This window comes from Streptomyces sp. NPDC045778 (assembly GCF_056431945.1).
Window position 1 is genome coordinate 1 of the sequence record NZ_JBWKJZ010000031.1, and the last position, 106,998, is coordinate 106,998.

Sequence of the window (106,998 nt, forward strand, 5' to 3'; positions counted from 1 at the left end):
GGGACCAGCCCCCCCCCCCCCTTTTTTTTTTTTTTTTTTTTTTTTTTTTTGTTTTCCCCCCCCCCCCCCCCCCCCCCCCACAAACCCCACCAGGACCGAGCGGCATCCAGCAGGGTCAAGTACGACGCAAATGTCCGACTGGTCGGCAAAACCGCAGGTGAGAAGGTTCATAGAATTGGGTTCCCATCCTCCGATACCTACGCGCGTCGTCCTGCTCACCGGCCCGTCAGGCTCCGGTAAGTCGTCGTTCGCCACCCGCAGCGGCCTGCCCGTCCTGTGCCTCGACGACTTCTACAAGGAGGGCACCGACCCCTCGCTGCCGCTCGTCGAGGGCAGCACGGACATCGATTGGGACTCGCCCCGGTCCTGGGACGCGGACGTCGCGGTCGCCGCGATCGAGGAGCTGTGCCGCACGGGCCGTACCCGCGTGCCGGTGTACGACATCGCGACGAGCGCGCGCGTCGGCGAGGAGGCGCTCGACATCGAGCGCACGCCGCTGTTCATCGCCGAGGGCATCTTCGCCGCGGACATCGTGGACCGCTGCCGGGACCTCGGCGTCCTCGCGGACGCGATCTGTCTGCGCGGCCGGCCGTCGACGACGTTCCGGCGCCGGCTCCTCCGCGATCTGCGCGAGGGCCGCAAGTCCGTGCCGTTCCTGCTGCGCCGCGGCTGGCGCCTGATGCGCGCCGAACGTGCCATCGTGGCCCGCCAGACCGCGCTCGGCGCCCACGCCTGCGGCAAGGAGGAGGCGCTGGGCCGCGTGGCCGCCGCCGCCGCTGGGCGGCATGTCAAGGCGAAGAAGACCGCGACCATCAATTGAGCAACCCCCGCGGCGAGCAATTTGGTCCGCGAGAGCGGCGTCGGCTCAGGCGCAAAAAGCGCGGGACCGGAAAGACCCCCCGGCCTTCCGGTCCCGCAGTGTTTCCCCCGTGGATCCCCCGTGATCCCCGCTCCGCCGCTTCCCCCCTAGGAGCGGCGGCCCCCCGTGCTCTCCCCCGATTCCCCCCTGCAATCCTTCAGGCGACCAACTCGCCGAAGGACTCCTCCTGGTCACGGCCGAAGCTGAGGACCTCGTCCTCGCGCAGCCGGCGCAGGGAGCGCCAGATGCTGGACTTCACCGTGCCGACACTGATGTCGAGGATGTCCGCGATCTCCGGGTCCGTGCGGCCCTCGTAGTAGCGCAGGACCAGCATGGTGCGCTGAAGCTCGGGGAGCCGGGCGAGCGCCTGCCACAGGACGGCGCGCAGCTCGGTGCCGCGCATCGCGTCCGTGTCGCCGACGGTCTCCGGCAGTTCCTCGGTCGGGTACTCGTTGAGCTTGCGGCGGCGCCAGGCACTGATGTGCAGGTTCGTCATGGTGCGCCGCAGATAACCGCCGACGGCGGCCTTGTCGCTGATCCTGTCCCAGGCGCGGTACGTCGAGAACAAGGCGCTCTGCAACAGGTCCTCGGCCTCGAAGCGGTCACCGGTCAGGTGGTAGGCGGTGGCGTACAGGGAGGCGCGGCGCTCCTGGACGTAAGCGGTGAATTCGACTTCCGACCGGGACGCCTGCTCCCCCGATTCCTCCCTGTACGCGGCTCCCCCGTGGGCTCCGCCGTCGGCGGCGCCCTTGAGCGCGTCAACCACCGTCATGTAGGCCTGGCGGCCCGGCTTCGCAGCTCCGGTGTGCTGACGCCCGGTGCCGCGAGCGCACCCCCGCCCGCTCACGGCACCGGACTTCTCGTGCTTCTCAGAACTCCGCCCCAGGTCGTGCAGACGCGTGACAACTGCGCTCGAGCTGGTGCTGTGCAGCGTGTTCATCTCGCGCCCCCCGTCGTGGAGTCTGGGATTTCCGTGTGCCAAAACTCTGCCGGAGCGACTTCATGGCGGTGTCCCCCGACTGTCACAGGCCTGTCACAGGGGTCCACCTGGCCCTGTTCAAGATCAGCTGCGGCGTTCGCTCGTGTGGGTGCGGTGTGAGACGCCCGCCAACAGTCGAACTGGGCCCGCGCCATGGGACAGAATGACGTTCGTGCCTTCCCTGTTGCTGATCGAGGACGACGACGCCATCCGGACGGCCCTGGAGCTCTCACTGACGCGCCAGGGCCACCGGGTGGCCACTGCTGCCACCGGCGAGGACGGCCTGAAGCTCCTGAGCGAGCAGCGGCCGGACCTGATCGTGCTGGACGTGATGCTGCCCGGCATCGACGGCTTCGAGGTGTGCCGTCGCATCCGGCGCACCGACCAGCTGCCGATCATCCTGCTTACCGCGCGCAGCGACGACATCGACGTGGTCGTGGGTCTTGAGTCGGGCGCCGATGACTACGTGGTCAAGCCCGTGCAGGGGCGCGTGCTCGACGCCCGGATCCGGGCGGTGCTCCGCCGCGGCGAGCGCGAGGCGAACGACGCGGCGACGTTCGGTTCCCTCGTGATCGACCGCGCGGCGATGACGGTGACGAAGAACGGCGAGGACCTCCAGCTGACGCCCACCGAGCTGCGCCTGCTCCTGGAGCTGAGCCGCCGCCCCGGCCAGGCCCTCTCCCGCCAGCAGCTCCTGCGCCTGGTGTGGGAGCACGACTACCTGGGCGACTCCCGGCTCGTGGACGCCTGCGTGCAGCGGCTGCGCGCCAAGGTCGAGGACGTGCCGTCCTCGCCGACGCTGATCCGTACGGTGCGGGGCGTGGGCTACCGGCTGGACACGCCTCAGTGACTCCACCGCACGACAAGCTCCGCGGTCTGCCCGCGGCCCGCAAGGCGATCTGGTCCGGCCTGCGCTTCACGAGTCTGCGCCTGCGGCTCGTCGTCGTCTTCGCCCTGGTGGCCCTGACGGCGGCGGTGTCCGCGTCCGGCATCGCGTACTGGCTGAACCGCGAGGCCGTCCTGACCCGGGCACAGGACGCCGCCCTGAAGGACTTCCGGCAGCAGATGCAGACCCGCGCGGGCGCGCTGCCGCCGAACCCGACGCAGGACGCGCTCCAGGCCGCGGCCGGGCAGATGGCCAAGAGCAGCCAGCGCTACAGCGTGCTTCTGGTCGGCAAGAACGACCGGGGCGAGATGGTCTACGGCTACTCCGACCTGGACGCGTTCACGCTCGCCAAGGTGCCGAAGGCCCTGCGCGACGCCGTCAAGAGGGAGCAGCGGCTCACCGACGGCAACAAGAGCCCGTACCACCTGTACTGGCAGCGGACCGTCGAGCACGGCACCCCGTACCTCGTCGGCGGCACGAAGATCGTCGGGGGCGGGCCGACCGGCTACATGCTCAAGTCCCTCGAACCGGAGGCGAAGGACCTCAGCTCGCTCGGCTGGTCCCTCGCGATCGCCACGGCGCTCGCGCTCGTCGGCTCCGCGCTGCTCGCGCAGGCGGCCGCGACGACCGTCCTGAAGCCGGTGCACCGCCTCGGCGTCGCCGCGCGCCGCCTGGGCGAGGGCAAGCTGGACACGCGGCTCAGGGTCTCGGGCACGGACGAACTCGCGGATCTGTCGCGTACGTTCAACCGCACGGCGGAGAACCTGGAGAAGAAGGTCGCGGACATGAGCGCCCGCGACGAGGCGAGCCGGCGGTTCGTGGCGGACATGTCGCACGAGCTGCGTACGCCGCTGACCGCGATCACGGCGGTGACGGAGGTCCTGGAGGAGGAGCTGGACGCCGAGACGGGCAGCGTCGATCCCATGATCGAGCCCGCGGTCCGGCTCGTGGTCAGCGAGACCCGGCGCCTGAACGACCTGGTGGAGAACCTGATGGAGGTGACCCGCTTCGACGCGGGCACCGCGCGGCTGGTCCTCGACGACGTCGACATCGCCGACCAGATCACGGCGTGCATCGACGCCCGCGCCTGGCTGGACGCCGTGGACCTGGACGCCGAGCGCGGCACCATGGCCCGCCTGGACCCGCGCCGCCTGGACGTGATCCTGGCGAATCTCATCGGCAACGCGCTCAAGCACGGCGGCTCCCCGGTGAAGGTGTCGGTGCGCCTCGACGGCGACAGCCTGGTCATCTCCGTGAAGGACGGCGGCCCGGGCATCCCCGAGGACGTGCTGCCGCACGTCTTCGACCGCTTCTACAAGGCCAGCGCGTCCCGGCCGCGCTCGGAGGGCAGCGGCCTCGGCCTGTCCATCGCCCTTGAGAACGCGCACATCCACGGCGGCGAGATCACGGCCGCGAACTCGCCCGCGGGGGGCGCGGTGTTCACGCTGCGCCTGCCGCGCGACGCCTCGCCGCTGACGGCGGAGCCGGAGCCGGAGCGGGCGGCGCAGGACGGGGCCGGGCAGGCCGCGGACCGCTGCGAGGAAGGCAAGGAAGAGACATGACCAGGCGACGGCTGCGCGCCGCGCTCGCCACCGCCGCGCTCGCCACCGTGCTCACCGGCTGCGGCATCCGCTCCACCGAGGTGCCCACCGACTTCGGCGCCGCGCCCTCGCGGGTGCCGTGCGGCGCGGCGGCCTCCGGGATCTCGGCACGGGACGAGGCGACCGGCGTGCCCGTGCAGATCTTCCTGCTCTGCGCGGGCCGGCTCGTCGCCGTCGACCGTACGGTGCGCATCCCGACGGACCGGACGGGCACGGACCGCGCGCGCATCGCGCAGGCCCTCCTGAACGAGCTGTCCACTCCGCCCTCCGAGGACGAGCGGCAGGCCGGGTACGCGACGGAGCTGCGCCGGGGCATCACGGTCACCGGCCCGCGGCCCGCGGACCCGAACGAGTCCCTGCGGCTCAGCAGGCAGCCCCAGGAGCTGCCGACGGCCGCGCTCGCGCAGCTGGTGTGCACGTACGCCGACAGCGCCGCGTCCGACGGCGGCTCCGTCATCCTGGGCGGCCCCGCGGGCACGCAGCTGCGGCGCTACGAATGCACGCCGGAGGCCCGTGACCGGCCCGGCACGGTGCCGCCGCCGTCGCGTCCGCTGGAGTCCTGAGCGGCCTTCGTACGGGCCCGATGTGCCGTGCGCCCGCCCGTTATTACTCGCGCGGAACCGATCCCGCCGCCCGGCGCGTCTTGGGGAGCGTGCGTCAAGGCTCGGGCGGGCGCTGTGCCGCCATTCGCTTGCGCGCGGCGGGAGGGGTCCTCCTCGTCGCGCATCTCCTGGTCGTCGCGTGGATCACGCTGCGGCCACTGGACGTGCCCTGGGTGAGCGCGGCGAATCTGGAGCCGCTGGCCGGTATCAGAGCGGACCTGGAGCGCGGCCCCGAACAGGCGGCGCGGCAGATCGGCGGCGCGCTGCTGCTGCTGGCGCCGCTGGGGGTGCTGCTGCCGCTGGTGGGTGGCCGGCTCGTCGTGTCGCCGCTGGCCTCGCTCGCCCGGACGGTCGCGGTGGGCGCCCTGCTCTCGCTCGGCATCGAGCTGTTGCAGACCGGTGTGCCGGGGCAGGTCGTGGACGTGGACTCGCTGCTGCTGAACACCGTGGGCGTGGCGCTCGCCCACCTCGCCGTGGTGCCCGCGGCCCGGGCCCGGCTGCGCCGGCGCTCCGCGCGGCCCCGGGCGCGCCGGGCGCGCGAGGAGGCCCCTCAGGGGGCGACCCCGAAGATTCCCAGGGTCGGGATCGCTCCGTAGCCCGATGCCGCGCCCGGTCCGCCGCCCCTACGGTGGAGTCATCGAGGCCACGGAGAGCCGGGGCCCGAGCGACGACCCGACCACGGTCCCTGAAGGAGCCACCATGACCGCCCTTGCCCGCCCCACCGACGGCCGCATGATCGGCGGAGTGTGCGCTGCCCTCGCCCGCCGCTTCGGAATGTCGGCGACGACGATGCGCGTGATCTTCGTCCTGTCCTGTCTGCTGCCCGGCCCCCAGTTCCTGCTGTACATCGCCCTGTGGATCCTGCTGCCGAAGGAGGGCAGCAAGGCCAAGACGGCCTGGTGATCCCCCGCGCCCGCGCACGACGACGGGGCGCACCCCCGGAGGTGCGCCCCGTCAGTCGTGTACGGCGGCCGTCAGAGCGGCAGGCCCAGGCCCTGCGTCGGCAGTCCCTGGGTCTGCATCTCGCCGGTGGGCAGTCCGCCGAGGAGCCCGCCCACGGCGTCGCCGGACTTGCCCTTGTCGTCGGAGCCGTCGGACTTCGGCGCGGCCTTGCGCGGCGTGGCGGCCTTGCCGCCGTCCTCGCCCTCGTCGTCACCGGGCTCGGTGGCGGCGCTCGCGGCGCTCTCCAGGGTCTTCGTGGAGAGGCTGGCGAGGAGGGGGTCCACGGCGGTCTCGGTGGTGCCGAGGCCGGTGGCGAGAGCGGTCTGCCCGGCGGCGAGGGACTCGGGCGCGCCGGCGGGCAGCGTGCTCGCGGCCTGGTCGAGCGGCAGCGTCGAGGTGACGGTCTCCAGGGCGGCGGAGGGGTTGGGGACGGCGGCCGCGTCCGCGTGCGCGGCGCCCGCGCCGACGGCGGCGAAGGCGGCACCGAGCGCGGCGACACCGAGGGTCTTGACGGCAGACTGCTTCATGTTCAATGCGTCCTTGCTACGGGGGCGTTGAGCGGTCCTCGACGTTAAACACCCTCAAGCTGGGGCCGCAAACAGCCGAAAGCGGCCGGGAGTGGGTAATCCCGGCCGCTTCGTTGACGTACAAAATCCGCTTAGCTGTCGACGGATCCGCTGGTGGAAGCGGTCTGACGGAACAGCCATTCGGACTTCAGCTCCGCATAGCCGGGCTTGATGACGTCATTGATCATCGCGAGGCGTTCGTCGAAAGGAATGAACGCCGACTTCATGGCATTGACGGTGAACCACTGCATGTCGTCGAGCGTGTAGCCGAAGGTGCCGACCAGGTGCTCGAACTCGCGGCTCATGCTGGTGCCGGACATCAGGCGGTTGTCGGTGTTGACGGTCGCCCGGAAGTGCAGCCTGCGCAGCAGCCCGATCGGGTGCTCGGCGTACGAGCTGGCGGCGCCGGTCTGGAGGTTCGAGCTGGGGCACAGCTCCAGCGGGATGCGCTTGTCGCGCACGTACGAGGCGAGGCGGCCGAGCTGCACGGTGCCGTCGTCGGCGACCTTGATGTCGTCGATGATGCGGACGCCGTGGCCGAGGCGGTCGGCGCCGCACCACTGGAGGGCCTGCCAGATGGAGGGCAGGCCGAAGGCCTCACCGGCGTGGATGGTGAAGTGGTTGTTCTCGCGCTTCAGGTATTCGAAGGCGTCGAGGTGGCGGGTGGGAGGGAAGCCCGCCTCCGCGCCCGCGATGTCGAAGCCGGCCACGCCCGAGTCGCGGTAGCGGTTGGCGAGTTCGGCGATCTCCAGGGCGCGGGCCGCGTGCCGCATGGCGGTGAGCAGGGCGCCCACGCGGATGCGGTGGCCGTTCGCCCGGGCGCGGCGCTCGCCCTCGCGGAAGCCCTCGTTGACGGCCTCGACGACCTCTTCGAGGGTGAGCCCGGCCTCCAGGTGCTGCTCGGGGGCGTAGCGCACCTCGGCGTAGACGACGCCGTCCTCGGCCAGGTCCTCGGCGCACTCGGCGGCGACGCGCTTGAGGGCGTCCTTGGTCTGCATGACGGCGCAGGTGTGCGCGAACGTCTCCAGGTACCGCTCGAGGGAGCCGGAGTCGGCGGCCTCGCGGAACCAGACGCCGAGCTTGTCGGGGTCGGTCTCGGGGAGGCCCTCGTAGCCGCTCTCGCGGGCGAGGTCGACGATGGTGCCGGGGCGCAGGCCGCCGTCGAGGTGGTCGTGGAGCAGGACCTTGGGGGCGCGGCGGATCTGCTCGGAGTCCGGGACTCCCGGGGCGGTGCCACGGCCCGTGTGACCGCTTCCTTCAGTGATCTTCCTGATCTGGCTCGTCATTTCCGCACTCTAACGCCTACGCGCGTAGATCTCACTGGTCGATACGTAACAGTGACCAGGCGGACGGGTGGCATCCACACGGACTTCTGACACTGTTCTGCCATGGCTCAGCAAGAGACATCGCGACCGGAGCGTACGGCCGGGCTCGGTCGGGTGATCGGCCGGCGCCCCTCGACGGTGACCGCGGTGGTGCTGCTCCTGCCGGGCGGCCACGCGGCGTCGGCCCGCAAGCCGTCGTTCCTGGCCGCGTCGGCCGTGCGGCCTCTGGGGCGGCGGCTCGCTCGCGCCGGGCGCGGCGACGGGCTCGCGGCGCACGTCGTGCACTACCGCGTGAGCGGGTGGAACGGCGCCGAGGCGCAGCTCGCCCGGGACGCCGAGTGGGCGGCCGACGAGGTGGTGCGCCGCTACGGCGACGTGCCCGTGTGCCTCGCCGGGGTCGACATGGGCGGCCGCGCGGCGCTGCGCACGGCCGGTCACAGCGCCGTGCAGTCCGTGCTCGCGCTCGCCCCGTGGCTGCCGGAGGACGACGTGGCGGCGCCGCCCGAACCGGTGAAGCAGCTGGCGGGGCGGCAGGTGCTGATCGTGCACGGCACGAACGACGAGCGGACCGACCCCGAGCTGTCGTTCCGGCTCGCGGAGCGGGCGAAGAAGGCGAACCGGGACGTGTGCCGGTTCGAGGTCCACTCGGACGGGCACCGGCTCGGCCAGCACCGGAGTGAGGTGCTGGCGCTCGCCTCCAACTTCGTCCAGGGGTCGTTGTACGGGTACCCGTACGCCCGGCCCCTTGAGGACGCGCTCGCGGCTCCGCCGCCCATCGGGTTACGGATGCCTCTCGCCTCCGGCTTCGGGGCGTCGCGGGGCTGAGCCGTTCCTTGTCGGCTGCGGATGCTCTGTGGCTGGCCGCGCAGTTCCCCGCGCCCCTTCGGGGCGCTCCCTTGGAGGCGCGGGGAATTGCGGCCTTACGGCAGGCGGACCGACTGGGCGTGGCGGAAGATGTCCTTCGGGTCCCAGGCCGCCTTCGCCTTCTGGAGGCGGGCGTAGTTGTCCTTGTAGTACAGGCTGTTCCACGCGGTCGACGAGGTGTTCCAGGCGGAGTCGCCGAGGTCCTTGTCGGGGTAGTTGACGTAGCAGCCGTCGTTGATGTCGCCGGGCACCGGGACGCCGCCGGTCTCCGCGTACACGTCCTTGTAGAACTCGCGGATCCAGGCCACGTGCTTGGCCTCGTCGGCCGGGTTCGTCCAGTAGGTCTGGTACTGGAGCTTGAGGACCGAGTCGCGCTGCGGCACGGCGGTGTCGCCGGGCTTGACGGCGTTGATGCGGCCGCCGTACGAGTCGATCTGGACCAGCGCGTCACCGTTGCTGTAGTCGGTGCGCGTCAGGTGCTTGTACATCGCCTTGATCTGCGTGGTGGAGAAGCCCTTGCGGGCGTACGCCGACTTGTACTTGCCGTACAGCGTGGGGTTGCCGCCGCTGAGGTAGTCGGTGGCGATGTACCAGGGCAGCGTGCGCGGCTTGGCGAACTGCGGCATGGCCGCGTGCTCGCCCGCGCGCTGGGTCATGGCCCGGCGGGTGGCGCCCACGCCGGCGAAGACCGCGGCCAGGTAGTCGTCCAGGAGGGCCTGGGCGTCGGGGACCGTGGCGTCCATCTGCGTGAGCAGGGCGATCTCGGAGTTGGCGCCGGCCTTCTGGTTCAGCTTCAGGAGGCCGAAGAGCGAGTTGTACTTGGAGTCGGGCGCGCTGTTCTGCTCGTGCCAGGTGCCCCAGTTCTGGAGCAGGCGGGTGAAGGACGCCTCGGTCAGGTCCGCCCACTTGACGGCGGTGGCGTGCACGAAGACCTCGGACGGGGGCTTCGGCAGGAGCTTGGAGGGGTCCGTGCCGGTGGCGCCGGGTGAGCGCAGCCAGTAGCGGGTGATCAGGCCGAAGTTGCCGCCGCCACCTCCGGTGTGGGCCCACCAGAGGTCCTTGAGATTGGCGTCGGTGGAGTCGCGGGTGGCGACGACGGCCTTGGCGGTGCCGTTCTTGTCCACCGTGACGACCTCGACGCCGTAGAGGTGGTCGACGGTCAGGCCGTGCAGGCGGGAGAGCAGGCCGTAGCCACCGCCGGATATGTGGCCGCCCGCGCCGACGGAGGCACAGGAGCCGGCCGGGATCGAGACGCCGTACAGCTTGTAGAGCGTCTCGTAGATCTGGAGGTTGGAGGCGCCGCCCTCGACGGCGAAGGCGTTCTTGGCGCTGTCGTAGTAGACCTGGGACATCCCCGACATGTCGATGACGACCTGGACGTCCTTGTTGAAGACGAAGTCCTCGTAGCAGTGGCCGCCGCTGCGGACGGTCAGCCGCTTGCCGGCGGTGACGGCGTCCTGCACGGCGCGCACGGCCTGGGCGGTGGTGGTGACCAGGCGGACGTAGTCGGGCTTGGCGACCCAGCGCTGGTTGGTGCCGCGGATCAGGTCGGGGAAGCGCGGGTCGCTGGGGCCGACGGTGATGTAGTCGGGCGTCGCGGCGGCGGCCTCCGCCGCCGTGGCGGTGGCCGCGCGCGGCGCGGCCTGGGCGGTCGCGGGCAGGGCCGAGCTGACGGCCGCCCCGCCGGCGACGGCGGCGGCACCGGTCAGGAGGGATCTACGACCCAGGGATCTGTCGTTCTTTGCCATGTATGCCTCGCTTGTCTCACGCCTGGCCACACTCCCCCAACGGGCATGGCCGCAAAGGAAGTTGAAGACCCATCGAACGATGATCGATCAAAGCCTAGACCAGTGTGACTGGTGTGAAGCAATACCTGGATCGATAAAACTGTCCGAACTGCCAGTGAAACCACGTTTGGTTGCAGCATGTGCAACTCGTCCTACTGGCAAGTCCTATCCATATCCTGGCGATCGGGGAATTCCGCCCGGCGCGTACGCGCGCCCCGTCACCTGGGGAGCAGTTGGCCCCTCCTGCTGAGCAGGAACCGCTTGAACGCCGCCACCGGCGCGGTGTCGGGGTGCCCGTCCAGCCACGCCACGCCGATCTCGCGGACCGCCCGCTGCCCGGTGACGCTCAGCTCCACCACCCCCGGCCTGGCCACGGCGGGCGGCGGGAGCAGCGCCACGCCGAGCCCGGCGGCCACCAGGCCCCGCAGGGTCTCCGCCTCCTCCCCCTCGAAGGCGATCCGGGGCTTGAACCCGGCATCGGCGCACAGCGCGTCGGTGATCCGCCTGAGGCCGTACCCCGGCTCCAGGGTCACGAAGGCCTCGTCGGCGGCCTCCGCGAGGCGCACCCGCTTGCGCCCGGCGAGCCGGTGGTCGTCGGGGACCACGAGCCGCAGGCGCTGTTCGTCCAGGCGGCGGGCGACCAGGTCGGGGGCGTCGGGCACCGGCGAGGTCAGGCACAGGTCCAGCTCCCCGGCGCGCAGCCGCTCGATCATGGCCTCGCCGTAGTTCTGGACGAGGCTGAACCGCACGCGCGGGTGGTCGGCCCGGAAGGCCCGGATGAGCCCGGGCACCGTCTCCGAGCCCATGGTGTGCAGGAAGCCGAACGCGACCTTGCCCGAGGCCGGGTCCGCGTCGGCGCGCACGGACTCGGCGGCCCTGCCGACCTCGGCGAGCGCCCGCTCGACCGAGCCGAGGAAGGTGCGGCCCGCGGGGGTCAGCGACACCGTGCGCCCGTGGCGCGCGAACAGGTCGACGCCGAGGTCCCGTTCGAGCCGCACGAGCGCGCGCGACAGCGTGGACTGCGGGACCTGGAGTTCCTGCGCGGCGCGCGTGACGTGCTCGGTGCGGGCGACCCCGGCGAAGTACGCGAGACGAGGGGCGAGCAGCCGCACGATGTGATCTGTGTCCTCTGTGTCACTGTTCTGCGACAGTCGAGCCTGTGAGCTGTGCTGATGCTGCATGGGATGGATTATGGCCGGTTCATGCATTGGACGCATGAACCGCCACGGTCCTACGTTCGTGACATGCCTCCTGCCAGTAGCGGGGCGTCCGCCACCCACGCGGTCGCCCTCACCCCGTCGTCCCCCGCTCCCGACTCCACCACCGCGCGCGACTCCCGCATGGCACCCGGAGGCCCTGGTTACCGCCGCATGAGCTTCGCGCTCTTCCTCGCGGGCGTCGCCACTTTCGCCCTGCTGTACTCCACGCAGGCGCTTCTCCCCCTGATCTCGGCCGACTTGGGCGTGAGCGCGTCCACCGCGAGCTGGACGGTGTCCGCCGCGACCGGCGCGCTCGCCCTGTTCGTCCTGCCGCTGAGCGCCCTGTCGGAGCGGTACGGCCGCCGCACCCTGATGACGGCCTCGCTGGCCGTCGCCGTCGTGGTCGGCCTGCTCGTGCCGCTCGCCCCTTCGGTGGGCGCGCTGATCGCGCTGCGCGCGGTGCAGGGCGCGGCGCTCGCCGGTCTGCCCGCCTCCGCGATGGCCTACCTCGCCGAGGAGGTGCGGCCCAAGGCCCTGGTCGCCGCGATCGGCATGTTCGTGGCGGGCAACTCCATCGGCGGCATGAGCGGCCGCATCGTCACCGGCTGGGTCGCGCAGGCCTGGGGCTGGCGCTGGGCGCTCGCCGTGGTCGGCGCCGTCGCGGTCCTGTGCGCGCTCGCCTTCCGGGCGCTGCTGCCCGCGCCGCGCCACTTCACGCCGGGCACGCTCAGCCCGAAGGCCCTGGGGCGCACGGTGCGTTCGCATCTGTCGAACCCGCTGCTGTGCCGTCTGTACGCGATCGGCGCGCTGTTCATGACGGTGTTCGGCGCGGTCTACACGGTGATCGGCTACCGCCTCACCGAGGCGCCGTTCTCGCTGCCGCAGGGCGTCATCGGCTCGATCTTCCTCGTCTACCTCGTCGGTACGGTCTCGTCGGCGGCGGCCGGGAAGCTGGTCGCGCGGCTCGGCCGGCGCGGCGCGCTGTACCTGGCCGCGAGCACGACGGCCGCGGGCCTGCTGCTCTCCCTCGCCTCCAACCTCCTCCTCGTGCTGCTCGGCCTCGTCCTGATCACGGCGGGCTTCTTCGCGGGCCACGCCGTGGCGTCCTCGTCGGTGAGCCGCACGGCCACGCGGGGCCGGGCGCAGGCGTCCGCGCTCTACCAGTCCGCGTACTACGTGGGCAGCAGCGCGGGCGGCACGCTCGGCGCGATCGCCTTCCACTCCGGCGGCTGGGCCGGGACCGTGGCGCTCGGCGTGCTCGCGGTGGTCGGCGTCGTGGGGATCACGCTGTTCGGGACGCGGGCGGCGCGGCGTGTGGCACCGGTGGCGCGCGCCTGCTGACGACGCCGGGGGCGGGGCGCGGGCGGGTGCCGAAAGGCGTGCGCCCATAGCGCGGACAACCCCGTGATCTGCCGTTTTCGCCGCTCCGGAGGCCGTTGTCAGTGGGCTGCGGTAGCTTCCGATGTGCTGGGGCGTCCGCGCCGGCGAGGCAGAGGCACAGGGGTGGGTTGGGATGAGCCGGACCGTTGGAGCGACCACCGAGCTGGACGCGAGCCTGGAGAAGCACCGCGTCGAGCTGACGGGGTACTGCTATCGCATGCTGGGCTCGGCCTTCGAGGCCGAGGACGCCGTGCAGGACACGATGGTCCGCGCCTGGCGCAGCTATGAGAAGTTCGAGGGCCGCTCGAGCCTGCGCTCCTGGCTGTACCGCATCGCGACGAACGTCTGCCTGGACATGCTGAACGCGGGCAACCGCCGCGCCCGCCCCATGGACCTGACCGCGTCCACACCGCTGGCCCAGGCCGCCCTCACCCCCCGCGCGGACAACGTCTGGCTGGAGCCGATACCGGACGCCCGCGTGCTGCCCGCCGTCAGCGGCCCCGAGGAGGCCGCCGTCGCCAAGGAGTCCGTGCGGCTCGCCTTCATCGCCGCCCTCCAGCAACTGCCCGCCAAGCAGCGGGCGGTGCTCATCCTGCGCGAGGTGCTCGCCTGGAAGGCCGGCGAGGTCGCCGAGCTGCTCGGCACGACGGTCGCCTCGGTGAACAGCGCGTTGCAGCGGGCCCGCGCCACCCTCGCCGAGCGCCCCGCCGACGACACCGCGACCTCCGACCCGCTGGACGAGGAGCAGCAGAGGCTCCTCGACCGCTATGTGAAGGCCTTCGAGGGCTATGACATGGCGGCGCTCACCGCCCTGCTGCACGAGGACGCCGTCATGACGATGCCGCCGTTCGACCTGTGGCTGCGCGGGCCGCAGGACATCACCGGCTTCATGTCGACGATGGGCGCGGCGTGCGCGAACTCCCGGCTGATCCCGGTGGAGGCGAACGGCACCCCCGCGTTCGCGCAGTACAAGCCCGACCCGGAGAACGGCGGGTTCATGCCCTGGGCGATCCAGGTCATCGAGCTGTCAGCGGGCCGGGTCGCCGGATTCCACTGCTTCCTCGACACCGAGCGGTGGTTCCCGCTGTTCGGGGTGCCCCTCCACCTCGACGCATAGCTCCGCGAGGCCGACGAGGCGCAGCAGCGCCCACAGGGCCGGGGTGGGACCGCGCAGGCGCAGCCCCACGCCCGCCCTGCGGGCGGCGAGCCGCAGCCTGGCCACGGCCTCGACGGTGGCCAGGTCCGCGGTGGTGACGCCGCGCAGGTCGCACACCACTTCGGTGTGCCCGTCCCCCGCGCGCTGGTGCAACTCGGCGCACAGCGCCGGAACGTCGTCCTGGCGGACGGGGCCGGTGATGACGATGAGGTTCGCAGAGGTTGCCACGTAGGAGGGACCGGCGGGGTGGGGCGAACTCATCGGTGCGCTTCTCTCCCCCACCCCGCCCCTTCCCGAAACCGGGGCTCCGCCCCGGACCCCGTATCGGCGCTCCGCGCCTCAGCGCGACAAGGGGGCGGGCCCGGGGCGCCCCGCGAGGGGTCAGCCCACGCGTTCCAGGACGATCGGCTTCGCCGTGAACGCCGTGCCCTCGGGGGCGATGTCGTACGCGCCCTCCAGGGACTTCAGCGCGTACGCGAAGCGCTCGGGGGTGTCCGTGTGGAGGGTGAGCAGGGGCTGGCCCGCGGTCACCGTGGTGCCCGGCTTGGCGTGGAGTTCGACGCCGGCCCCGGCCTGCACCGGGTCCTCCTTGCGGGCCCGGCCCGCGCCGAGGCGCCAGGCCGCGACGCCGACGTCGTACGCGTCGAGGCGGGTCAGGACGCCGGAGGACGGCGCGGTCACGACATGGGTCTCGCGCGCCACCGGCAACTGCGCGTCGGGGTCGCCGCCCTGCGCGGCGATCATGCGGCGCCAGACGTCCATGGCGGAGCCGTCGGCGAGGGCCTTCGCCGGGTCGGCGTCCGGCAGGCCCGCCGCGTCGAGCATCTCACGGGCGAGCGCGAGGGTCAGCTCCACGACGTCGGCCGGGCCGCCGCCCGCCAGGACCTCGACGGACTCGCGGACTTCGAGCGCGTTGCCCGCCGTGAGGCCGAGGGGCGTGGACATGTCCGTCAGGAGCGCGACCGTGCGCACGCCGTGGTCGGTGCCCAGGCCGACCATCGTGGAGGCCAGTTCACGCGCGTCCTCGATCGTCTTCATGAACGCGCCGGTGCCGACCTTCACGTCCAGGACGAGCGAGCCCGTCCCCTCCGCGATCTTCTTCGACATGATGGAGGAGGCGATCAGCGGGATCGCCTCGACCGTGCCCGTCACGTCGCGGAGCGCGTACAGCTTCTTGTCGGCGGGGGCAAGCCCGTCGCCCGCCGCGCAGATCACCGAGCCGACGCCGTCGAGGACGTTCAGCATCTCCTCGTTGGAGAGCAGGGCGCGCCAGCCGGGGATCGCCTCCAGCTTGTCCAGGGTGCCGCCGGTGTGGCCGAGGCCGCGCCCGGACAGCTGCGGCACGGCCGCGCCGCACGCGGCGACCAGCGGGGCGAGCGGCAGCGTGATCTTGTCGCCGACGCCGCCGGTGGAGTGCTTGTCGGCGGTGGGGCGCGACAGCGAGGAGAAGTCCATGCGCTCGCCGGAGGCGATCATCGCCGCCGTCCAGCGGGCGATCTCGGCGCGGTTCATGCCGTTGAGCAGGATGGCCATGGCCAGGGCCGACATCTGCTCGTCGGCGACGGCACCGCGCGTGTACGCGTCGATGACCCAGTCGATCTGCTCGTCGCTCAGCTCGCCCCGGTCCCGCTTCGTACGGATGACGGAGATGACGTCCATGGCATTCCTTCCGGCAGTGACAGTCGTGCGTAGACGGGACTCTACGCGCATAGAGAAAGGAGTTGAGGAAAGGCCCCCGCCGACGGCGGGGGCCTTGCTCAGTTCAGGTTCTCGGGTCCGAAGGCGTCCGGCAGCATCTCGCCGAGGGTGCGGATGCCCGACGCCGTCTCCAGCAGCAGCCCAGGGCCGCCGAACTCGTACAGGAGCTGGCGGCAGCGGCCGCACGGCATGAGGATGTCGCCCTTGCCGTCCACGCACGTGAAGTGGGTCAGACGGCCGCCGCCGGTGAGCTGGAGCTGCGAGACCAGGCCGCACTCGGCGCACAGGCCGAGGCCGTACGAGGCGTTCTCCACGTTGCAGCCGGTGACCGTGCGGCCGTCGTCGGCCAGGGCCGCCGCGCCGACGGGGAAGCCCGAGTAGGGCGCGTACGCGCGGGACATGGCCTCCCGCGCGGCGTCCCGCAGGGCCTCCCAGTCGGCAGCGGTGGTCACTTCCCTTGTCCCTTCCGGTACGGCAGGCCGTTCGCCTTCGGCATCCGCAGGCGCTGGGCCGAGAGCGACAGGACCAGCAGCGTCACGACGTACGGCGTGGCCGTCACGACCTGGTTCGGCACCTCGTCGGTGAGGCCGTACCAGGCGAACATCAGCGCCGAGATCACCGCGGTGATCGCCGCGGGGACGTAGCGCTTGCGCCACACCAGGTAGATCGCACCGATGACCAGAAGGATGGCGATCAGCAGGAGCAGCGCGTGGACATTCGTGCCGCCGCCCCGCAGCTTCAGGCTGTCGGTGTAACCGAACAGGCCCGCGCCGATGGCCAGTCCGCCCGGCATCCAGTTGCCGAAGATCATCGCGGCGAGGCCGATGTAGCCGCGGCCGCCGGTCTGGCCCTCCAGATAGATGTTGGAGGCCACCAGGGACAGGAAGGCGCCGCCGAGCCCGGCGAGGCCGCCGGAGATCATGACCGCCAGGTACTTGTACTTGTAGACGTTGACGCCGAGGGACTCCGCGGCGACCGGGTTCTCACCGCAGGAGCGCAGGCGCAGGCCGAACGCGGTCCGCCACAGGATGAACCAGCTCAGCGGCACCATCGCGACGGCGATGAGCGTCAGCGGCGAGACGTCGGTGAGCAGCCCGCCGAGCAGGCCCGCGAGGTCGGAGACCAGGAACCAGTGCTTCTGGTTGAGGTCCACCAGCCAGTCCGACAGGCCCGGCACGGAGAACTTGCCGAGCGAGTCCACGCCCGGCGACTGCTTGGAGGTGCCGCCGTCCGTGCCCTCGAAGGCGTACGTCGACAGGTAGCGGGTGGTGCCGAGGGCGAGGATGTTGATCGCCACGCCGGACACGATGTGGTTGACGTTGAACGTGACCGTGACGATCGCGTGCAGCAGGCCGCCGATCGCCCCGCCGAGGACGCCGAAGACGATGCCGACCCACGGGCCCCACTGGTAACCCGCCCAGGCGCCGAACCAGGTGCCGAGGATCAGCATGCCTTCGAGGCCGATGTTGACCACGCCCGCGCGCTCGGCCCACAGGCCGCCGAGGCCCGCGAGTCCGATCGGCACGGCCAGGCGCAGGGCGCCGGACATCTGCCCGGTGGAGGTGATGCCGTGGGCGTCCGTGACCATCCGCACGACCGAGGTCAGGACGAGCACGCCCGCGATGATGAGCAGCAGGACGGGGAGCGAGATGCGGCGGCGGCCAGGCGCTGCCTTCGCGGGCGCGGCCTTGGTGACGGTGGCGGTGCTCATCGCGCGGCCACCTCCTTCACGGAGTCGTTGGAGCGTGCCGCGCGAGCGGCCGCGGCGAGTTCCTCACCGACGCGCTGCTGCTGGCGGCGCAGCCCCCAGCGGCGCACGGCCTCGTACGAGACCACGACGGCGATCACGATCAGGCCCTGCATGATGACCGCGATCTCCTTGTCGTACCCCTTGTAGTCAAGCGCCGGGGACGCCTTGTCGAGGAACGCGATGAGCAGTGCGGCGAAGGCGATGCCGACCGGGTTGTTGCGGCCGAGCAGCGCGATGGTGATGCCGGTGAAGCCGAGTCCGGTGGGGAAGCTCAGGCTGTAGGTGTGCACGTCGCCGAGGAGGATCGGCATGCCCGCGAGGCCCGCGACCGCGCCGGAGATCAGCATGGCGGTGAGCATCATGCGCTTGGCGTTGACGCCGGACGCGGCGGCGGCCGACTCGGAGGCGCCGGTAGCGCGCAGGTCGAAGCCGAAGCGGGTGCGGTTGAGGACGAGCCAGTACAGGACGCCCGCGAGGACGGCGACGACCACGAAGCCGTAGATCTCGCCGGAGGAGCCCATGTCGATGCCGGGGAACCAGCCGGAGGAGTGCATGACGCCGGTGGTCTGGTTGTTGCCGACCGGGACGCCGAAGTTCTCCTCGAGCGTGAGGTAGCCGATGACGCTCGTCGCGATCGCGTTGAGCATGATCGTCGCGACGACCTCGCTGACGCCCCGCGTGGTCTTCAGGACACCCGCGATGCCCGCCCAGAAGGCGCCGGTGAGCATCGCCACCAGGATCAGGAGCGGGATCTGGAGTCCGGAGGGCAGCGACACGTGCGCGCCGACGACCGCGGTGACCATCGCGGCGAGGCGGTACTGGCCGTCCACGCCGATGTTGAACAGGTTCATGCGGAAGCCGACGGCCACCGCGAGCGCGGCCAGGTAGTACATCCCGGCCTGGTTGATGATCAGGACCTGGATGTCCGAGTAGGTGCCCTGCTCGAACATCAGGCTGTACGGCTCGATCGGGCTCTTGCCAGAGGCGACCAGCACGACCGAGGTCAGCACCATGGCCGCGACGAGCGCGATGACCGGGCCCGCGAGGGCGAGGAGCACGCGCTCCTTGTCGAACTTCTTCATCGGGCCTCGTCCTCCGGACCGGCGTCTTCCGTTACGTCCGCCGCCGGCGCGGCGTCCGTGGTGTTCTCGGGCTCCTCCACGTGCTCCAGGTGGCCGGAGGCCGCGCCGGTCATGGCCGAGCCCAGCTCCTCCGGCGTGACCGAGGCCGGGTCGGCGTCCGCGACGAGCCGCCCGCGGTAGATCACCCGGAGCGTGTCGGACAGGCCGATCAGCTCGTCCAGGTCGGCGGAGATGAGGAGCACGGCGAGGCCTTCGCGGCGGGCCTCGCGGATCTGGTCCCAGATCTGCGCCTGCGCGCCGACGTCCACGCCGCGCGTGGGGTGCGCGGCGATGAGGAAGCGCGGCTTGTGGCTCATCTCGCGGCCGACGATCAGCTTCTGCTGGTTGCCGCCGGACAGCGAGGCCGCGGTGACGTCGATGCCGGGCGTACGGACGTCGTACTCCTCGACGATGCGACGGGTGTCGGCCCTGGCGCCCTTGGGGTCGAGCCAGAAGCCCCCGCGACCGCGCGTGTTGGGCCGCTCGGTGACGTGGCCGAGGATGCGGTTCTCCCACAGCGGGGACTCCAGGAGGAGCCCGTGGCGGTGGCGGTCCTCGGGGATGTAGCCGACGCCCTCCTCGCGGCGCTTGCGCGTCGCCCAGGCGGTGATGTCCTCGCCCGCGAGCCGCACGGCTCCGGAGTCGGCGTGCTTGAGGCCGATGAGGGCGTCGATCAGCTCGGTCTGGCCGTTGCCCTCGACCCCGGCGATGCCGAGGACCTCGCCCTCGTGGATGGTGAAGGAGATGTCGTCGAGCAGCGCCCGGTCGGAGCCGTCGGCGAGCAGCTTGAGCCCGTCGACCTCCAGCATCGGCCGGTCGGTGACCGTCGACTCGGCGGTCTCCGGCGTCGGCAGCTCGCTGCCCACCATCAGCTCGGCGAGCTGGCGCGGGGTGGTCTCGGACGGGATCGCGGTACCCACCGTCGTACCGCGCCGGATGACGGTGATGTCGTCCGCCACGGAGAGCACCTCGCCCAGCTTGTGCGAGATGAAGATGACGGACAGGCCCTCGGACTTCAGCTCGCGCAGGTTGTCGAAGAGCGCGTCGACCTCCTGCGGCACGAGCACGGCGGTCGGCTCGTCGAGGATCAGCGTGGTGGCGCCCCGGTAGAGGACCTTGAGGATCTCCACGCGCTGCCGGTCGGCGACGCCGAGGTCCTCGACGTAGGTGTCCGGGCGTACGCCGAGGCCGTAGCGCTCGGAGATCTCCAGGACCTTGCGGCGGGCCCCGGCACCGATGCCGTACAGCTTCTCGCTGCCGAGGACGATGTTCTCCAGGACGGTGAGCTGGTCGGCGAGCATGAAGTGCTGGTGCACCATGCCGATGCCGCGCGCGATGGCGTCGGCCGGGCTGCCGAAGGCGACCTGCTCGCCGTCGACGGCGATGGTGCCCTCGTCCGGCTTCTGCATGCCGTAGAGGATCTTCATCAGGGTCGACTTGCCGGCGCCGTTCTCGCCGACGAGGGCGTGGACGGTGCCCTTGCGGACGCTGAGGTGGATGTCGTGGTTGGCGACGACGCCGGGGAACCGCTTGGTGATGCCGGACAGCTCCACCGCGCACGTGGGAGCGGTGGGCGGAGGGGTGGTGGACGCGTCGATGGCGCACTCTCCTCGGGGACTTAAAGGAAAGGGGCCTGCGCCGCGCACGCGGTGTGCCCCTGCTTCACGCCTCAGACGGCACCGCGCCCCGCCGACGGCGGTACGTTTCCCGGTGGTTGAGGCCTGGCCGCGCGAACGGGGCGCGGGCGGACGCTCGGTCCATGGTGCCCACACCCCGTTCCGCGGCCGTGACGCCGCTCGGTCAGAGCTTCGTGTTGACCTTGATCTTGCCGCTGGTGATGCCCTGCTCGGCCTTCTTCAGCTCGGCCTGGAGGTCCTTCATCTTCATGAACTCCGGGTTGGAGTCGGCGAGTCCGACACCGCCGGACTTCAGGTCGGCGCGGACGACGCCGCCCTCGGCCTTGTCATCCTGAACCGACTTCACCAGGTTGTACACCGCGCCGGCGACGTCCTTGGTGGCCGACGTCAGGATGTACTTCTTGTACTTGTCGAGGGCCTTCTGCTTGTACTGGTCGGAGTCGACGCCGATCGCCCAGACCTTCTTGGCGGCGGCGGCCTCGATGACGCCCTGGCCGGAGAGGCCCGCGGCGTGGTAGACCACGTCGGCGCCGCCCTCGATCTGGCCGCTGGCCGCCTCCTTGCCCTTGTCCGGGCTGGAGAAGCCGCCGTCCTCGGCCTTCTCGGTGAGGAACTGGCGCTTGACCTTGACCGACTTGTCGGTGGCCTGGACGCCCTGGACGAAGCCCGCCTCGAACTTGCGGATCAGCGGGTTGTCCACGCCGCCGATGAAGCCGACGGTCTTGGACTTGGTGGCCTTGGCGGCGGCGACGCCCGCCAGGTAGGAGGACTGCTCCTCGTTGAAGACCAGGTCGGCGACGTTCTTGGCGTTGATGGTGGCGTCGTCGACGATGCCGAAGGTGACGTCCGGGTTCTTGGCCGCGACCTCCTTGATGGCCGGCGCGTACGCGTAGCCGACGCCGATGACCGGGTTGTAGCCCTGCTTGGCCAGCTCGGTGAGGCGCTGGATCTTGTCGGCGTCGGACTCGCCGTCGGTGGGCTCCACGGCCTTCTTGCCGACCTTGAAGTCCGCGGCGGCCTTGTCCATGCCCGCCGTGGCGGCGTCGTTGAAGGACTGGTCGCCGGCGCCGCCGACGTCGTAGGCGATGGCGACGCCCTTCTTCTTGCCGCCGTCCTCGCTCTTGGCGGCGTCGCTGGAGGTGCCGCCACAGGCGGAGACGGTGACGGCGAAGGCAGCGGTCGCGGCGGACGCGAGCGCGAGTCGGGACACCCGGCGCATAGGGACGAACTCCTTTGGACAACGACCTGACGTATACGCGGGTACGACCGCCACGCGTGCGGGGGTGCGCTGCTGCGCGTGCACACGCTGCGGAAACGTACGGAGGCGTACGCGAGGACGTACGTGAGGCGCGCCTCACCCGGCGCGATTTCGCCGCAGCGTAACGCGCGTAGACCTGACATAAGAACCCTTCTGTCCGGTCCGTTATCGACCTGTGGCCACCGGGCGTCGGGCGGGTGACACCTGGGCGACAGCGCGGATGCGCCGGGGCGCAACGGGTTATACGTACGACGTGCCTACGGGGGTTATACGTACGACGTGAACCTGCACACGCGGCTGGTCCCAGCGCCCCGAAGGAGCGCGGGGAACTGCGCGACCAGCCACCCACAGCCCGCAGAGGGGACACCCACTTCCGGCCACGTACTCAAGGGGCTCAGGGACGGGTCCTGACCTTCACCTTGCCGCTGACGATGTCCCTCTTCGCCTGCTCGACCGCGGCGACGACGTCCTTCATCCGCCGGTACGCCGGGTTGGAGTCGGAGAACCCGACCCGGCCCGACTTGAGGTCGTACCGCTGCGTGCCGGTCAGCGGCTTGCCGCGGACGACCGATTTCGTCAGGTCGTACACCGCCCCGCCCACGTCCTTGAGGGCCGAACCGAGGACATACTTCTTGTACTTGGCGAGGGCCTTCTGCCGGTACTGGTCGGAGTCGACGCCGATCGCCCACTTCTTCTGCGACCCGGCCTCCTGGATCACGCCCTGGCCGGAGAGCCCGGCCGCGTGGTAGAGCACGTCGGCGCCCGCTTCGAGCTGGCCGCTCGCGGCGTCCTGGCCCTTGTCGGGGCTGGCGAACCCGCCCTCCTCCGGCTTCTCGGTCAGATACCGCCGCTCGATTTTGATCTTCGGGTCCACCGATTTCACGCCTTGCACGAAACCGGCTTCGAATTTGTGAATGATCGGAATGTCGACGCCGCCGATGAATCCGACGTGGTCGGCCTTGGTCGTCTTCGCGGCGGCGACTCCCGCGAGATAGGAGCCCTGTTCCTCGTGGAAGACGAGATCGGCGACGTTGCCGGCCTTGACGGTGTTGTCGTCGACGATCCCGAAGGTGGTGTCCGGGAACTTCTTCGCGACCTCCTGGATGGCGGGCGCGTAGATGAAGCCGACGCCGATCACCGGGTCGTAGCCCTGGCGGGCGAGCTGTTCGATGCGCTGGGTCTTGTCGGCGCTGGACTCGCCGTCGCCAGGCTCCATGTCGACGCCGCCGATCTTGAAGTCCTTGCGGGCCCGCGCGTAGCCGCTGTGGGCCGCGTCGTTGAAGGACTGGTCGCCCTGCCCGCCGATGTCGTACGCGAGTCCGATGCCCTTGCCCTGGTACGCGCCGCTCTTCTTGTCACCGCCGTCGTCGTCCTTGGCGGCGTCGCTGCTGGTCTCCCCGCACGCGGTGGCCACGAGGGCGAGGGCGGCGACCGTCACGGCCGCGCGGGAAATAGTTGCTCGACGGGTGGTGCGAAACTGACGACGTCGACGCATAGGACGTACCCCTTACGTTCCGAACGTTCCCCGACGCACCTGGAACGGCGCGGATTTCGGCGCACACTAACGCGCGTAGAAAGGGAGGGGTACGGTTTCGGCGGGGGCCGTTATCGATTCGTGGCGGGATGGCCGCGGGGGTTGTGGCGGGACGGCCGCAGGGGTTGTGGCGGGACGGCCGCGGAGTTCACGGCGGGACGGCCGCAGGGGTCCGGGACGGCCGCAGAGGTCGTGGCGGGTCGCCAGCAGAGTGGGCGGCGGAATGGCCGCAGGGGTCGTGGCAGAACGGCCGCGGAGTTCGGGGCGGGACGGCCGTAGGGGTCGTGGCAGGACGCCCGCGGAGTTCGCGGCGGGACGGCCGCAGAGTGGACGGCAGAACGCCCGCAGTAGTCGTAGCGGGACGGCCGCAGTAGTCGTGGCGGGACGGCCGCAGAGTGGATCCCGGGTGCGGGCCGTGGCGCCTTGTGGGTGCCGACGGCGACGCTTCGCGGGATCCCGGCCGGATGCTTCTGGCGGTGCGGCCGTGGTGCGTACGGAACTTCCTGGGGGCGCGCGGGACTCCTGGGGGCGCGCGGCCCTCAGGCCGTGCGCTCGGCGGCGTCGAGGATCGCCGCCGCGGTGAACAGCTCCACGCCCACGGTGATGGCGTGCTCGTCGGCGTCGAAGTCGCCCTGGTGCAGGTCGCGTACGCCGCGCTCGCCGGGCGTACGGACGCCGAGTCGCGCCATGGCTCCTGGCACATGCTCCAGGTACCAGGAGAAGTCCTCGCCGCCGAGGCTCTGCTCGGTGTCCTCGACCGCCTCGGAGCCGCGCCGCGCGGCCATCGAGTCGCGCAACAGGTCCGTGACGACCGGGTCGTTGACGACCGGCGGCACTCCGCGCACGTAGTTGATCGAGGACTTGGCGCGGTGCAGGTCGGCGACCTCCTGGACGGCGGCGTGGACGATGTCGGGGGCCTGCCGCCACGCGTTCAGATCGAGGCAGCGGATGGTCCCCGACAGTTCGGCGTGCTGCGGGATCACGTTGCACGCGTGGCCCGCGTCGATGCGGCCCCAGGTCACGGAGACGCCCGAGCGGGCGTCCATGCGCCGGCCGACCAGGGCCGGGACCTCGCTGACGACCTTCGCGGCGGCCGTGACGAGGTCGGTCGTCAGATGCGGCCGGGCGGTGTGGCCGCCGGGCCCGCCCAGGGCGACCTCGATGCGGTCGCAGGCGGAGGTGATCGGGCCCTGGCGCAGGCCGATGCGGCCCGCGTCGACGCGGGGGTCGCAGTGGACGGCGATGATACGGCCGACGCCGTCGAGCGCGCCGCAGGCGACGGCGTCCGTGGCGCCGCCGGGGAGCACCTCCTCGGCGGGCTGGAAGATCAGCCGCACCGGGTGCGGAAGGCGGCCCGCGCGGGCCAGCTCGGCGAGGACGAGGCCGGCGCCGAGCACGACGGTGGTGTGGACGTCGTGCCCGCAGGCGTGGGCGCGGTCCGGGACGGTGGAGCGGTACGTGGCGCTGGTCTTGGTGTCCGGGATGGGCAGGGCGTCGATGTCCGCGCGCAGCGCGAGCACGGGGCGTCCCGCGAGGTCCGGGGTGCCCCCGACGTCGCAGACGAGCCCGGTCCCGACGGGGAGCACGCGGGGGGCGAGCCCCGCTTTCTCCAGGCGCGCCTTGATCGCCGCGGTCGTGCGGAACTCCTGATTGCCTAGCTCCGGATGCATGTGCAAGTCACGCCGGAAGGCGATGAGTTCGGCGCGCAGCGCTTCTGGCAGCGCGCCGGGCAGATTTCCGGGCGGCGCGGACTCGGCTCCTTCGGGCGCGTCCGTGGACGCGCGGGACATCAATTGGTTCACCCTGTGAAGGGTAAGGCGCTGCACCCGTCAACTAAGCCTCGATCAACAAAAGTTCAGCCAGATTGAGGTAAGTTCACTGGCCGCGAGCGCATGCGCGGCTGGTACGGGGGGTAGGAAGGTAGGTTACCTTCCGCACACGCAGAGAGATCACCGCAGGTCAGGGGGCTCCACCTTTGGGGTGGGCCGTCATCCTCAGGTCGGATACGACGGACTTCACCGCGTTTGGGCGATCCTGCGAGTGTCGGGGTGGCGGTCGAACGTGCGGGCGGGCGGGAGGGAGGCTTGTCCTGTGCCGGGACAGGCCCGACTGTCGCCTTGGGGTGTGCGGAATAGATCATTCCGAGAGGACGGCGCAGCTCTGCCGGCGCCCGCCCGGGCACGGGTGTGCGCGTCCGCTGCCGTCACGCCACGACCTCCAGGGCCAGCCCCGGGGCCACCACCTCGAACCAGAGCAGCTTGCCGCCCCGGCCGAACAGGTCGTCACCGAGCGGGAAGCCACCCCACGCGTCGGCGCACAGCCGGACGAGATGCAGGCCACGGCCGTGGTCTGCGCCCGGCGGGGCGGGACGGAGGGGCGGGCGGTGCGCGGGGGTCGCGTCGAACGGGGGCGGGATGCGCGGGTCGGTGTCCCACACGCCCACCCGGATCCCATGGCGCGCTCCGTCAAGACCGCGTACGCGCAGGGCGGCGGGCCCGGACGTGTGCCGGTAGGCGTTGGTGACGAGCTCGGAGGTCAACAGCTCGGCGGCGTCGCTGAGTTCGACGGGTCCGTGCGCGGCGAGGGCTGCGCGGAGGGTCATGCGGGCGACGCGTGGGGCTCTGGGGTCGTGCGGGAGGTGGAGAACATATGACCAGGCCGGGGCGGGGGCTACGGTGGGCATGGGTGGCTCCTGGGACGGTGGGGGTTGGGCAACGGGGCGGTCGGGGCCAGCGACGGCATGCCGCGATTCGCTACGGTGCGTTGCGCTTCCAGCTTCTGGAACACGGCAGTTGAGGCCGAACACGACAGCCGTAGGCGTAGTTTGCGCAGCTCAACGCCGAGCCGCCGCTGCCGCAGCGTGGGTTGCTTGCCGGGCGGCATATCCGTCCCCCTCGGGTGCGCAGGGAAGGGCCCGTCACTCACACGAGTGACGATTGATCGCGCCGGACTGTCCACCAACCAGGCCGCGTCCCGACTCGGCGTCAACCAGTCACGCGTCAGCAACATCGAGGCAGGCCGCTACGCCGTCGGGCCTGACCGCGTACGCACCATCGCCCGCAACTACGCCTGCGCCGACGACAGCCTCATCGAAGGCCTGGTCGGCATGACGGGCGGCCGGACGCGCGGGCGGTGGGAGGAGTACCGCGGTCTGCTCCCCCACGGCCTGCTGGACCTGGCCGAAGTCGAACATCACGCCACCGCACTACGGGTGGCGCAAGCACTGCACATTCCCGGGCTGTTGCAGACCGCCCAGCATGCCCGCGCCCTCTTCGGCGACGCGGTCCCGCCCCTGCTCCCGCATGAGATCGAACACCGGCAGTCGTTCCGGATCAAACGGCAAGCCGTTCTGTACGGCGATGCGCCACTCCGCTACACGGCTGTCATCCACGAGGCAGCTCTGCGCATGCAGGTCGGCGGCCCCACTGTGGCTGCGGATCAGCTGGCCCACCTGGCCGAGATGAGCCAGCTCGACAACGTCACGGTGCTGGTGATTCCGTTCGGCCGAGGAGCCTTCCCCGGCTCAGGGCAAGGGCTCGACTACGCGAGTGGCCCCGTCGCGCAGCTCGACACCGTCCAGATCGATACCGAACATGGGAGTGAATTCATCGACGCCGCAGCCCAGTTGGAGCGGTACAGAACAGTCCTGGACCGCCTGGAAACGCTCGCGCTGTCCGCCGAAGAATCCAGCGCACTGATCCACCAAGCAGCAGCCCGAGCCTGAAGGAACCCGTTACCCCATGCTGACCTGGCAGAAGTCCTCCTACAGCTCAGAGGCATCGTCTTGCGTCTACGTGGCCGCAGGCCCCGACGGCACCGTCCTCCTCCGGGAAAGCGACGACCCACAAACGATCCTCACCACCCACCCCGCCCAACTCGGCACCCTCATAACCGCCCTCAAGACCGGCGCCGTACCCGCCCGAGGGCGCACTGCACAGCCGTAGCCCTCTCCCGGCAAACTTGCGGCCGCGTCGCCGCTGTCCGGGTGATCCCCTTCGGCGGCACCTCGTTCCCCACGGCGGGGCACGGTCTCGACTACGCGTACGGTCCGGTCCCGACCCTCGACACCGCGCAACTCGACACGGCCCACGGCAGTGAACTCATCGACGCACCCGGCCAGCTGGAGATGTAACGACTGGTCCTGGACCGCATGGAAAAGGTCACCCTCAAGCAGGATGCTTCCCGTGACGTCATCCACCGCCTGGCACGGAATACCTGAGGATCAGTACCCCATGGACGCACTCAACTGGCAGAAGTCCACCTACAGCGAGAACGCATCTTCCTGCGTCTACGTGGCCGCAGGCCCCGACGGCACCGTCCTCCTCCGGGAAAGCGACGACCCACAAACGATCCTCACCACCCACCCCGCCCAACTGGGCACCCTCATAACCGCCCTCAAGACCGGCGCCGTACCCACCCAAGGGCGCGCTTCCCAGCCGTAGCCCTACCCCGGCAGGTCTGCGGCCGCGTTGATTCAGTGCGCCGCCTTCGCCGCCTTCCCCAACTGGGCCTTGACCAGCGCGCGGTCAGGCTTCGTGACCTCCCAGGGCGCCTCCAGGTTGGTGGCGTTGAAGGTGACGACGGTCGAGCCGCTGCGCACCACGGTGAACATGGCGCCGGCGTCCTCTCCGTGTGCGCCGCCGTACAGCGCGTACGAGACAGACTCGTCACCGAGCCGTTCACCGGACCAGTTCCGCACCTCGTTGTACGAACCGTCGGCACTGGCGAAGCCGCCGCTGCACTCCGTCACCGCCGTGCGCAGTTTCGCGAGCACCTGCTTGGCGCCGGCCTCGTCGTGCGCAGCGAGGCCCACGACGAGTCGTGTGCCCTTCGGTTTGTCGTACGTGGTGCCCTTCTCCACGACGGAGGAGGGCAAGAACGCCTTCGGCCTGGGCTCGGACCCGTAGCCCGTCATGTCGTCCAGCGGCTTGCACCGCGCCGGGTCGGCGATGGAGTTCCCGCACTTGCCCCATGCGGCGGACAGCCCGTTGTCCATGGCCCGGATGCGGCGTCCGGCACCCACGTCCGAGTTGCTGAGCGCCATACCCTTCAAGGTCGCCAGCCGGCCTGCGCCCCGGCCCCTCGTGTCACCGCTCTTGCCGGCGCCCGACGTGTCTCGCGCTTTGGCGTCGTCGGCTCGTCCACCCTCGTCCCCGGAGCTCGAACCACAGGCAACTGCGCCGAGCAGGAGGGGCGCTGCGAGAGTTCCCAGAATCCACAAGCGTCGCCCCGAAGCAACTGACGCAGACACACTCGTCACTTAACCCATTCCCCACAAATATCATTTGGTTAATTTACCAGAATCAGGGTCAGCATCCACCCCTTGTCACTGCCCATAAGAATGCACCTCCAAGCGAGACCTTTGATGGCGCAGAATCAGGCCGCACCCTCACGGGGCATTTGTCAGGCGGCTGGGATTGTAGACGGCCGAAGCGTCAGAGTGGGGTTCTTCAACTACGGCCGGTCGAATGTCTCGACCTTGGTTCGGTATTTCAGCTCACCATGGAGATCCATGAAGATCTCCACAATGAAGTCCGGAAGAGCACTCGCAGACGGACTTCCATCAGCCCCGCGACTGCCAGGCTCCACTTGCCAATCCACCAGGTGGACGACCACAGCATACCTACCGTTGTCGAGTGGAATCTCCACCTTCTCCGCACCGGCGTAACTTCCGACGGCTTCGAGCCCGCCGACTTCCAATACTCCATCTGAGACCAAAAGATAGGGCTCGGAGGAGACGAGGAGATGAGACCGCTCTCGTTCGCTCAGATTTCCTGGAGCTTCCACGCCACGCATGGCAACCTGGAATGCCCCATTGCCTCCGATGTTGATCGGCACGAAGGCGCCGACTGAGATCTGGCGTTCCAGGGCAGAGTCTTCCGCTACCTCGTCCTCCCACTGATCCAGCTCGCTGACGTGGTCGAAGGCGCTCGCACGCCAGATACCGAACAGGCCGGCACTGGTCGCCACAGCGTGAGAGATGTCCAAATCACGCAATTGCATGGCTCTGCCCCACCTAACAAGTTCTGACTGTGATCGAGATGCTACACACCAAGTTGCCTGGTTGCAGCCCTTGCTTCTTCAGTTGTCCTGATATTTGAGAGCCGAGACTTCGATTCACCGAACTATCGAGTGGCCACATGTTACTGACATCGTCAAGCCCGCCGAGCTGTAGGTCGACCTTGTGGTCGATGTCGGTTCCGGGAACTGTCTGATTCCCAGCTCGACGCCATACATCAGCAGCGCTTCCCGAACGCTGAACCTTCGTCACAATGAGCTGAGGAGCAGCATTCAGAGCGGCGATTTTTTCATCAGCCGCTGCAATCTGATCCGGCGACCAGTCGGGCTTGTAAGTCAGTTCGAGTTTCGCCCCGTTACAATTGTGCGCCAGGACCGGCGCAGCCCCCGCCAGCACATAGTACGTATGCAGATCCGCAACCGTAAGGTTGTGCACCGTCGCCGACTGGGTCCAGCGGGCGACCGCCGTGATCTGTACGTGCGTTCCCGCGCTCGTGCGGAGCCACTGGCCCGGGTGGAGGTCCGTCGCGTCGATCCACTCGCGGAGTTCGGGGACCCAGAAGGGGTGGCCGTCCGTGGCGGTGACGGAGGCGGTCCTGGGGCCCTTCTTGCCGTCCGTGTCGATCGTGATCTTGACCAGGCGCTTGGCGCCCTTGCCCTTGATCTCGGCGGTGACCGTCTCGACCTTCGTCTTGCCGGTCTTCGGGTCGGTGGCCAGGACCTTGTCACCTACGTCGACGTCTCTGATGGCCTTGGTACTGCCGTCCGCCATCAGGACCTTGGTCGTGGGTGTGAAACTGTTGGAGGTCGGGCAGCTCGACTTGGCCGCCGCGTCCTCCAGTTTGTCGGCCCGTTTGTCCAGGGCGCGCCACTTGCCCACGCTGTCCTTGAGCTGGCTGAGCAGGCCCCAGATGCGTTTGCCGAGGGCGACCCCCTTGCGCCAGTTCAAGATGTACTTCTTGGCCAACTGGCCGACCTTGGCGCCGATCGCGCTCGTGACGACGTTGAGGATCGTCGCCCCGCAGGAGCCGAGGCTCCCCGTGCTGAAGCAGTCGAGCGCGTCCGTGATGCCCAGCTCGTCCTGGACGATCTTGCCGAGTTCCTTGGCGGCCAGGACGGCGCGGCTCTGCTGGATGTCGGCCTGGCTGCGGGCGACGATGGCCTTCCGCTGCGCCGGGGTCTTGTGGAGGTTGTAGTACCGGACGTAGGTGTTGGTGGGCTTGACCTCCCAGCCGCCGTTGTCCTTCAGCCGGCACGCGATGCCTATGTACATGCAGTCGTCGGGCTTCTCGCCGGTCGGGTCCGACAGCGTCACCGGGCTGTTGTTGGCGTACGCGTAGCCGTTGATCTGCTGGGGATCGGTGAAGTCGATCAGCGGGTCGGCCGAGACGAAGCGGCCGTTCTCCGGCTCGTACTCCCGCGCGCCGATGTGCGTCAGGCCCGTCGTCGCGTCGACCGGCTTGCCCAGGAACCCCTTGTCGTCCACCCACGGCTCGACCGTGCCGGTGTCCCGGGAATTGCCGAACGGATCCATGCGGCGCCGCGTGACCTCGCCCGACTTCGCGTCGACGGCCGCCAGTGAGGTCCCGTGGTGGTCGCCCGCCAGGAACCGCACGCCCTTCGGCGTGCGCATCGCCACTGTCCGCCCGCCGAAGCTGTAGTAGCGGGTCGCCTGGACCTCGCGCGTGGCGGTGTTCAGGCTCAGCTCCATGCCCGGCAGGTACAGCGTCTGCTCACCGGGTTCCTTGCGCAGCAGGCGGTTGCCACCGGCGTCGTACGAGAAGGTCGTGGCCTCCGTGTCCGGCTTCGCCGACTTGGTCAGCTTGCCTTCGGTGTTCCAGGTCTGTGACTGACCGTGCCCGTGCGCGGCGAGTCCCAGCCAACCGCGTCTCGCCCTGTAGGGGCCGTGGGGGAGGCGGTCCACACCGTGGATTTGCTGTTGAACTTGCCGTGGATTTCCATGCGCAAGCGCCGAGGAGGTCCGCTCGCGTGTCAAGGGAAGGGGCGAATCCCGGCCACCCGGGTGCGGAGGGGGTGCGTCCGTATCACCCAGCGCAGCCGGAAGTTTTTGCCGGGCGTTCCAGGACCCGCGCCCGCCCCGCCGCCGTCCGGTTTGGGACACAACGGTTGTGTAGGGACAAACGCAGTGACCGGACGGGGGCGGGGTCGGGCGTGGCCGCGGTTCGCGTCTGGGGACGGAGGCGCGGTTGCGGGTCCATGGTGCGCCGAGGTGTTCAACGGGCTGTCAACAGGCGTTGAACAGGGGGCCGGCTCCGCCCCGGCGGGAGTCCCGGCGGGAGTCCGGGCGGGTCAGGCCGGGGCCGGGGTCTGGCGGGTGGGCTGGGCGGGCACGCCGGGGGTCGGATGGGGGACGGAGGCCAGGCGGTGGACGTCGCGGGCCGTGTCGGTGACGTCGGAGAGGAAGCCCTCGGCCCGGGGGGACGCCTTGTCCGTGAGCCAGGCGGGGTCGATGTCCATGACCGCGACCTTGACCTGCGTACCGGCGAGGGCGAGGGGCAGGGTGTGGACGACCGTGGAGGGGAAGCTGAGGATCGTGCGGCCGATGGGGCCCCGGCGGGCGATCAGTTCCAGGGGGAGGTCGGGGCGGATCACCTGGAGGCCCGTCTCCACGGCCAGGCGGTGGAGCTTCTCGGCGCTCTCGCGGCGGTGCGCGAAGTAGCGGGCCGCCCCGTGGGTGCGGGCGAGCGCGCCCACCGCGTCGAGGTAGCGGTCGAGGTCGACCACGCCGGTCTCCACCAGGGACGTGCCGACCAGGTCCGCGCCCTTGGTGATGCGCGGCGGGCCGAAGCGGGCCCGCGTCCACGCGAAGGCGTTCACGGTGACGTGGACCCCTTCGGGCGCCGCGGCGATGGGCATGGAGGAGAAGACCTCCACCCGGCGGCCGCCCTCGGGGTCCGGCGTCAGGCGGCGCCGGGCCGATGAGGAGACGGGCAGGAAGACCATGTCCCTGGGGCCCGGCCGGCCGCCCCTGCGGTGCCAGCGCACCAGGCGCTCGCCGTTCGCCAGCTGGGAGATGAACTCCATGGTGGCCGTGCCGTCGTCCACCACGACGAGGTCCTGGGCCCGGGTGATGGTGAGCAGGAGCTGTACGTAGCGCGAGAAGGGGTCGCCGATCACTATCCGGGCGGCCCTGCGCAGCGGCCCCGCGAGGCCGCCGATCGTGTGGAACGGCGCGGTCGTGCCGCCGCGCGCCTCCTCCCAGCGCACCGTGTGCCCCTCCGCGCGCGCCAGCTCGGCCATGCGGCGCAGCTGGCCCCGGGTCATGGGGTCGGTGGGGGCGAGGACCACCAGGGTCAGGTCCCCCGGCGCGGGCCCTGTGCCGGGCTCCGTGCCGGGCGCGGTGCCGGGCGCGGTGCCGGGCTCCGTGCCGGGCGCGGTGCCGGGCGCGGTGGGCGGTGTGGACAGGTGCGCCCACTCCAGCACGTTGAGCAGCTGCACCGGCGACTCCACGAACGCCAGCGTGCCGTGCGGTGCCCTCGCGGCGCGCCGTGCGCTCCGTGCTGACATGGGTCGGTCCTCCCGTGCGGGGTGGGGCGGGTCGGTCCGGACCCGGTCCTCCCCTGGGGGAGGGCCGGTGGGGGGTGGCTTGCGCACCACCCCGGTGCTGCGCAGGCCACCCGGGAGCGCGTGGCGCGGGAGCGGCACCTGCGCGCTCCCGGGGGCGCCGGGGGCCGACGGGCGGAGCTGCGCCCGCCCGTCGGCGTACGGCGGCCGGGTGCTCAGACCGCGACGGGCTCGCGGTCCGCGGCCTCGGCGACGACGCCCGCCACGCGGCGGAGCTTCTTCATCGGGCCCAGCTCGGACTCGTAGACCTTCTTGACGCCGTCACCGAGGGAGGCCTCGATGGTGCGGATGTCGCGGACGAGGCGCGTGAGGCCCTGCGGCTCCACGGACGCGGCCTGGTCGGAGCCCCACATCGCGCGGTCCAGGGTGATGTGGCGCTCGACGAAGGTGGCGCCGAGGGCGACGGCGGCGAGCGTCGTCTGGAGGCCCGTCTCGTGGCCGGAGTAGCCGATCGGGACGTTCGGGTACTCGGCCTGGAGGGTGTTGATGACGCGCAGGTTCAGCTCCTCGGCCTTCGCCGGGTACGTCGACGTGGCGTGGCAGAGGAGGATGTTGTCCGAGCCCAGGACCTCCACGGCGTGGCGGATCTGGCGAGGGGTGGACATGCCCGTCGAGAGGATGATCGTGCGGCCCGTGGCGCGCAGGGCGCGCAGCAGCTCGTCGTCCGTCAGGGACGCGGAGGCGACCTTGTGCGCGGGCACGTCGAACTTCTCCAGGAAGGCGACGGCCTCGGTGTCCCACGGGGAAGCGAACCAGTCGATGCCGCGCTTGGCGCAGTGCTCGGTGATGGCCCGGTACTCGGACTCGCCGAACTCCACGCGGTGGCGGTAGTCGATGTACGTCATCCGGCCCCAGGGCGTGTCGCGCTCGATGTCCCACTGGTCGCGCGGGGTGCAGATCTCGGGCGTGCGCTTCTGGAACTTCACCGCGTCGCAGCCCGCGTCGGCGGCCACGTCGATGAGCGCGAGGGCGTTCTCCAGGTCGCCGTTGTGGTTGATGCCGATCTCACCGGTGATGTACACGGGCTGACCGGGGCCCGCGGTCTTCGAACCGAGGGTGCGCAGGCGGTTGGCGGAGGCCGTAGTGCTCATGGCAGGAACTTTCCTTAACTGTTGAGGGAGGGGCCGAGGATCCAGGCGGCGATCTCTCGGATCGCGCCGTCACCGCCGGGGACGGAGGTGACCGCGCGTGCGGCGCCGCGTACGACGTCGTGGGCGCTCGCGACCGCCACGGGCCAGCCGACGAGGCCGAAGCACGGGAGGTCATTGACGTCGTTACCGACGTAGAGCACGCGCTCGGGAGCGATGCCCTGCTCCTCGCACCACTGCTTCAGTGCGAGGTCTTTGCGGTCGATGCCGTGCAGCACGGGGATCTGGAGCTTTCGTGCGCGCGCGGCGACGACCGGGTTCTGTTCCGTGGACAGGATCAGCATCTTCAGGCCCGACCTGCGCAGGGCCGCGATGCCGAGGCCGTCACCGCGGTGCACGGTGACGAACTCCCGTCCGTCGGAGTCGATCAGCACCCGGTCGTCCGTCTGGGTGCCGTCGAAGTCGAGTACGACCGCGTCGATGTCGTCGCGGGTCGGAAGGGCCGCCTCGTCGCCGGAGCGCACCGCGTCGAAGAGCGGGGCGAGGGCGCGGGCGCGGGCCAGGTCGTGCGGGTCGTCGATCTCCAGGACGCGCGCGGGGTCGGTGCGCACGAGTTCGGTGTGGCCGAAGAAGCGGTGCTTGTGCTGCCGGAAGCCGGCCGCGTCCATGCCGTAGGCGGCGCCGGTCTCCAGGAGGTCCTGGGGGCGGTCCTGGCGGCGGGGGCGGAAGGACTTGTCGTGGTTGACGCCGTAGCCGCCGGAGGTGACGGTGTCGGTGACGACCTTGGTCGAGCCGCCCTCCTCGGCGGTGCGCTCGCTCTCGATGGCGGGCGGTTCGTCGCCCGCGTCGCGCCAGACGAAGCCGTGGAAGGGCGCCACGGTGTGGGCCGTGTCCGCGCCGCCCGCGACGATCGCCTCGACGATGCCGTCGACGTCCTCGCGGGTGATGAAGGGGCTGGTGCACTGCACCAGGAGGACCACGTCCACCGGCGCGCCGTGCAGCGCCTCGTGCGCGTCCATGGCGTGCAGGACGGCCGCCTCGCTGGTCGCGGTGTCGCCCGCGATGGCGGCGGGGCGCAGGACCACCTCGGCGCCCGCGGCGCGCGCGGTCTCGGCGATCACCGTGTCGTCGGTGGACACGACGACGTGGGTGACCAGGCGGGACGCGGTGCACGCGCGGACCGCGCGGGCCACCAGCGGGACCCCGCCGACCGGTGCGAGGTTTTTCGCCGGCACCCCCTTGGAGCCGCCCCGCGCGGGGATGACGGCGAGGACGCGGCGTACCGCTGCGCCCTGCGGGTGGGCCTTGGACATGGAGGCTCCTTCAGTGGTGCCAGGTGCTTCAGGGGTGCCTGGTGGGGGGTACTGGCCTTGCTGCGGGATCACGGCCCCGCCGTCCCGGTGCGGCCCGCTCACAGCTCGCCCATCCGCCGGATCACCGGTGCGACGCGCTGCACTCCGTGCCGGTAGGCGCCGCGCGCCGCGCTGCGGACGGCCTGCCGGACGGGGCCCGGCTCACGCTCGGCGGTGGGGGCGCCGGGCAGCGGCGCGCCGTCCGGGCCGAGGTGGTGGCGGGCGAGGATGCCGGGCAGATAGCCGGGGGCCGTGACCTGGTCGTAGTACGGCTTCAGCGGCGGCAGGCCGCCCTCGGCCGCGCGGCCGGCCAGCTCGGCGACCCGCTCGCGGGCCTCGTCGAAGGCCGTCTCGTACGTGCCGTCGGCGGCGACGCCCTGGCGCGCGACCCAGGCCGGGTCGGGCTCCGGGGTGTGGCCGGTGTCGAGCTGGTCCCAGGAGGCGAGGCAGCCCGAGCCGATGAAGTGGTGGTTGCCGTGCGCCTCGCGGATGCCGAAGTCGGTGAGGACGGCCGTGGGGATGCGCCGGTGCAGGGCTTCGAGCGCGGCCGTGGAGCTGACCGTGACGAGCAGGTCGGCGCGGTCGAGCACCTCGCCCATGTGCCCGTAGACGAGGCGGAAGTTGGGCGGCGCGTCGAGGCCCTTGACGAGCTTCTGGTACGGGAGTTCCTCGATGTGCGTGGTGTGCTCGCCGGGCTTGCTGCGCAGCTTGAGCAGGACTTCGCGCTCGGGGTGGAGGCGTGCGTGCCGGACGAGCCGCTCCAGCAGGTACGCGCGCTCGGCCCGCTTCTCCGGTACGGAGGGCTGGGCGGCGAAGACGACCGTGTAGGGGTCGCGGGGCGCGTAGGGCGCGCCGCCGAGGAAGGGGAGGGCGGCCTCGGTGACGCTGCTCGCGTCGGCGCCCACGCCTTCGTACACCGCGCGGAAACGCTCGGCGTCCTGGCGGGAGTTGGCGAGGACGACGTCCGCGCCGTGGCGCAGGAGCAGGCCGTCGGCGAGCTTCTCGTAGACGACGCCGACGTAGCCGGTGACGACGACGGGCCGCCGCCGGACGTCCGCCCAGTCGTGGGCGAGGCCGTGCAGGACGGCCTGGACGCCGCCGCCGACGAGGGCGAGCACGAGGACGTCGTACTCGGCGGCCCGGCCGCGCATGGCGCTCAGGAACTCGATCGCGGTGACCTCGCGCAGGCTGTCCGCCCGGACGCCGACCTCTTCGAGCTGGCGGGGTGTCGGGGTGGCCCGGCCGCGCAGCAGGTATCCGTCGAGGTGCAGGTCCCGGGGTGCGTCGCGAAGTGCGTCGCGGGGTGCGTCCTGGGGGGCGGCCTGGGCTCCGGTGGCTCCGACGAGGCGCCGCGCGGTGAGCGCGCCCCACTTCCACCGGGTGTCGGAGTCCGCGAGCACGGCGACCCGCGTCGTCTTGTTGCTTACTGGCACAGCGAAGACGCTAGGAAGGCATTTCGATTCGCGGCCCAACTCAGGTGCAACAAACGGTTAACAGCGTGCCGACGAATGGCGAAGCGGCATGGCAAAGGTGTGACGGGAGGCCCGGTTAACCATTCCGCCACGCTTCGTTCACCTGACATCCCACCACGGGTCAAGACGAATGCCGGGCCGACACCTAACGTCTCGCACGTGGTTAAGCTCTCCGTCATCGTGCCGTTCTACAACGTGCAGCAATACGCGCCCGACACCTTGAAGTCTTTGCGTGCGAACGCGCGTGACGACTTCGAATTCATTCTCGTCGACGACTGCTCGGCGGACGAGACGCCGGACATCCTGGAGCGGGCCGCGCGCGAGCTGCCCGGTGCCGTGCACCTCAGACACGAGCAGAACGGGGGCCTGGCCACCGCCCGCAACACGGGTCTGGACGCGGCGCGCGGCGAATACCTCACGTTCCTCGACGGCGACGACTGGCTCGCGCCCGGGTACTTCGGTCAACTCGTGTCCGCCATCGAGGAGTTGGGCTGCGACTTCCTGCGCACCGACCATGTGCAGTGCACGGCGCGCGCCCGCAGCGTGCACCGCGTCCCGCACGGCAGGCGCGGCGTGGTGATGAGCCCGCGCGACGTGATACTGCCCGCGGACCGCTCCACGTCCGTGGACTACGCGTTCGCCTGGGCGGGCATCTACCACCGCCGCCTGCTCGACCGTGGCCTGCTGCATTTCACCCACGGCCTGCGCACGGCCGAGGACCGCCCGTGGATCTGGCGGCTGCACCGCGAGGCGGAAACGTTCGCCGCGGTCGGCCTCTTGGGAGTCTTTTACCGGCGCGGTGTCTCGTCGTCGCTCACGCAGATCGGCGATGTGCGCCAGCTCGATTTCATCAAGGCCTTCGACCAGGTGGTGAAGGAGACGGCGGAGGACCGGGACGCGGACAAACTGCTCCCGAAGGCCGTCCGTACATATTGCGCGATCATCTCCCATCACTTGGGATCAATCGAAAGGTTCGAGCCGGCGGTGGCGCGAAAGTTGAAGACGCTGAGCGCGGCCGCGCTCAAGCGGATGCCGCAGGGCGTCCTCGACGAGGCGCTCGACTCCATGGACCTCCAGCGGGCCACCCGGCTGCGGCGCCTGCGCCGCCGCCCGGTCGGCGCCGGGGAGGTGGCCGCGTGAGCGCCGCCGGACTGCCGGGCGCCGGGGCCGGGTTGCGCGATCCGCACACCGCCGCCCTGGTCGCCGCGACCCCCGACCACCGCAGGGGCACCACGCAGATCTTCCTGGCGTCCACGCTGTACGGCATCGCCACGCTGGCCGCTGCCCTGGACGCCGACCGCTTCGGCCCGGCCGACCGGCGCGTCCTGCTGATCGCCAACAACGCGGCGACGCCCGAGACCACGCCGTCCGTCGCCGCGATGCCCGGCTTCGAGAAGCTGCGGACCCGGTTCGACGACGTGGTGTCCTGGAACGAGACCATCTCCCCGTTCCACCCGGGCGGCTGGTCGCCGCGCGGCGACGACCTGCCGCTGTGGGAGCGGTACGTGCGCCTCGCCTGGGGCCTCGGCGACGACCGCGTCGAGCTGGCCGTCGAGTCGATCCAGGTCAACCCGGCCCTCGCGGTCACGCGCATCTTCGAGGGCGCGCCCGTCGACGTGTACGCCGACGGCCTGATGAGCTACGGCCCGACCCGCAGCAAGCTCGACCCGCTGGTCGGCACCCGGGTGCGCCGCCTGCTCCACCTCGACCTGGTGCCGGGCCTGAAGCCCCTGCTGCTCACGGAGTTCGGCGTGGAGCAGGAGGTCGTACCGACCGAGACCTTCGTGAAGGTCCTCGCCGAACTCGCCGACGACGAGAGCCAGGCCGGCCTCGTCGACGCGCTCCCCCGGATCAGCGAGCCGGCGCTGCTCCTCGGCCAGTACCTGTCCGCGCTCGGCATCCTCACGGCCGAGGAAGAGGAGGAGCTGCACGCCGCGATGCTGCGCGGCGCCGCCGGACTCGGCCACACCCGCGTGGTGTTCAAGCCGCACCCGACGGCCCCCGCGCGCTGGTCGCGGCAGCTGGAGAAGGAGGCCGAGCGGCTCGGCGTCGAGCTGACGGTCCTGGACACGCCGGTGCTCGCCGAGGTCCTCTACCAGCGGATGCGCCCCGCGCTCGTCGTCGGCTGCTTCTCCACCGCGCTGCTCACCGCGTCCGCCTTCTACGACCTGCCGGTGGCCCGCGTCGGCACGGAGCTGCTCCTGGAGCGCCTGAAGCCGTACGAGAACAGCAACCGCGTCCCGGTCACCCTCGTCGACGCCCTGCTGCCGGACCTGGCCGACCGGGACGCCGTCGCCCGCCAGGACGCGCGGCCCGACCCGCGCGCCCTGACCGGCCTGGTGCGCGCCGTGGGCTTCGCCATGCAGCCCAAGATCTACCCGAGCCTGCGCCCGGCCACCGAGGCGTATCTGGCGGCGCACCTGGACGACCGGACCTGGCGGTACTTCAAGAAGCGCCGCCTGACGGCACTCGCGCTGCCCGGCGGGATCCCGGTGCAGCTGGCGTTCATCCCGCGCAACGCCGCCGTACGGAAGGTCGCGCGACGGGCACGGTCCCTGAAGCGGGCCGCCCTGGGCTGAGCCCGGGGCTGGTCCCGGGTGAGCCCCGGCCGAATATGCGGGGCCCCCGGGGGCTGACTAGGTAGGTCGCCCGCTCGGCCGCAGGGTCGCCCCGATGCCTGCCACCACCGCGGCCAGGCCCGTCTCGAAGCCGGTCTCGTAGTCGCGGAACATCTCCTCGCCCGCCGCCACGGCCAGAGGGTGGTCCTTCAGGCGCTCGGCCCGGGCGGTCAGGTCGTAGCCGGTCGTGCCCGCAGCCGGGTCCGGGGCCGATGCCTGCTCCTCGATGACGTAGCCGATCGTGTAGCTGTACACGGTCAGCCAGGCGCGGGCCGCCGTGCCCGGGGTGAAGCCCGCGCGGATCAGGCGGTGCAGCTGGGCCTCCAGCGGGGCCGCGTGCGAGATGTCCGTGAAGTGCGTGCCGCTGTAGACCTTCGCCCCGTCGCGGTAGCGCAGGAGGTGACGGCGCAGGGCGCGCATGGCTCCGGTGAGGGCGGCGTCCCAGTCCTCCCCGTCCGGGTCCTGGCCGCCCGCCAGGTCGGCCGTCATGCGGCGCAGCATCTCCGTCGCCATCTCGTCGAGCAGCGCCTGCTTGTCCTTGAAGTGCCAGTACAGGGCGGGGGCCTTGACGTCGAGACGCTGGGCGATCGCGCGCAGGGTCAGGCCGTCGAGGCCGGTCTCGTTCAGCAGGTCCAGGGCGACGCGCGCCACGCGGGCGCGGTCCAGTCGTGTCGTAGCCACCTTGACAATTTAACAGCGTTAAGCGCATGCTCCGGCGCATGGCACTTAACAACGTTAAGGAAACCGGTGTCCTCATCGTGGGCGCGGGCCCCACCGGCCTCGCCCTGGCCGTGGACCTCGCCCGGCGCGGCGTGCCCGCGCTCGTCGCCGAGCGCGCCCCGCGCCTGTTCCCCGGCTCGCGCGGCAAGGGGATCCAGCCGCGCACCCTGGAGGTCCTCGACGACCTCGGCGTCATCGGAGCGGTCCTGGCGGCGGGCGGCCCGGCCCCGGTGGGCATGGTGTGGGCCGACGGCGTACGCCGGGGCGAGCACCGCATGTTCGACGAGCCGCGGGCCACGGAGGACGCGCCCTACGCCGGGCCCTGGCTGCTGCCGCAGTGGCGCACGCAGGAGATCCTGTACGCGCGCCTGACGGAACTCGGCGGCGCGGTGGCCTTCGGTACGGAGGTGACCGGCGTCGAACAGGACGCGGCCGGGGTCACCGCGCGCCTCGCGGACGGCTCCGCGGTCCGGGCCGCCTACGCCGTCGCCGCCGACGGCGGCCGCTCCGCGCTGCGCCGCGCGCTGGGCATCGGCATGACGGGCGAGACCGTCGACCCCAAGCCGATCCTCGTGGCCGACATACGCGTCCGCGAGGCCGCGCTCGACCGCGACAACTGGCACATCTTCCGGCCGTCCGCCGGGGCGGGCTTCACCGCGCTCTGCCCGCTACCGGGCACGCCCGACTTCCAGCTCACCGCGCAGTTCGCGGACGACGGCGCGCCCGACACCTCGCCCGACGCCGTCCGCGAGGCCGTGGCCGCGCGCACCCATCTGGCGGCCGACGACGTCACCGAGGTGCGCTGGGCCTCCGAATTCCGCCCGCGCGCCGCGCTCGCGGACCGCTTCCGGGCGGGGCGGGTGTTCCTCGCGGGCGACGCGGCCCACGTGCACTCGCCCGCGGGCGGCCAGGGTCTCAACACGAGCGTGCAGGACGCGTACAACCTGGGCTGGAAGCTCGGCCTCGTCCTGCGGCACGGGGCGCCCGACGCGCTGCTCGACACGTACGAGGAGGAACGTCTCCCCAACGCCGCGCGGATGCTGGACCTGTCCACCCGCATCCACCGCGGCCAGGCCCGCAGGGGCGCGGCCACCCGCCAGCTCGGCCTGGGGTACCAGGACTCGCCCCTGTCCCTGGACACCCGGACCCCGGACCCGGACCCGGAGGACGGCGTGCGCGCGGGCGACCGCGCCCCGGACGGCCGCCTCGGCACCGGACGCGTCTTCGACGCCTTCAGGGGGCCGCACTTCACCCTCCTGACCGTGGGGCCGGCGGCCGAACTCCCGCCCCTGGATCCCGAGTTGGTGCACACGCACCGAACAGCGACCCTCGCCGGATACGGCGAAGGGCTGTTCCTCATCCGTCCTGACGGTTACGTCGGCTGGGCGGGCCGGAGCGGAGAAGATCTCCAGAAGTATTTGACCTCAACCAAGCTTGAGGTCCTAGGTTCATGGTCATGACGAACGACACGAACGCCACGAAGCCCGCTTTCACCCCGTCCCACAGCGACGCCGAGCTGGTCAACCAGCCCGTCGGTTACTGGAGCAACGCGGCCGGGCAGGCCGTCGTGCACCACATCCGCACGATGCTCGCCGAGGAGGGCCTCACCCAGCCGCAGTGGTGGGTCCTCAACCAGGTCCCGGCCGACGGCCCCCGCGAGCGCTCGGCCGTCGTCGAAGTCCTGCGCGGCTACCTGGAGTTCGGCGAGGGCGGCATCGAGCACAACATCGACGCCCTGCTCCGCCGGGAGCTGCTCACCGAGGAGTCCGAGGGCGGGGTGCGGAAGCTCGCCCGCACGAAGGCCGGTCACGACCTTCAGCAGCGGGTCGCCGCGCGGCAGAAGCAGACCCGGGAAGAGATCCACGAGGGCATCGACGACGCCGAGTACGTACGGGCCCTGAAGGTCTTGCAGCGGATGATCCACAACGTCAACGGCACGGCCTGGCACCACTGAGCCCTCCAACAGGCCCTCTCCAAGGCGTGGTTCACAATCCTTCGCGGGTGGGAAACACTGCGGAGGGTTGGCCATCGCAGTGACACGAAGTGACGTGGGGGATCCATGGGCAGGGTCGCGAAAGCCAGGGTCCGTGCGACGGCGGGGGCCGTCGTCGCGCTGACCCTGGCCTGCGGGTGCACGGCGCAGGCCGTGGGCACGGCGGGGAAGGGCAGGGAGGACGGGAAGCACGGCGCCGAGGCGGGCCCGCCGAGGCGCGCCGCCCCAACAGCCCCCGAGCCGACCCCCACCCGCTCCCCCACGCCGAAGATCAAGTCACCTGTCTCGCGTGCGGAGTTGCCGGCGTCCCAGCTGCCGAAGCCGACGCCACCGCCACCGCCGTCGTCGTCCGCCCCGCCCCGGCCGACGGCGACACCGCCGCCCCCGCCAGGCCCGGTGATCATGGACCAGGGCAAGCGGGGCGAGCGGGTGCGCGAACTCCAGGCGCGGCTGCGGCGGCTCAGCTGGTTCCACCAGTACCCGACCGGTCTGTACGGGCCGGCGACCGCGGCCGCGGTCAAGGGCTTCCAGGCCAAGCGGGGCCTCGCCCCGACCGGCGCCACGGACACCCGCACCTGGGCGCGGCTGCTGAGCATGACGGACGAGCCGACGCGGTACGAGCTGTATCCGGACGGCGGCATGCCGCCCGCGAAGCCCGACCGGCGCTGTCTGACCGGGCGCGTGCTGTGCATCAGCAAGGAGAGCCGCACGCTGACGTGGATGGTCGACGGCAAGGTCATGTCGACGATGGACGTCCGCTTCGGCTCGGAGTACACACCGACGCGTGAGGGCGCCTTCGAGGTCTTCTGGAAGTCCCGCCACCACGTCTCGACGCTGTACGACACGCCGATGCCGTACGCCATGTTCTTCAGCGGCGGCCAGGCCGTGCACTACTCGTCCGACTTCGCGGCGCGCGGGTACGGCGGGGCGTCGCACGGGTGCGTGAACGTCCGGGACAAGGGGCGGATCGCCGACCTCTTCAAGAAGGTCAGGAACGGGGACCGGGTGGTCATCTACCGGTGAGCCGGTGTGCCGGTGAGCCGGTGTTTCGCTGAGGTGAGTGAGGGCGCGGGCGGAATCGGGGGAACGAATTCCGCCCGCGCCAATGGCACGGAGCCGTAGGTACGGGGGGAACCCCGGCTCGTGCTCGGGCCGATGACCAGTCGGCTCACTCTCTACTGCGCCGCGGGGCCGGAAAGTGTCACAGGGGGGTGGTGCGGCTTGCGTCACACCCTGGCGGGGGGCGTCAGAAGACCGGGGCCGCCGTGTACGAGGGCACGGGGCGCGGGTGGTGCGGCAGCGTGATGGGCGGGACGTGGCTGCCGCCCCCGGGGCGGCCTCCGTGGTGGTGGCCGCCGCCGGGCTGGTGGCCGCCGCCGTGGTCGTCGTCCTCGTCGTCGCCCTTGCCGCCGCCGGTCCCGCCGCCGTTGCCGTTCCCGCTGCCGTTGCCGTTCCCGTTGCCGGGCTTGGCGTCGTCCTGGTCCTTGCCCTTGCCGTTCAGCACGCGCTCGCAGAAGGCGCGTACGCGCTCGGAGCCGCGCGCGGCCTCCTCCAGGCGTCGGCGCTTGTCGTCGGCGAGCGCGCCGCTGCGGTAGTCGTGGCAGGCGGAGACCACGTGCTTGTACCACTTGCGGCTGTTCCGCTTGCCGTCGTCGCCCGGGTCGGTATCGTCCGTGCCGGGCGAGCCCGTGGCTCCCCGGTCGCGGCCGGCGTCCGGGGCATCGGAGCGCTCGGGGCCCTCCGGCGTCGCGGAGGCGTCCGGCTCGGTGGACTCCTCGTCGTCGAGGGGGGTGCCCTTCGCGTCCGGCACCTCGTCGGGCTTGGCGGGTGCGTCGGTGGACGGGCTGCGCAGCGGCCGGTCGGGCGTCTCCACCGGGGAGGCGCTGGTGGCGGGCTCCCGGTCGGCCCGGTGGAACGGCGAGGGGATCACGCCGGTCCCCGCCGCGACCGCGACACCGCCGGCCATGCAGGCCGCGAGCGCCGCCGCGACCCCGAGCCGCAGGGGCCGCCCCCAGCGCACCGGCCGGGGAGCGGGGGCGGAGCCGCCGATCCGCACGGGTTCGCCGGCGGGGTCGGGGGTGCCGCCGACGACACCGGACAGGCTGCCCGGGGCCGGGCCGGAAGCACCATCGGCCGCGTCGGTGACGACCGGCCCGGCAGGCGCGGCGGCACCGGCTCCCTCGGGGGCCCCAGCGTCCCCAGCAACCCCGGCCGCACCCGCGGCCCCTGTGGTCTCCGTGGTCTCCGTGGTCTCCGTGGTCCCCGTGGTCTCCGAGGCGAACGTCCGCCCCTCGCGCGCCGCCCGGAACGCGGCCAACGCGCCGCACTCCCCCGGAAGCTCCCCGTCCGCGCCGGTCTTCGCGGGTTTGCCCGCGGACAGCGCGGCGAGGGTGTTCGCGAGCCGCTCGGCCCGTTCGCGGTCGTGATCGCCGATGCCGTCGAGCCGCTCGCCGCGCAGCAAACGCTCCGCCGCGACACGGTCCAGCCACTTGTCCTGCTCGTCGGCCATCACATGTCCTTCTGCGTCCGCGTACGCGAATGCGTCACACAGGGGGACGGGGGCACCGCGCGTCCGTGCGGGTCCGGCTGCGGGGGTACGGCGCCGAGTCCGCGCGTGCGCGCGGCGTCGTCGGCACCCATCAGTTCGGCGAGCCGCTTGAGCCCGCGGTGGGCGGCGGTACGCACCGCTCCGGGGCGTTTGCCGAGCGTCTCGGCCGCGCTCTTCGCGTCCAGGCCGACGACGACCCGGAGCACCACGGCCTCGGCCTGGTCCTGCGGGAGCTGGGCTATGAGCGCGAGCGCCGCGTCGGTGCCGAGCGACTCCATGGCCTCGCCCGCGGTGTCCGCGTCGGCGGGCTTGCCGGTCAGCTCGGTCTCATCGCCGCCGATCGCGGGGCGGCGGCCGCGCATGCGGATGTGGTCGAGGGCGCGGTTGCGGGCGATGCGCGCCGCCCAGCCGCGGAAGCGGTCCGCGTCGCCGCTGAACCGGTCGAGGTCGCGGGCGATCTGCAACCACGCCTCGGACGCCACGTCCTCGGCGTCGAGATCACCGACGAGCGTCCGTACGTAGCCGAGCAGCCGCGGGTGCACGGCGCGGTACACAGTCCGGAACGCGGTCTCGTCCCCGGCCTGCGCCGCGAGCACGGCGGCGGTCAGCTCGGCGTCGTCCTCCCCCTGCACTGCCGGCCCCTCTGCGCCTGGCCAGGCGCGGCTCTCACGGGTCTCATGGCGCGCCGTCCGCCGCTCGCGGTCCGCCCGGCGGCGGCCCACGGTGATGGCTCGCGACACGGCGCGAAACTGCACGCTACGGCGTGAAAGCCGTGCACGTCCATGTTTGTACAACGCGCAACTAGCGGGTGACAGGGCGAGGTGTGACAGAAAACGCACCCCGGACGCTGTAGGGAGTACGGACCGCCACGCGGTTCGTGCCGTGTGACGGCCGGGGCCTCTCCTGTGGGGGGTGGCGGCCCCGGCCGTTCCCGCGCTGCCAGACTTGGCGTATGGACTCAGAGCGCCAGACCAGCCCTCCCGGCGGCCCTGCTCTGCGTGACGGCACCCGCGTCATACACGCGGGCATCCGCGCCGTCGTGGCAGGCGGACACGGAGGCCGCGTACGCATCCGGCTCGACGCCGAGGACTACATGTACCGCCGGGACCTGCTGGTGGACCCCGGCGAGCTGGAACCGGTCGACCCGTGCGAACTCGACCCGTCCGAGCTGGGGGTGATCCCGCCGCCCCGCTGCCCCTCGTGCGGCGGCAGCGGGACGATCCAGTGGACGGACGACGACGGGTGGGGGCACGAAGCGCTCTGCGAGACGTGTGACGGTGGCGGAGAGGTGAGTGGTTGACGCCGCTCCGGGCTTCGGTGCCCGGCGCCCTGTGCCCGGCGCCCAGCCGAACGGCCCCGGCCCCTGCACCCTGCCTCGGCCCCTGCCGCTCCCCCGCCCCCGCACGGGCCCCTCAGACCTCGAACAGGCCCGTGCTGCCGCCGAGGCCGTCGAGTTCGCTCGCGTCCACGATCCGGGCCGCGGGCGGAGCCTTCGCCTCGACCGGCTTGTCGTAGTCGGAGACCTGCATGCTCATGCTGTCCCCGCCGCTCTCCTCCAGCTCCATCGCGACGAGGTACGGCTTGCCCTCCGCGGCGACGTACACGGTGGTGTCGGTGCCGTCCTGCCGCTCCACCAGCGGTATGACGCGCCGGCCGTAGCGCCACGTCGCGTCCTTGGCGCGGATGGTCGTGGTGCCCGTCACGCCGTCGAAGTTGTCGAGCACCTCGTCCAGGTCACACTGCGCGGACGGCATCACGCGCTTTCCCGAACTCCCGTCGCCCGTGGGGAACTTCACGTACTTCCCGCGCAGCAGCGCGATGCGCCGCTCCATCTGCGCGGCGACCTCGGGACCGCGCGCCCGCGCCAGCGAGCCCAGGGCGTCGAGGGACGCGTCCTGGAAGCGCACATACGTCTCGCGCCCCTCGATCATGATCATCTCTCCGCGTACGGGGCCCTGCTCGACCGTGCCGGTGCAGTTGCTCTCCCGGTCGACGTGCAGCGTCACCTCCTGGTGCCCCGCGGTGCCGGCCGGCGCGGACCCCTTGGTCTGGGTGAGGTTGATCCGCATCGAGTGCGTCGCCTTCATCAGGTCCAGGGCCTGCCGCGTGAGCTGCTGCCCGCGCGCCTCGTCCCGCGGCAGTTCCTTCACGAACGTGCCCCCGGTCAGCCGCACCGGCTCGCGCTCGCCGCCGCAGGCCGTCATGGCCGACGCGAGCGAACCGGCCACGAGCGCGACGGCCACGGCCCGCGCCCACCGGCGGCGCGCCCCGGCCCGCGTCCCGCGCTCCACCTTCAGCCCCACAGTTCCCACCGTCTCCGCCCCGCCCTGCCCGCGCGTCCGCGCGCCCGTCGGACTTCTCATACGTTTCTCATGAACCCTGCGCGCAGGAGCGCTCCGATGTCACATCCCGGGCGTGCGGGATAGATCACGCGCTGTTTCGCGCCACCCCGTACAACCCTCCGCCCCTCATATGGGTCTTACGAACTCGTTGATTCACCGGGAGTTCGCTCAGGAGCTCAGGATTCTCAAGGGGTGAGGTACGTGACCCTCAAGCACAAGGCCTGGCTCGCCGTGGGCAGTTTCGTCCTCGGCGGCGCCGCCGTCAGCGGCACGGGAGCGGTGGCCCACGCGGCCACCGGAACCGCAGACAGCACCGCGGACCTGGTGGCGGGCATGCCCAGAGCGGGCGCGGGCGCCCTGAGCGTCCTGCCGGGCGCGGCGGGCGGCCCCGACGCGGCCGCGCGCAAGAACCTCACGCAGTCCAGCCCCGGCGTCCCCGGCCTTGACGAGCCCGGCGACGAGTGGGCCGCCGCCACGGCCCAGGGCGACCTGAACGGCGACGGCCACGCGGACCTCGTCATCGGCGCGCCCGGCGAGGACGACACCGCGGGCCACAAGGACCGGGGCGCGGTCACGATGCTGTACGGCCCCGGCTTCACCTCCGGCACGGACATGCAGCTGTCGGAGGACTTCGCGTACGGCGGCGCGCGGTTCGGCTCGGCCGTGGCCGTCGGCGACTTCAACAAGGACGGCAAGGCGGACGTGTTCGCGGCGTCCACCGGCACGGGCGGCAGCTGGGCCGCGCGGCTCTCGGCGGACCAGGAGGCGGCGGGCACGATCACCTCCGCCGAGCGGGCCATCTCCTTCCCGGCTGCGGCCTCCGGCGACTTCAACCACGACGGGTACGCGGACGTGGCCCTCACCTACCGGGACACGGCGGGCCAGGCCAAGGCCCTCTGGTTCCGGGGCACCCGCTCGGGCCTCAGCAAGGCCGGCCACCTCTCCACCCGGGGCGGCCGCTCCGTGGCGGCGGCCGACGTGAACGGCGACGGCTACGACGACCTGGTCATCGGCCAGCCGTACACCGCCGAGTCGGGCGCGCACGCGGGCGGCCAGGTCACCGTCGTGAACGGCGGCTCCGGCGGGCTCACGAGCACGGGCGCGCGGACCGTCCACCAGGCCACGGCAGGCGTGCCCGGCGCGGCCGAGGCGGGCGACGCGATGGGCTGGTCGGTCGCGGCGGCCGACGTGGACGGCGACGGCTGCGCGGACGTGCTCACGGGCGCGCCGGGCGAGGACATCACGCGCGCGGGCAAGGCCCGTACGGACGCGGGTACGTCGCTGCTCCTCAAGGGCTCGCGCGCGGGTCTGACCGGCGCGGGTGCGCTGGCTGTCAGCCAGGACGAGCCGGACATCCCCGGCGTCACGGAGACCGGTGACCGGCTCGGCTCCTCGGTCACGCTCGCCGACTTCGACGGGAACGGGCGTCCCGACCTCGCGGTCGGCGCCGAGGGCGAGGACAAGGGGGACGGGACGGTGCTTCAGCTGGATACCGGGGCCGACGGTACTGTCCTGCGGACCAGCGGGGTGTACTACGCGCGGGCTCAGCTCGGGACTCCTGCGGGGGCGCGCCTTGGGCAGGTGCTCGCGCCGTAGGTCCAACCGCCGTGGCCGTCCGCGGGTTCGTCGTGGCTGGTCGCGCAGTTCCCCGCGCCCCTTAAGGGCGCTCCCCTCAGCGGCGCTCCCCCTCAAGGGCGCTCCCCTCAAGGGCGCTCCCCCTTACGGCGCGGTCCTCGCGCGGCGTGAGACCACCGCGCGCAGCACCCTGCGGCCCTCCGTCGACACGTCGAGCACCTGGCGCAGGCCGCCGCCGGGGGCGCTCGCGCCGAGGAGTTCCAGGACGCGTATCTGGCGGCGCAGCTCGGCGGCGACCAGCGGTGCCACGCCCTCGCCCGTGGCGTCGAGGAGGCGGTGGATCTGGAGCGCGGCGGCGGAGCAGCCGTCGGCCCAGGTCCGCAGCGCGCCCGCGGTGCGCTCGGCGGGGGCGGCGGCGAGCATCCGCCGGGCGAGCACCGCCGCCGGATCCGCGGCGAACGCGGCGTCTGCGGCGTCTGCGGCCTCTGCGGGTTCGAGGGCCTGCCGCACCCCGGCGAGCGCCCCGCCCCACGCCGTGCCCTCCGCGAGGCTCGCCCACAGCGGCCTGAGGACCTGTTCGTCGACGCCGGAGCCGAACAGCGGCACGCACCGGTCGAGGCAGGCGAGCCCGCTCGCGGCGAGGCCCGCCTCGTCGGCCTGGGCGATCAGCTCCACCAAGCTCGCAGGTGTCTCTTCTGGCTTCACATGCCCTTACAGCGTCCGACGGCCCGTTTCCGTCACTGCGGCCGAAATCAGCTGGTGGGCGGAGCGCTACTGCGGCAGCACCCCGAGCCGGTCGAGGAACCGGAAGAACAGCTCCTCCGCGGACGGCTCGGGGTCGGCGCGGAGCACGTGGAGCAGCGCCGCGGAGCGCGCGGAGCGGCCCGCCTCGGCCGCCCAGGCGACGGCGCGCTCGGCGGCGTCGCGCGGTTCGAGGAAGTAGTCCTCGACGGTCAGCTCGTCGGCGGCCAGATAGCGGGCCATCGCGGTGCGCGCCAGGCACGTCGTCCACGCGCCGCTGTCAGGGGCGGCCGCCTCGACGACCACGCAGTCGCTGTCCAGCACGTAGCCGAAGAGGGCGGGCGCGCCGGTCTCCGCGGCCAGCGCGTTCATGTTCCCGACGTCCTTGGCCTCCTCGGTGGCCTTGCTCGGGCACTCCCACACCTGCCAGCCGTCGGGCCGCCGCTCCAGGAGTGCGAGTTCGTCCCGCGCTCCCGCGAGCGCAGCGCACTCCCCCAGTGGACGCGTGCTCCTTCCCACGACGTAATAGCCCCAGTACCCCATGTCCCCGCCCCCGTCGTACTCGCACCGTGCCTGTGCCGCCGTGGCCGCACCCTAGACGGCCCGCGCCCCTTTTCCCCCTAGTTGGCCCGCCCGGCCGTGTCCTCAAACTCCGGACGGGGTTTTCACCGCCCGCCGTCCTCCACCCGCCCCGCGAGGTCCACGAAGTCGCGCCACGGCCTCGACGGCTGCCGGGCGTCCCACAGCTTCTGCGCTGTCGCCCGCAGCGGCATGCGGATGCCCCGGGCCACCTGCTCCTGCGTCTGGGCCCCGGCGAGGTCGCACCAGACGGCGAAGGCGCCGCCGAGGATCTGGTCGTCGTACGCGGCGTCGACCGGCCGGGTGCCGCGCAGGACGCGCGGGGTCCACTGCTCGTAGACGCGCTGCCCGGTGGGGTAGGCGAAGTCGTTCGGCTCGCCGAGGACGTAGTAGAGGTACTCGTCGTTGTAGTTGAGGACGTCACGGCCGTCGCGCAGATACTCGACGGGGTCGCGGGCGCCGAGTTCCTTGCCGGTCCAGTACGCCACCTCGACGCGCTCGTCGGCGGCCGTGACGCCGCCGCGGAAGAAGCCGTCGTTCCAGGCCCGGACATCCCGCGCGGGGCCGACCGTCCGCGCCCGGTCGTTCAGCCACCGCGTCGCCAGGTCCTGGATCCGGGCGCCGGGCCCGAGCCGCTCGCGCGCCGCCGCGGCCAGGCGCGGATAGGAGGCCTCCGGATCGCGGACCACCAGGGCCTGGTACTCGTCCGCGCCGATGTGCCACTGCTCGCCGGGGAACAGGTCGCCGTACTCGCGCAGCAGGTCGTCGACGATCCGCGCCGCCTTCGGATTCGCTATGTCCACGGCCCCCCGCGTCGCCGCGCCCCGGACGTCGCGCAGCTGGAGATCCGGGTGCGCCTTCAGAACGGCGCCGAGGTGCCCCGGCGAGTCGATCTCCGGTACGACGGTGATGTGGCGGCTCGCCGCGAGGTCGACGATGCGGCGCACCTGCTCCTTGCTGAGGTGCTCGGCCGAGACCACCTCCGGATGGGACTCCGATGCGACCCGGAACGCCTGGTCGTCGGAGAAGTGCAGACCCAGCTCGTTGTACTTGAGGTCGCCCAGCTCCACCACGCGCCGCTCGATCCACTCGGCCGAGAAGTGCTTGCGGGCGATGTCGACCATGAAACCGCGCCGCGGCTTCGCGGGCGCGTCCCGCACGACGCCCTCGGGCGCGGCGCCGTCGGCGCGCACGGCCTGCTTCAGGGTGCGGGTGCCGTAGAAGACGCCCGCCTCCGCGGGGCCTGTGACGCGGACGATCCGGTCCTTCACGGTGAGCGTGTACGACTCCGGGTTCCGGCCCTTCGCGGCGCCGTCCAGGTCGAGCCGTACGTCGCCCCGGCGCGGCGCCGCCTCGCCCCCGTACCGAAGGCGCAGCTCACCGGCGAGCAGCCGGGCCTCGTCCCTGAGGCCCGGGTCGCCCACCACCACGCGCCCCCCGGGCCCGGGGCGCCAGCCCGGCCCGCGGGCGGGGGTGTGCTGGCGCACGGCCGGGATGGTGCGGGGGGCCTTCGACAGGGCGTAGGACCGCGAGGGCGTGGGCTCGGCGGAGGTGGGGGCACGGCCGACCCGCCGGCCGCTCCCGCCGTCGTCGCCACCGGGCCAGGCCACCAGGGCGACGACCACGGCGCCCGCCGCGACGACGCCTCCGCCCACGAGGGCCGCGCGCCGCCTCACCGCGGGTCACCCCCGGTGCCGCCGGGCGGCACGGCACCCGCACCGGCGGCCTCCAGTGCCCCCACGGCCCGTACGGCCCCGCATGTCAAGGCGTCCACACCTCCACGCTAAGCCCCCTCTCCCCGACCCCGCCCGTCCACTCGGAGCCTCCAAACTCTCCTATCCGGGTGAATTCGCCACGCCGATTCCGCAGAGCGGACGGACACTTCTTCCGTCACCCCGATAGCGTGGCGCACCGTCACTCACCCGTCTGCCCTCCGCCGAGGAGCCCCCCTGCCGTCGCACCGCGCCATACCGGCCCCCTCGGGATCCCCGGCATCTGCGGGCCCGCTGGAGCCCCTGAACGCCGCGCCCGCCGACGAGGTCCAGCGCACCCTCCTGACCGCTTACGGAAGCAGCCACTGGGCCCGCAGGCTCACCGCCCACCGGCCCTACCCCGACCTCGGCGCGCTGCTCGCCGCCGCCGACGAGGCCGCGTACGACCTGACGCCCGCCGACCTCGCCGAGGCCCTGGCCGCCGAGCCGCGCGAACCGGCCCCGCCGCCGGCCGGCGCCCACGCCGTCGCCACCGCCCTGCGCGCCGCCCACGCCGCGTACGAGAGCCGCTTCGGCCACCCCTTCGTGATCTTCCTGGAGGCCACCGCTCCCGGCGAGGCCCTCGACCACCTGCTCGCCTCGCTGCGCGACCGGCTCGGCAACGCCCCGGAGGAGGAGCTGGCCGTGGCCGGGGACGAGCTACGGCGCACCGCCCGCGCCCGACTCACCCGGCTTGTCCACAACTGGCCTGGAATCTCCGTACCGTCCCCGGCCCCGCCGCCGGGGCAGGCCCCCGCAGCACGCAGCGATAGCCCGTACGTACCAGTTTGATTGCCTGTTTGATCACACCCGAGGACCCCGGGCAAGCCCACCGACAACTCGTCGATACGATGACGAGCGGCCGGTGGACCGTACCCGGCCGGGCTCGTCCGACCAAGAAGCCGGCCGGCCCCAATCCCCGCTCCCGGAGGGTTCTTCCGTGCCGGCTGGAACGCTGTACCGCGGCCGGGAAGGAATGTGGTCCTGGGTGGCTCATCGAGTCACCGGCGTCCTCATCTTCTTCTTCCTGTTCGTACATGTGCTGGACACCGCTCTCGTCCGCGTCTCGCCCGAGGCGTACGACGAGGTCGTGGCTACCTACAAGACGCCGATCGTCGCGCTCCTCGAGTACGGTCTGGTCGCCGCCATCCTCTTCCACGCGCTCAACGGCCTGCGCGTCATCGCCGTCGACTTCTGGTCGAAGGGCCCGCGCTTCCAGAAGCAGATGCTCTGGACCGTCGTGGGCATCTGGGTCGTCCTGATGGTGGGCGCGCTGTACCCGGTCCTCGGCCACGCCGTCCGTGAACTGTTCGGGAGCTGAGGCCAGACATGTCCGACACCACGCTCGAGAAGTCCGGAGTGGGCCCCGTGGAGGGTGACTCCCTCTACGACGCCGACAACCCCGCGCCCGTCATCGAGGCCCCCCGCAAGCGCACGTCGAAGACGCCTCGCGCCACCCGCGGCAACTTCGAGATGGCCGCCTGGCTGTTCATGCGCCTGTCCGGCGTCGTCCTCGTCGTCCTCGTCATCACGCACCTGCTGATCCAGCTGGTGCTCGACGGCGGTGTCTCGAAGATCGGCTTCGCGTTCGTCGCGGGTCGCTGGGCGTCCCCGTTCTGGCAGGTCTGGGACCTGCTGATGCTGTGGCTCGCCATGCTGCACGGCGCGAACGGCCTGCGCACGGTCATCAACGACTACGCGGAGCGCCCGAACACGCGCCTGTGGCTCAAGGGCCTGCTGTACACCGCCACGGTGTTCACCATCCTCCTGGGCACGCTGGTGATCTTCACCTTCGACCCGAACATCCGCTAAAGCCGAGGCGACCCCAGTGAAGATTCACAAGTACGACACCGTCATCGTCGGCGCCGGCGGCGCCGGTATGCGCGCCGCCATCGAGGCGACGAAGCGCAGCCGCACCGCCGTGCTCACCAAGCTCTACCCCACGCGCTCCCACACCGGCGCGGCGCAGGGCGGCATGGCCGCCGCGCTCGCCAACGTGGAGGAGGACAACTGGGAGTGGCACACCTTCGACACGATCAAGGGCGGTGACTACCTGGTCGACCAGGACGCCGCCGAGATCCTCGCGAAGGAGGCCATCGACGCGGTCCTCGACCTGGAGAAGATGGGCCTGCCGTTCGGCCGGACGCCCGAGGGCCAGATCGACCAGCGCCGGTTCGGCGGTCACTCCCGCAACCACGGCGAGGCCCCGGTCCGCCGGTCCTGCTACTCGGGCGACCGCACCGGCCACATGATCCTCCAGACCCTCTACCAGAACTGCATCAAGGAGGGTGTGGAGTTCTTCAACGAGTTCTACGTCCTCGATCAGCTCATCGTGGAGGAGGACGGCGTCAGGAAGTCGGCGGGCGTCGTCGCGTACGAGCTGGCCACCGGCGAGATCCACGTCTTCCAGGCGAAGGCCGTCATCTACGCCTCGGGCGGCACCGGCAAGTTCTTCAAGGTGACCTCCAACGCGCACACCCTGACCGGTGACGGCCAGGCGGCCTGCTACCGGCGCGGTCTGCCCCTTGAGGACATGGAGTTCTTCCAGTTCCACCCGACCGGCATCTGGCGCATGGGCATCCTGCTGACGGAGGGCGCCCGCGGTGAGGGCGGCATCCTCCGCAACAAGGACGGCGAGCGCTTCATGGAGAAGTACGCGCCGGTCATGAAGGACCTCGCGTCCCGTGACGTCGTCTCGCGCTCCATCTACACGGAGATCCGCGAGGGCCGCGGCTGCGGTCCCGAGGGCGACCACGTCTACCTGGACCTGACGCACCTCCCGCCGGAGCAGCTCGACGCCAAGCTCCCGGACATCACGGAGTTCGCGCGTACGTACCTCGGCATCGAGCCCTACACGGACCCGATCCCGATCCAGCCGACCGCGCACTACGCCATGGGCGGCATCCCGACGAACGTCGAGGGTGAGGTCCTGGCGGACAACACCACCGTCGTCCCGGGCCTGTACGCGGCCGGCGAGGTCGCCTGCGTGTCGGTGCACGGCGCCAACCGCCTGGGCACCAACTCGCTGCTCGACATCAACGTCTTCGGGCGCCGCGCGGGCATCGCCGCCGCGGAGTACGCCGCGAAGGCCGACTTCGTGGAGCTGCCGGAGAACCCGGCGGGCCTTGTGGTCGACCTGGTCGAGCAGCTGCGCGACTCCCGGGGCACCGAGCGGGTCGCGGAGATCCGCAAGGAACTCCAGGAGACGATGGACGCCAACGTGATGGTGTTCCGCACGGAGCAGACCATCAAGACGGCCGTCGAGAAGATCGCCGAGCTGCGCGAGCGCTACAAGAACGTCTCGGTCCAGGACAAGGGCAAGCGCTTCAACACCGACCTCCTGGAGGCGATCGAGCTGGGCAACCTGCTCGACCTCGCCGAGGTCATGGCGGTCTCGGCCCTCGCCCGCAAGGAGTCCCGCGGTGGTCACTACCGCGAGGACTACCCCAACCGCGACGACGTCAACTTCATGCGCCACACCATGGCGTACCGCGAGGTCGCCGACGACGGCAAGGACTCGATCCGCCTCGACTACAAGCCGGTCGTCCAGACCCGCTACCAGCCGATGGAGCGTAAGTACTGATGGCAACCCCGACGATGGACAAGGTCGAGGCGGACGCCGCGGCCTCGTCCCACCTCATCACCGTCACCTTCCGGATCCGCCGCTTCAACCCGGAGGTCTCGGCGGAGGCGACCTGGGAAGACTTCCAGCTGGAGATCGACCCCAAGGAACGCGTCCTCGACGGTCTGCACAAGATCAAGTGGGACCTGGACGGCACGCTGACGTTCCGCCGCTCCTGCGCGCACGGCATCTGCGGCTCGGACGCCATGCGGATCAACGGCAAGAACCGCCTGGCCTGCAAGACCCTGATCAAGGACATCAACCCGGCCAAGCCGATCACGGTCGAGCCCATCAAGGGCCTGACGGTCCTGAAGGACCTCGTCGTGGACATGGAGCCGTTCTTCCAGGCCTACCGCGACGTGATGCCCTTCCTGGTCACCACGGGCAACGAGCCGACGCGCGAGCGCCTCCAGTCCCCGGAGGACCGCGAGCGCTTCGACGACACCACGAAGTGCATCCTGTGCGCCGCGTGCACGTCGTCCTGCCCGGTCTTCTGGAACGACGGCCAGTACTTCGGCCCGGCCGCGATCGTGAACGCGCACCGCTTCATCTTCGACAGCCGTGACGAGGCGGGCGAGCAGCGCCTGGAGATCCTGAACGACAAGGACGGCGTGTGGCGCTGCCGCACCACGTTCAACTGCACGGACGCCTGCCCGCGTGGCATCGAGGTCACGAAGGCGATCCAGGAAGTGAAGCGCGCCCTGATCACGCGCCGCTTCTGAGCCTCCGGCTCGGCTTGCGGTGAGGGCCCCGCCCCCGGTTTCGCACCGGGGGCGGGGCCCTCACTCGTTCGCGTGAACGCATCCGGCGTGAGGCATTCGGGCGAAGCCGGACCTCCGAGGATGCTCTCGACACCCGTGCGTGGGAGGTCCAGGGATGCCACCGATGACGTTGCTCGACGAGGCCGAGTTCATCATGAAGCGGTTACCCGGCTGCCGCGTCGAAGTCATCGGGGGCGTCATCACCGTGACCATGCTGCCGGACGGCGCACACGCCTCAACGCTGACCGATCTCATGCGCGCGTTCTTCGCGGCGGGGCTGCACGAGGGGGAGACCGAGGTGCTCCAACGCGTCGGCCTGTGGCTGCCCGGTGGGCCGGAGGACTATGCCGTCCCCGACCTCTCCATCATCGACGCGGACAGCGACGACCGCGTGATCGAGTACAACTGCTACGACCCCGCTGTCTTCCGCATGGTGCTCGAAGTCACTTCGAACAACTACCAGAACGACCTGCGTGTCAAAGTCGCCGCCTACGCCATCGCCAAGATCCCTGTGTACGTCATCCTCGATCGCAAGCACCAGCGCCTGCATGTGCTCAGCGCCCCCGCAGGAGGCGAGTACGCGAACCACCAGGTGCACGCCCCCGGCCAGGTGATCGCCCTCCCCGACTCGATCGGCGCCAAGGTGTCGCTGGACGTGACGGCGATCCTCGAAGCGTCCCAGCCCAAGCGGCGCGCCGACTGACCCCGACGAATCCACCCGCTCCCATCCCCGCTCCTTCCGCGCGCCGGGGCCGGGGCCTGGTGTGGGTGGGCTTCGCCGGGCCCCGGGACACCGCGCCGGGACCGCCCCGCGTCAGGGCGTCGCCGTCACCGCGGTGAGGAGGACCACGGCGTCCGCGAGGGCGACGAGGCCATGCCGCTCGTGCGGCAGCGCGGCGAACTGACCGGCGTCGAGCACGCTCTCGCCGCCCCGCTCGGTGGTCAGCCGCACCCGCCCTCGCAGCACGCACAGGCTCGCGGCGGGCGGCGTGTTGTGCTCGTCGAGCGCCGATCCCGAGGCCAGCGCGATGACGCTCTGCCGCAGCGCCCCGTCGTGGACGACGAGCCGCGCGCTGCGGCCGTGGGCGTCGCCGCGGGCGCGGTTCAGGTGCTCTTCGGCGAGAGTCGTGAGGTCATGGACTTCCGTCATACTCTTCATGTCCGTATTCTGACGCTATGTCAGACAATCGTCCACCGTGCGTTCCGGACCTCCTCGGATACGACAACGTGCTGCTGCCCGTCGGCGACCTCGCCGAGGCCGTCGGCTTCTACGAACGGGCCGGGTTCCCGGTCGCGTACCGGCTCGACGAGGCCGGGCTCGCCGTCCTGAAGGCAGGGGCCGAGACGCCCGGCCTGCTCCTGCGCGTTGAGGAGGGCCTCGGGCGCCGGCCGCCGCTGGGGCCCGCGCCGCGCGTCTGGCTGGAGGTGCGGGACGCGCGGGCCACGGCCGCGGGCCTCGCCGCGGCCGGGGTCCCGGTCCTCGCCGAGCCGTTCGCCGGGGCCACGGGCTGGACGGTGGAGATCACGGACCCGTGGGGCAACGTGCTCGGCTTCACCGACTACTCCAAGCGGCCGGAGCTGGCCCGCGGCTGAGGCCTCACTGCGCGGGCCCGATGCCCACCGCCTCCACCAGCTCCAGGTCGTACGTCAGCGGGCCGCTGCCGAGCATGATGTGGCGGGCCTTCGAGGCGTACCCGGGAGCCGTCGCCGCGAGCAGGTACACGCCGGGGGCGGGCGCCGAGAGGACGTACGAGCCGTCGGCGAGGGACGAGACGCGGTCGAGCTGGCGGCCGCTCTTGGACAGCAGGGTCATGGTCACGGTGTGGATGGGCTCGCCGTCGGGCGTGATGATGAAGCCGTGCACGACGTGGGCACCGCGCTCGTCCCCGCCGGGGAGGCCCGGGTACTTGGGGAGCCCGGGCAGCCCGGGGACGCAGTGCTCGTCGCCGGCCGCGTACGCCGGGTCGTACGGGTCGTACGGGTCGTACGGCGCGAAGTCGCCGCGGGCGGTCAGCGGGTCCGTCGCCCCGCACGCCCCGTCGACCGCGCACACGCCGGGCCCCCGCCGGCCCGGCGCGGGCATCGCCGGGCCGAGGGCCGCCGCCACCAGCGCCTCAAGGTCCTCGGGCGCCGGGGGCACGGCGTCCTCGGGCTCGACGGCGAGGTGCGGCAGACGGCGGTCGAGCCAGGGCGGCAGCCACCAGTTGGCGCGGCCGAGCAGCTGCATGACGGCGGGTACGAGCGCGGTGCGCAGCACGAACGCGTCGAGCGCGACGGCCGCCGCGAGGCCGATGCCCGCCATCGCGCCCTCCATGTCGCCGCTGAGGACGAAGGCGGAGAACACGCAGATCATGATGAGCGCCGCGCAGTTGATGACCCGGCTGGTCTCCGCGAGGCCGACGCGCACCGCGCGGGCGTTGTCCCGGGTGTGCACCCACTCCTCGTGCATGCGGCTGACCAGGAACACCTGGTAGTCCATCGACAGGCCGAAGAGCAGCGAGAGCATGACGACCGGCAGGAACGCCGTGATCGGGCCCTCCTTGGCGATGCCGAGCGTCTCCGCGCCCCAGCCCCACTGGAACACCGCCACCAGGAGGCCGAAGGAGGCCGCGGCCGCGAGCAGGTTCATCACGGCCGCCGTCAGCGGGACGACCAGGGAGCGGAAGGCGACCAGGAGCAGCAGGAAGCCGAGCACGACGATGGCGCCCACGAAGTACGGCAGTCGCTCCGCCGTGACCGTGGCGAAGTCCTTGAACACCGCCGTCACGCCGCCGACGTGCGCGTCCACGCCCGCCCGCGGCAGCACGTCGGCGCGCAGCCGGTCGATCAGGCGGTCCGTCCCCTCGGACTGCGGCGATGTGGTGGGGACGACCTGGATGACGGCGGTGCCGCCGTCGGCAGGGGGCGGCGCGGCGGCGACGTGCGCCACGCCCTGCGTCTCGCGGATGCGCTCCACCAGGCCCTCGGTGGCGGCCGGGTCCGCCTTCTCCACGACGACTTGGAGGGGCCCGTTGAAGCCGGGTCCGAAGCCCTCGGCCAGCAGGTCGTAGGCCTGTCGGGTGGTGCTGGACTCCTGGTGGTTGCCCTGGTCGGTAGCGCCGAGGCGCAGCGAGAGGAGCGGCAGCGACAGGGCCGCCATGACCGCGACGGCCAGCAGCGCGACCGTCCGCGGGCGCCGCTCCACGGCCCCGGCCCAGCGCGCCGCGAGGCCGGTCGGCTCCTCCGGCTCGGGTCCCGTGGCCGCGAGGCGGCGGCGCTGGCGGCGGCTGAGCACGCGGGGCCCGAGCACGCCGAGCATCGCGGGCAGCAGGGTGAGGGCGGCGAGCACGCTCAGGACGACGGTGAGGGAGGCGGCGATGACCACGCCGTCCAGGAAGCGCATGTTCATCACGAGCATCCCGGCGAGCGCGGCGCACACGGTGCCGCCCGCGAACAGCACGGCACGTCCTGAGGTGTCGAGCGCACGCGCGGCCGACTCCTCGGGGTCGAGGCCGCGCAGGATGCCCCGGCGGTGCCGGGTGACGATGAACAGCGCGTAGTCGATGCCGACGCCGAGCCCGATCAACGTGCCGAGCAGCGGGGCCACTTCGGGCACGGCCGTGACGTGGCTGAGCAGCATCGTGGCGAGCAGCCCGGCGCCGACGGCGAACACGGCCGTCAGGATCGGCAGGAGCATCGCGAACAGCGAGCCGAAGGCGAGGAAGAGCACCACGGCGGCGGCCGCGATGCCGACGGCCTCCGCGGTGCCCGCGGGCGGCTCCTGGACGCGGGCCACGGCCTGGCCCCCGAGCGCGACGCGAAGCCCGGGGCGCTCGGCGTCGAGCGCGGTGTCCACGACGTCCTGGACGAGGCGCTTGGAGACGTCGTCGGCCTGCTCGGTGAAGGTGACCCGCGCGTAGGCGACGCGCCCGTCGCGGCTGATCCGCGCGGCGGCCTCGGGGCCCTGCCCGTACGGGCCCGCCACCTCGCCGATGCCCTTCATCCCGGCGATCCCGGCGAGCGCGGGCTCGATCCGCTCGCGCACGGCGGCGTCCCGCACCGACCCACGCGCGGTCTTCCACACCACGGTGTCGGTGTCGCCGCTGCGCTCCGGGAAGGCCTTCTCCATCAGGTCGCCGGCGCGCTTGGAGTCCGTGTCGGAGGCGGAGAAGACGTTCGCGTAGTCGGTGCCCGCGGGGCCGGCGACGGCCCCCAGGCCGACCAGTGCCACCGCCCACAGCACCAGGACCACCAGCCGGTGCCGGTAGCACCAGCGCGCCCATGCCACCACGTCGTACGCCCCTTCGTCCGATGGTTCGGTCTCTTCGCCGAGCCGAGCCGGGGCCCGGCGGCCCCCGCGGCGCGGAGGACCCCCAGCATCAGCGGCACGGCGGCCGGTCGCGCGGCGAAGGCCGTGATTCTCAAGCAACTCCAAACCACGGTCCGGCCCCCCGGTACAACGAGCGCCCCGATACTGGGGACATGAGCCACGCCGAGGGATCCCGGGGAACACCTGTCGCAGAGGCCGCTCCCGAGGCGGGCGGCGCCACCGTGCTCGTGGTGGAGGACGAGCCGAGCATCGCCGACGTCCTCAGCCTGACCCTGCGCTTCCACCGTTTCGACGTGATGACGGCGGGCTCCGTGCGCGAGGCCCGCGCGCTCGCCGGGCGCACCCGGCCCGACTGCGCGCTCCTCGACGTGATGCTGCCGGACGGCGACGGGCGGCAGCTCGGCCGTGAACTGCGGGCGCGCAGGCCCGACCTCGCGCTGGTGTTCCTCACCGCGCGCGACGCGCCGGCCGAGGTCATCGGCGCCCTCGGCTTCGCCGACGACTACATCACCAAGCCGTTCCACATCGACGAGGTCGTGGCCCGCGTCGGCGCGGTGCTGCGCCGCACCCGGCCCGGTGACGTGCTGCCGCAGCGCCCGCCGCTGCGCTACGGCGACCTGGAGCTGGACGAGACGACGTATCTGGTGCGCAGGGGCGGCCGCGAGGTGCAGCTCACGCCCACCGAGTACGCCCTGCTGCGCTTCCTCGTCCGCAACGGCGGCCGGGTGGTGCCCAAGGAGCAACTCCTGCGCCACGTCTGGCACATCGAGCACGCGGCGGAGTCGACGGTCGTGGAGACGTACATCAGCTATCTGCGGCGCAAGCTCGACCAGGTGGGGCCCCCGCTGATCACGACCCGGCGCGGCGTGGGGTACGGACTGGCATGAGGAAGCGGGCCTGCCCCGGCCCGCGGCGGCTCTTCGGGAACTCGCTGCGCGCCAAGCTCACGCTGGTGAACGTCGTCCTGCTCGCCCTCGGCATAGCGGCCGCGACCGCCGTGAGCATCATGGGCATGAAGCACTACCTGCTCAACAGCGTCGACTCCGAGCTGAAGAGTTCACGTACCGCGTTCGCCGGCATGCCGTTCACCCTCGACCATCTGAAGGAGATCAACAACTTCAAGGACTCGCTCGTCGCGCTGCCGCCGAAGGTCGGGGACGCGGACGAACTGCCCCCCTCCACCTCGCTGTTCGTGGCCGTCGACCCCCGCGGCAAGCCCGTCCACTTCGGGTTCGTCGGCTCCCGGCGGCTCCAGCTCCAGCTCGCCCGCGCCGTCGGCGACGCGCAGCGGTTCGCGGACCGCCCGGGACCGGGTGACGTACGGCTCGACGGCGACTCGTACCGCGCCCTCGGCGTGCGGATCGCCGACGGCTCGGTCCTCGTCCTCGCCACCTCCACGGAGGACGTGCACGCGAGCGTGCGCAAGGCGCTCCGGCTCGATCTGGCCTTCGGCGTGCTGCTGCTCGCGCTGCTCGCCGTCCTGACGATGATCTCCGCGAGCCGGCGCCTGCGGCCCCTGGAGGACATGGTCGAGACGGCCTCCGCGATCGCCGAGGGCGACCTGAAGCGGCGCGTGCCGACGCGGCGGACCGAGGTGCGGGAGACCGAGCAGCTGCGGCTCGCGCTCAACTCCATGCTCCAGCAGGTCGAGACGGCCTTCGCGACCCGCGAGCGCAGCGAGGCCCAGCTGCGGCAGTTCGTCGCGGACGCCTCGCACGAGCTGCGCACCCCGCTGTCGGCGATCCGCGGCTACCTCCAGCTGTACGACAACGGCATGCTGACCACGCCGGAGGACCGCTCCCGCGCGTGGTGCCGCGTCAACGCCGAGACCGACCGCATGAACCACCTCGTGGAGGAGCTGCTCACCCTGGCCCGCCTGGACCAGCAGCCCGAACTCCGCCTCCGCGCGGTCGACCTGAGCCGCCTGGTGCGGGACGCGGCCGACGACCTGCGCGCGCAGGACCCGGGCCGCCCGCTCACGGTGTGCGCGGACGGCGCGATCCTGGTGCGGGCGGACGAGCAGGGCCTGCGCAAGGTCCTCGCCAACCTGCTCGCCAACGTACGCGCCCACACCCCCGCCAGGACCCCGGTGCGGCTCGGCCTTGAGCGGCGGGGCCACGTGGTGTGCCTGACCGTGGCGGACGAGGGGCCGGGCCTCGGCGACGACGACGCGGCCCGGGTCTTCGACCGCTTCTTCCGGGCGGGCCGCAGCGCGGGCAGCGGGCTCGGCATGGCGATCGTGCAGGGCGTGGTGGCGGCCCACGGCGGGCGCGTCCAGCTCCGCACGGCGCCGGGCGAGGGCCTGACGGTCCTGGTCAGCCTCCCGCGCGTGCCGTCGCCTCCGTCCGCGCCGCCGCACCCTCAGCCGCTGTCCGAGCCGGCCGCCCTGCTCACGCCCGGCGCGAAGCCAGCTCCACCACCGTGATGTCGGACGGCGCCCCCACCCGCACGGGCGGGCCCCACGCCCCGGCGCCGCGCGTCACGTACAGCTGCGTGTCGCCGTAGCGTTCCAGGCCCGCGAGGGTGGGGTTGGCGAGGTCGGCGACGAAGTTGTTGGGCCAGAGCTGGCCGCCGTGGGTGTGGCCGGAGAGCTGGAGGTCGACGCCGTGCTCGACGGCGTCGTGGATGACCACCGGCTGGTGGGCGAGCAGCACCGAGGCGCGCGTGCGGTCCCGGTCGCCGAGCGCCTTGGCGAAGTCGGGGCCCTGGCCCTCGTCCTCGCCCTGCACGTCGTTGACCCCGGCGAGGTCGAAGTACGGCAGTTCGGTGCGGGCGTTCTCCAGGGGGCGCAGGCCGAGCGAGCGGACGTGCTCCACCCACTGCTCGGCGCCGGAGAAGTATTCGTGATTGCCTGTGACGAAGAACGCGCCGTGGCGTGCGCGCAGGTCGGCGAGGGGGCGGGCGGCGCCCGCGAGGTCCTCGACATCCCCGTCCACCAGGTCGCCGACGATCGCGATGAGGTCGGCCTGGGTGGAGTTGACGGTGTCCACGACCCGTCGGGCGAAGCCTTCGCCGAGCACCGGGCCGAGGTGGATGTCGCTCACCACGGCGATGCGGAAGCCGTGCGCCGCGCGGGGCAGCTTGGCCAGCGGGACGGTGACGCGTTTCACGCGGGGGCCGCGGAGCACCTCGTACGTGCCGTAGCCCACGGTCGCCGCCGCCACCGTGGCCGCGCCCGCGGCTACTGTTCTGGCCACGAAGAGGCGCCGGGGCAGGTCCCCGCCCGGGCCGGTCGGCTGGGGCTGCGCCCCTTTCCCCGCCTCGTCGGCGCTTCGCGCCTCGTCATCGAGCGCCGGACGGGCTGTCCATCGTTTCAGCAGTGGGCGTACCAGCTCGCCGACCAGCAGCGCCAGAAGCAGATACAGCGCGAACGCCATCCACAAAAAGCCCGGCCACGCCAGGATCTGCTGGAGCGGGAACGGGGCCCCGGCCCGCTCCGCCACCAGGGCCGCGAACATCAGCACGGGGCCCGCGAGGTACGCCACCGTGCCCAGGCGTCTGCCCCAGGAGCCCTTGACCGTGGTGTCGCGCACCGTCCGCCGCCACACGTACCAGAGCAGCCCGCCGAGGACGGCGGCCACGCCGAGCGCGATGAGGACGGCTCCGAGGACGTTCACGGCTATGAGGTTCGGCGCAGTGCGCGCACCCCACGCAACCCGATGGTCCCGACCACCGTCCCCAAGACAAAGGAGACAACGGCGAGCGTCAGGTGCACCCAGAAGTACGCCGTGGGACGGCCGTCGTCGAAGGCGAGCCCGCTGCCGTCCTTCCACAGGTTCTTGACGAAAGTGATCCAGATGACCCAGCTCCACGCGCCGAAGGCGAGCAGGAACCAGGAGACGGGGCGGCTGAGCTTCATACGCTCAGTATCACCAGGCGCCCTCACGGACCGCCTTCGGGGTGGGGGCCACCGGGCTGCGCGGACCTCGGCGGATACGGGTGCCGCCACGCCCTGTACGTTCTCGTCCGTGCCTGCTGTGAAGAAGACCGCCCTGCTCATCGCCTCCACGACGCTGCTGTCCCTGTCGGCGGCCGCGCCCGCGTTCGCCGACGACAAGCCGGGCGGCGACAAGGACAAACAGCCGAAGCCGCCCGCGCAGATGTCCACGGTCGGCGGCGCCCGTCTCGGCAAGCCGGGCACCCAGGTGGAGCTGCGGACGGGCGCGCCGGTGCTGCCCAAGGACCTGTCGGCCCGCTCCTGGATCGTCTCGGACGCGGAGTCCGGCGAGGTGCTCGCCGCGCACAACGCGCACTGGCGCCTCGCCCCGGCGAGCACCCTGAAGATGCTGTTCGCGGACACGGTCCTGCCGAAGTTCCCGAAGACCCAGAAGCACAAGGTCGCCCTGTCGGAGCTGCAGGGCGTCGGCGTGGGCAGCAGCCTGGTCGGCATCAAGGAGAACGAGACGTACTCGGTCCACGACCTGTGGCTGGGTGTCTTCCTGCGCTCCGGCAACGACGCCGTGCACGTCCTGTCCGAGATGAACGGCGGCGTCCCGCAGACCGTGAAGGACATGCAGAAGCACGCCGAGGAGCTCCAGGCCCTCGACACGAACGTCGTCACGCCCGACGGCTACGACGAGAAGGGCCAGGTGTCGTCCGCGTACGACCTGAGCCTGTTCGCCCGCTCCGGACTCCAGAAGAAGGACTTCCGCGAGTACTGCGCGACGGCCACCGCGGAGTTCCCCGGCAAGACGGAGAAGATCAAGAAGGGCAAGGACAAGGGCAAGACGAAGCGCGAGCCCTTCGGCATCCAGAACACCAACCGCCTGCTGACCGGCGCCGACGGCGTCGAGGCGTACAAGGGCATCGCGGGCGTCAAGAACGGCTCGACGACCAACGCGGGCAACACCTTCACGGGCGTCGCCGAGCGCGACGGCAAGGTGCTGCTCGTCACCGTCATGAACCCCTCGTCGGGCGAGCCGCACGCCGTCTACAAGGAGACGGCCCGGCTGCTCGACTGGGGCTTCGCGGCCCACGACAAGGTGAAGCCGGTCGGTGACCTGGTCCCGCCGAAGGGTGCCCACACCGGCGCGGGCAAGGGCGCCCCGGGCGACGGCGGCTCGAACGCGAAGAACGTGGCGCACGCCTCGGGCGGCGGGTCCAACGGCATGGGTGTCGCGCTCGGCATCGCGGCCGGGGTACTGGCCGTGGTCGCGGGCGGGCTGTTCCTGCTCAACCGTCGCTGGCCGCTGCGCCGGGGCTGACGGCCCGCTCGTCCTGCCGGGCCGTACGCTCCTCCGGCTGCTCCTCGCCGGCCTCCGTCTTCGGCGTCGCCGTCCAGGCGGCGCAGAAGAGGAGCAGCTTCGCGGTGAAGTTGATCCACAGCAGCAGCGCGACGGGCACACCGAAGGCGCCGTACATGCTCTTCGCGGCGACGCCCTTCATATAGCCGCCGAGCAGGACCTTCAGGAGTTCGAACCCGGCCGCGCCGAGCAGCGCGGCGACGATCAGCGCGCGCCGGTGCGGCTGGACGCCGGGCAGCAGCGTGAGGACGTACAGCAGGAGCAGGAAGTCGGCGAGGACGGCGATGGCGAACGCGGCCAGCTGGAGCAGCACGCCGCCGGGGCCGTCCCTGTCGACGCCGAGCTGGTCGGCACTCCAGCCCACGGCCGTGGAGGCGACGCCGGAGGCGATGAGCGAGGCGAGCCCGGCGCCGCCGAGCCCGGCGAGCACGCCCAGGTCCTTGAGCTTGCGCAGGAACGGGTTCTCGTCGGTGTCCTCGAGCAGCCAGACCGTGCGCAGGCACTCCCGCATCGAGCCGACCCAGCCGACGCCGGTGAACAGCAGCAGGACGCCCGCGACGAGGCCGACGGTGCCTGCGTTGGCGACGAGGGCGTCCAGGTCGAGCTGGTCGGAGATGCCCGGGACCTGCTCGGAGATCTTGTCCTCGATCTTCTGCGTCTGCTTCGCGGAGAGGGTGGCAGCCGCGATGGCCGCCGCGACCGTGATCAGCGGGAAGAGCGCGATGAAGCTGATGAAGGTCATGGCGGCGGCGAGCCGGGTCCAGTGGACCTCGTCGAGCCGTTCGTACGAGCGCCACGCGTGCGTACGCATCAAGCGTTCGACGTACGGCCCGATGCCAGGCAGCTTCTTCAGCCAGTCCATGTCCCCTGCCCCGTTCCTGGTGCGGTCTGTGCGGTCGGCGTGGCCCGCGGGGTCCCCGTGTCCTGCGGGGTCCGTGTGGCTTGTGTGACCCGTGTGTCCCGCGCGCCCTGTGAGCGGAATACCAACGTCCGTGTACCCCAAAACCGCAGGACAGTGGCCAGTGCCATGCCGATTCCCGCGCCCGATACCGTGTCCGCCCGCCGCGAGGTGAACCCCAGGCCGTAGTGGGAGACGGCGATGCACAGGAGCTGGACGAGGGCGCCCGCGACGTTGACGGCGCAGAAGACGGCGTACTGGCGCAGCCGTGAGGCCCCTCCTCCTCCGGTCCCGCGGTAGGTGCCGAGCGCGTTGCCCGCGTACGCGACCGTGCACCCGGCGACGAACGACAGGGCCTTCGCGGTCAGCGGGTCGAGCCCGACGGGCCCGCGCAGCCACAGGAAGAGGCCGAGGTCGACGGCGTACGCGCAGATCCCGGCGGCGGCGAAGCCGAGCAGCTCGCGCGCGGCGGGGCGCACGCGCCTCACCAGTCCGCGACCGCGAGCCCGTACATGGCGAGCCAGCCGAGCCCGATCAGGGCGAGCGCGCGGTCGCGCAGGACGACGTCCTCGGGCTCGCCCGCCGTGCCCCGGTCGGCGAACACCGCGTACCGCAGGATCGCGAGGATGAAGGCGACCATCGACAGCTGGCGCCAGGGCAGCACGCCGGTGCCCGCGGTGCCGCTCTCCATGGCCCACAGGCAGTACGCGAGCACGGCCACGCCCGCCGCGAGCTGCCAGACGAACCGCAGGTAGCCGGTTGTGTACTCGGTGAGGAGCGCCCGCGTCGCGCCTGCGCGCCCGGCCATCTGCACGGCTTCGGAGTACCGCTTGGCGGAGACCATGAAGAGCGCGCCGAAGCCGGTCGTGATCAGGAACCAGCGCGACAGCGGGATCCCGAGCGCGAGCCCGCCGATCATCGCCCGCATCAGGAAACCGGTGGTGACGACGGCGAGGTCGACGACGAGCACGTGCTTGAGGCTGACGCAGTACGCGAGTTGCATCACCACGTACGCGGCGAGCAGGCAGGCCGTGAGCGGTGTGCACAGCACGGCGGCCGCCAGCGGCGCGAGCAGCGCGAGCACCGCGCCCGCGGCGTACGCGACGGGCACCGGGACCACCCCGGCCGCCACGGGTCTGCGGCACTTGGTGGGGTGGGCGCGGTCGGCGTCGGCGTCGCGGGCGTCGTTGATCAGGTAGACGGCGGCCGCGGCGGCCGTGAACAGGGTGAAGACCAGCGCGAGTTGGCCGAGCGCGTGCCGCGAGAACAGCTCGCCCGCGGCCGCGGGGGCGGCGACGACCAGGACGTTCTTGACCCACTGGCGGGGCCGCGCGGTCTTCAGGAGCCCGAGCGGCAGCGAGCCGGGCCCCGGCTTCGGGGGCTGCGGGGAGCGGGGCGGGGCGAGCAGGGCGGTGGTGCGGTCAGCCATCGCGACGGCCTCCGATCGGGCGCGGGGCGCGGGTCCCGCGCATCCAGGTGCCGCCCGCGTAGGCGGTGGCCGCGCCGAGGGCCGCGCCCACCGCCACGTCCGAGGGGTAGTGCACGCCGACGACGAGCCGGGAGACGCACATCGCGGCGGCGAGCGGCGGGAGCAGCCGCGCCCCCGCGGGCCGCAGGGCGCCGTACGCCACGGCGGCAGCCGCCGCCGACGTGGCGTGCGAGCTGGGGAAGGAGTGCCGCCCCACCGTCCGTACGAGCGGGGTGACGTGCGCGGGCCGCGGCCGGCGGACGAGCCGCTTCACGCCCATGCTGGCCAGGTGGGCGGCGGCGGTGAGGGCGGTGCCGCGCAGCCAGGCGGCGCGCCGCTCGCGGTCGAGCGCGGCGCCGGTGAGGCCCACGGCGAGCCACAGCGCGCCGTGCTCACCGCTGTGGGACAAGGCGCGGGCGGCGGCGGCCACGCGCGGATCGCTCCCGCGGGCACGCAGGGCCGAGAGCAGCCGGTGGTCCATGTCGTCCATACGGACAGGCAACACCCGTCGAATTGCAGGATTGTTGGGTGACACTCTTTTAATCGCCCATTCCGGTGAGACTAAGGACGATTTAGCGAGAACAGTCCCTCATAGGGAGCAAGCAGAACACATGCGGGCGATACGGTCACGCCATGTCTGCTGTGCCCGTGCCTGCCGTGCCCGCCGCGTCCGCCCCGTCCGCAGGGTCCGCAGTGTCCGCAGAGTCCGACACGCCCGTGCCCCTGTCCGGCTGGGGCCGTACCGCTCCCACCGCCGCCCGCCTTGTGCGCCCCCGGTCCCGCGAGGAGGCCGTGGACGCGCTGCGCGCCTGCGCCGAGCGGGGCGGCATCGCGCGCGGGCTCGGCCGCGCCTACGGGGACGCCGCGCAGAACGCGGGCGGTGCCGTGCTCGACATGACGGGCCTCGACCGGGTGCACACCATCGACGCCGACACGGGCACCGTCGTGTGCGACGCGGGCGTCTCGCTGCACCACCTGATGGAAGTCCTGCTGCCGCTCGGCTGGTTCGTGCCGGTGACGCCCGGCACCCGCTACGTCACGGTCGGCGGGGCGATCGGCGCCGACATCCACGGCAAGAACCACCACGTCTCGGGCTCGTTCTCCCGCCACGTACGCTCCTTCGACCTGCTCACGGCCGACGGCACGGTCCGCGCGGTGAAGTCCGGCAGCAAGCTCTTCAACGCCACGGCGGGCGGCATGGGCCTGACCGGCGTCATCCTCAAGGCGAAGCTGCGCTGCCTGCCGGTGGAGACCTCCCTCATGTCCGTGGACACCGAAAGGGCCACGGACCTGGACGACTTGATGGCCCGCCTCACCGCGACCGACCACCGCTACCGGTACTCCGTGGCGTGGATCGACCTCCTCGCGCGCGGCGCCGCCACGGGCCGCGCCGTCCTCACGCGCGGCGACCACGCCCCCCTGGACGCCCTGGACGCCCGCGCCCGCAGGGCCCCGCTCGCCTTCCGCCCCCGGCAGCTGCCGCCCGCCCCCGCCTTCCTGCCCGACGGCCTGCTGCACCGCACGACCGTCGGCCTCTTCAACGAGCTGTGGTACCGCAAGGCGCCGCGCTCCCGCACGGGCGAACTCCAGCGCGTCTCGTCCTTCTTCCACCCCCTGGACGGCGTCCCCCACTGGAACCGCGTGTACGGCAAGGGCGGCTTCGTCCAGTACCAGTTCGTGGTCGGCCACGGCCAGGAGGAGGCCCTGCGGCGCATCGTGCAGCGCATCACCCGGCACCGCTGCCCGTCCTTCCTCGCCGTCCTCAAGCGCTTCGGCGAAGCCGACCCCGGCTGGCTCTCCTTCCCCCTGCCGGGCTGGACCCTGGCCCTGGACATCCCGGCACGCCTGCCCGGCCTGGCGCGGCTCCTGGACGGCCTCGACGAGGAGGTCGCAGCCGCCGACGGCCGCGTCTACCTGGCCAAGGACTCCCGCATGCGCCCCGAGGTGCTGGACGCCATGTACCCCCAGCTGCCCGCCTTCCGCGCGCTGCGCTCGGAGCTCGACCCCGGCTCCGTCTTCCGCTCGGACCTCTCGCGCCGGCTGCGCCTCTGACCGCGCGCGGCCTCCCCCACCCGCCTACGGAGACCCCCATGAAAGACGCCTTCGGCACCCCCCAGTCCCTGCTGGTCCTCGGCGGCACCTCGGAGATCGCCCAGGCCACGGCCCACCGCCTGGTGACCCGCCGCACCCGCGACATCTGGCTGGCGGGCCGCCCGTCCCCCACCCTGGAGCGCGCCGCGGAGGCGCTGCGCGACCGGGGCGCCGACACCAGGACCGTGCCCTTCGACGCCCTGGACCCCGAGTCCCACGAGACCGCCCTCGGCAAGGTCTTCGCCGAGGGCGACATCGACATGGTGCTGCTCGCCTTCGGCATGCTCGGCAACCAGGCCCGCGACGAGGCCGACCCCGTCGCCGCGACCCGGGTGGCCCAGACGAACTACACCGGCGCGGTCTCCGCGGGCCTGGTCTGCGCCCGCGCCCTCCAGGCCCAGGGCCACGGCTCGCTCGTCGTGCTCTCCTCCGTCGCGGCCGAGCGCGCCCGCCGCTCGAACTTCATCTACGGCTCCAGCAAGGCGGGCCTCGACGCCTTCGCCCAGGGCCTGGGGGACGCGCTGCACGGCACCGGCGTACACGTCATGGTCGTACGCCCCGGCTTCGTGCGGTCGAGGATGACGGCGGGCCTGGAGGAGGCCCCCCTCGCGACGACGCCGCGGGCCGTGGCCGAGGCCATCGAGACGGGCCTGCGCCGCCGCGCGGAGACGGTGTGGGTGCCCGGGAGGCTCCGCCTGGTGATGTCGGCCCTGCGCCACGTGCCGCGGCCGGTCTTCCGCCGCCTGCCGGTGTGAGCGCGGCGGACCGCGCCGCGGCTCAGCGCGCGGGCAGGGTGTCCCGGGCGGCGGCCTGCGGCGGCACCGTGGACCCGCCGAAGGTGAACTCGCGCAGCTTGCGCCACACCCCGTCGGCCCCCTGCTCGTACAGCGCGAAGCCGGTGCAGGGCCACTGGGCCTCGTAGTCGGCCAGCTCCTCGTAGGCCCGGTCCATGGCCTCGTCGGCGATGCCGTGCGCGACGGTGACGTGCGGGTGGTACGGGAACTGCAGTTCGCGCGCCAGCGGCCCGGACGCGGCGCGGACCCGCTCCTGGAGCCAGGAGCAGGCGGAGCCGCCCTCGACGACCTGGACGAAGACGACGGGCGAGAGCGGCCGGAACGTGCCGGTGCCGGAGAGCCGCATCGGGAACGGCCTGCCCGCGGCGGCCACCGACACGAGGTGGTTCTCGACCGCGGGCAGCGCGGCGGCGGCCACCTCGGTCGGCGGCAGCAGCGTGACGTGCGTGGGGATGCCGTGTGCGGCGGGGTCACCGAAGCCCGCGCGCAGCTCCTGGAGCAGGCTGCCGTGTGGCTCCGGGACCGCGATCGACACACCGATCGTTACGGTCCCCACGTCGTACTCCTGTCGTCGTGTGGTGGGCAGGGGGGTGCCGCCGTGCCGTGGTACGGCGGCGGTGCTGCTCGGCCTGCGGCTCGCGTGGAGCTCAGTGCTTGGCGGGCAGGAAGCCCACCTTGTCGTACGCCTGGGCGAGGGTCTCCGCCGCGACGGCGCGCGCCTTCTCCGCGCCCTTGGCCAGGATCGAGTCGAGCGTCTCCGGGTCGTCCAGGAACTCCTGGGTGCGGTCCCGGAAGGGGGTCACGAACTCGACCATGACCTCGGCGAGGTCGGTCTTCAGCGCACCGTAGCCCTTGCCGGCGTACTTCTGCTCAAGTTCCGCGATACCGGTGCCGGTGAGGGTCGAGTAAATGGTGAGGAGGTTGCTGACGCCCGGCTTCTTCTCCGCGTCGTACCTGATCACGGTGTCGGTGTCGGTGACCGCGCTCTTGACCTTCTTCGCGGTGGCCTTCGGCTCGTCCAGGAGGTTGATCAGGCCCTTCGGCGTGGACGCCGACTTGCTCATCTTGATCGCCGGGTCCTGGAGGTCGTAGATCTTCGCCGTCTCCTTCAGGATGTACGGCTTGGGGACCGTGAAGGTCGGGCCGAAGCGGCCGTTGAAGCGGTCGGCCAGGTCGCGGGTCAGCTCGATGTGCTGGCGCTGGTCCTCGCCGACCGGGACCTCGTGGGCCTGGTAGAGCAGGATGTCCGCGACCTGGAGGATCGGGTACGTGAACAGGCCGACGGAGGCCCGGTCCGCGCCCTGCTTGGCCGACTTGTCCTTGAACTGCGTCATGCGGGAGGCCTCGCCGAAGCCCGTCAGGCAGTTCATGATCCAGGCGAGCTGGGCGTGCTCGGGCACGTGGCTCTGCACGAACAGGGTGCAGCGCTCGGGGTCGAGACCGGCCGCGAGCAGCTGGGCGGCGGCGAGCCGGGTGTTCGCGCGCAGCTCGGCCGGGTCCTGCGGGATCGTGATCGCGTGCAGGTCCACGACCATGTAGAACGCGTCGTGGGACTCCTGGAGGGCCACCCACTGGCGCACGGCGCCCAGGTAGTTGCCGAGGTGGAACGAGCCTGCGGTGGGCTGGATCCCGGAGAGCACACGGGGTCGGTCACCGGCGGCGGGGCGGGGACTTTCAGAGGCCATGCTCAGCATTCTCTCAGGTGCCGCCCGTTGGTCGGGAACGGGCCGCGACGGGTGGGAGCCGGTGCGGGCCGGGCGGTGGACCGACGGGGTGAGCGCGCGGGGAAGGCGGAGGCGCCCGCCGAGCTGGTGCGCGCTTCCACCCTGGGGCGGCTCACGGGGCGGCCCGGCGTGCACGGCGTGGCTGCTGTCGATCGTGGCCGGTGCGACGAGGAACCGATCGTGGCCGGTGAGACGAGGAACACAGTGCGTTCGGCGGGGCGGGGCCGCGGGCCGTGCCTCGCCGGGGGCGCGGGGTTCACCCCGTGGGCAGGCCGGGCGCGGGGAACGCGGACATCAGCTCGGCCACCTCGCCGCGGATCTTCCGGAGGGCGTCCTCGTCACCGGCCCCGGCCGCGCGGACCCCGCGGTCGATCCAGTCGGCGACGGCGTCCATCGCCGCGGTGCCGAGGCCCCGCGAGGTCAGGGACGGCGTCCCGATCCGCACCCCGGAGGGGTCGAAGGGCTTCCGGGTGTCGTACGGCACGGTGTTGTAGTTGACGACGATCCCGGCCCGGTCCAGGGCCTTCGCCGCGACCTTGCCCGGCACGTTCTTGGGCGTGAGGTCCATCAGGATCAGATGGGTGTCCGTGCCGCCGGAGACGAGCTCGAAGCCGCGGGCGAGCAGCGCGTCGGCGAGGGCCTTGGCGTTGGCGACGACGGCGTGGGCGTAGTCACGGAAGGAGGGTCGGCCCGCCTCGTGCAGGGCGACGGCGATAGCGGCGGTGGTCTGGTTGTGGGGCCCGCCCTGGAGGCCGGGGAAGACAGCCTTGTCGATGGCCTTGACGTGCTCCTCGCGGGCGAGCAGCATCGCCCCGCGCGGCCCGCGCAGCGTCTTGTGGGTGGTGGTGGAGACGACGTCGGCGTGCGGGACGGGCGAGGGGTGGGCACCGCCGGCGACGAGCCCGGCGATGTGCGCGATGTCGGCGACGAGCACGGCCCCGGCCTCGCGGGCGATCTCGGCGAAGGCGGCGAAGTCGATGGTGCGGGGCAGCGCGGTGCCGCCGCAGAAGATCAGCTTGGGCCGTTCCTCAAGGGCGAGTTCGCGGACGGCGTCGAGGTCGACGAGCCCGGTGTCCTCGCGGACGCCGTACTGCACGCCGCGGAACCAGCGACCGGTGGCGGAGACGCCCCAGCCGTGCGTGAGGTGGCCGCCCATCGGCAGGGCCATGCCCATGACGGTGTCGCCGGGCTCGGCGAAGGCGAGGTGGACGGCGAGGTTGGCCGGGGAGCCGGAGTAGGGCTGGACGTTGGCGTGGTCGGCGCCGAAGACGGCCTTGGCGCGGGCGACGGCGAGGCGCTCGACCTGGTCGATGTTCTGCTGGCCCTCGTAGTAGCGGCGGCCGGGGTAGCCCTCGCTGTACTTGTTCTGGAGGACGGTGCCGGAGGCTTCGAGGACGGCGGCGGAGACGTAGTTCTCGCTGGGGATGAGGCGCAGGGTGTCGGCCTGGAGCTGCTCCTCGGCGGTGACGAGGGCGGCGAGGTCGGGGTCGGTGGCGGTGAGTGCCGGGTGCCGGGGCGCGGGCGAAGGGGAGGGCGAAGGGGCAGGGTGACTCATGGCGTCCTCCGGGGCGAGCGGGGATGAGGTCCGTCGTGGTCCCGGGGTGCCGATGGGGTATCCCCTGCTCGAGCGGAGCCGAGAGCTTGGGGAAGGGCGGCACCTCGAAGGTTCTGCCTCGCGCGGCTTGCTCAGGGTCGCTTCCCTGTGCGCCAGTCGCCGCGCTGTGGAAACCAGCGTAACGGTCAGGCCACCGTGTCAGGGTTCGCGTGCGGAGGGAGCGACGATAGGTATTGGGCCACGAACCCGCTCTGTCCCCTATGACACGCGAGAACCTCCTTGCGCCGTTAGTAGCCGTAGGAATCGCACGACGGCGTGCGAACGTGAGAAACGGAGACCCCGTGACCGCTACGGAAGACCTCATCGCCTCGGCCGAAGCGCACAGCGCGCACAACTACCACCCGCTGCCCGTCGTCGTCGCGTCGGCGGAGGGCGCGTGGATGACGGACGTCGAGGGCCGCCGGTACCTCGACATGCTCGCCGGTTATTCGGCGCTCAACTTCGGCCACGGCAACCCGCGCCTCATCGAGGCCGCCAAGGAGCAGCTGGGGCGGGTGACGCTGACGTCACGCGCGTTCCACCACGACCGTTTCGCGGAGTTCTGTACGCGGCTCGCGCGGCTGTGCGGCAAGGAGATGGTGCTGCCGATGAACACGGGCGCGGAGGCCGTGGAGACGGCGGTGAAGACCGCGCGGAAGTGGGGCTACCGCGTCAAGGGCGTGCCCGAGGGCCGGGCCCGGATCGTGGTGGCGGCGAACAACTTCCACGGCCGTACGACGACGATCGTCAGCTTCTCCACGGACCCCGAGGCCCGCGCGGACTACGGCCCGTACACGCCGGGCTTCGACATCGTGCCGTTCGGTGACCTGGGGGCGCTCCGGGACGCCGTCACCGAGGACACGGTGGCGGTGCTCATCGAGCCGGTCCAGGGGGAGGCGGGCGTGCTCGTGCCGCCGCCCGGCTATCTGCCGGGGGTGCGGGAGCTGACGCGCGAGCGGGGGGTGCTGTTCGTCGCGGACGAGATCCAGTCGGGGCTCGGCAGGACGGGGCGGACGTTCGCGTGCGAGCACGAGGGCGTGGTGCCGGACGTGTATCTGCTGGGCAAGGCGCTGGGCGGCGGTGTGGTGCCGGTGTCCGCGGTGGTGGCGGACGCGGAGGTGCTGGGGGTGTTCCGGCCGGGTGAGCACGGCTCGACGTTCGGCGGCAATCCGCTGGCGTGCGCGGTGGCGCTCGAAGTCGTCGCGATGCTGGAGACGGGCGAGTTCCAGCAGCGGGCGACGGAGCTGGGCGAGCATCTGCACGCGGAGCTGGGCCTGCTCGCGGGCTCCGGGAAGGTCGTGGAGGTGCGCGGGCGCGGCCTGTGGGCGGGCGTCGACATCGACCCCTCGCACGGCACGGGCCGGGAGATCTCCGAGAGGCTGATGGAGCGCGGTGTCCTGGTGAAGGACACCCACGGCTCGACGATCCGCATCGCTCCCCCGCTGGTGATCAGCAAGGAGGACCTGGACTGGGGGCTCGACCAGCTCCGGGCGGTGCTCGGCTAGCCGCCCGAGGTGACGGGGGGCGGGGCCGCCGCCCCCCGTGCGCGGGCCGCGTCGAAGGCGGCGTCGCGGGCCACGTCGAAGGCCTCGGCGCCGAGGGCGGTGCGGCCGCGGGCCGTGGCCCGGTCGACGTCGGCGCGCTCGGCCTCCGGGAGCGGGGCGCCCGCGGCGGCGCGGAGCGCCGCGGCCCGGCCGAGGAGCGCGGCGGCTTCGGCGGCTTCCGTGGGGGCGCCGGTGAGCGCGCGGGCGCCCGCGAGGCCTTCGAGGGCGAGGGCGACGGCACGGTGGTCGCCGGTGGCGCGGGCGGCGTCGAGGCCCTCGCGGTGGAGCTGCTCGGCGCGGGTGGCGTCGCCGCGCTGTTCGGCGACGTAGCCGAGCTGGGCGAGGATCAGCGCGGCGCCGGAGGTGATGCCGAAGCGGCGGTTGAAGTCGAGCCAGGGCAGGAGGAGGCGTTCGGCGGTGTCGAGGTCGCCGCGGCGGCGGGCGCCGAGGGCGAGGCCGGTCTCGGCGAACTGCTGGGCGGGCCGGTGGGACTGGCGGGCGGCGAGCCGGGCGGCGCGCTCGTGGTAGTCGGTGGCGCGGGTGTCGTCGCCGGTGAGCAGGGCGAGGCGGCCGAGGCGGGAGAGGCGGAAGGAGACCTCGGTCCAGAGTTCGAGTTCCTCGGCGCCGCGGACGCCGTCGTGCTGGAGGCGGGCGGCCCCGTCGTAGTCGGCGAGGATCTCGGCGACCACGCCGAGCTGTTCGGAGGACTGCAACTGGCCCCAGCGGTCGCCGAGTCCGACGAAGAGCCGGGCGGCGTCGGTGGCGTCGCGGCGCAGGGCCGCGAGGTCACCGGCGTACAGGGCGCGGGTGGCGCGGGTGCTGAGCGCGGCGGCCTCGCCCCAGGGGTCGCCGGCCGCGCGGAACTCGGCGAGGAGCGCGTCGACGCGCCGCCCTTCCTCGGGGGTGCGGTCGAAGCCGCAGCGGGCGAGGGCGAGCAGCCAGCGGGAGCGGGCGTCGGCGCCGTCGGTGTCGTGGGCGCGGCTGGAGCCGTGCGCGCACGCGTCCTCCCCGGCGAGCAGGGAGAAGGCGCCGCGGGCGGCGGTGGCACAGGCGCGCGCGGGCCCGTCCGCCGGGGGCAGGCCCAGGGCGAGGGCGAGGGAGCGGATGGCTTCGGTGAGGCGACCGCGCAGGTACCAGTACCAGGTCAGGGCGTTGACGAGGCGCAGCGCGAGCGCGGTGTCGGCCTCGGCGGCGGCCCAGTCGAGGGCGGCGCGCAGGTTCACCGTCTCGGCGTCGAGGCGGCGCAGCCAGTGCCGCTGGTCGGGGCCGTGCAGGGCGGGGGCGGCGCGTTCGGCGAGGGCGGCGTAGTGGTGGGCGTGGCGCCGTGCCAGGTCCTTCGACTCGCCTGCCTCGGCGAGGCGTTCGAGGCTGTACGCGGCGACGGATTCCAGGAGGCGGTGCCGGAGGGGGGCGCCGCCGCCGGGGACACCGCCGGGTCCGTCACCGGGGGCACCGCCCCCGGCGCCCGTGGTCGCGAGGAGGGAGCGGTCGAGGAGGCGGGTGACGAGGTCGAGTACGTCGAGAACGTCGAGAACGTCGAGAACATCGTCACCGTCGGCTTCCGGCTGGCCCAGCACCGCCTCCGCGCTCTCCAGGGTGAAACCGCCCCGGAAGACGGCCAGTCGGCGCAGGGCCCGGCGCTCCGGCGCCGACAGCAGCTCCCAGCTCCAGTCGATCATCGCGCGCAGGGTGCGCTGGCGGGCCGGGGCGTCGCGGCGTATCTGGTTGAGGAGGCGGAAGCGGTCGTGCAGGCGGTCGGCGAGGGCGTGCACGCCGAGGGCGCGGACGCGGGTCGCGGCGAGTTCGACGGCCAGGGGGATGCCGTCGAGACGGCGGCAGATGAGGGCGACGGCCTCGCGGTTGGTGTCGTCAAGGGCGAAGCCGGGGGCGGTGGCCGTGGCCCGCTCGGCGAACAGGCGCACCGCCTCCTCCTCGCCGAGGGGCGCCACGGCCTCCAGGGTCTCACCGGTGAGGGCGAGGGGTTCCTGGCTGGTGGCGAGGACGCGGAGGTGCGGGGCGTGGCGGAGGAGGTGGGCGACGAGGTCGGCGGTGGTGTCGAGGACGTGTTCGCAGTTGTCGAGGAGGAGCAGGGCGTGGCGGGCGGCGAGGGCGCGGGTGAGGTGCGCCTGCCGGGGATTGGCCGGGCCCGCGCCTTGCCGGGGGCCCGGTGCCGGGCCGGCCGCGGGTGCCGCCGCGGGCTCGTCCTCGAAGGCCTGCCGGGCGGCGTGGTCCTCGCGGACTCCCACCGCCGCCGCGACCGCCTCCAGGACGCCCTCCCCGGTCGTCCCGGCCAGCTCGACCAGCCAGACGCCGTCGGGGAAGCCGCCCACGAGGCCCGCGGCGGCTTCAAGGGCGAGGCGTGTCTTGCCGACGCCGCCGGGTCCTGTGAGGGTCACCAGGCGGTCGCGGCCCACCAGTTCGCGGACCCGGGCCACGGCGTCGGCGCGGCCCACGAGGTGGGTGGCGGCGGCGGGGAGGTTGGTGCGCGGGGGCGCCACAGCGATGGCGCCGGAGGTCACCGCGGGCGCGCCGGAGGTCACCGCGTCCCCCGAGGTCTCGGTGACCGCAGCCACGGGCGGGGCCGTCAGGGCCGGGTCCTGGCGCAGGATCGCCTCGTGCAGGGCGGCGAGTTCGGGCCCGGGGTCCGTGCCGAGTTCGTCGGCGAGACGGGTGCGCAGGTCCTGGTAGGCGGCCAGGGCCTCGCTCGGGCGGCCGGCGCGGTAGAGGGCGCGCATGTGGGCCGCGCGCAACCGCTCGCGCAGCGGTTCCCGGGTCACCAGGTCCGCGAGGTCGTCGGCCAGCAGGGCGTGTTCGCCGAGGGCGAGGCGGGCTTCCGCGAGGGTCTCCTGGGCGGTGAGGCGCTGCTCCTCCAGGCGCGCGGCGGCGGCCCGGGCGAAGTCCGCGTCGCGGAAGTCGGCGTAGGCGGGGCCGCGCCAGAGGGCCAGGGCGTCGGTCAGGAGGGACGCCTGGCCGCGCGGCCCGGTGTCCGTGCGGTACGCCTGTGCCGTCAGTGCCTCGAAGCGGGCCGCGTCCGTGGCGTCGCCGGCCAGGCGCAGCCGGTAGCCCGCGGGGCCGTACGCCACGGCGTCGCGGCCGATGGCCCGGCGGAGCTGGGAGACCTTGGTCTGGAGGGAGTTGGCGGGGTTGGCCGGGAGCTTCCCGGCGCCCCACAGATCCTCCACGAGGGCGTCCGCGGGGGCGGGGTGGCCCGCGCGGGTGAGGAGGGCGGCGAGCAGGGTCCGCACCTTGGGCTCCGGCACCGGTATGAGGGTGCCGTCGTCGGTACGTACTGCCAGGGGGCCCAGCACCTCGAATCGCATGCGGCAACCGTACGTGGGCCCTGCCTGGCTGGTCAGCGGGGTCATCGGCGCTCCGCGCCTCGTCCTCAAACGCCGGACGGGCTGAAGTTTCTCCGGTGCCGCCCCAGCGGACAGTTCCAGCCCGTCCGGCGTTTGAGGACAAGCGCGTTAGCGCGGTTCTTGAGCCGGGCCGAAGGTCGAGGTGAGGACGCAGCGCGACGGGGGCGGGTGGGTGGGGGTGAGCCCGGCGTGGGGAGGGGCCCGTGCGTGAGGCGTCAGTGGTTCGTGCGCGGCCGCAGGCATGGTGAGGCACGTGAGCAGGGCAGCCGCCCAGGCCACACCACCACCGCCCCAGGAGGAACCGCCATGCCCGAGTCCAAGGAGATCCGCCTCGCCGCCCGCCCCCAGGGCACGCCCCGTCCCACCGACTTCGCCCTCGCCACCACGGAGCTGCCCGACTCCGCCCCCGAGGGCCAGGTGCTCGTCCGGAACCTGTGGATGTCCGTGGACCCGTACATGCGCGGCCGTATGGACGACGTGCCGTCCTACATGCCGCCGTTCCGGCTCGGCGCCCCGCTGGAGGGGAGCGCGGTCGGTGAGGTCGTGGCCTCCGGCTCGCCGGACGTCCCGGTCGGCGCGACGGTCACGCACTTCGCGGGCTGGCGGGAGTACGCCCTCGTCGACGCCGCCACCGCGACGGTGGTCGACACCTCGCTCGCCCCGCCGTCGGCGTACCTGGGTCCGCTGGGCACGACCGGCCTGACGGCGTACGCGGCGCTGACGCGCACCGCCCCGGTCCGCGAGGGAGACGTCGTGTTCGTGTCGGCCGCCGCGGGAGCGGTGGGCAGCGTGGCGGGGCAGGTGGCGCGGGCGCTCGGCGCGTCCCGGGTGATCGGCTCGGCGGGCGGGCCGGAGAAGACGAAGAAGCTGCTCGACACGTTCGGGTACGACGCCGCGATCGACTACCGCCAGGGCGGTCTCCCCGAGCAGCTCGCCGAGGCCGCGCCCGACGGCATCGACGTGTACGTCGACAACGTGGGCGGCGACCACCTCCAGGCCGCGATCGGCGCCATCCGCCGCGAGGGGCGCATCGCGATGGTCGGCGCGATCAGCACGTACAACGACACGGCTCCCGCGGCGGGCCCGAACAACCTCTTCCAGGCCGCCAAGCAGGAGGCGACCCTGCGCGGCATGCTCGTGACCAGCCACTTCGACTTGTTCCCCGAGTGGGCGGGGAAGGCCGCCGCGATGCTCGCGGACGGCTCGCTGCGCACGGAGCAGACCGTCGTCGACGGGATCGAGCGGGCGCCGGAGGCGTTCCTCGGCGTCCTGCGCGGCGCCAACACCGGCAAGATGCTGGTCCGCCTCGCCGAGGGGACCGAGTGATGGCCACGGCACTGGTCGTCACCGGGCATCCGCGCACCGACTCGCTCACCGCCGCGCTCGCCCGCCACGCCCGGGACCGGCTCGCCGCCGACGGCCACACCGTGGACTTCCTCGACCTGGAGGCGGAGGGTTTCGACCCCCGGATGACGCCCGCGGACGAGCCCGACTGGGGCGACCCGGGGAAGACGTACTCTTCCGAAGTACGCGCCCACATGCGGCGCGTGGCGGACGCCGACGTGATCGTGGTCGTCTTCCCGGTGTGGTGGTTCGGCCTCCCCGCGCTGCTGAAGGGCTGGATCGACCGGGTGTGGAACCACGGATTCGCGTACGGCCGCCGCCGGGTCGGCGGCCCGCTCGACCGGACCCGGATGCTGTGGCTCGGCCTGACGGCGTACGACCGGGCGGAGTTCGGGGACGCGGGCTGGGAGGAGACGGTGACGCGCGTGCTGCGCAAGGGGATCTCGGAGTACTGCGGGATCGCGCCGGAGCGGACGTCGGTGCGGTACGTGTACGACTCGCTGACGGCGGGAGCGGGCGCCTTCGGGGTCCTGGACGCGGCGCTCGACGAGCTGCTCCCGGCCCAGGAGCCCACCGCCCGCCCCGCGTGACGGGCGTCACTCCCGAGGCCGCCTTGACCTTCACACCAGTGTGAGGGTTTGACGATGGAGGCACGCAGGCGGGAGGGAAGCACCGCAGGCGGCGGCCACCGCAGGCCGCTCCGGCTACTCCAGAGGGTGATCGTGATGGACAACAAGCTCTACGACTACAGCCCCATCGTCGAGCGCGAGCCGCTCCACTGGCCCGAGGGCAAGCGCGTCGCCTTCTACATCGGCCTGAACGTCGAGCACTTCGAGATCGGCAAGCCCTCCACGAGCATCTATCCGGGAACCGCGGAGCTGACCCCCGACCCGCTCAACCACGGCTGGCGCGACTACGGGGCGCGGGTGGGCTTCTGGCGCACCCTGGAGACCCTGGACCGGCACGGGGTGCGCGCCAGCGTCCTGCTCAACTCCGACGTCGGCGACCGCTACCCGCAGATCATCGAGGCGGGCCGGGAGCGGAACTGGGCGTGGCTCGCACACGGCAGGACCAACTCGGACCTGCACACCGACCTGGCGGAGGACGAGGAGCGCGCCGTCCTCAAGGACATCGTCGAGACGATCGAGCGGACGACGGGGACGCGGCCGCGCGGCTGGATGGGCCCTGGTCTGACGCAGACCTTCAACACCCCGCGCTTGGCCAAGGAGTTGGGCATCGACTACGTACTGGACTGGACGGCCGACGACCAGCCCTTCGCCCTGAACGAGCCGGGCGTCCTGAGCGTGCCGTACACGGTGGAGCTGAACGACATCAACCTGTTCATCGGCAAGAGCACGTCGGGCCCGGACTTCGTGCGGATGCTCAAGGACCAGGTCGACCAGTTGCACGCCGACGCGGAGGCCACGGACAGCGGGCGCGTCATGCCGCTGGCCCTGCACCCCTTCATCATCGGCCAGGCGTTCCGCGCGAAGTACCTGGACCAGGCACTGGAGTACATCGTGAACCACCCCGGGGTGTGGGTGACGACGTCGGACGAGATCGCCGAGCACTACCGGGCGACTCACGGCGACAGCAAGAACGCGTGACGCGGCGCGGCCGGGGCGCGGAGCGGGGGCGTACCCCCTGGCCGCGCCCCGTCGCGGTAGGGGTTTGTCTACCTCTGCCCCGGGGGGCCGTCGGAGTGAGGTCCGGGGGCAGGTGCTTCTAGCGTCGAAGGCATGGACAGTTCCGCGCGGCGCGCGCCTCGTAAGGGGTCTCGATCGGCCCGGCGTACCACGGTGTTCGGCGTGGCCGCCGTGACCCTCGCCCTCACCGTCCCCGCGGGGAACGCATCCCCTGGCCCGGGAGACGGGCTCGGCCGCTACTACCAGCAGCGGCTCGACTGGGGCCGGTGCGCCGAGGGCCCGGACGACCCGGTGGGACCGGGCCTCGACAAGGCCGGGGTGCGGTGCGCCGACGTCACCGTGCCGCTCGACTACGCCGCGCCCGGGGGGCGGACCATCACCGTCGCGATCTCGCGCCTGGAGGCCACCGACCGGCGGCACCGCGTGGGCGCGCTGCTCATCAACCCCGGCGGGCCCGGCGGCACCGCCCTCGACATGCCGCCCGACATCCGCAAGGCGATGAAGGAGACCGGAGCGCGCTACGACCTCATCGGCATGGACCCCCGCTTCGTCGGCCGCAGCACGCCGCTGGACTGCGGCTGGCCCGTCAGCACCGCCGTCCTCTCCGCCGGGGCGGGCCGCGCGGGCTTCGAGCGCCAGGTCGCGCTCCAGAAGCGTCTGGCCGCCAAGTGCCGGTCCGCCCACGCCGATGTGCTGCCGCACGTCAGCACGCGCAACACCGCCCGCGACATGGACGTCATCAGGGCCGCGCTCGGGGAGGAGAAGCTGTCGTACCTCGGTTACTCGTACGGCACGTACCTCGGCACCGTCTACACGCAGATGTTCCCCCGCCGCTACGACCGCGTGGTGCTCGACGGCGCCCTCGACACCCCGAGCTACCAGCCCCGGATCCTCAGGGGCGCCGAGGCCGAGAACGAGCGGGCCCTCGCGGACTGGGCCGCCTGGGCGGCCCGGCGGCACGCCACGTACGGGCTCGGCCGCAGCCGCGCCCAGGTGCTCGCCGCCGTCGACCGGATCGTCGAGAAGTCCGCGCGCGGCCTGACGCTCCGCGGCGGGCCCGGACCCGGGCCCGACGTCTTCCGCGTCGACGACTCCCACGTGCCGTTCCTGATCGTGGAAGGCATCGCGGACGACACGGACCCGGCCCGCGCGGCGTTCGGCGAGACCGTGTCCGTGCTCGCCGACGCCGCCGCGGGGAAGCCGGCCCGGCCGTCGAAGCACCTCGCCGCCCTGCTGCGGTACGCGACCACCGGCGTGGACTCCGCCTCCGGCAGCGCGCAGACCGCCATCCTGTGCGGGGACGTCGCCGCCCCGCGCGACCCGGAGCGCTACTGGCGCGACATCGAGCGCGGCCGGATTCGGCATCCGCTGTTCGGCCCGCTGACCGACAACGTCACCCCGTGCGCCTTCTGGGACCGCCCGCGCGAGCGGCCCACGCGGGTGCGGCACGACACCCGCGCGCTGATCGTGGCCGCCACCGGCGACCCACGCGCCCCGTACAAGGGGAGCGTCGCGCTCCGGCACCGCCTGCCCGGCTCCCGCCTTGTCACCCTCGCGGGCGCCAACCGCCACGGCCTGTACGCCGAGTACGGCAACACCTGTGTGGACGGCCACGTCAACGCCTATCTGGCGACGGGCGAGCTGCCCGCGCGGGACCGCGTCTGCGCGCGATAGGCCTACCGCAGCGCCCACTTGAGGGGCTCCTTGTAGAAGCCCTGCGAGTAGGTCACGGCCTTGACCGTGGCGTCGGCGGGGATCAGGTAGGGCTCGCACACCGTGCGCTCCTCGCCCTTCTTCCAGATGTCCTCGCCGCCCAGCTCCCGCTTGCCGTCGTTGCCCACGCAGTCCTCGGGCTGGCTGGAGAGGGTGCCGATGAGGATGAACTTCGTGGCCGGGCTGCCGTCGGTGGTCTCGGCGTTGACGTTGCCCATCACCATCGGCTGCTTCACCGGGGCGCCGCTGACGTGCTTCGCCTTGACGTAGATCCAGGCGACCTTCTTGCCCCCGTACTTCTTCTCGTCGTCCAGCTCCTTGAGGTCCGCGGGCTTGCCGAGGGTGACCTTCGTCGGCGTGAGCGAGAACTTGCCGGTCTTGTCGTACCTGGTGATCTCCTGCACCGGGCCCGCCTGGCCGACCTTCAGGTCCTTGGGGGCCTCGCTCGCCCGGTCGCCGGACCCGCCGTCCTTGCCGCCCTTGCCCTTGGCGGAGTCGTCGTCGGAGCCGCCGCAGGCGGTCAGGGTGACGGCGGTGGCGGCCACGACGGCCACGAGGCCGAGGCGCCGGCGGTACCGGGGTGCTCGCTGAGTGCTCATGTGCTGTGCTTCCTGATCTTGTACGCGGACTCGTCCCAGTACGGCCACGACGTGTCGTGGCGGCCGGACCCGCTCGGCCGTCGTCGCTGCGGCATGCTGACGGACACTCCCCCGTGTCGGTGTGCGAAACGGCGGTCAGCCTAAGGAGCCGCTGGTCCGCGGCGCCAACCGGCTCCCGCCCGTGCGGCCGCGAACCCCTCCCCTACAGTCACTTCGTGGCTCTTGGGATGATTTGCGCGCTTGGTTCGGCGGTCTGCTTCGGCGTGGCCTCGGTGTTGCAGGCGGTCGCGGCGCGCTCGACCGCGCCCGGTACGGGGTCGGGTGTCGACCCCGCGCTGCTGCTGCGCGGGGTGCGGCAGTGGCGGTACGTGGCCGGGCTCGCTCTCGACGGTCTCGGGTTCCTGCTCCAGGTCGTGGCCCTGCGCTCCCTTCCCATCCACACCGTCGGGGCCGCCCTCGCCGCGTCGCTCGCCGTGACGGCCGTGGCGGCGGCCCGGCTGCTGCGGGTGCGGCTCAGCGGGGCGGAGTGGGGTGCCGTGGGGGTCGTCTGCGCCGGGCTCGCCATGCTGGGGCTCGCGTCCGGCGACGAGGGCGGCAAGGGCGGGTCCACGTCGCTGCGCTTCGCGATGCCGGGCATCGCCCTTGCCGTCCTCCTGCTCGGCGCCGTGTGCCGGATGTCGGATGTCGGCCTCCGGACGCCGGTGTCAACTGCCGGGTACCGGACGTCGGTTGTCGGGTAGCGGGTGCCGGATGCCGGTCGTCGGCTGCCGGGTGCCGGTATCGGCCGCCGGGGGCCGGACGCCGGGGGCCGGACGCCGGGCGCCGGGGTCGGATGCCGGGGGCCGGACGCCGGGCGCCGGGCGCAGGGGTCGGATGTCGGGGGCCGGGTACCGGATGTCGGGGGCCGGGCGCCGGATGTCGGGTGGCAGGCGGCGAGGGCCGGGCCCCGGTGTCTGTTTCTGCGAAGTTGCGTGCGGCGCGTGGGAGTTGTGCGCCCCCGCACCACGCGCCCCCCGGTCAAGGAGTCAGCCCGTGCCCGCCAAGAGGCGGCGGGTGCGTTCCGGGGCCCACTCGGGGATCTCGGACAGGAGGTCGGCCAAGGTCACCGCCGCTAGGCTCGTGCGCCACGCGGTGTGCGCCGCGGCCATCTTCGCCGCGATCGGGCACGCCGCGCGGCAGTCCTCGGCGGGCAGCGCACCCCTGCCCTGCTGACGGATCTCCCTGCACTCGTACGGAGCCGCCGACCCGTCCACCGCCTCGACGATGTCCAGGAGCGTGATGTCCACGCTCGGGCGGGCCAGCCGGAAGCCGCCCCTCGGGCCCGTCGTGGCGGCGAGGACACCCGCCTTGACCAGGGGCTGGAGCTGCTTGGCCAGATAGGCCTGCGGGACGTCGAAGTAGGCCGCCAGCTGGCCCGCCGACGCCGTCGCCCCCGGCTCCAGCTGCGCCAGCGACGTGGCGCAGTGCAACACCCACTCCGTACTCACAGGCAGCTTCATGCCGTCCATCCTATCCCGGACATCTGGGATCCGGGATATTGCGGATGTGTTTAGTCCTGGATATGGTTCGGGTGTCGGTGTCGAACGCCATACCAAGGGAGATCGTCATGCGCATCGCCGTCGCCGGAGCCACCGGGAGCATCGGGGGCCGCACCGCCGCCGCGCTGGAGAAGGCGGGCCACGACGTCGTGCGCGTCAGCCGCTCGCTGGGTGTGGACCTGTCCACCGGGGAAGGCCTCGACGCCGCCCTGGTGGGTGTGGACGCGGTCGTGGATGCCACCAACTGCACCGCGAGCGACCCCGCGGAGACCGTCGCGTACTTCGGCACCACCACGCGCAACCTCCTCGCCGCCGAGGAGAAGGCGGGGGTCAGGCACCACGTCCTGCTGTCCATCGCGGGCATGGACCGCGTCGAGGGCAACGCGCACTACGCGGGCAAGCGCGAGCAGGAGCGCCTGGTCGCCGAAGGACCGGTGCCGTGGACCATCGTCCCGGCCACGCAGTTCCACGACTTCGCCGCCATGGTCGCGAGCTGGACCGAGCAGGACGGCGTCGCCACCGTCGCGCCGCTGCTCCTCCAGCCCGTCGCGCCCGACGACGTGGCGGCCGTCCTCGCCGAGGTCGCGGCCGGCGCGCCCCTCGGCCGCCACCGCGACGTGGCCGGGCCCGACCCGCAGGACATGGTCGACATGGCCCGGCGCACGCACCAGGCCCAGGGCCGCACGGTGAAGCTCGTCCCGACCTGGTCCGGCCTCTTCGGGCCGGACATGGCGGGTGACGCGCTGCTGCCCGCCGAGGACGCCCGCATCATGCCCACCACCTTCGAGGAGTGGCTGGCCACGCAGGGCTAGCCCGCCGGGCTCCCGCTCAGGGCAGCGCGCGGCACAGCGCGTCCAGGGCCGCCGCCCAGGTGTGGTCGGCCGGCGTGCCGTAGCCGACCACCAGCGCGTCCTGACGGGCCGCGGCCGCCTCCGGGTGGCGGAAGCGGGACAGGCCCTGCACCGCGAGCCGCTGCCAGCTCGCGGACTGCACCACCACCTGCTCGGTGCCGGGCGGCAGTTGGAGCACCGCGTGCAGGCCCGCCGCGATGCCGGTCACGCGGACGTCCGGCGCGTGCGCCGCCACGGCGGCGACCAGCTGGTCACGGCGGCGGCGGTAGCGAAGGCGCACCGAGCGCACATGGCGGTCGTACGCCCCGGACGTCAGGAACTCCGCGAGCGTCAGCTGGTCGATGACCCCGCCGGACGCCCCGGCCCTGTCCTTCAGCTCGGCCACCTCCGAGGCCAGCGCGGCCGGGAGCACCATCCACGCGATCCGCAGCCCCGGCGCCAGGGACTTGCTGGCCGTGCCCAGGTAGATCACGCGGTCCGGGTCCAGGCCCTGGAGCGCGCCGACCGCCTGCCGGTCGTAGCGGAACTCGCCGTCGTAGTCGTCCTCCAGGATCAGCCCGTCCGCCCGCCGCGCCCACTCCACGGCCTCCGCCCGCCGGTCGGGATGCAGCGGTACGCCGATGGGGAACTGGTGGGCGGGCGTCAGCAGGACCGCCCGGTGCGCGGCCAACCCCTCGACGCGCGTGCCGAGTTCGTCGAGCCTGAGCGGCCGGGTCCTGAGGCCCACCCGCGCGAGCCGGTCCCAGTGCAGGTCCAGGCCGTACGACTCGACCGCGATCTCCCGCAGGCCGCGCCCGCCGAGCAGCTCCCCGAGCAGCGTCAGGCCGTGCACGAAGCCGGGCACGACGACGATCCGGTCCGGTTCGGCGTGCACGCCACGGGCCCGGGCGAGGTACCCGGCCAGGGCGGTGCGCAGCTCGATCCTGCCGCGCGGGTCGCCGTAGCCGAGCGCGTCGCCCGGCGCGGTCGCGAGCGCGCGCCGGGCCGCCTTCAGCCACTCGCCGCGCGGGAAGGCGGCGACGTCCGGGGTGCCCGGCGTCAGGTCGTGAACGGGGGCGGCGGCGCTGCGGGGCGGGCGCGCGGGCGCCACCGGGCGGGGCACGTCACGGGCGGCGACCCGCGTGCCCGAGCCCTGCCGGGCGGTCAGCCAGCCCTCCGCGACGAGGTCCGCGTACGCGTCGGCCACCGTGTTGCGCGCGACGCCCAGGTCGGCGGCGAGCGTACGGGACGACGGAAGGCGCGTGCCCGGCGCGAGACGGCCGCCGCGGACCGCGTCGCGCAGCGCGTCCGTGAGGCCGCGGCGCACACCGGAGCGCGTGCCCTTGCCGGGCGCGTCGAGGTGGAGGTCCACGCTCCAGCCGCCCGGTCCGGGGCCGTCCCCACCGCCCGGAGTGGCCCAAGATTTCTCCATGGGAATGGACCATACCGGTGGGCTAATCGCCCCGTAGGTTCGCGACATGACCGACACGACGCACCCCGCCGCCCCGCACGCGCACGCCCACGACGACCGGCTGCCCGAGCACACCCCCCGCCTCAACATGGCCGAGCTGGCCCCGGAGGCGTACAAGGCCATGATCCGGTTCGCCGCGGCCGCCAAGCGCGGGGTCGACCCGGTCCTCTTCGAGCTGATACAGATCCGGGCCTCGCAGATCAACCACTGCGCGTTCTGCCTCGACATGCACACCAAGGACGCCCTCGCGGCCGGTGAGAGCGTCGAGCGCATCGTGCAGCTGTCCACCTGGGAGGAGTCCAAGCACTTCTACACGGCCAGGGAGATCGCCGCCATCGAGCTGACGGAGGCCGTGACCGTCCTCACCGACGGCTTCGTACCGGACGAGGTGTACGAGCGCGCCGCGCGCCACTTCGACGACAAGGAGCTGGCCCACCTCATCGCGGCGATCACCCTGATCAACGGCTGGAACCGGTTCGCCGTGACCACGCGCATGGTGCCCGGGCACTACACGCCGGGGTCGACCGCGCACCGCCCCGCCGAGTAGGTCCCGCGCCACCGGGCCGCGCCCGGAGCCCCGTACGTCCCGAAAGGATGAGCACCACCTATGAGCAAGTGCACCGCTGAGGCGTTCGGCGCCCTGCACCACGGGCGGGAGCCGGGCGACCCGCTCGTCCTGCCGGGGCCGTGGGACGCGGCCAGTGCCCGCGTCTTCGAGGAGGCCGGGTTCCCCGCGCTCGCCACGCCCAGCGCGGGCGTCGCCGCCGCGCTCGGGTACGCCGACGGATCCGTGCCGCCGCGCGAGATGTTCGAGGCGGTCGGGCGCGTCGCGCGAGCGGTGTCCGTGCCGGTCAGCGCGGACGTCGAGGACGGCTACGGGCTGCCCGCGCGGAAGCTGGTGGGACGGCTGCTCGACGCCGGGGTCGTCGGGTGCAACCTGGAGGACTCCTGGGGGCGTAAGGACACGCCCGCCGGCACCCTCAAGGACCCCCGGGAGCAGGCGGACTACCTCGCGGCGGTGCGGGAGGTCGCCGGACGCGAACTGTTCGTCAACGCGCGCGTGGACACGTATCTGCGTGGGGTCGCGGACTTCGAGGAGACCGTGGCGCGGGCCCGGCTCTACGTCGAGGCCGGGGCGGACTGCGTGTACGTCATCAAGGCGCCGGTGGACGTGCTGCCCGCGCTGAGCGCCGCGATCGGGGCTCCGCTGAACGCCATCGGGCTCCCCGGCGGGCCCTCCCCCCGGGAGCTGGGCCGCCTCGGCGCGACCCGGATCACCTTCGGCGGGGGCCTGCACCACCAGGCCATGGAGGCCCTCCGGACCATCGCGAAGGACCTGGCGTAACCCTCGCGAAAACGCCGGACGGGCTGGCAGATCCAGCCTGTCCGGCGTTTGAGGACGAGGCGCGAAGCGCCGATCCGCCCGTCACGCTACTTGGGCAGCCACGCCTTCCACTTGGCCTCGTTGTCAGAGACCCACCGCTTCGCTGCGTCCTCAGGGGACATCTTCTTGTCGGCGATCATCAGCGAGACCTCGTTCTGGTCGGCCTCCGACCACTTGAAGCGCTTCAGGAAGGCCGCCGCGTCGCCCCCGTTCTTCGCGAAGTCCGCGTTGAAATACTTCTGGAGCGGCGTGTGCGGGTAAGCGCACTTGATCTTCGCCGGGTCGGCGTCGCAGCCCTCCTTGTACGCGGGCAGCTTCACCTCCGTCATCGGCACCTTCTCGAACAGCCACTGGGGCTTGTACCAGTAGGTGAGGAAGGGCTTCTGCTGCTTGGCGAACTGTTCGATCTGGGTGATCTGAGCCGCCTCGGAGCCCGCGAAGACGACCTTGTAGTCCAGGTCGAGGTTCTGCACGAGGGCCTTGTCGTTGGTGACGTAGGACGGGGAGCCGTCCATGAGCTGGCCCTTGCTGCCGGACTCCGGGGTGCGGAATTCCTTCGCGTACTTGTTGAGGTTCTTCCAGTCCGTGACGTCGGGGTGCTTCTTCGCGAAGTACGTGGGGACGTACCAGCCGATGTGCCCGGTCACGCCGACGTCACCGCCGGGGACGATCGTCTTCTTGTCCTTGATGTAGCGCTGTTCCTGGTCCGGGTGGCCCCAGTCCTCCATGATCGCGTCGACGCGGCCCTGGCTGAGCGCGTCCCAGGCCGGGATCTCGTCGATCTGGACCTTGTCGACGCGGTAGCCCAGCTCGTGCTTGAGCAGGTACTCGGCGACGGCCACGTCGGCCTGCGCGCCCACCCAGGACTGCACGGACAGCGTCACGGTCTTGGCGCCCGCCGCGTTCGCGTACGGGGATGCCTGCTTGCTCATGTCGGCCTTGCCGCAGCCGGAGAGGGCGAGCAGGGCGGCGCCCGCTCCGACCGAGGCGACGACGCGCGTACGCATCCTCATCCGCATGTCAGGCTCCCTTCTTCGCGCGGCGTTCCGTCGGCTGCGTGACCCGGTCAAGCATCAGGCCGAGGCAGACGATCGCGATGCCGCCCACCAGGCCGGTGGCCAGGTCGCCGCGGGCCAGACCCGCGAGGACGTCGTAGCCGAGCGCGCCACCGCCGACCAGGCCGCCGATGACGACGACGGCGAGGACGAGCACGACGCCCTGGTTGAGGGCGAGCAGGAGGGCCGGGCGGGCCAGCGGGAGCTGGACCTGGCGCAGCACCTGCCAGTCGGTGGCCCCGAGGGACTTCGCGGACTCCATCGCGGCGGGGCTGACCTGACGCAGGCCCTGCGTGGTGATGCGGACGACGGCGGGCAGCGCGTACACGACGGCGGCGAAGACGGCCGGGGCGCGGCCCACGCCGAAGAGCGCGACGACCGGGATCAGGTACACGAACTGCGGCATCGTCTGGAAGACGTCGAGGACGGGGCGCAGGGCGCGTTCGAGACGCCTGCTGCGGGAGGCCGCCACACCGATCGCGAAGCCGAGGACCAGGGTCACCGCGACGCCCGCGAGGACCTGGGAGAGCGTGTCGAGGGAGGCGTTCCAGACGTCGAGCACGCCGATCGCCGCCATCGCGAGGACGGCCGTGAGCGCGGTCTGCCAGGTGCCGATCACCCAGGCGAGGGCCGCGACGATCAGCAGCAGCGACCACCACGGCAGGCCCTGGAGGCCGTCGCGCACGGGGTCGAGGACGTACGTGGTGAAGTGCGCGCCCCAGTCGGCGGTGCCGCCCACCACGGGCACGCCCGTGTAGAGGTGGTCGACCATCCAGTCCTTGGCGGTGTTCACCGGCTCGGCGATCTGCACGACCCAGCTCGTCGGCCACTCCAGGCGGTCGGCGAAGCGGGCGGCGAGCGCGCAGGCCACGGTCACGGCGGCGGCGAGCGACCAGCCGCGCGGGCCGCGCAGCGGCGAGGTGTCATCGGCCCGCGTGCCGAGGCGTTCGCCCGCGGCGCCGGTGACGCGGTCCAGGACCACGGCGAGCAGCACGATCGGGATGCCCGCGGCGAGCGCCTGGCCGACGTCGACGGAGGCGAGCGCCTGGTAGACGCGGTCACCGAGGCCGCCGGCGCCGATCACGGACGCGATGACGGCCATGGAGAGCGCCATCATGATCGTCTGGTTGACGCCGAGGAGGAGTTCCTTGCGGGCCAGCGGCAGGCGCGCGGAGAGCAGCCGCTGGCGGCCGGTCGCGCCGAGCGACGCCACGGCCTCCATCACGCCGCCGTCGGCGCCGCGCAGGCCGAGCGCGGTGAGGCGGGCCATCGGCGGGGCCGCGTACACGACCGTCGCGAGGACGGCGGCGGGCACGCCGATGCCGAAGACGAGGACCACGGGCAGCAGGTAGGCGAAGGCCGGGAGCACCTGCATGGTGTCGAGGACCGGGCGCATCATGCGGAAGACCCGGTCGTTGAGTCCCGCGGCGAGGCCGAGCAGCATGCCGAGGAGCACCGACGCGAGCACCGCGACGGTCATCAGCGCGAGCGTCTGCATCGTCGGCACCCACATGCCGAGCAGGCCGCAGACCCCGAAGGCCGCGGCGGCCGTCACGGCGAGCTTCACGCCCGCGACGCGCCAGGCGACAGCTGCCGCGGCGACGGTGACGCCCGCCCAGCCCGCGGCGAGAAGGACCAGGTAGACGCCGCGCACGGACAGCACGATGGCGTTGGAGACGTGCCCGAGGAAGTAGGTGAACAGCGGGTGGCTGTCGCGGTTGTCGATGATCCAGTCGCTGGCCTTGCCGAGCGGCTCGGACAGGTCGACGGTGAGCGCGCCCGGCCAGGCGCCGGAAGCCCACTTGGCGTTGACGATGGGGACGGCGACCGCCGCGACGACGGCGAGCAGCAGGAGCTTGGTGGCCGCGCGGTGCCGGAGCAGGGCCCCGATGCCGGTATCTCGTACGGGGGTGGAGGCGGTGGCGGTGGCCATTACTTGACCACCTCGCCCGAGCCGTCCCGCGCGGGCACGCCCGCGACCACGCCGAGCAGGTGCTCCTGGTCGACGACGCCGAGGCAGCGCCCGTCGTCCATCACACGGGCCGGGAAGCCGGAGCGGGCCACGGCCTCGATGGCCTCGGACACGGTGGCGTCGGGCGCGAGGGCGGGGCCGCGCTCGTCGTCGCCGGAGGCGGGGTCGAGGGGCCGCATGGCGCTGCGCACCGTCATGACCTGCTCGCGCGGTACGTCCCTGACGAAGTCGCGGACGTAGGCGTCGGCCGGGGAGCCGACGATCTCCTCGGGTGTGCCGAGCTGGACGACGCGGCCGTCGCGCATCAGGGCGATGCGGTCGCCGAGCTTGAGGGCCTCGCTGAGGTCGTGGGTGATGAAGACCATCGTGCGGCCCTCCTCGCGGTGCAGGCGCACGACCTCCTCCTGCATGTCGCGGCGGATCAGCGGGTCGAGGGCGCTGAACGGCTCGTCGAAGAGCAGGACCTCGGGGTCGGCGGCGAGCGCGCGGGCCAGGCCGACGCGCTGCTGCTGGCCGCCGGAGAGCTGGCCGGGCTTGCGCGCCTCCAGGCCTTCGAGGCCCACCTTGGCGACGACCTCGGCGGCCTTCTCGCGGCGCTCGGCCTTGCCGACGCCCTGGATCTCCAGGCCGTAGGCGACGTTGTCGAGGACCGTGCGGTGCGGGAGCAGGCCGAAGTGCTGGAAGACCATGGACGCGCGGTGGCGGCGCAGTTCACGCAGGCGCGCCTTGTCCATGGCGAGGACGTCCTCGCCGTCGATGGCGACGGAGCCGGACGTCGGCTCGATGAGGCGGGTCAGACAGCGTACGAGCGTGGACTTGCCGGAGCCCGAAAGGCCCATGACGACGAAGACCTCGCCCTTGTTGACCTCGAAGGACACGTCCCGCACGGCGGCGGTGCAGCCGGTGCGCTCACGCAGCTCGGCGGGGTCGAGGGCGGTCAGCTCCGGGTCGCCGGGGACGCGCTCGCACTTCGGCCCGAAGACCTTCCACAGGTTCTGGACGCTGAAGACGGGGCTGTCCGCCCGGGAGGGCTCGGTCGTGGTCACGGTGGCGGCTTCGCTCATCGGTTCTCACCTCGGCGCATGGCGACGGCCGCGGACACGGGCGTCTCGGCGGTCACAGGCGTCACGGCGACCACGCGCCCACCCGTGGTCACGGACATCGCTGTGCTCCCCGCCAGGGGTATCGCGGCCTCGCTCATCGGCCGTCACCCCCAAGGATCTCGGCACATTTCTCCCCGACCATGAGCACTCCGATCATCGGGTTCACGGCGGGCATCGTCGGGAAGACGGATGCGTCCGCGATACGGATTCCGGCCAGGCCCCGGATCTTCAACTCCGGATCCACCACGGCGAGTTCATCAGTGGAAGCACCCATTCGGCAGGTGCCCGCCGGATGGTAGACCGTGTGCGCGGCCTTGCGGACGAGTTCGCTGATCTCGGCGTCGTCGGTGACGTGCGGGCCGGGGAAGACCTCCCGCTTGAGCCACTTCTTGAACGGCTCGGCCTCGGCGACCTTGCGGGCGAGTTTGATGCCGTCGACGAGCGTCTGTCCGTCGTAGTCGCTCTCGTCCTCGAAGTACTTGAAGTCCAGGGCGGGCTTGACCTCGGGGTCCGCCGACGTCAGATAGAGGCGGCCGCGGGCGCGGGACTTGGGGATGTTCGGGGTCATCGACACGCCGTGCTCGGGGCGTTCGTAGCCGAGCCGCTCCGGGTTGTCGGTGAACGGTATCTGGTAGAAGTGGAACATCAGGTCGGGGCCCTTGTGCTCCGGGTCCCGCTTCACGAACAGGCCCGCGTCGGAGTCCATCGCGGAGTTGCCCGGTATCGGGCCGTTGGTCTCCCAGACGATGACCGACTCGGGGTGGTCGATGAGGTTCTCGCCGACGCCCGGCAGGTCGTGCGCCACCGGGATGCCGAGGGCCTCCAGGTCCGCCTTCGGGCCGATGCCCGAGTGCAGGAGCAGGCGCGGCGTGTCCACGGCGCCCGCGCAGACGACCACTTCGCGGCGGGCGGTGAGCAGCTGCTCCGCGCCGTCCTTGGTGCGCACGTGGACGCCGCGCGCGGTCTTGCCGTCCAGCTCGAGGCGGTACGCCCAGGTCTCCAGGAACAGGTGGAGGTTCGGGCGGTCACCGGCCTCCATGTGCGGGTGGAGGTAGGCGACGGACGCCGAGGAGCGCTTGTTGTTCTCCGGGTGGTACGCCAGGTCGAAGAAGCCGACGCCCTCGTCGAAGGGCCGGTCGTTGAAGCCGACGACCTCGGGGACGTCCAGGGCTTCCTTGACGGCCTCGATCCAGTCGGTGGCGATCTGGTTCTGGTCCTTCTTGGCGACGCGCACGACGTTGTTGCGCAGCTTGCCGTAGTAGGGGTCCATGGCCTCGGCGTTCCAGCCGGTGGCGCCCGCGGCCTCCCACTCGTCCCAGTCGGAGGGCAGCGGCTTGAACGAGATCAGCGTGTTGTGCGAGGAGCAGCCGCCGAGGACCTTGGCGCGGCTGTGCAGGATGTGCGAGTTGCCGCGCGGCTGCTCGGTGGTCGTGTACTCGTAGTCCAGCTCGCCGCCGAGCAGGCCGAGCCACTTGCGCAGCGTCAGGACGTCCTCGCGGTCGATGTCGCTCGGGCCGCCCTCGATCACCGCGACGGTGACGTCGGGGTTCTCGGTGAGCCGGGATGCGATCACCGATCCCGCGGTGCCGCCGCCGACGATCACGTAGTCGAACTCGGCCGTGGCCTGGGGGGTTTCAGACGTTCCAGTCATGGGGGTACTGCTCCTCGTCGCTGCCAAGGTGCTTGCGCGTAAGGGGGGTTGCGTACGTACGGACTCGGGGGCCGGGCCAGGGCCGCTGGGGTCGCGGCCCGGGCCCGCGGGGCCTCAGCCCTTGAACCAGCGGACCGGCGCGGGCGCCAGGTTCTCGTAGACGTGCTTGGTCTCGCGGTACTCCGCGAGGCCTGCCGGGCCCAGCTCGCGGCCGACGCCGCTCTTGCCGAAGCCGCCCCACTCCGCCTGCGGCAGGTAGGGGTGGAAGTCGTTGATCCAGATGGTGCCGTGGCGCATCCGCCGGGCCATGCGCCGGGCGCGGCCGGAGTCGGTGGTCCACACGGCGCCCGCGAGGCCGTACTCGGTGTCGTTGGCGAGGGCCAGGGCCTCGTCCTCGGTGCGGAAGGTCTCCACGGTCAGGACCGGGCCGAAGACCTCCTCGCGCACGACCTTCATCTCGCGGTGGCACTGGTCGAGCACGGTCGGCTCGTAGAAGTAGCCGTCGGCGGGGCGGACGGCGCTCGGCTCGGGGCGCTTGCCGCCGCAGCGCAGGGCGGCGCCCTCGGCCAGGGCGGAGGCCACGTACGCCTCGGTCTTCTCGCGCTGCTCCTTGGAGACGAGCGGGCCGACCTCGACGCCGTCCTCGGTGCCGCGGCCGAGCTTGATCTTCTCGGCGCGGCGGGCGAGTTCGGCCACGAAGCGGTCGCGCACGGACTCCTCGACGATGAGGCGGCCGCCCGCCGAGCAGACCTGGCCGCTGTGGATGAACGCGGCGTTGAGCGCCTGGTCGACGGCCGTGTCGAAGCCCTCGTCGGTGGCGCAGGCGTCGGCGAAGACGACGTTGGGGTTCTTGCCGCCGAGTTCGAGGGCGACCTTCTTCACGCCGAGGGCCGCGGCCTGGGCGACCTTGGTGCCGGAGACGAGGCCGCCGGTGAAGGACACCAGGTCGACGTCGGGGTGGTCGGCGAGCCGGGCGCCGACGGTGTGGCCGGGCCCGGTGACGATGTTGGCGACGCCCTCGGGCAGGCCCGCCTCGACGAGCAGCTCGATGAGCGCGACCGTGGTCAGGGGCGTGATCTCGCTGGGCTTGATGACGAAGGTGTTGCCGGCCGCGAGGGCGGGCGCGATCTTCCAGCTGGCCTGGAGCAGCGGGTAGTTCCAGGGCGTGATCATCGAACAGACGCCGACGGGCTCGTGCACGACGACGCTGTGGACGTCGTCGGAGCCGGCGTCGACGACGCGGCCCGCGCCCTCGCCGATGACGAGGTCGGCGAAGTACCGGAAGGCGTCGGCCACGCAGTCGACGTCGACGCGGCCCTCCTCCAGGGTCTTGCCCGCGTCCCGGCTCTCCAGGAGGCCGATCTCCTCGCGGTCGCGGACCAGGAGGTCGGCGACGCGACGCAGGAGCGCGGCGCGCTCGGCGACGGGCGTGGCGGGCCAGGGGCCCTCGTCGAAGGCCCGGCGGGCGGCGGCGATCGCGGCGTCCGCGTCCTCGGCGCCGCCCTCGGCGATGAGGGCGAAGGGCTTGGCGTCCGCCGGGTCGAGGATCTCGCGCGTTGCGCCGTTCGCGGCCGCGCGCCATTCGCCGCCGACGTGGATGGTCTGTTGTGCGGACACGTCCCTGTTGCCTTCCGTTCCTGCCACTTTGCTGCCTTGTGCACCACCTGGTCACTCGTGGTAGCCGGGTGCACCTGCCCGTGCCCGGGGAAAGCATGCCTATTCGATGGCTGAAAGTGTGCTGTGTCACTGCGTATGCGGGTACGCGAGGTGAAACGTACGCTCGAAGCACGTTCTGTCACCGGAGGTGACTTTATGAGGCGGATGTCTCTTATGTCAGCACGCACCGCTACCGGCGTCTGCGCTGCGGCGGCCCTGGCGCTGCTCGTCCCGGCCTGTTCGTCGGACGACGACGGCGACAAGGGCGACAAGGGCAAGAAGACCGCGGACCTCAGCGCCCGGGAGATCTCGGACAAGGCGAAGCGGGAGCTGCTCGACGCCACGTCGGTGCACCTCAAGCTGGTGGAGAAGGGCACCGACGCCGAGAAGGACGATCCGGCGGCGATGGACCTGACGCTCGACCGCGACGGCAACTGCACCGGCAAGCTGACGTTCGCCGCCGGCGGCGGCTCCGCCGACCTGGTCAAGCAGGGCGACAAGGTGTGGATGAAGCCCGACAGCGCGTTCTGGCGCAACCAGGTGCCGAACGGTGACGGCGCGGCCGCCGCGGAGCTGTTCAAGAACCGCTACATCCACGGCAGCACGAGCGACCAGCTGCTCAAGGGCCTCTCCGAGGTCTGCGACCTCAAGAAGCTCCAGAAGTCGGTCGACGAGGACTCCGACGACGACACGGAGAAGCTGAAGAAGGGCGACGTCACGACGGTCGACGGCACCAAGGTCGTCCCGCTCACGTCCACCGACGACGGCAAGGAGAAGGCGCTGTACGTGGCGTCCGAGGGCAAGCCCTATCTGATCCGCGCCACGGAGAAGGGCGACGGCGAGGACAAGACAACCACGCTGAGTGACTACAACAAGCCCGTGCCCACGAAGACGCCGTCACCCGGCGAATCCGTGGACATCGCGAAGCTCCAGGAGCGGCTCCAGCGCACCTGAGGCCGCCGGGCCCGGCCGCCCCTAGCCGAAGACGTCGCCGTCGGGCTCGGGCTCGTCCCGCGCGGAGAGCCCCGCCACCCACAGCGGCATGAGCCAGTGCGTGACGAAGGCGCAGAACATCACTTGGAACACCAGCGCCTTGACGTCCACGCCCGCGAAACCGGCGACGCCCGTGCCGACCACGGCGGCCAGCAGCAGCCAGGTCATGACCTGGTGGGCACGGGCCCGCACCCGGTCGCGCTCGCCGCGCTGCCGCTCGTCGAGGGCGCGCGGGCGCAGCTCCAGCAGGCCGCGCGTGGCGCTGTTGATGATCCCGGTGGCCACGCACCAGGGCAGCAGCAGGCCGAGCATCACCCACACCGCCGAGGCGGACTCGCCCACGACCGTGCCGAGCCAGGCGGCGACGGCGCCGACGGTCAGCGCGATGTGCGCGACGACCACGGCGCGGCGCCGCCTGGCGGTGCGGTACAGCGGCTCCCCCTCGGTGCGGTTCATCAAGGCCCGCATGCGCCGGTCGTACGCGGTCAACTGCTGCTGTGCCATGCCTACTGGTCCCTCCCGTACAGCTGGTCCGTGAGCGGGCGAAATGGCTCCAGGGAGAACAGCGCCTCGACCGGAAGCCCGAAGTACTTCGCGATCCTCAGGGCGAGGTCGAGGCTCGGGTTGTACTGCCCTCGCTCGATGTAGCCGATGGTCTGGTAGTGGACGCCCACGGCCTCGGCCAGGCTCTGGCGCGACACCTTCCGCTCGGCGCGCACCACGGCCAACCTGTTGTGGACTTGCTCGCTCATGTATAAGAAGTACTACATTCAGTAGGAGGCAGGCAACAGAAGACGGCCACTTTTCGGACGGAGCCCGAAGCGTCGGCAAAGGTCCTGCCTCAGCCGTCGCCCTGTCGCAGCCAGGCCAGGACCGCCACGACGTACAGCGCGGCCGTGAAGGCCTTCACGGTCAGGAACGTCAGCACGCAGCCCACCACCGCGAGGCTCACGCGCACCCCGCGCAGCTCCCGCGTCCGCGGCGTGAACCAGCTCCCGACGACCAGCAAGAAGCCCGGCGTGTACGTCGCCGCGATCCAGAAGAAGGGCAGTTCGGCATCCCTGAGCTGCACGAACGCGCACAGCAGCGCGAGGGCCGTGCCGGCCGTCGGGACGAGCCACCACCACTCGTCCCGCTCCGGGGTCCGGTCGGCGTACCACGGCCGCTCCGGCGCCCGGACGGCGTACCACCGCGTGTCCTGGGTCTGTCGCATGCCCCCGAGTCCACCGCACGGTCGGCGGCCGGGACAGGGCGCGCGTACTCAGACCGCGTACTCAGACCGCGCCCGCGCGCTCAGTGACGTCGTACCAGGTCGCGGACGCACCCCCGCAGCCACGCGTGGGCCGGGTCGGCGTCGTGGCGCGGGTGCCAGGCCATGGCGAGGCGCAGCGGCGGCAGCGCCAGGGGGATCGGGAAGCTGACGAGGCCCAGCTCGTCGGCCAGCGGCCGCATCCAGCCGGTGATGAGGCCCACCAGGTCCGTGCGCAGCAGGATGAACAGCGACGCGGTGTACGTGCCCACGTTGCCCACCACCCGGCGCTCCAGGCCAAGTTCGGCGAGGGCCGTGTCCAGCGGGCCCGTCATCCGGCCCTTGCGGGACACCGTCAGATGGTCCGCCGCGGCGAACCGGCCCGGCGTCAACTCGCCGTCGAGGAGCGGATGTCCGGGCCTGACCAGGCCCTTCATCGTGTCCTCCAGGAAGTGTTCGATCCGCACCTCGGGCGCCGTCGTGTCGATCACGCCGACCTCCAGGTCCGCTACGCCCTCGCGCAGCACGGGCGCGTCCAGATGGCTCTCCGGCAGGAAGCGGAGCCGCACCCCGGGTGCCTGCTCGGCGGCGCGGGCGATCAGCGCCGGGGCGTAGGTGGCGGCCAGCGAGTCCTGCCCCACGACGGTCAGCGTCCGCCGGACGGTACGCAGGTCCTGCGCGCCGGGCCCGGCGAACACCGCGCGGGCCCGCTCCACCACCGCGCCGACCTCCGCCCGCACCGCGAGCGCGTACGGCGTGGGCACCATGCGGCGGCCCGCCCGCACCAGGACCGGGTCGCCGAGCGCCTTGCGGACGCGCCCGAGCGTGCGGCTCATCGCGGGCTCGGACAGATGCAGCCGCCGGGCGGCGCCGCGCACGCTGCCCTCGTCGAGCAGCGCGTCGAGGGCGATCAGCAGATTGAGGTCGACGTCGGGGCGGGCCGGGACGCCGGACCGGTCCGCGGCCCCACCGGACAGGTCCGGCGCCCCGGGCTCACTTGATTGCGTCACACGCAATCACTCCTTGCAGAGATTGCACTGGAAAGCAGGTACGAGCCGAGCCTACGGTGACGGTGCATCCCACCCCACCGCTCCCGAGGAGGAGCCTTGTCTTCCCCTGCCCTCAGCCACGCGCCCGTCACGGCCGCGTCACCGCCGGAGCCGACGCCCCTCAAGCGCTCCACCCTGATCGTCCTGTGCGCCTGCGTCCTCGTCGCCCAGAGCATGGTCGCGGCCATCAACCTGCTGCTCCCCCAGCTCACGTCGTCGTCCCTGCACCCGGACGCGAGCGAACTGCTCTGGACCGTCGACGCCTACACCGTCGTGTTCGCGGGCCTGCTGATCCCCGCGGGCGCGCTCGGCGACCGCTACGGCCGCAAGGGCGCGCTGCTCACCGGGCTCGGCCTGTTCGCCGCGGGCGCCACCGTCAGCGCGCTCGCCCCCGCGCCCGCCCTGCTCATCGCCGGGCGCGGCGTCTCCGGCGCCGGAGCCGCGCTGATCATGCCCGCGACCCTGTCCGTCCTGATGCGCGTCGCGTCCCCGGAGGAGAAGCCGCGCGTCCTCGCGTCCTGGGCCCTCTCGGCGGGGCTCGGCGGCCTCTGCGGGAACATCGGCGGCGGCCTCGTCGGCGAGTACCTGCCGTGGCGCGCCCTCTTCTGGATCATGCTTCCGCTCGGTGTGCTGCTCGCCCTCGCGGTGGCCCGTACGACGCCTCGTACACCCGCGTCCCGTGAGGCCCCGGCCCTGGACCCCCTCGGCACGCTGCTGCTCATCGCCGGTCTCGTCGCGGTCCTCTTCGGCATCATCGAGAGCCCCCTGTACGGCTGGACGGCGGCCCGCATCCTGGCCGCCTTCGCGGTGGGCGCGGCCCTGATCGGCGCGTTCGTCCTGCACGCGCTGCGCGCGAAGGCACCGCTGTTCGACCCGCGCGTCTTCCGCTCCGGGCGGCTGCGCGCGGCCGCCCTCGGCACGGCCGCCAGCTTCTTCGGCCTCTTCTCCCTCTTCTTCGTCAACTCGCAGTACTTGCAGTACGTGAAGGGCTACGGAGCCGCGCAGGCGGGCTTCGCCATCGTGCCGCTGACCGTCGGCATGGTGCTCGTGCCCCGGCTCGCGGCGCGCTGGTCCACGGCGCCGCGTCCCGTCGTCGGCGGCGGCCTGTTCCTCATCGGCGCGGGCCTGCTCGCCACGTCGACGGCCGACGCCTCGACGCCTTACGCCCTGTACGCCTGCTGGCTGCTCGTCATCTCGGCGGGCACCGGCCTGTGCATGCCCGCCCTGACCCTGGGCGTCGTCGCCTCCCTGCCCCCGCACCAGGCGGGCCTCGGCTCCGGTCTCAGCACCTCGTCGCGGGAGATCGGCGCGGCGCTCGGCGTGGCCGTCACGGGCACGGTCCTCGCCCACCACGGGGGCGACTTCGCGGGCGGCATGGAGTCCGCGCTCCGCGTGGTGGGTGTGGCCGTGGTCGTCGTCGCGGCCGTGGTGACACCGGGCATCGGCCGGGCCCGTGCCTAGCCCTGGGGCGGGGCGGCGGTGGGGTCGGGGCACACCCTGCCGGGCGGACAGAACCAGGCCACGGCGTTGGCGACGAGCCGCCGCACCTTGCCCCGGTCCGCGTCGGCGGGACCGTACCCCACCAGGGCGTACAGCTTGCCGTCGACCGCCTTGAACCGGTGGTCCACCACGTACCACGTGCTGACGTCCGGCTGCTCGTCCATCTGCCCCGTGAGGTAGGTGAGCCGGGCGCCCTCGCCGAGGGACTCCAGGGCCAGCTTCCGGAAGCCGGGCGACTTCGGCACCTTGGTGTCGTCCAGGAAGTCCCGGAACGACGCGTCGGGGGTCGGCTCGCTGACCTCGTACACCTGGAGCCGCCGCGTCCCGCTGAAGTTGCGGTAGTTGACGACGCCTATGTCGCCCTGCCCCGCCACCGAGGTGCGGCTCCAGCCGATCGGCACGACCACCCGGAAGCCCCGGACGTCGGTCACGGACTCGTAGCCGGCCGGCGGGCCCGTGACCGCCGTGGGCGCGTCGTCCGTCGGTGACTTCTCCGCGGGCTCGCCCGTCACGTCCTGGCTGTTCGCCGAGGACTGAGGCCCCATCAGATACGCCGTCGGCTCCGGCTCGTCCTTCCAGCCGAGCGCCCACGTGCCGAAGGCGAGGCCGCACACCGCGAGCACCGAGACGGCTCCGCGCCAGGCGGTCCGCTGACGCGCGGCGTCCTGGTCGTGGAGCGCCCTGACCTGCCGCTCGTGCTCGTGCCCCACCCATTCCTGGCGGTCGCTGTCGAAGACGCGCACGTCTCAGCCCGGGAGCTGCGGAAGCTGGGCGAGCGCCTGGAGCACGGCCGCCACCGACGCGGCCGTCGCGGTGGCGGGCGCGTACTCCGCGAGCCGGTCGCGCACCCGCGCGAGCCGCCCGGGGGCGCTGCGGCCGGTGCGGGTGATCTCGCCCTCCACGTCGGCCAGTTCGGCGTCGATGGCCTCGTCCTCGCCGGGCCGCCCGCCCTGTGCCAGGTCGCGGCGCAGGCTTCGTACGGACGCGAGGAGGTCCGCGTACTCCGGACTCGCCACGACCGTCGTGGAGTTGCTGGACACGGCGATGCCCTGGTTGCCGAAGGCCTGCGACCCGCCGCTGATCGAGTTGATGGTGACGGACGCCCCGCCGCCTGTGTCCGCGCTCTTTCCCTGGTCGCTCATACCGTGCTCTTCTCCATGTGGGTGGCCTGGCCGTGGGTGCCGGTGGCGAGTGCGCCGCCGGACATCTCGTTGATGTAGACGCCGCTGTTGTTGATCTGCGTGATGTTCTGCTCCAGGCGGTCGGTGCGGTAGTGACTGGCCCGCAGCGCGTCGCGGACGCCCTCGCCGATGCGGTCCTGGAGGGTCTTCGTGTAGCGGGCGACGTCCATCTCCTGGAACAGGGACAGCTCGTCGGTGGCGGCGAGTTCGCGCAGGGAGACCAGCGGGGCGTCCGGTGGCGCGGTACGCACCGGCAGGAGGCGGGCGCCGAGGACGCGCAGGAAGCGCACCGCGCGCGCCACCGGCCTCGCCCCGGCGTGCCGCGCGTTCTTGGCGACCGGGGCCGCCGCGGGGGACTCGTCGGCGCCGGCCGCGCACCAGTGCCGGACCGCGGCCCCGAGGGACGGCAGCGCGCGCAGCGCGCCGATGCCGAGCGCCACGCCGAACGCGGGTCCGTCCACGCACGCCCGCAGGGCGTCCCGGACCGGGCCCTCCGGCTCGCTCACCGCGACCGCGTCGGCCCTGCGGAACTCCGGCAGGACCGGGCCGAGCACGTGCGGCACCACTTCGAGCACCAGCATGCCGCCCTGCGTGTGCACCCGGACCAGGAGCGAGACGACGACCTGCTCGTTCCAGGAGCCGACGCGCAGCCGCAGGAAGTGCCGCCGGGCCTCGCCGCCCTCGCCCGCCGACTCGGCGAGGTGCCGCTCCACCGCGCTGTCGTCGTACACGCGCGCGGTCTCGTAGCCGTTGCCCGTGTACAGCTCCTCGTCGCGGCCCGCCCCCGAGGGCAGATACACGAACTCGTCGATCTCCAGATGCCGGAGCCGGTCCTTGCTGGTGTCGCCCGCGGACGTGCGCAGGGCCTTCAAGCGTGGGCCGATCATGGTGATGACGTCCCGCGCGGTCAGCGGCCCCGGGGGCCGCTGCGGCGGCACGCCGCCGTCCCGGCGCGGCCGGTCGTCGGGCTTCAGCTCCAGGACGACCGACCACGGCTTGCGGGGCTTCCCCGCCCCGACGAAGGGGCGGTTGACGTCGTAGAGGGTGAGCGGGGCCCGCTGTTCCCTGCGGACGCACTCGGCGATCCCGGCGTACCGCTCCGGCAGCTCCGGCTGGCCGGTCTCGGCGAACACCTGCCGGGCGAGCTGGGTGCGCAGCACGCGCTTGGCGCGGAACTGGTGGCGCCACACCACGACCGTGATCAGCAGCGGGAAGATCACCGGGTACGGCGTGTCGGTGATCCCGGTGAGCGCCGCGAACCAGTACGTGATGCCGAACACCCAGGCCTGCACGGTCACCAGCCAGCCGAACCGCCGCCGCAGCCAGGCGAGCACCGCGGGCAGCCGCACCGGGCGCAGCGGCTCCCCGGCGCCGGTGTCCCGGCCGGAGACGATCCGCCCGCACCACAGCAGGAACACGACCGCCGCGTACCACAGGGCCCAGCCGCCGGGCAGCAGCGCGCCGGTCGCGCCGCCGGGTCCGTCGGCGCCGCCGCCGTCGAAGGCCAGCGTCAGGGTGTCGCCGAGGGAGAGTCCCGCGTCGCCGCCCGCCGCGCGGTCGTTCGCCGCGTCCCAGGCCATCACCGTGTCGGCGGCGAGGAACCCCGCCCACACGGCGAACAGCAGCAGCGCGCTGACGATCTCCTCGCGCCGGGCGCGCAGCGCGTGCGCGAGCACCGGCAGGACGTCGGCGCCGAGCGGCGGCGCGACCGGGCGCTCGGCGTGGCCGACGAGTTCGCCGATGACGCGCCGTCGGAAGTCCGCGTTCTGCCGCGCGCCGACGCTCAGCAGGCGGGTGGATTCGGTGTGCCGGTAGTCGCGCGGTGGGTCGCCTCGCATGGCGCGAAACCGTAGTGGCCGGGCGGCGGGGCTGTCCGGGGAATCGTCCTACGTCCTTCGAAACAGTGACGGGAGAGGCGGTTGTGCCCCCCCCCAGGAACGGCGAACGCCCCCCGCGGCCGTGGTGAACGGTCGCGGGGGGCGGGTGCGTCGGCTGTGCGAGCCGTGTCGACTACGCCGGCTGAGTCAGCCGTATCGGCCGTATCGGCCGTGTCGACTGTGTCGGCTGTGTCGGCCGTGTCGGCTCAGAGGAGGCCGAGGGCGCGGACCGCCTCGCGCTCCTCCGCCAGCTCCTTGACGGAGGCGTCGATGCGGGCACGCGAGAACTCGTTGATCTCCAGGCCCTGGACGATCTCGTACTTGCCGTCCTTGGTGGTGACGGGGAAGGAGGAGATGAGCCCCTCCGGTACGCCGTACGAACCGTCGGACGGGATGCCCATGGACGTCCAGTCGCCGGCCGCGGTGCCGTTCACCCAGGTGTGGACGTGGTCGATGGCGGCGTTCGCGGCCGAGGCGGCCGAGGACGCGCCGCGCGCCTCGATGATCGCGGCGCCGCGCTTGGCGACGGTCGGGATGAAGGTGTCGGCCAGCCACTGCTCGTCGTTGACGACCTCGGCGGCGTTCTTGCCCGCGATCTCCGCGTGGAAGACGTCCGGGTACTGGGTGGCGGAGTGGTTGCCCCAGATGGTCAGGCGCTTGATGTCGGAGACGGCCGCGCCGGTCTTCTTCGCGAGCTGCGAGATCGCGCGGTTGTGGTCCAGACGGGTCATCGCGGTGAAGCGCTCCGCCGGTACGTCCGGGGCGGCGGCCTGCGCGATGAGCGCGTTGGTGTTGGCCGGGTTGCCCACGACCAGGACCTTGACGTCGTCCGCCGCGTGGTCGTTGATGGCCTTGCCCTGCGGCTTGAAGATGCCGCCGTTGGCCTCCAGGAGGTCACCGCGCTCCATGCCCTTGGTGCGCGGGCGGGCGCCGACGAGCAGGGCGACGTTGGCACCGTCGAAGGCCACGTTCGGGTCGTCGCTGATCTCGATCGAGTTCAGCAGCGGGAAGGCGCAGTCGTCGAGCTCCATCGCGGTGCCCTCGGCGGCCTTCAGCGCCGGAGTGATCTCCAGCAGGCGCAGGTTGACCGGCACGTCCGCGCCGAGCAGGTGGCCGGACGCGATGCGGAACAGCAGCGCGTAGCCGATCTGGCCGGCCGCGCCGGTGACGGTGACATTCACGGGAGTGCGGGTCATGGCGATCTCCGTAAGACAGCTGGCGGTGGGGGTCCCTGCCCCATGTGCTGGATCCCCACCGACGCCCTCGATGATCGATCTCTTGGCATCAAGAGAGATCCGCGGTCAGGCTATCGCGCCGGTTCTGGCCGGGGGCGCCGGGGAGGTGTGGCTCAGCCCACATGGCGTGGCCCTGGCGGGGGCCTGGGCTGTCGGGCCGCCCTGGCCGGGGCGGCCCTGCGCGCACTCGGCGGGGCGGGGCTCCTGGCGGGGCCTTGGGCGGTGGGTCGCCTGGCGGGGGCGGCCCTGCGCGCACTCGGTTTCCCCTTGACCGTGCTGCGCCCTGCGTGGCTGTGCGGGTGTCTGTGCCCCGGTGCCCTGCCGCGGGTTCCTGTTGAGCTGGAGGGCTCCTGTTGGCGTGCCCCTGGCGCGTACCTGCCCGCGTGCCGCTGGCCGACGGGGGTGGCGGCCGCCACCTCGGGAGAGGGGATGTGGCGGCCGCCATGGGGGTGTGACCACTCCCGTGGGGGTACGGTGCGCCTGCCCGGTGCGGGGGCGGGCATTCCCCTTCGGGCCCCTCCAATTTGGGGGCCTCCGCGGCCGCGGCCGCGCCGGGGGCTCCCCCGCCCTGGCCTCGCGGGGCCCGGCCCCGACGGGCGGTGCCGCCGCTACCGCGGCGGGCTATCCCACCCACCCACCCGAAACTCCCCGGCTTCGCCAGGCAGGGCTTCGAGCGTGAGTGCTGCTGAGCCCCACCCCGTTGTGCCCACCCCGGCTTCGCCAAGCAGAACTTCGAGCATGAGTGCGGCCGAGCCCCACCCCACTGTGCGCAATCACCCCGCAGAGCAGGACGGGCGGGCACAACCCACCCCGGCTTCGCCAAGCAGAACTGCGAGCATGAGCCCGGCCAAGCCCCACCCCACTGTGCGCAATCACCCCGCAGAGCAGGACGGGCGGGCACAACCCACCCCGGCATCGCCAAACAGAACTGCGAGCATGAGCCCGGCCAAGCCCCACCCCACTGTGCGCAATCACCCCGCAGAGCAGGACGGGCGGGCACAACCCACCCCGGCATCGCC

The 106,998-nt window shown here is 72.3% G+C and carries 99 protein-coding genes and 1 pseudogene; 43 read left to right on the forward strand and 57 right to left on the reverse strand.

The annotated features are described in order from the left end of the window. Nucleotides 1–130: 130 nt before the first annotated feature. A complete protein-coding gene (locus AC07GB_RS30940) occupies nucleotides 131–820 on the forward strand; it encodes a uridine kinase family protein (protein ID WP_478851203.1) in 690 nt (229 codons plus the stop codon). 196 nt (nucleotides 821–1,016) lie between these two features. On the opposite strand, the gene AC07GB_RS30945 is transcribed toward AC07GB_RS30940, so the two are convergent. Continuing rightward, entirely contained in the window at nucleotides 1,017–1,799 is a 783-nt protein-coding gene (locus AC07GB_RS30945) for a SigE family RNA polymerase sigma factor (RefSeq protein ID WP_478851205.1), read from the reverse strand. Between the two features lie 211 nt (nucleotides 1,800–2,010). Between AC07GB_RS30945 and afsQ1 the strand changes: the two genes are divergently transcribed. The 5 genes from afsQ1 (at nucleotide 2,011) to AC07GB_RS30970 (ending at nucleotide 5,830) form a co-directional block, all read left to right on the forward strand. Then, a complete protein-coding gene (gene afsQ1, locus AC07GB_RS30950; RefSeq protein ID WP_030562528.1) occupies nucleotides 2,011–2,688 on the forward strand; it encodes a two-component system response regulator AfsQ1 in 678 nt (225 codons plus the stop codon). After that, the gene (locus AC07GB_RS30955) at nucleotides 2,685–4,286 is read left to right on the forward strand and encodes an ATP-binding protein (protein ID WP_478851207.1); all 1,602 of its coding nucleotides are present in this window, start codon (nucleotides 2,685–2,687) and stop codon (nucleotides 4,284–4,286) included. Before afsQ1 ends, AC07GB_RS30955 begins: the two co-directional genes overlap by 4 nt. Then, nucleotides 4,283–4,888, forward strand: coding sequence for a hypothetical protein (locus AC07GB_RS30960; protein WP_478851209.1), 606 nt, complete (start codon nucleotides 4,283–4,285; stop codon nucleotides 4,886–4,888). Before AC07GB_RS30955 ends, AC07GB_RS30960 begins: the two co-directional genes overlap by 4 nt. 80 nt (nucleotides 4,889–4,968) lie before the next feature. Continuing rightward, complete coding sequence (locus AC07GB_RS30965) at nucleotides 4,969–5,523, forward strand: VanZ family protein (RefSeq protein WP_478851211.1); 555 nt, start codon at nucleotides 4,969–4,971, stop codon at nucleotides 5,521–5,523. A 103-nt stretch (nucleotides 5,524–5,626) separates the two neighbouring features. Beyond that, nucleotides 5,627–5,830 carry a PspC domain-containing protein gene (locus tag AC07GB_RS30970; protein ID WP_478851213.1) on the forward strand — a complete coding sequence of 68 codons (204 nt, stop codon included), beginning with the start codon at nucleotides 5,627–5,629 and terminating at the stop codon, nucleotides 5,828–5,830. A 71-nt stretch (nucleotides 5,831–5,901) separates the two neighbouring features. Here the strand turns inward: AC07GB_RS30970 and AC07GB_RS30975 are convergent, their stop codons facing one another. Then, nucleotides 5,902–6,396, reverse strand: coding sequence for an ATP-binding protein (locus tag AC07GB_RS30975; RefSeq protein ID WP_478851215.1), 495 nt, complete (start codon nucleotides 6,394–6,396; stop codon nucleotides 5,902–5,904). 131 nt (nucleotides 6,397–6,527) lie between these two features. After that, nucleotides 6,528–7,721 (reverse strand): adenosine deaminase, encoded by a 1,194-nt coding sequence (locus AC07GB_RS30980; protein ID WP_478851217.1) that lies wholly within the window; start codon nucleotides 7,719–7,721, stop codon nucleotides 6,528–6,530. A 102-nt stretch (nucleotides 7,722–7,823) separates the two neighbouring features. Here AC07GB_RS30980 and AC07GB_RS30985 point away from each other — a divergent pair, with 102 nt between their 5' ends. Continuing rightward, entirely contained in the window at nucleotides 7,824–8,585 is a 762-nt protein-coding gene (locus AC07GB_RS30985) for an alpha/beta hydrolase (RefSeq protein ID WP_478851219.1), read from the forward strand. Between the two features lie 95 nt (nucleotides 8,586–8,680). Here AC07GB_RS30985 and AC07GB_RS30990 read toward each other — a convergent pair whose 3' ends face one another. Further along, the gene (locus AC07GB_RS30990; protein ID WP_478851220.1) at nucleotides 8,681–10,372 is read right to left on the reverse strand and encodes an FAD-binding oxidoreductase; all 1,692 of its coding nucleotides are present in this window, start codon (nucleotides 10,370–10,372) and stop codon (nucleotides 8,681–8,683) included. 257 nt (nucleotides 10,373–10,629) lie between these two features. Continuing rightward, nucleotides 10,630–11,592: a LysR family transcriptional regulator gene (locus tag AC07GB_RS30995; RefSeq protein ID WP_478851222.1), complete on the reverse strand. Its 963-nt coding sequence runs from the start codon at nucleotides 11,590–11,592 to the stop codon at nucleotides 10,630–10,632. 63 nt (nucleotides 11,593–11,655) lie between these two features. Here AC07GB_RS30995 and AC07GB_RS31000 point away from each other — a divergent pair, with 63 nt between their 5' ends. After that, nucleotides 11,656–12,951, forward strand: a complete 1,296-nt coding sequence (locus tag AC07GB_RS31000; RefSeq protein ID WP_478851224.1) for an MFS transporter — start codon at nucleotides 11,656–11,658, stop codon at nucleotides 12,949–12,951. 172 nt (nucleotides 12,952–13,123) lie between these two features. Continuing rightward, entirely contained in the window at nucleotides 13,124–14,107 is a 984-nt protein-coding gene (locus AC07GB_RS31005) for a sigma-70 family RNA polymerase sigma factor (protein WP_478851226.1), read from the forward strand. Here AC07GB_RS31005 and AC07GB_RS31010 read toward each other — a convergent pair. The 10 genes from AC07GB_RS31010 to AC07GB_RS31055 all read right to left on the reverse strand — a co-directional run bounded on the left by AC07GB_RS31010 (nucleotide 14,018) and on the right by AC07GB_RS31055 (nucleotide 25,827). Continuing rightward, on the reverse strand, nucleotides 14,018–14,407 hold the full coding sequence (locus AC07GB_RS31010; protein WP_478851228.1) for an STAS domain-containing protein: 390 nt from the start codon (nucleotides 14,405–14,407) through the stop codon (nucleotides 14,018–14,020). The genes AC07GB_RS31005 and AC07GB_RS31010 overlap by 90 nt on opposite strands. A 120-nt stretch (nucleotides 14,408–14,527) precedes the next feature. Continuing rightward, entirely contained in the window at nucleotides 14,528–15,805 is a 1,278-nt protein-coding gene (locus tag AC07GB_RS31015; protein WP_478851230.1) for a thymidine phosphorylase, read from the reverse strand. 98 nt (nucleotides 15,806–15,903) lie between these two features. Continuing rightward, nucleotides 15,904–16,296: a cytidine deaminase gene (locus AC07GB_RS31020; protein ID WP_478851232.1), complete on the reverse strand. Its 393-nt coding sequence runs from the start codon at nucleotides 16,294–16,296 to the stop codon at nucleotides 15,904–15,906. Beyond that, the gene (locus AC07GB_RS31025) at nucleotides 16,293–17,555 is read right to left on the reverse strand and encodes an ABC transporter permease (protein ID WP_478851234.1); all 1,263 of its coding nucleotides are present in this window, start codon (nucleotides 17,553–17,555) and stop codon (nucleotides 16,293–16,295) included. Before AC07GB_RS31025 ends, AC07GB_RS31020 begins: the two co-directional genes overlap by 4 nt. Next, entirely contained in the window at nucleotides 17,552–18,676 is a 1,125-nt protein-coding gene (locus tag AC07GB_RS31030) for an ABC transporter permease (RefSeq protein WP_478851236.1), read from the reverse strand. Before AC07GB_RS31030 ends, AC07GB_RS31025 begins: the two co-directional genes overlap by 4 nt. Then, nucleotides 18,673–20,313, reverse strand: a complete 1,641-nt coding sequence (locus AC07GB_RS31035; RefSeq protein ID WP_478851391.1) for an ABC transporter ATP-binding protein — start codon at nucleotides 20,311–20,313, stop codon at nucleotides 18,673–18,675. Before AC07GB_RS31035 ends, AC07GB_RS31030 begins: the two co-directional genes overlap by 4 nt. Nucleotides 20,314–20,515: 202 nt before the next feature. Next, nucleotides 20,516–21,571 (reverse strand): BMP family lipoprotein, encoded by a 1,056-nt coding sequence (locus AC07GB_RS31040; protein WP_478851238.1) that lies wholly within the window; start codon nucleotides 21,569–21,571, stop codon nucleotides 20,516–20,518. A 433-nt stretch (nucleotides 21,572–22,004) separates the two neighbouring features. Then, complete coding sequence (locus AC07GB_RS31045; protein ID WP_478851240.1) at nucleotides 22,005–23,105, reverse strand: BMP family lipoprotein; 1,101 nt, start codon at nucleotides 23,103–23,105, stop codon at nucleotides 22,005–22,007. A gap of 578 nt (nucleotides 23,106–23,683) precedes the next feature. After that, a complete protein-coding gene (locus AC07GB_RS31050; protein ID WP_478851393.1) occupies nucleotides 23,684–24,934 on the reverse strand; it encodes an amidohydrolase in 1,251 nt (416 codons plus the stop codon). Nucleotides 24,935–25,347: 413 nt separating this feature from the next. Beyond that, a complete protein-coding gene (locus tag AC07GB_RS31055; protein WP_478851242.1) occupies nucleotides 25,348–25,827 on the reverse strand; it encodes an ATP-binding protein in 480 nt (159 codons plus the stop codon). A 246-nt stretch (nucleotides 25,828–26,073) separates the two neighbouring features. Between AC07GB_RS31055 and AC07GB_RS31060 the strand changes: the two genes are divergently transcribed. The 4 genes from AC07GB_RS31060 (at nucleotide 26,074) to AC07GB_RS31075 (ending at nucleotide 27,586) form a co-directional block, all read left to right on the forward strand. Beyond that, nucleotides 26,074–26,868 (forward strand): helix-turn-helix domain-containing protein, encoded by a 795-nt coding sequence (locus AC07GB_RS31060; RefSeq protein ID WP_478851243.1) that lies wholly within the window; start codon nucleotides 26,074–26,076, stop codon nucleotides 26,866–26,868. Between the two features lie 16 nt (nucleotides 26,869–26,884). Then, complete coding sequence (locus tag AC07GB_RS31065) at nucleotides 26,885–27,088, forward strand: DUF397 domain-containing protein (protein ID WP_478851245.1); 204 nt, start codon at nucleotides 26,885–26,887, stop codon at nucleotides 27,086–27,088. Nucleotides 27,089–27,129: 41 nt separating this feature from the next. Next, complete coding sequence (locus AC07GB_RS31070) at nucleotides 27,130–27,276, forward strand: hypothetical protein (RefSeq protein WP_478851247.1); 147 nt, start codon at nucleotides 27,130–27,132, stop codon at nucleotides 27,274–27,276. 100 nt (nucleotides 27,277–27,376) lie between these two features. Further along, nucleotides 27,377–27,586: a DUF397 domain-containing protein gene (locus AC07GB_RS31075; protein WP_478851249.1), complete on the forward strand. Its 210-nt coding sequence runs from the start codon at nucleotides 27,377–27,379 to the stop codon at nucleotides 27,584–27,586. Between the two features lie 32 nt (nucleotides 27,587–27,618). On the opposite strand, the gene AC07GB_RS31080 is transcribed toward AC07GB_RS31075, so the two are convergent. The 7 genes from AC07GB_RS31080 to AC07GB_RS31110 form a co-directional block, all read right to left on the reverse strand. Further along, a complete protein-coding gene (locus AC07GB_RS31080; protein WP_478851250.1) occupies nucleotides 27,619–28,188 on the reverse strand; it encodes a hypothetical protein in 570 nt (189 codons plus the stop codon). A gap of 410 nt (nucleotides 28,189–28,598) precedes the next feature. Beyond that, on the reverse strand, nucleotides 28,599–29,147 hold the full coding sequence (locus AC07GB_RS31085; protein WP_478851252.1) for a hypothetical protein: 549 nt from the start codon (nucleotides 29,145–29,147) through the stop codon (nucleotides 28,599–28,601). A 13-nt stretch (nucleotides 29,148–29,160) separates the two neighbouring features. After that, entirely contained in the window at nucleotides 29,161–31,086 is a 1,926-nt protein-coding gene (locus AC07GB_RS31090) for a polymorphic toxin-type HINT domain-containing protein (protein WP_478851254.1), read from the reverse strand. Between the two features lie 386 nt (nucleotides 31,087–31,472). Next, nucleotides 31,473–32,690 (reverse strand): hypothetical protein, encoded by a 1,218-nt coding sequence (locus AC07GB_RS31095; RefSeq protein ID WP_478851256.1) that lies wholly within the window; start codon nucleotides 32,688–32,690, stop codon nucleotides 31,473–31,475. A gap of 212 nt (nucleotides 32,691–32,902) precedes the next feature. Beyond that, entirely contained in the window at nucleotides 32,903–33,838 is a 936-nt protein-coding gene (locus tag AC07GB_RS31100; RefSeq protein ID WP_478851258.1) for an N-acetylneuraminate synthase family protein, read from the reverse strand. A 14-nt stretch (nucleotides 33,839–33,852) separates the two neighbouring features. After that, nucleotides 33,853–35,148 (reverse strand): cytidylyltransferase domain-containing protein, encoded by a 1,296-nt coding sequence (locus tag AC07GB_RS31105; RefSeq protein WP_478851260.1) that lies wholly within the window; start codon nucleotides 35,146–35,148, stop codon nucleotides 33,853–33,855. Nucleotides 35,149–35,246: 98 nt separating this feature from the next. Continuing rightward, nucleotides 35,247–36,620, reverse strand: coding sequence for a DUF6716 putative glycosyltransferase (locus AC07GB_RS31110; RefSeq protein ID WP_478851261.1), 1,374 nt, complete (start codon nucleotides 36,618–36,620; stop codon nucleotides 35,247–35,249). A gap of 198 nt (nucleotides 36,621–36,818) precedes the next feature. On the opposite strand from AC07GB_RS31110, the gene AC07GB_RS31115 reads away from it, so the two are divergent. Together AC07GB_RS31115 and AC07GB_RS31120 are read left to right on the forward strand one after the other, a co-directional pair. Then, on the forward strand, nucleotides 36,819–37,799 hold the full coding sequence (locus tag AC07GB_RS31115; protein ID WP_478851263.1) for a glycosyltransferase family 2 protein: 981 nt from the start codon (nucleotides 36,819–36,821) through the stop codon (nucleotides 37,797–37,799). Between the two features lie 56 nt (nucleotides 37,800–37,855). Continuing rightward, nucleotides 37,856–39,238, forward strand: a complete 1,383-nt coding sequence (locus AC07GB_RS31120) for a polysialyltransferase family glycosyltransferase (protein WP_478851395.1) — start codon at nucleotides 37,856–37,858, stop codon at nucleotides 39,236–39,238. 57 nt (nucleotides 39,239–39,295) lie between these two features. On the opposite strand, the gene AC07GB_RS31125 is transcribed toward AC07GB_RS31120, so the two are convergent. Beyond that, a complete protein-coding gene (locus AC07GB_RS31125) occupies nucleotides 39,296–39,958 on the reverse strand; it encodes a TetR/AcrR family transcriptional regulator C-terminal domain-containing protein (protein ID WP_478851265.1) in 663 nt (220 codons plus the stop codon). A 38-nt stretch (nucleotides 39,959–39,996) separates the two neighbouring features. Between AC07GB_RS31125 and AC07GB_RS31130 the strand changes: the two genes are divergently transcribed. The 3 genes from AC07GB_RS31130 to AC07GB_RS31140 all read left to right on the forward strand — a co-directional run bounded on the left by AC07GB_RS31130 (nucleotide 39,997) and on the right by AC07GB_RS31140 (nucleotide 43,013). Beyond that, nucleotides 39,997–41,457, forward strand: coding sequence for an FAD-dependent monooxygenase (locus AC07GB_RS31130; protein WP_478851267.1), 1,461 nt, complete (start codon nucleotides 39,997–39,999; stop codon nucleotides 41,455–41,457). Further along, nucleotides 41,454–41,951, forward strand: a complete 498-nt coding sequence (locus AC07GB_RS31135; RefSeq protein ID WP_478851269.1) for a MarR family transcriptional regulator — start codon at nucleotides 41,454–41,456, stop codon at nucleotides 41,949–41,951. The genes AC07GB_RS31130 and AC07GB_RS31135 overlap by 4 nt, the downstream gene beginning before the upstream one ends. A gap of 105 nt (nucleotides 41,952–42,056) precedes the next feature. Continuing rightward, nucleotides 42,057–43,013, forward strand: a complete 957-nt coding sequence (locus tag AC07GB_RS31140) for a L,D-transpeptidase family protein (protein WP_478851271.1) — start codon at nucleotides 42,057–42,059, stop codon at nucleotides 43,011–43,013. A gap of 223 nt (nucleotides 43,014–43,236) precedes the next feature. Here the strand turns inward: AC07GB_RS31140 and AC07GB_RS31145 are convergent, their stop codons facing one another. Both AC07GB_RS31145 and AC07GB_RS31150 read right to left on the reverse strand, forming a co-directional pair. Next, the gene (locus tag AC07GB_RS31145; protein WP_478851273.1) at nucleotides 43,237–44,499 is read right to left on the reverse strand and encodes a hypothetical protein; all 1,263 of its coding nucleotides are present in this window, start codon (nucleotides 44,497–44,499) and stop codon (nucleotides 43,237–43,239) included. Next, nucleotides 44,499–45,170 (reverse strand): RNA polymerase sigma factor, encoded by a 672-nt coding sequence (locus tag AC07GB_RS31150; RefSeq protein WP_478851275.1) that lies wholly within the window; start codon nucleotides 45,168–45,170, stop codon nucleotides 44,499–44,501. Before AC07GB_RS31150 ends, AC07GB_RS31145 begins: the two co-directional genes overlap by 1 nt. A 320-nt stretch (nucleotides 45,171–45,490) precedes the next feature. Here AC07GB_RS31150 and AC07GB_RS31155 point away from each other — a divergent pair, with 320 nt between their 5' ends. Further along, complete coding sequence (locus AC07GB_RS31155; RefSeq protein WP_478851277.1) at nucleotides 45,491–45,838, forward strand: MBT domain-containing protein; 348 nt, start codon at nucleotides 45,491–45,493, stop codon at nucleotides 45,836–45,838. Between the two features lie 112 nt (nucleotides 45,839–45,950). Here AC07GB_RS31155 and AC07GB_RS31160 read toward each other — a convergent pair whose 3' ends face one another. Further along, nucleotides 45,951–46,901 carry a hypothetical protein gene (locus AC07GB_RS31160; RefSeq protein WP_478851279.1) on the reverse strand — a complete coding sequence of 317 codons (951 nt, stop codon included), beginning with the start codon at nucleotides 46,899–46,901 and terminating at the stop codon, nucleotides 45,951–45,953. Between the two features lie 180 nt (nucleotides 46,902–47,081). Between AC07GB_RS31160 and AC07GB_RS31165 the strand changes: the two genes are divergently transcribed. Continuing rightward, complete coding sequence (locus AC07GB_RS31165; protein ID WP_478851281.1) at nucleotides 47,082–48,476, forward strand: FG-GAP and VCBS repeat-containing protein; 1,395 nt, start codon at nucleotides 47,082–47,084, stop codon at nucleotides 48,474–48,476. Between the two features lie 123 nt (nucleotides 48,477–48,599). Here the strand turns inward: AC07GB_RS31165 and AC07GB_RS31170 are convergent, their stop codons facing one another. The 3 genes from AC07GB_RS31170 to AC07GB_RS31180 form a co-directional block, all read right to left on the reverse strand. Further along, nucleotides 48,600–49,133, reverse strand: a complete 534-nt coding sequence (locus tag AC07GB_RS31170) for a hypothetical protein (RefSeq protein WP_478851283.1) — start codon at nucleotides 49,131–49,133, stop codon at nucleotides 48,600–48,602. A gap of 93 nt (nucleotides 49,134–49,226) precedes the next feature. Then, entirely contained in the window at nucleotides 49,227–49,739 is a 513-nt protein-coding gene (locus tag AC07GB_RS31175; RefSeq protein WP_478851285.1) for a hypothetical protein, read from the reverse strand. A gap of 122 nt (nucleotides 49,740–49,861) precedes the next feature. Beyond that, entirely contained in the window at nucleotides 49,862–51,451 is a 1,590-nt protein-coding gene (locus AC07GB_RS31180; protein WP_478851287.1) for a beta-N-acetylhexosaminidase, read from the reverse strand. Nucleotides 51,452–51,724: 273 nt separating this feature from the next. Between AC07GB_RS31180 and AC07GB_RS31185 the strand changes: the two genes are divergently transcribed. The 6 genes from AC07GB_RS31185 to AC07GB_RS31210 all read left to right on the forward strand — a co-directional run bounded on the left by AC07GB_RS31185 (nucleotide 51,725) and on the right by AC07GB_RS31210 (nucleotide 56,612). Continuing rightward, nucleotides 51,725–52,318 carry a 2-oxo-4-hydroxy-4-carboxy-5-ureidoimidazoline decarboxylase gene (locus tag AC07GB_RS31185; protein ID WP_478851397.1) on the forward strand — a complete coding sequence of 198 codons (594 nt, stop codon included), beginning with the start codon at nucleotides 51,725–51,727 and terminating at the stop codon, nucleotides 52,316–52,318. 148 nt (nucleotides 52,319–52,466) lie between these two features. Continuing rightward, nucleotides 52,467–52,847: a succinate dehydrogenase, cytochrome b556 subunit gene (gene sdhC / locus AC07GB_RS31190; RefSeq protein ID WP_478851289.1), complete on the forward strand. Its 381-nt coding sequence runs from the start codon at nucleotides 52,467–52,469 to the stop codon at nucleotides 52,845–52,847. 8 nt (nucleotides 52,848–52,855) lie between these two features. Next, nucleotides 52,856–53,338 carry a succinate dehydrogenase hydrophobic membrane anchor subunit gene (locus tag AC07GB_RS31195; protein ID WP_138961443.1) on the forward strand — a complete coding sequence of 161 codons (483 nt, stop codon included), beginning with the start codon at nucleotides 52,856–52,858 and terminating at the stop codon, nucleotides 53,336–53,338. A gap of 16 nt (nucleotides 53,339–53,354) precedes the next feature. Next, complete coding sequence (gene sdhA / locus AC07GB_RS31200) at nucleotides 53,355–55,109, forward strand: succinate dehydrogenase flavoprotein subunit (RefSeq protein WP_478851291.1); 1,755 nt, start codon at nucleotides 53,355–53,357, stop codon at nucleotides 55,107–55,109. Further along, the gene (locus AC07GB_RS31205) at nucleotides 55,109–55,870 is read left to right on the forward strand and encodes a succinate dehydrogenase iron-sulfur subunit (RefSeq protein WP_478851293.1); all 762 of its coding nucleotides are present in this window, start codon (nucleotides 55,109–55,111) and stop codon (nucleotides 55,868–55,870) included. Before sdhA ends, AC07GB_RS31205 begins: the two co-directional genes overlap by 1 nt. Nucleotides 55,871–56,033: 163 nt before the next feature. Beyond that, nucleotides 56,034–56,612 carry a Uma2 family endonuclease gene (locus AC07GB_RS31210; protein WP_478851295.1) on the forward strand — a complete coding sequence of 193 codons (579 nt, stop codon included), beginning with the start codon at nucleotides 56,034–56,036 and terminating at the stop codon, nucleotides 56,610–56,612. Between the two features lie 111 nt (nucleotides 56,613–56,723). Here the strand turns inward: AC07GB_RS31210 and AC07GB_RS31215 are convergent, their stop codons facing one another. Next, nucleotides 56,724–57,059: a cupin domain-containing protein gene (locus tag AC07GB_RS31215; RefSeq protein WP_478851399.1), complete on the reverse strand. Its 336-nt coding sequence runs from the start codon at nucleotides 57,057–57,059 to the stop codon at nucleotides 56,724–56,726. Nucleotides 57,060–57,085: 26 nt separating this feature from the next. On the opposite strand from AC07GB_RS31215, the gene AC07GB_RS31220 reads away from it, so the two are divergent. Then, the gene (locus tag AC07GB_RS31220) at nucleotides 57,086–57,502 is read left to right on the forward strand and encodes a VOC family protein (RefSeq protein ID WP_478851297.1); all 417 of its coding nucleotides are present in this window, start codon (nucleotides 57,086–57,088) and stop codon (nucleotides 57,500–57,502) included. A gap of 4 nt (nucleotides 57,503–57,506) precedes the next feature. Here the strand turns inward: AC07GB_RS31220 and AC07GB_RS31225 are convergent, their stop codons facing one another. Further along, nucleotides 57,507–60,179 carry an MMPL family transporter gene (locus AC07GB_RS31225; RefSeq protein WP_478851299.1) on the reverse strand — a complete coding sequence of 891 codons (2,673 nt, stop codon included), beginning with the start codon at nucleotides 60,177–60,179 and terminating at the stop codon, nucleotides 57,507–57,509. A gap of 260 nt (nucleotides 60,180–60,439) precedes the next feature. Here AC07GB_RS31225 and AC07GB_RS31230 point away from each other — a divergent pair, with 260 nt between their 5' ends. Further along, complete coding sequence (locus AC07GB_RS31230) at nucleotides 60,440–61,105, forward strand: response regulator transcription factor (RefSeq protein ID WP_478851401.1); 666 nt, start codon at nucleotides 60,440–60,442, stop codon at nucleotides 61,103–61,105. Then, nucleotides 61,102–62,643, forward strand: coding sequence for a sensor histidine kinase (locus AC07GB_RS31235; RefSeq protein WP_478851301.1), 1,542 nt, complete (start codon nucleotides 61,102–61,104; stop codon nucleotides 62,641–62,643). The genes AC07GB_RS31230 and AC07GB_RS31235 overlap by 4 nt, the downstream gene beginning before the upstream one ends. Here the strand turns inward: AC07GB_RS31235 and AC07GB_RS31240 are convergent. Both AC07GB_RS31240 and AC07GB_RS31245 read right to left on the reverse strand, forming a co-directional pair. After that, entirely contained in the window at nucleotides 62,609–63,835 is a 1,227-nt protein-coding gene (locus AC07GB_RS31240; RefSeq protein ID WP_478851303.1) for a metallophosphoesterase, read from the reverse strand. The genes AC07GB_RS31235 and AC07GB_RS31240 overlap by 35 nt on opposite strands. Before the next feature lie 2 nt (nucleotides 63,836–63,837). Beyond that, nucleotides 63,838–64,077, reverse strand: coding sequence for an SCO4848 family membrane protein (locus AC07GB_RS31245; protein ID WP_030668762.1), 240 nt, complete (start codon nucleotides 64,075–64,077; stop codon nucleotides 63,838–63,840). Between the two features lie 109 nt (nucleotides 64,078–64,186). Between AC07GB_RS31245 and AC07GB_RS31250 the strand changes: the two genes are divergently transcribed. Beyond that, nucleotides 64,187–65,422, forward strand: a complete 1,236-nt coding sequence (locus AC07GB_RS31250) for a D-alanyl-D-alanine carboxypeptidase family protein (protein ID WP_478851305.1) — start codon at nucleotides 64,187–64,189, stop codon at nucleotides 65,420–65,422. On the opposite strand, the gene AC07GB_RS31255 is transcribed toward AC07GB_RS31250, so the two are convergent. The 4 genes from AC07GB_RS31255 to AC07GB_RS31270 are packed head-to-tail and all read right to left on the reverse strand — an operon-like array spanning nucleotide 65,391 to nucleotide 68,317. After that, nucleotides 65,391–66,323, reverse strand: coding sequence for a YihY/virulence factor BrkB family protein (locus AC07GB_RS31255; RefSeq protein ID WP_478851307.1), 933 nt, complete (start codon nucleotides 66,321–66,323; stop codon nucleotides 65,391–65,393). The genes AC07GB_RS31250 and AC07GB_RS31255 overlap by 32 nt on opposite strands. Further along, nucleotides 66,311–66,838, reverse strand: a complete 528-nt coding sequence (locus AC07GB_RS31260; RefSeq protein WP_478851309.1) for a GtrA family protein — start codon at nucleotides 66,836–66,838, stop codon at nucleotides 66,311–66,313. The genes AC07GB_RS31255 and AC07GB_RS31260 overlap by 13 nt, the downstream gene beginning before the upstream one ends. 5 nt (nucleotides 66,839–66,843) lie before the next feature. After that, entirely contained in the window at nucleotides 66,844–67,788 is a 945-nt protein-coding gene (locus tag AC07GB_RS31265) for a decaprenyl-phosphate phosphoribosyltransferase (RefSeq protein WP_478851311.1), read from the reverse strand. Continuing rightward, a complete protein-coding gene (locus tag AC07GB_RS31270; protein WP_478851313.1) occupies nucleotides 67,781–68,317 on the reverse strand; it encodes a phosphatase PAP2 family protein in 537 nt (178 codons plus the stop codon). The genes AC07GB_RS31265 and AC07GB_RS31270 overlap by 8 nt, the downstream gene beginning before the upstream one ends. Nucleotides 68,318–68,460: 143 nt before the next feature. On the opposite strand from AC07GB_RS31270, the gene AC07GB_RS31275 reads away from it, so the two are divergent. Both AC07GB_RS31275 and AC07GB_RS31280 read left to right on the forward strand, forming a co-directional pair. After that, on the forward strand, nucleotides 68,461–69,879 hold the full coding sequence (locus tag AC07GB_RS31275; protein ID WP_478851315.1) for an FAD-binding protein: 1,419 nt from the start codon (nucleotides 68,461–68,463) through the stop codon (nucleotides 69,877–69,879). A 38-nt stretch (nucleotides 69,880–69,917) separates the two neighbouring features. After that, nucleotides 69,918–70,673 (forward strand): decaprenylphospho-beta-D-erythro-pentofuranosid-2-ulose 2-reductase, encoded by a 756-nt coding sequence (locus tag AC07GB_RS31280; RefSeq protein WP_478851317.1) that lies wholly within the window; start codon nucleotides 69,918–69,920, stop codon nucleotides 70,671–70,673. A gap of 22 nt (nucleotides 70,674–70,695) precedes the next feature. Here the strand turns inward: AC07GB_RS31280 and AC07GB_RS31285 are convergent, their stop codons facing one another. The 3 genes from AC07GB_RS31285 to AC07GB_RS31295 form a co-directional block, all read right to left on the reverse strand. Further along, nucleotides 70,696–71,268 (reverse strand): 2'-5' RNA ligase family protein, encoded by a 573-nt coding sequence (locus tag AC07GB_RS31285; RefSeq protein WP_478851319.1) that lies wholly within the window; start codon nucleotides 71,266–71,268, stop codon nucleotides 70,696–70,698. 91 nt (nucleotides 71,269–71,359) lie between these two features. Beyond that, entirely contained in the window at nucleotides 71,360–72,397 is a 1,038-nt protein-coding gene (trpS, locus tag AC07GB_RS31290) for a tryptophan--tRNA ligase (protein WP_478851321.1), read from the reverse strand. Between the two features lie 295 nt (nucleotides 72,398–72,692). Next, on the reverse strand, nucleotides 72,693–73,991 hold the full coding sequence (locus AC07GB_RS31295; RefSeq protein ID WP_478851323.1) for a serine hydroxymethyltransferase: 1,299 nt from the start codon (nucleotides 73,989–73,991) through the stop codon (nucleotides 72,693–72,695). A 341-nt stretch (nucleotides 73,992–74,332) separates the two neighbouring features. On the opposite strand from AC07GB_RS31295, the gene rocD reads away from it, so the two are divergent. Further along, nucleotides 74,333–75,535 carry an ornithine--oxo-acid transaminase gene (rocD, locus tag AC07GB_RS31300; protein ID WP_478851325.1) on the forward strand — a complete coding sequence of 401 codons (1,203 nt, stop codon included), beginning with the start codon at nucleotides 74,333–74,335 and terminating at the stop codon, nucleotides 75,533–75,535. On the opposite strand, the gene AC07GB_RS31305 is transcribed toward rocD, so the two are convergent. Continuing rightward, a complete protein-coding gene (locus AC07GB_RS31305; RefSeq protein ID WP_478851327.1) occupies nucleotides 75,532–78,894 on the reverse strand; it encodes an AfsR/SARP family transcriptional regulator in 3,363 nt (1,120 codons plus the stop codon). The genes rocD and AC07GB_RS31305 overlap by 4 nt on opposite strands. Before the next feature lie 345 nt (nucleotides 78,895–79,239). On the opposite strand from AC07GB_RS31305, the gene AC07GB_RS31310 reads away from it, so the two are divergent. From AC07GB_RS31310 to AC07GB_RS31325, 4 genes are all read left to right on the forward strand, one after another. Next, nucleotides 79,240–80,259: an NADP-dependent oxidoreductase gene (locus AC07GB_RS31310; protein WP_478851329.1), complete on the forward strand. Its 1,020-nt coding sequence runs from the start codon at nucleotides 79,240–79,242 to the stop codon at nucleotides 80,257–80,259. Continuing rightward, entirely contained in the window at nucleotides 80,259–80,867 is a 609-nt protein-coding gene (locus AC07GB_RS31315) for an NAD(P)H oxidoreductase (RefSeq protein ID WP_478851331.1), read from the forward strand. The genes AC07GB_RS31310 and AC07GB_RS31315 overlap by 1 nt, the downstream gene beginning before the upstream one ends. Before the next feature lie 135 nt (nucleotides 80,868–81,002). After that, on the forward strand, nucleotides 81,003–81,884 hold the full coding sequence (locus AC07GB_RS31320; protein ID WP_478851333.1) for a polysaccharide deacetylase family protein: 882 nt from the start codon (nucleotides 81,003–81,005) through the stop codon (nucleotides 81,882–81,884). A 132-nt stretch (nucleotides 81,885–82,016) separates the two neighbouring features. Continuing rightward, complete coding sequence (locus AC07GB_RS31325) at nucleotides 82,017–83,597, forward strand: alpha/beta hydrolase (protein WP_478851334.1); 1,581 nt, start codon at nucleotides 82,017–82,019, stop codon at nucleotides 83,595–83,597. A gap of 2 nt (nucleotides 83,598–83,599) precedes the next feature. Here the strand turns inward: AC07GB_RS31325 and AC07GB_RS31330 are convergent, their stop codons facing one another. Further along, nucleotides 83,600–84,235: a hypothetical protein gene (locus tag AC07GB_RS31330; protein ID WP_478851335.1), complete on the reverse strand. Its 636-nt coding sequence runs from the start codon at nucleotides 84,233–84,235 to the stop codon at nucleotides 83,600–83,602. Between the two features lie 227 nt (nucleotides 84,236–84,462). Between AC07GB_RS31330 and AC07GB_RS31335 the strand changes: the two are divergent. After that, nucleotides 84,463–84,903, forward strand: a pseudogene (locus AC07GB_RS31335) (hypothetical protein); the annotation flags it as partial. A gap of 357 nt (nucleotides 84,904–85,260) precedes the next feature. On the opposite strand, the gene AC07GB_RS31340 reads toward AC07GB_RS31335, so the two are convergent. Then, complete coding sequence (locus AC07GB_RS31340; RefSeq protein WP_478851336.1) at nucleotides 85,261–85,734, reverse strand: RrF2 family transcriptional regulator; 474 nt, start codon at nucleotides 85,732–85,734, stop codon at nucleotides 85,261–85,263. A 107-nt stretch (nucleotides 85,735–85,841) separates the two neighbouring features. Between AC07GB_RS31340 and AC07GB_RS31345 the strand changes: the two genes are divergently transcribed. Then, nucleotides 85,842–86,585 carry an SDR family oxidoreductase gene (locus AC07GB_RS31345; RefSeq protein ID WP_478851338.1) on the forward strand — a complete coding sequence of 248 codons (744 nt, stop codon included), beginning with the start codon at nucleotides 85,842–85,844 and terminating at the stop codon, nucleotides 86,583–86,585. A gap of 16 nt (nucleotides 86,586–86,601) precedes the next feature. On the opposite strand, the gene pdxR is transcribed toward AC07GB_RS31345, so the two are convergent. After that, a complete protein-coding gene (gene pdxR / locus AC07GB_RS31350) occupies nucleotides 86,602–88,035 on the reverse strand; it encodes a MocR-like pyridoxine biosynthesis transcription factor PdxR (RefSeq protein WP_478851340.1) in 1,434 nt (477 codons plus the stop codon). A gap of 46 nt (nucleotides 88,036–88,081) precedes the next feature. On the opposite strand from pdxR, the gene AC07GB_RS31355 reads away from it, so the two are divergent. Beyond that, nucleotides 88,082–88,621: a carboxymuconolactone decarboxylase family protein gene (locus AC07GB_RS31355; RefSeq protein ID WP_478851342.1), complete on the forward strand. Its 540-nt coding sequence runs from the start codon at nucleotides 88,082–88,084 to the stop codon at nucleotides 88,619–88,621. 60 nt (nucleotides 88,622–88,681) lie between these two features. After that, nucleotides 88,682–89,419 carry an isocitrate lyase/PEP mutase family protein gene (locus AC07GB_RS31360; protein WP_478851344.1) on the forward strand — a complete coding sequence of 246 codons (738 nt, stop codon included), beginning with the start codon at nucleotides 88,682–88,684 and terminating at the stop codon, nucleotides 89,417–89,419. An 86-nt stretch (nucleotides 89,420–89,505) separates the two neighbouring features. Here the strand turns inward: AC07GB_RS31360 and AC07GB_RS31365 are convergent, their stop codons facing one another. The 5 genes from AC07GB_RS31365 to AC07GB_RS31385 form a co-directional block, all read right to left on the reverse strand. Next, the gene (locus tag AC07GB_RS31365) at nucleotides 89,506–90,471 is read right to left on the reverse strand and encodes an ABC transporter substrate-binding protein (RefSeq protein WP_478851403.1); all 966 of its coding nucleotides are present in this window, start codon (nucleotides 90,469–90,471) and stop codon (nucleotides 89,506–89,508) included. Nucleotides 90,472–90,478: 7 nt separating this feature from the next. Beyond that, nucleotides 90,479–92,446: an ABC transporter permease gene (locus tag AC07GB_RS31370; RefSeq protein ID WP_478851346.1), complete on the reverse strand. Its 1,968-nt coding sequence runs from the start codon at nucleotides 92,444–92,446 to the stop codon at nucleotides 90,479–90,481. Then, complete coding sequence (locus AC07GB_RS31375) at nucleotides 92,446–93,549, reverse strand: quaternary amine ABC transporter ATP-binding protein (RefSeq protein ID WP_478851348.1); 1,104 nt, start codon at nucleotides 93,547–93,549, stop codon at nucleotides 92,446–92,448. The genes AC07GB_RS31370 and AC07GB_RS31375 overlap by 1 nt, the downstream gene beginning before the upstream one ends. Before the next feature lie 133 nt (nucleotides 93,550–93,682). Further along, a complete protein-coding gene (locus AC07GB_RS31380) occupies nucleotides 93,683–95,239 on the reverse strand; it encodes a GMC family oxidoreductase (RefSeq protein ID WP_478851350.1) in 1,557 nt (518 codons plus the stop codon). Between the two features lie 114 nt (nucleotides 95,240–95,353). Then, nucleotides 95,354–96,856, reverse strand: a complete 1,503-nt coding sequence (locus tag AC07GB_RS31385) for an aldehyde dehydrogenase family protein (RefSeq protein WP_478851352.1) — start codon at nucleotides 96,854–96,856, stop codon at nucleotides 95,354–95,356. A gap of 213 nt (nucleotides 96,857–97,069) precedes the next feature. On the opposite strand from AC07GB_RS31385, the gene AC07GB_RS31390 reads away from it, so the two are divergent. Further along, a complete protein-coding gene (locus AC07GB_RS31390; RefSeq protein ID WP_478851354.1) occupies nucleotides 97,070–97,849 on the forward strand; it encodes a LolA-like protein in 780 nt (259 codons plus the stop codon). 21 nt (nucleotides 97,850–97,870) lie between these two features. Here AC07GB_RS31390 and AC07GB_RS31395 read toward each other — a convergent pair whose 3' ends face one another. From AC07GB_RS31395 to AC07GB_RS31410, 4 genes are all read right to left on the reverse strand, one after another. Continuing rightward, nucleotides 97,871–98,392 (reverse strand): hypothetical protein, encoded by a 522-nt coding sequence (locus AC07GB_RS31395; RefSeq protein WP_478851356.1) that lies wholly within the window; start codon nucleotides 98,390–98,392, stop codon nucleotides 97,871–97,873. A gap of 2 nt (nucleotides 98,393–98,394) precedes the next feature. Further along, complete coding sequence (locus AC07GB_RS31400; RefSeq protein WP_478851358.1) at nucleotides 98,395–98,640, reverse strand: helix-turn-helix transcriptional regulator; 246 nt, start codon at nucleotides 98,638–98,640, stop codon at nucleotides 98,395–98,397. Between the two features lie 89 nt (nucleotides 98,641–98,729). Further along, nucleotides 98,730–99,101 (reverse strand): hypothetical protein, encoded by a 372-nt coding sequence (locus tag AC07GB_RS31405; RefSeq protein WP_478851360.1) that lies wholly within the window; start codon nucleotides 99,099–99,101, stop codon nucleotides 98,730–98,732. 80 nt (nucleotides 99,102–99,181) lie between these two features. Continuing rightward, a complete protein-coding gene (locus tag AC07GB_RS31410; RefSeq protein WP_478851405.1) occupies nucleotides 99,182–100,114 on the reverse strand; it encodes a LysR family transcriptional regulator in 933 nt (310 codons plus the stop codon). A gap of 129 nt (nucleotides 100,115–100,243) precedes the next feature. On the opposite strand from AC07GB_RS31410, the gene AC07GB_RS31415 reads away from it, so the two are divergent. After that, nucleotides 100,244–101,647 (forward strand): MFS transporter, encoded by a 1,404-nt coding sequence (locus AC07GB_RS31415; RefSeq protein WP_478851361.1) that lies wholly within the window; start codon nucleotides 100,244–100,246, stop codon nucleotides 101,645–101,647. Here AC07GB_RS31415 and AC07GB_RS31420 read toward each other — a convergent pair. The 4 genes from AC07GB_RS31420 to AC07GB_RS31435 all read right to left on the reverse strand — a co-directional run bounded on the left by AC07GB_RS31420 (nucleotide 101,644) and on the right by AC07GB_RS31435 (nucleotide 105,940). Next, complete coding sequence (locus AC07GB_RS31420) at nucleotides 101,644–102,429, reverse strand: hypothetical protein (RefSeq protein WP_478851363.1); 786 nt, start codon at nucleotides 102,427–102,429, stop codon at nucleotides 101,644–101,646. The genes AC07GB_RS31415 and AC07GB_RS31420 overlap by 4 nt on opposite strands. Before the next feature lie 3 nt (nucleotides 102,430–102,432). After that, nucleotides 102,433–102,828: a hypothetical protein gene (locus AC07GB_RS31425; protein WP_478851366.1), complete on the reverse strand. Its 396-nt coding sequence runs from the start codon at nucleotides 102,826–102,828 to the stop codon at nucleotides 102,433–102,435. Then, the gene (locus tag AC07GB_RS31430) at nucleotides 102,825–104,705 is read right to left on the reverse strand and encodes a hypothetical protein (RefSeq protein ID WP_478851368.1); all 1,881 of its coding nucleotides are present in this window, start codon (nucleotides 104,703–104,705) and stop codon (nucleotides 102,825–102,827) included. Before AC07GB_RS31430 ends, AC07GB_RS31425 begins: the two co-directional genes overlap by 4 nt. A gap of 245 nt (nucleotides 104,706–104,950) precedes the next feature. Continuing rightward, nucleotides 104,951–105,940, reverse strand: a complete 990-nt coding sequence (locus tag AC07GB_RS31435) for a malate dehydrogenase (protein ID WP_478851370.1) — start codon at nucleotides 105,938–105,940, stop codon at nucleotides 104,951–104,953. Nucleotides 105,941–106,998 lie beyond the last annotated feature (1,058 nt).

Coding starts and splice junctions, on each gene's coding strand:
- AC07GB_RS30940 (WP_478851203.1), top strand. CDS start 131: ATGTCCGACTGGTCGGCAAAACCGCAGGTGAGAAGGTTCATAGAATTG.
- AC07GB_RS30945 (WP_478851205.1), bottom strand. CDS start 1,799: ATGAACACGCTGCACAGCACCAGCTCGAGCGCAGTTGTCACGCGTCTG.
- AC07GB_RS30960 (WP_478851209.1), top strand. CDS start 4,283: ATGACCAGGCGACGGCTGCGCGCCGCGCTCGCCACCGCCGCGCTCGCC.
- AC07GB_RS30970 (WP_478851213.1), top strand. CDS start 5,627: ATGACCGCCCTTGCCCGCCCCACCGACGGCCGCATGATCGGCGGAGTG.
- AC07GB_RS30975 (WP_478851215.1), bottom strand. CDS start 6,396: ATGAAGCAGTCTGCCGTCAAGACCCTCGGTGTCGCCGCGCTCGGTGCC.
- AC07GB_RS30980 (WP_478851217.1), bottom strand. CDS start 7,721: ATGACGAGCCAGATCAGGAAGATCACTGAAGGAAGCGGTCACACGGGC.
- AC07GB_RS30985 (WP_478851219.1), top strand. CDS start 7,824: ATGGCTCAGCAAGAGACATCGCGACCGGAGCGTACGGCCGGGCTCGGT.
- AC07GB_RS30990 (WP_478851220.1), bottom strand. CDS start 10,372: ATGGCAAAGAACGACAGATCCCTGGGTCGTAGATCCCTCCTGACCGGT.
- AC07GB_RS30995 (WP_478851222.1), bottom strand. CDS start 11,592: ATGCAGCATCAGCACAGCTCACAGGCTCGACTGTCGCAGAACAGTGAC.
- AC07GB_RS31000 (WP_478851224.1), top strand. CDS start 11,656: ATGCCTCCTGCCAGTAGCGGGGCGTCCGCCACCCACGCGGTCGCCCTC.
- AC07GB_RS31005 (WP_478851226.1), top strand. CDS start 13,124: ATGAGCCGGACCGTTGGAGCGACCACCGAGCTGGACGCGAGCCTGGAG.
- AC07GB_RS31010 (WP_478851228.1), bottom strand. CDS start 14,407: ATGAGTTCGCCCCACCCCGCCGGTCCCTCCTACGTGGCAACCTCTGCG.
- AC07GB_RS31015 (WP_478851230.1), bottom strand. CDS start 15,805: ATGGACGTCATCTCCGTCATCCGTACGAAGCGGGACCGGGGCGAGCTG.
- AC07GB_RS31025 (WP_478851234.1), bottom strand. CDS start 17,555: ATGAGCACCGCCACCGTCACCAAGGCCGCGCCCGCGAAGGCAGCGCCT.
- AC07GB_RS31030 (WP_478851236.1), bottom strand. CDS start 18,676: ATGAAGAAGTTCGACAAGGAGCGCGTGCTCCTCGCCCTCGCGGGCCCG.
- AC07GB_RS31040 (WP_478851238.1), bottom strand. CDS start 21,571: ATGCGCCGGGTGTCCCGACTCGCGCTCGCGTCCGCCGCGACCGCTGCC.
- AC07GB_RS31045 (WP_478851240.1), bottom strand. CDS start 23,105: ATGCGTCGACGTCGTCAGTTTCGCACCACCCGTCGAGCAACTATTTCC.
- AC07GB_RS31050 (WP_478851393.1), bottom strand. CDS start 24,934: ATGTCCCGCGCGTCCACGGACGCGCCCGAAGGAGCCGAGTCCGCGCCG.
- AC07GB_RS31055 (WP_478851242.1), bottom strand. CDS start 25,827: ATGCCCACCGTAGCCCCCGCCCCGGCCTGGTCATATGTTCTCCACCTC.
- AC07GB_RS31065 (WP_478851245.1), top strand. CDS start 26,885: ATGCTGACCTGGCAGAAGTCCTCCTACAGCTCAGAGGCATCGTCTTGC.
- AC07GB_RS31075 (WP_478851249.1), top strand. CDS start 27,377: ATGGACGCACTCAACTGGCAGAAGTCCACCTACAGCGAGAACGCATCT.
- AC07GB_RS31080 (WP_478851250.1), bottom strand. CDS start 28,188: ATGGCGCTCAGCAACTCGGACGTGGGTGCCGGACGCCGCATCCGGGCC.
- AC07GB_RS31085 (WP_478851252.1), bottom strand. CDS start 29,147: ATGCAATTGCGTGATTTGGACATCTCTCACGCTGTGGCGACCAGTGCC.
- AC07GB_RS31095 (WP_478851256.1), bottom strand. CDS start 32,690: ATGTCAGCACGGAGCGCACGGCGCGCCGCGAGGGCACCGCACGGCACG.
- AC07GB_RS31100 (WP_478851258.1), bottom strand. CDS start 33,838: ATGAGCACTACGGCCTCCGCCAACCGCCTGCGCACCCTCGGTTCGAAG.
- AC07GB_RS31105 (WP_478851260.1), bottom strand. CDS start 35,148: ATGTCCAAGGCCCACCCGCAGGGCGCAGCGGTACGCCGCGTCCTCGCC.
- AC07GB_RS31130 (WP_478851267.1), top strand. CDS start 39,997: ATGGCACTTAACAACGTTAAGGAAACCGGTGTCCTCATCGTGGGCGCG.
- AC07GB_RS31135 (WP_478851269.1), top strand. CDS start 41,454: ATGACGAACGACACGAACGCCACGAAGCCCGCTTTCACCCCGTCCCAC.
- AC07GB_RS31140 (WP_478851271.1), top strand. CDS start 42,057: ATGGGCAGGGTCGCGAAAGCCAGGGTCCGTGCGACGGCGGGGGCCGTC.
- AC07GB_RS31145 (WP_478851273.1), bottom strand. CDS start 44,499: ATGGCCGACGAGCAGGACAAGTGGCTGGACCGTGTCGCGGCGGAGCGT.
- AC07GB_RS31155 (WP_478851277.1), top strand. CDS start 45,491: ATGGACTCAGAGCGCCAGACCAGCCCTCCCGGCGGCCCTGCTCTGCGT.
- AC07GB_RS31160 (WP_478851279.1), bottom strand. CDS start 46,901: ATGAGAAGTCCGACGGGCGCGCGGACGCGCGGGCAGGGCGGGGCGGAG.
- AC07GB_RS31175 (WP_478851285.1), bottom strand. CDS start 49,739: ATGGGGTACTGGGGCTATTACGTCGTGGGAAGGAGCACGCGTCCACTG.
- AC07GB_RS31195 (WP_138961443.1), top strand. CDS start 52,856: ATGTCCGACACCACGCTCGAGAAGTCCGGAGTGGGCCCCGTGGAGGGT.
- AC07GB_RS31205 (WP_478851293.1), top strand. CDS start 55,109: ATGGCAACCCCGACGATGGACAAGGTCGAGGCGGACGCCGCGGCCTCG.
- AC07GB_RS31210 (WP_478851295.1), top strand. CDS start 56,034: ATGACGTTGCTCGACGAGGCCGAGTTCATCATGAAGCGGTTACCCGGC.
- AC07GB_RS31215 (WP_478851399.1), bottom strand. CDS start 57,059: ATGACGGAAGTCCATGACCTCACGACTCTCGCCGAAGAGCACCTGAAC.
- AC07GB_RS31220 (WP_478851297.1), top strand. CDS start 57,086: ATGTCAGACAATCGTCCACCGTGCGTTCCGGACCTCCTCGGATACGAC.
- AC07GB_RS31235 (WP_478851301.1), top strand. CDS start 61,102: ATGAGGAAGCGGGCCTGCCCCGGCCCGCGGCGGCTCTTCGGGAACTCG.
- AC07GB_RS31245 (WP_030668762.1), bottom strand. CDS start 64,077: ATGAAGCTCAGCCGCCCCGTCTCCTGGTTCCTGCTCGCCTTCGGCGCG.
- AC07GB_RS31255 (WP_478851307.1), bottom strand. CDS start 66,323: ATGGACTGGCTGAAGAAGCTGCCTGGCATCGGGCCGTACGTCGAACGC.
- AC07GB_RS31265 (WP_478851311.1), bottom strand. CDS start 67,788: ATGGCTGACCGCACCACCGCCCTGCTCGCCCCGCCCCGCTCCCCGCAG.
- AC07GB_RS31270 (WP_478851313.1), bottom strand. CDS start 68,317: ATGGACGACATGGACCACCGGCTGCTCTCGGCCCTGCGTGCCCGCGGG.
- AC07GB_RS31275 (WP_478851315.1), top strand. CDS start 68,461: ATGTCTGCTGTGCCCGTGCCTGCCGTGCCCGCCGCGTCCGCCCCGTCC.
- AC07GB_RS31280 (WP_478851317.1), top strand. CDS start 69,918: ATGAAAGACGCCTTCGGCACCCCCCAGTCCCTGCTGGTCCTCGGCGGC.
- trpS (WP_478851321.1), bottom strand. CDS start 72,397: ATGGCCTCTGAAAGTCCCCGCCCCGCCGCCGGTGACCGACCCCGTGTG.
- AC07GB_RS31295 (WP_478851323.1), bottom strand. CDS start 73,991: ATGAGTCACCCTGCCCCTTCGCCCTCCCCTTCGCCCGCGCCCCGGCAC.
- AC07GB_RS31305 (WP_478851327.1), bottom strand. CDS start 78,894: ATGCGATTCGAGGTGCTGGGCCCCCTGGCAGTACGTACCGACGACGGC.
- AC07GB_RS31310 (WP_478851329.1), top strand. CDS start 79,240: ATGCCCGAGTCCAAGGAGATCCGCCTCGCCGCCCGCCCCCAGGGCACG.
- AC07GB_RS31315 (WP_478851331.1), top strand. CDS start 80,259: ATGGCCACGGCACTGGTCGTCACCGGGCATCCGCGCACCGACTCGCTC.
- AC07GB_RS31320 (WP_478851333.1), top strand. CDS start 81,003: ATGGACAACAAGCTCTACGACTACAGCCCCATCGTCGAGCGCGAGCCG.
- AC07GB_RS31325 (WP_478851334.1), top strand. CDS start 82,017: ATGGACAGTTCCGCGCGGCGCGCGCCTCGTAAGGGGTCTCGATCGGCC.
- AC07GB_RS31330 (WP_478851335.1), bottom strand. CDS start 84,235: ATGAGCACTCAGCGAGCACCCCGGTACCGCCGGCGCCTCGGCCTCGTG.
- AC07GB_RS31340 (WP_478851336.1), bottom strand. CDS start 85,734: ATGAAGCTGCCTGTGAGTACGGAGTGGGTGTTGCACTGCGCCACGTCG.
- AC07GB_RS31345 (WP_478851338.1), top strand. CDS start 85,842: ATGCGCATCGCCGTCGCCGGAGCCACCGGGAGCATCGGGGGCCGCACC.
- pdxR (WP_478851340.1), bottom strand. CDS start 88,035: ATGGAGAAATCTTGGGCCACTCCGGGCGGTGGGGACGGCCCCGGACCG.
- AC07GB_RS31355 (WP_478851342.1), top strand. CDS start 88,082: ATGACCGACACGACGCACCCCGCCGCCCCGCACGCGCACGCCCACGAC.
- AC07GB_RS31360 (WP_478851344.1), top strand. CDS start 88,682: ATGAGCAAGTGCACCGCTGAGGCGTTCGGCGCCCTGCACCACGGGCGG.
- AC07GB_RS31365 (WP_478851403.1), bottom strand. CDS start 90,471: ATGAGGATGCGTACGCGCGTCGTCGCCTCGGTCGGAGCGGGCGCCGCC.
- AC07GB_RS31370 (WP_478851346.1), bottom strand. CDS start 92,446: ATGGCCACCGCCACCGCCTCCACCCCCGTACGAGATACCGGCATCGGG.
- AC07GB_RS31375 (WP_478851348.1), bottom strand. CDS start 93,549: ATGAGCGAAGCCGCCACCGTGACCACGACCGAGCCCTCCCGGGCGGAC.
- AC07GB_RS31380 (WP_478851350.1), bottom strand. CDS start 95,239: ATGACTGGAACGTCTGAAACCCCCCAGGCCACGGCCGAGTTCGACTAC.
- AC07GB_RS31390 (WP_478851354.1), top strand. CDS start 97,070: ATGTCAGCACGCACCGCTACCGGCGTCTGCGCTGCGGCGGCCCTGGCG.
- AC07GB_RS31395 (WP_478851356.1), bottom strand. CDS start 98,392: ATGGCACAGCAGCAGTTGACCGCGTACGACCGGCGCATGCGGGCCTTG.
- AC07GB_RS31400 (WP_478851358.1), bottom strand. CDS start 98,640: ATGAGCGAGCAAGTCCACAACAGGTTGGCCGTGGTGCGCGCCGAGCGG.
- AC07GB_RS31405 (WP_478851360.1), bottom strand. CDS start 99,101: ATGCGACAGACCCAGGACACGCGGTGGTACGCCGTCCGGGCGCCGGAG.
- AC07GB_RS31425 (WP_478851366.1), bottom strand. CDS start 102,828: ATGAGCGACCAGGGAAAGAGCGCGGACACAGGCGGCGGGGCGTCCGTC.
- AC07GB_RS31430 (WP_478851368.1), bottom strand. CDS start 104,705: ATGCGAGGCGACCCACCGCGCGACTACCGGCACACCGAATCCACCCGC.
- AC07GB_RS31435 (WP_478851370.1), bottom strand. CDS start 105,940: ATGACCCGCACTCCCGTGAATGTCACCGTCACCGGCGCGGCCGGCCAG.